The organism is Flavobacterium aquicola (genome assembly GCF_003385115.1).
GTDB lineage: Bacteria > Bacteroidota > Bacteroidia > Flavobacteriales > Flavobacteriaceae > Flavobacterium > Flavobacterium aquicola.
On the sequence record NZ_QUNI01000002.1, the window covers coordinates 461,372 to 576,714 of the forward strand.

Sequence of the window (115,343 nt, forward strand, 5' to 3'; positions counted from 1 at the left end):
CTCATTGTTTCAATAAGAACAGATAAGTGAAGTACACCACGGCCAAAAACCATGAATTTATCTGCAGAATCAGTTTCACCTAACTTCATAGCTAAGTTTTTCTCTAATTCTTTTGTCAATCTTTCTCTAATGTGGCGAGAAGTTACAAATTTACCTTCTTTACCAAAGAAAGGTGAGTCATTGATAGTGAATAACATACTCATTGTAGGCTCATCAATAGCAATAGATGCTAATCCCTCAGGGTTTTCATGATCAGAAATAGTATCACCAATTTCAAAACCTTCAACACCAACTACAGCACAAATATCACCAGCAATTACTTCTGTAACTTTTTTACGTCCAAGACCTTCAAAAGTATGTAATTCTTTAATTCTTGATTTTGTTACAGTACCATCTCTTTTTACTAAAGATATTGGCATACCTTCTTTCAAAACACCTCTTTCAAGACGACCAATTGCGATACGGCCTGTAAAAGCTGAGAAATCTAAAGATGTAATCAACATTTGTGGAGTTCCTTCAGATACTTTTGGAGCTGGTACATTCTCAATAACCATATCCAATAAAGGCTCAATATTTTGTGTTTGGTTTTCCCAGTGGTCAGACATCCAGTTATTTTTAGCTGAACCGTAAACAGTTGGGAAATCCAATTGCCATTCTTGAGCACCTAATTCGAACATTAAGTCAAAAACTTTTTCGTGAACTTCTTCAGGAGTACAGTTTTCTTTATCTACTTTATTGATAACCACACATGGTTTCAATCCTAAATCGATAGCTTTTTGTAATACAAAACGCGTTTGTGGCATTGGCCCTTCAAAAGCATCCACCAAAAGACAAACACCATCAGCCATGTTCAATACACGTTCTACTTCACCTCCAAAATCGGCGTGGCCTGGAGTGTCAATAATATTGATTTTTGTACCTTTATATTGAACCGAAACATTCTTTGAGGTAATAGTAATACCTCTTTCGCGCTCTAGGTCGTTGTTATCAAGGATTAAGTCACCTGTGTTCTCGTTGTCACGAAATAACTGACAGTGATACATAATTTTATCAACCAAAGTTGTTTTACCGTGATCGACGTGGGCAATAATTGCAATGTTTCTAATAGCTTCCATCTGTGATTTTTAATGGGTGCAAAGGTACACTTTATTTTTATATAAAAAACTTTTATACAATACTTTGATAATTTGTTTACATATAAGTAATTAATACAGCATCAAACAAATAGTGTCAGAATTTATTTAAAAAGTAGTTTTAAATTAAACATTAAATAATTATATTTGATTAATGAAAAACAAAACAAACCAAATAACTTTAACCTATATAATCGCAGCATTATTTATTGCTATTATTAGCTATAAATTGGCAAAACATTATTCTTCTTATTTAAATGCTTATAATTTTGGTTTCATTAAAGACATTCTTTTCATAATAACTACCGGCCTTCTCTTTAGATATGTTTTACACAAAAACTACAAAAGAAATACCGAAACATACAAAAAACTAAAACAGACTAACGAAAAGTTAAAAGAATCTAACGAAAAATATGATATCGTTGCAAAAGCGACCAGCGATACAATCTGGGATTGGAAAATACCCGAAGACAAACTTACCTGGAACAAAGGCATCAAGGGAATATATGGGTACAGCCAAGATCAGATAACCAATAATTCTAAATGGTGGTTTGACAATATACATCCTGAAGACAGTATAAAAATGTCTATCAAACTTTATTCTTTTCTGGAACAGAAAACCGAAAAATGGCAGGATCAATATCGTTTCAAATGTGCTGATAACACCTATAAATATGTACTAGACAGAGGTTTTATTCTAAAAGACGAAAACGGAAAAGCCGTTCGAATGATTGGGGCAATACAAGATATTACAAAACAAAAAGAAGAAGAAAACAGACTAAAATTACTTGAAACAGTCTTTACAGAAGCTCGCGATTCCATTATTATCACTCAAGCCACTTCTGATGAATTTCAAATTCCTAAAATAGTTTTCGCCAATCCAGCTTTTAGCAAAATGTCTGGGTATGATCATTTTGAAATCATAGGAAAGTCACCTATTTTTTTTATGGGAAAAAATTCAAATACTCAGGAAATTGAGAAATTAACCCAAGCTATAAAAAATAGAGAAGAATGCTTTACAGAAATCATTCTCTACAAAAAGGATCATTCTGAATACTGGGTAAGCCTTTCATTTATACCAATTTACAACCTTGAACAGGATCTTTCTCACTGGATTTCCATACAAAGAGACATTACAGAAGAAAAAAAATTAGAGAAAGAAAAAGAAATACTAATTGCCGAATTAACCCGAAACAATAAGGATTTAAAACAATTTTCCTATATCACATCACATAACTTACGGGCTCCATTATCAAATCTAACAGGTTTATTAAACTTAATGGATGATGTTACAATTGAAAATAGTGAATTAAAAGAAATCATAAACGGTTTCACAATATCTACTCATTTATTAAACGAAACCGTAAATGATTTAGCCAAAGCAATCACAATAAAGGACAGCCCAGCTATGCAGAATGAAGAGTTACAGATAAAAGATATTTTTAAAAACATTCTAAGCCAGTTAAATTTAAGCATTGAATCTACAAAACCAAAATTAAACATCGACTACGGAAATGTTTCAAAAATAAATACAAACAAAGTCTACATTGAAAGCATCTTACTTAATTTATTCACCAATTCTCTTAAATTCAGATCAAAAAACAGGGATTTAATTATTGACATTACGATTTCAGAAACAAATCATATAATTACAATTCATTTCAGAGACAATGGCATTGGAATTAACCTAGAAAGACATAAAAACAAAATATTTGGACTCTATCAAAGATTTCATGATTACCCAGACAGCAAAGGCTTAGGTTTATTTTTAGTCAAATCACAAATAGAAACTATGGATGGTACAATAAGTATTAATAGCGAAGTCGAAAAAGGAACCGAATTCATGCTGACATTTAAATCTCTATAATATGTTAGAATTAATCATGTGCATTGACGATGATCCAATCACATTAATGTTATTTAAAAAAGTAGTACAAAAGGCCGCTTTTGCAAAAGAAATAATATACGCTTACAATGGCCAGGAAGCCATTACATTTATTGACAATATACAAACCGAAGACACTAAACCTCAGTTACTCTTTTTAGACTTAAACATGCCGGTAATGGGAGGCTGGGAATTTCTTGACCTATTCAACAACTCTAATTATTACCATTTAAACAATACAAAAGTCATTATCTTAACTTCGACAATAGATCCGGAGGATATCAAAAAATCAAAAACATACCCCAATGTTATCGAATTCCTCTCTAAACCCATCAGTGTTGAAATGCTAGGTTATTTAAAAACAATTATCTAATTCACCAAAAAAAAATAAAGATATAAAAAAAGCCCCTTGATGAAGGAGCTTTTTTTTTATATAAATTATATTACTTACAATTTAGCAACATGCTTAGTTAACTTAGACTTCAAGTTTGAAGCTTTGTTATCATGAATGATGTTTTTCTTAGCTAATTTATCAATCATTGAAATTACACTTGACAATTTAGCAGTAGCATCAGATTTATCAGTTGCAATTCTTAATGCTTTAATAGCATTACGAGTAGTTTTATGTTGGTATCTATTTAATACTCTTCTCTTTTCGTTACTTCTAATTCTTTTTAGAGCTGACTTATGATTTGCCATTTTGTTATCTTTTTATCTTAATTATTTCATTTTTTAGTAGTCCGTAAGGGAATCGAACCCCTGTTACCAGAATGAAATTCTGGCGTCCTAACCCCTAGACGAACGGACCATTATCCTTCTAAGTTCTGGAATATTCTAGATCAAAAAAATTTGTAGTCCGTGGGGGAATCGAACCCCCCTTACCAGGATGAAAACCTGGCGTCCTAACCGATAGACGAACGGACCATTGTTTTTTATTCTCAGAATTTCAATCTAAATACTTCTTGTAGTCCGTGGGGGAATCGAACCCCCCTTACCAGGATGAAAACCTGGCGTCCTAACCGATAGACGAACGGACCCTACTTCTGTAAAACGCCTTACTTCTGTAACGCGGATGCAAAGATACATCTATTTTCGAGAAGCACAATAGCTGATGCAAAAAAAATTATTTTTTTTTAATATGCCTTAGCAAACAGCACCCTTCCAACAGAAGGTTCCCCAGTAAACACACAGCTTCCCGCTTGTTCTACCCTATCCAAAGGCACACATCTAATGGTTGCTTTGGTCAATTCTTTAATCTTCTCTTCTGTAGCAGCGGTTCCATCCCAATGTGCTGAAACAAAGCCTCCTTCACCATCAAGAACCTCTTTAAACTCATCAAAACTATTCACTTCAGTAATATGCGTATTTCTGTAATTTAATGCTTTTTCGAATAAATCTTCTTGAATCTGCTCCAATAAATCGCCAATATAAGTTGTGATTTCACCTTTGGAAACAACTTCTTTTGTCAAAATATCTCTTCTTGCTACTTCAAAAGTTCCGTTTTCTAAATCTTTTGGACCTACAGCAATTCGAACCGGAACGCCTTTTAATTCCCATTCAGCAAATTTAAATCCTGGTTTTTGAGTTGTTCTGTTATCAAATTTGACCGAGATATTTAATTTTCTCAAAGCTTTTACCAAAACATCAACTTCATTTGAAATTGCATCCAATTGTTCATCACTCTTATATATAGGAACAATAACAACCTGTATCGGAGCTAAATTTGGAGGCAATACCAATCCCTGATCATCAGAATGAGTCATTACAAGCGCCCCCATCAATCGGGTTGAGACTCCCCAAGATGTTCCCCAGACATGTTCCTGCTTACCTTCGGCATTAGCAAACTTTACATCAAAAGCTTTTGCAAAATTCTGCCCCAAAAAGTGTGACGTTCCTGCCTGCAGCGCTTTTCCATCCTGCATCAAGGCTTCGATACAATACGTTTCATCAGCACCGGCAAAACGCTCTGTTTCTGTTTTCAATCCTTTTATAACCGGAATAGCCATGAAATTCTCCACAAAATCAGCATAGACATTCATCATTTTCTCAGATTCTTCTATTGCTTCTGCTTTTGTAGCATGTGCGGTATGCCCTTCCTGCCACAAAAACTCAGCTGTTCTCAAGAACAATCGGGTTCTCATTTCCCAGCGAACAACATTTGCCCATTGATTTATCAACAAAGGTAAGTCTCTATAAGACTGCACCCATCCTTTATATGTAGACCAGATAATCGCTTCACTCGTTGGGCGGACAATTAATTCCTCTTCCAGCTTTGCATTTGGATCTACCATTAATTTACCTGGTTTATCAGGATCATTCTTTAATCTATAATGAGTTACAATAGCGCATTCTTTTGCAAAACCTTCTGCATTTTTTTCTTCTGCTTCGAACATACTTTTTGGAACAAACAAAGGAAAATAAGCATTTTGATGTCCAGTTTCTTTAAACATTCTGTCAAGTTCTGCCTGCATTTTTTCCCATATAGCATACCCGTAAGGCTTTATTACCATACACCCTCTAACTCCTGAATTTTCTGCTAAATCGGCCTTAACAACCAACTCATTGTACCATTTTGAATAATCTTCTGCTCTTGTTGTAAGGTTCTTGCTCATTTTGAATAATTTGGCATAATATTTGTTTCTAAATAATTTAACTAAATAATTACGCAAAACTAACTAAATTTGTATTGTCCAACAATAAAATAATCTACCGAAATGAAAACAAATGCATTAATTATTCGCAAAACACCACTTTATTTCCTAATAGGATTTTTGAGTTTGGCAATAACCTCTTGTGGTTCATATCAAAACAGCTCCTATTACGACAGTGATGGGGTTTATAACACAAATGGAGAGAAAGTTGTTGTAAAAGACAACAAAAATACATCATCTTCTGTTCAATATCAGCAGTATTTCCAATCATTGCAAAACACTGGGGATTCTGATGAAATATTCACTGATGTAAATAGCTATGGCAGCAACTACAATTCAGAAAATGATTCTATACAGGCACCATCAACAGGATATGCCTCTTGGGGAAGTTCTCCTCAAGAAACAACTATAACAGTTTATCCAGATACTTCATGGTATTTTGGCTACGGATGGGGATATCCTTATTATGGGTATGGATATGGATGGGGCTATCCTTATTACGGATGGGGCTACCCAGGCTATGGATGGGGCGGTTATCCGGGATATGGTTATCCAGGTTATGGCCACCACCATATAGCAACTCCTTATGCCTATAACTACAGCAGAAGAGGCTCCTCGTACACAGGAAACTATTCAAGAGGAAATTACTCAAATAGAGCTAGTTATTACAACAACAGATACAATAGTGGCAACAGAAACAGTATCTATAGCAACAGAAACGGTATCTATAATAATACCTATAATAGAAACAGCAGTAATATTGTAAACCGACAAGCCCCTACTTTTACAAATAGAAATAATTATTCCACTAATAGAAACAATTACTCTACTAACAGGAATAATAGCTATTCTACAAATTCTACTTCTAGAAACTACACACAAAGTCAGTCTAGAACTAGTAATTACACACAAAACAGAAGCAATACATCTACACAAAGATCCAGCTATACTCCAAGCAGCAATTCGTACAGAAGCAGTGGCAGTAATATGAGCGGAGGCACCAGAATGTCAGGTGGCGGTGGCGGAAGAATGTCTGGCGGAGGCGGCAGAAGGTAAAAATTCAAATCAAGAAAATTAACTAACTCTTAAGTTCAACCAGCATGAAAAAGAACCTCTTGTTACTTTTAGCAGCAGGATTAACATTCTCTACAGTACAATCACAAGAAATGAAAGACGCCATGCTTTATGCACAAAGCGAACTGCAAGGAACCGCTCGATTTACATCTATGAGCGGGGCTTTTGGAGCTTTGGGAGGAGACTTATCATCTCTAAATGTAAATCCGGCAGGATCTGCTATTTTCAACAATAACCAATTCGCCTCAACTATGGGGTTTTATGATACTAAAAATAATTCTAATTATTTTAGGACTTCAACTACCGCAAGTGAAAATACTTTTGACCTCAATCAGGCTGGAGGTGTTTTTGTTTTTAAGACTAGAGATCCCAATAATAGTGTGAAAAAATTCTCAATGTCTATCAATTATGAGAATACTAATAATTATAACAATTCTTTATTTTCAGCAGGAGTAAGTCCTATTAATTCGATAGCTAATTATTTTACAAGTTACGCTACTGGCGTTGAGCTGGAATTGTTAAGAAACAGTAATTATGCAGATTTGAACAATGGCGAACAGCAGGCTTTTCTTGGCTACCAAGGCTACATAATAAATCCAGTTTCCGACACTGATAAAAATACTTTATATACTTCTAATGTTCGGTCAGGGGGAAATTACTATCAGGAAAATAGCGTTTACTCTAATGGTTATAACGGAAAACTGATTTTCAATAGCGCAGTACAAATCAATAATTTATATTTTGGATTGAACCTGAATTCACATTTTACTGATTATGTCCAAGATACTAATTTTTATGAATCCAATAACAATACTTTAGATTTAGGTGACGATGGAGTCAGTAATTTAAATTTCTCAAATAGTCTTCATACTTTTGGCTCTGGTTTTTCGTTCCAATTTGGAACCATTGCTAAACTGAATGATAACATCCGTGTAGGTTTTACTTATGAATCGCCAACATGGTATAATTTACAAAATGAATTTTCGCAAAGACTAACTTCTATAACTACCAACATCAAAGAATCAAGACCTCCAAATGTAGTAGACCCGGTAATAATTAATTACTATGCACCTTACGATCTGCAGACTCCAGGGAGTTTGACTGGGAGCTTTGCCTATATTTTTGGGAAAATGGGACTAATTAGTATAGATTATAAATATAAAGATTACAGTAACACTGAATTTAGCCCAGAAAACAACCCCGTATTTAGAGCTCAAAATAGTATAATGCAAAACTCGTTAGGATCATCAAATGAGATAAGAGTCGGCGGTGAGTACAGAATACAAAATTTAAAACTAAGAGGAGGTTACCGTTTTGAAGGAAGTCCGTACAAAGATTCAGTAACTGTGGGAGATTTAAACAGTTTTTCGGGTGGATTAGGATATAATTTTGGATCTATAAAACTTGATTTTTCTTATGTACATGTTCATTCTACTTCTCAAGAACAGTTTTTCTCACAGGGATTTACCGAAAGAGCAGGAATAAATACATATAAAAATAATTACACAATGACTTTCACATTTGAAATGTAAAAAATATATGCTCCTAAAAAAGAAGCCACTTTTTGAGATATATTCAAAAGTGGCTTCTTTTTTTGTACAAAACTTTGATTCTTGTTATGAAAAACAAAATTTCCTGCTTAGCCCCGATAGAAGTGAAAATCCTTGTGTGCCGGGGTTCGGCTCACAAGATTGCAATGGATAGCGGGACAAATGTTCTTATATACTGCAAATCTTGTGCTACAAATCATTTTTATGCGACAAAGCGAGGCATTTTGGAGGGAAAGAGGCAGGGTTTCCACAAAAAATTGTAATTTTGCGGATTCCTAAATTATAAGGAATATAATATTATGAGAACGAAGTCTTTAAAAAAGAACAAAATAAATGTGATCACCCTTGGGTGTTCTAAAAATGTATATGACAGTGAAGTGCTGATGGGACAGCTTAAAGCTAGCGGAAAAGATGTGACCCATGAAGCCAAAGCCGAAGATGAAGGAAATATTATCGTGATAAATACCTGCGGATTTATTGATAATGCTAAAGCAGAATCAGTAAACATGATATTAGAATATGCTGATAAAAAAGAGAAAGGACTTGTAGATAAAGTTTTTGTAACGGGATGTTTATCTGAAAGATATCGTCCTGATTTAGAAAAAGAAATTCCGAATGTAGATCAATATTTTGGAACCACCGAATTGCCTGCTTTATTAAAAGCATTAGGAGCCGATTATAAGCATGAATTACTGGGAGAACGTTTGACAACAACTCCAAAAAACTATGCTTACTTGAAAATTTCAGAAGGCTGTGACAGACCATGCAGTTTTTGTGCAATTCCTTTAATGAGAGGGAAAAACGTTTCTCAGACTATTGAAAAATTAGTTAAAGAAGCTGAAGGTTTAGCAAGAGACGGTGTAAAAGAATTGATTTTGATTGCTCAGGATTTAACTTATTATGGTCTTGATCTTTATAAAAAAAGAGCTCTTGGCGAATTACTAGAAGCTTTGGTAAAAGTTGAAGGTATTGAATGGATTCGTCTGCACTACGCCTTCCCTACCGGTTTCCCAATGGATGTGCTTGAAATCATGAAGCGTGAGCCTAAGATTTGTAACTATATTGATATTCCGCTGCAGCACATTGCCGATTCTGTTTTGAAATCGATGCGCCGAGGAACTACTCAGGAAAAAACAACACAATTATTAAAAGATTTTAGAGCTGCGGTTCCTGGAATGGCAATCAGAACTACTTTAATTGTGGGTTATCCTGGAGAAACTGAAGAAGATTTTAATATTCTGAAAGACTTTGTTCAGGAAATGAAATTTGACAGAATGGGCTGTTTTGCTTATTCACATGAAGAAAATACTCATGCTTTTTTACTTGAAGACGATGTTCCTGCCGATGTAAAACAAGACCGTGCCAATGAAATCATGGAATTGCAATCGCAGATTTCCTGGGATTTGAATCAAGAGAAAGTGGGGAAAACTTTCAGATGTATTATTGATAGAAAAGAAGGCGGTCATTTTGTAGGCAGAACCGAATTTGACAGCCCGGATGTAGATAACGAAGTATTAATTGACGCTGCAAAACATTATGTAAAAACAGGTGATTTTGCAATGATTAAAATTATTGAAGCAACAGAATTTGATTTATACGGAGAACCAGTTTAAGTTTTTTAATTTTCAAGATTGTATTTTATGAGAACATTTAAAACAGCATTATTTATAGCATTTTTGATTTTGTCCGCCAACACCGTTTCGGCACAGTACAATAATGGTTATGGTGGTGGGTACGGCAACGGATACGGAGGAAGCGGATATGGCAGATCCAATCAAATGAATCAGATACCATCTACTCCAAGTGCTCCAAAACCTGTTCCTGTTGAAGAAACTGCCGGTAAAATAGTAGCTTATTATAAGAAAGAGCTAAATCTGGATGCACTTCAAGAAGTTGTTGTAAAAAACATCTACATCAAATCCTTAAAAAAAGAAGAGATTTTAATGAAAAAGGAGATTAGTGACGAAGAGAAAAAAGAAGAATTTAAAGTTCTAAGCGAAATGACAGAAATGGAAATAAAGCAAGTTTTGAACAAAGAACAAAAAGAGAAATTCAAAAACCTTATCGACGAAAGAAACAGCAAAATGGAAGCTCGAAAGCGCTAAGTTCATTATAAAAAACACTTGAATATCAAACATGAAAAAGTCCTTTTACTATCTCGTTATTATCTTTTTTGCCATCTCTTGCGGAACAAACCCTCATAAATCAAGCGAAAAAGTCTATAATGAACAAATAAATACTTTAAAAGAAACTATTGCAGCAAAAAGTGCCACCCCTTTACAAAGTGCTCCCTTTGTCGTAATTGACAGTGTTGCATACCGATACAACAATCAGCTGCTTAACTATAAAGATACACTTTCAAAAACTGACAGTAAGGTTTTACAAAACGGTATCGTCTCAGAATGGGTAGGTACAGTCAATTTTAATTTAAGAAAGCCTAATTTTATTATTATACATCATACGGCACAAGATTCTGTTCAGCAGACTTTAAAAACTTTTACATTAAAGCAAACCAGCGTAAGTGCACATTATGTGATAGCAAGAGACGGCAAAGTAATTCATATGCTGAACGACTATTTAAGAGCCTGGCATGCAGGAAATGGATCATGGGGCAGAAATACCGATATTAATTCTAGCTCACTTGGTATTGAATTGGACAATAATGGAATTGAACCTTTTTCAGATGTACAAATTAATTCGCTGTTAGCGCTTTTGACTAAATTAAAAAAAGATTATAATATTCCGACTCAAAATATTATTGGACATGCTGATATTGCTCCAACCAGAAAGAAAGACCCTAGTGCTCTATTTCCCTGGAAACTTTTGTCAGTAAATGGTTTTGGAGTCTGGCCAGATGATGAGCTTCCTTGTCCTCCACCAGAATTCAATGTTGAGCAGGGTTTACAAGTCATAGGCTATAGCACTAAAAATCTCCCAGCAGCCATTACAGCTTTTAAACTTCATTACATTCAGACAGAAGTTAATGATATTTTAGATGAAAAAACAATAAGCACTATCTATTCTGTCTACAAAAAATAGAAATACATATCTCATGAAAAGCGCTTTTTGAAGTAATCGAAAAGCGCTTTTTGCATTTTTAATTTTTCAAAAACAAAATTTCTGCCAAGCCTGTTTACTATTTTTTTAGTTATATTTAAATTTAAAAATCAACAAGTAATTGTCAAAAACACGATGACCGAACCAAAAATATGGCTGTCTTCACCACATATGGGAGGCTCCGAACTCAACTATATAAATGAAGCTTTTGACTCTAATTGGATTGGACCTTTTGGGCAAAATATCAAAGAATTCGAACATGATTTAGAAGAGTATTTATCTGCTGCTATTTTTGTAACTGCACTGAGTTCAGCAACAGCAGCTATTCACTTAGGCTTAATTCTTTTGAATGTAAGACCTAGCGATGTTGTTATTTGTCAATCCCTAACATTCGCAGCTTCAGTCAATCCGATTTTATACCAAGGAGCAACTCCCGTTTTCATTGACAGCGAACCAGAAACTTGGAATCTTTGTCCTATCGCTTTAGAAAATGCTATTGTAGATACAATTCATAAAGGTCAGATTCCAAAAGCAATAATCACAGTCCATTTATATGGAGCTCCATATAAAATAGACGAAATTAGAACCATAGCCGATAAATATAATATTCCGATTCTAGAAGATAGTGCCGAAGCTTTAGGAAGCAGTTACAAAGGTAGGAAATGCGGTACTTTTGGAGATGTTAGTGTCTTTTCATTCAATGGAAATAAAATCATAACCACCTCGGGAGGAGGAGCTATTATAACTTCCAGCCATCAGCTAAAGAAAAAAGTACAATTTCTTGCTTCGCAGGCCAAAGATGAAGCACCTCATTACCAGCACAGCGAACTGGGTTATAATTATCAAATGAGTAATATTTGTGCGGGTATTGGACGCGGACAAATGAAAGTTCTTGATAAACATATTGCGCTGCGAAGAGCAATGCATGATTTTTATGTATCTCTTTTTAAAAATATATCTGGAATTACAGTTTTCTCAACACCAAATCAAGACTATTTTTCCAATTATTGGCTGACATCTATACTTGTAGATCCTACTGAAACCAAAAATGGAATAGACAAAGAAACGATACGATTAACATTATTAGATGCTAATATTGAATGCAGACCTTTATGGAAACCAATGCATCTGCAGCCTTTATATGAGAACTATCCATATTATGGAGAAAAAATTTCAGAATCATTATTTGAAAACGGACTAAGTTTACCTTCTGGATCTAATTTGACAGATTCTGAGAAAGAGCGTATCCAGACTTGTTTCTTAAAACTATTAAGTTAACTTTACTATCTCCTAATAATATCAATAAACGTTTTTAAATCGTTTTTCCATTACTGGAATTAGGCGAAAACTTATCCTAAATAAAAAAGCTGCCAAAACCACTAAGGATTTTGACAGCCAAAAAAAAAATATCTTTTTATTTTTTTACAAGTTAAACCAAAACAATTTCTTTGATTAGAATCCGTAAACCACTGCTAAAAGCACTTGAGAAGCCGATTTAGTAGGAGCTAAATCTGAATCAGCAAAATACTCATCAGAATTAGAATCCATTCTAAACTCTGGAATAATAGTTAATCCGCTTACTTTATAGTTACCTGATAAAGTAAAAGAAGTTACTGATTGATCAGGATTGATTCCGTAATATAATGCATCTGCATTTTCTTTAGTTTGAAAATATTCAGCACGTAATCCTAAAGAAAAAGCATCTGTTAGAGCGTAAGATGGATAAATAGCTGCTCCTGTATAACCTACTTTATCTTCGTTTGAAAAATCTGCTACATTTAACCCTAATTTGAATTTCTCAGTAAGCTGGAATGTTGCAGTCAAATCTACAATAGTACCGCTCACAGAACCGTCCATAGCATTCAAGTAGACACTAACCCCTTCAGTCGCAAAAGACAATTGTCCTCCTACAGCATTCAATCCTTTTACTGGATCCGCTTTATAGGAATTCCAAGAATCATTGAATACACCTAACATTGCTCCAAATTTATCAGATATTTTATAATTTGCTTTTACACCTGCATTTTGGAATGGTCCATTACTAAACAAATAAGAAGTTGAATAAGCAAAATTACCCACTGGTGAAATCACCTCATACCCAATAAAAGTCCCCATATAACCAGCGGTGAAACTTAATTTGTCAGAAACCGCATAACTGGCATATAAATTCTGAATATGGAATGAATTCCCTTCATTTGCATCTGTGCCATCACCATTTAATATTGACTGATATTGTCCTCTTGGCCCAAAAGATACCTCACCAACAAAAGATACTTTCTTAATTGTTTTCTTCAAAGCAATATCCAGCATCCCTAAAGAAACAGAATTCTGATCTGTTCCAAAACTTGTACCAATATTAGGAACTTTTGCAAAATCATATTTGTAATATAAATCTCCAGAACCTGTAATTTCTAATGGAGTAGTTTCTGGTGCATCTTGTGCAAATGAAATACTAGTTGTTAACGCTAAAACTAAAATTGCTAATACTTTTTTCATGTTTTAAATGTGTTTTTGTTAGTAATTTAATCAATGGCTTTTCGGCCAGATTTTGGTTATTTTTTTCTTTCTTTAGAGCGAAATTATTAACTTTTCGTTAACATGAAAATTTTTTTAAAAGTTTCTGAGAAGAATTATTAATATCCGAAAATCAGCATGAAAATATGATCAAATTATGTTTTTTTTGCCCTTATTTTAAAAATTTAATAATGGCATTTTTTAAAAACACCCCAAAAATTTACGAGTGACAAATTTAATAGATTATCAAAAAACACATTTTTAACTAAAAAAAATTAAAATAAAAAATACACCCCCTATAAAAAATAGGGGTAGATGCAAAAATAATATATAAATAAAATATTCACTGAATTATTTTATAAGAGACATTCAAAACGAGTTTGATAATTTAAAAATGGACAAAAAAAATCCTCTAACACATGATTAAATACGTTGAAGGATTCTGATAAAAATCAATCCTTCCTATTAAGAAACAAACTCATTAAAAGCTTTAATCACATTGATTTCATATTCATAAAATTCGTTGATACTTAGTAATAGTGTGCAGATTTATAATTCTTAATATCATTTTAAATTTAGTCAGCACATCAATGTCTAACTCTCGTGTCAATCGATAATAATTTATAACTACTATATAAGAATGAAAATATAAAGCAAAAAAACAATTGAATAAATTAAATGTAATACTGTAAATCTCTTTAATGTTTTAGAGTAAGGCATAACCGCAAAGCAATGAAAACTAGAATAATATTAAAATAAATTATTTATTTTTTTGTACATTTAGTTTTCAAACTAACACAACTAACTCATTATGACACGAAAAGCAAACATTCAAGACTTAGACCAATTAACTAATCTATTTGATCAATATGTTGTTTTTTATAAAAATCCGTCCAATTATGAAAAACATAATGCCTATCTAAAAGAAAGAATAGAGAATAATGAAGCTATTATTTTTGTAGCTTCTGAAGATGAGAATCCTGATAAAATTATTGGTTTTGCACTCATCTACGTTACTTTTTCATCATTGGCACTCAATAAAATATTAATTCTAAATGACCTTTTTGTTGATCCTTCTGTGCGAAAAAAAGGAATTGGTGAAAAACTAATTGCACAAACAGAAGCTTTTGCAAAAGAACTGGGATCTAAAACCATTCGTTTAAGAACCGCCAAAAGTAATAACGCAGCCCAAAAATTATACCATAAAATGGGTTTTGTAAGAGAGGACTACCTTTATAGTTATGACCTTACGGTTTCATAATTAAAAAGCCTGCCAAAAGAAATATGGAGTGGATTAAAAAGCTCTAAACTGAAAAATGAGGACTTTGATCCTCATTTTTTAGTTATTATAAAAATCTAATTAGCAAAATTATTTTGGGATACTTCATTAATTATCTCATAAATTTTTTCTTTATCCAAAGGCTTTGTAATATAACCTGAAAATCCAGCTTTCATAATTCTTTCTTTGACCTCAGATGAAGAATGAGCCGTCTGGGCAATTACAGGTATATTTGGATTATCTTTTTTTATTATTTCAAAAGCTTCATAACCGTCCAGAACTGGCATTTTAATATCCATTAAAATCAAATCTATTTCAGAATTAGATTTACTCATATCCACTACTTCCTGACCATTTCGTGCTCTCAAAACGGTGTGCTTTTTTAATTCTAAAATTGTTTTTAATAATAGAAAGTTGATATTATCGTCCTCGGCAACTAAAATAATTTTGGAATCAGAGTTTTTATTAGGACATTCTTCATCGACTATCTTATTTTCCTCAATATATTCTTCGTAGATCAATGGAATTGTAAATATAAAAACAGAACCGCCTCCATGAACCGATTCAACATCGATTTCACCTCCAAGCATTTCCACATACGCTTTAGAAATAGACAAGCCTAATCCTAGACCGCTAAGTGATATTGAATAATCGTCTTCAACTCTTCGAAAACGGTCAAAAACAACTTTTAAATCATTTTTACTGATTCCAATACCCGTATCTTCAACTCTAAATTGCAGTAATTGTTCTTCCTTATTAATTGAATAACCAAATGCAACATGGCCATAATCTGTAAACTTTATAGCGTTTGTAAGCAGATTAACAATTATTTGCTTCAGTTTTACTTCGTCTGTCAAAATATTATTTTCTAATCGATCAGCACTTTTTTGAATATAAAAATCAATGTTTTTATCTTCTGGTATTGTAACTTTTAACGTATTATACAATTCATAAATGCATTTATCGATATCCAGACCTTTATAGTTGGGCATTATCAGTTTGGCGTCAATTTTTGACATTTCAATTAAATCTTCAATAATAGAAACAAGGCTTTTTCCGCTGCTATTAATGATTTTTAAATATTTCATTTTTAAATCTTCGCTTAAATTTTCGTTCAGCAGTAAATCCGAAAAACCAATAATAGCATTCATCGGCGTCCTAATTTCATGTGATAAATTTGCCAAAAAAGTAGACTTCAGCTTATCACTTTCCTCTGCTCTCTCTTTGGATTTTTCTAATTGAAATCGGTTTTTTCTATGATCCTCAAACAGGTTTCCAATGTGGCCAAATTCACCTGGTTCCCTTTTTAATAAGCTAATTGAAATTTCACGATCAGTTTCTAAAATATTAGTTACCAACCGCAGTGGCTTATAAATCCATTTTCTAGAATAATAGATAGCCGCTATAAGCCCTACCAAAGTAGTTATAACAATAATCAGCAATAATTCTTTGGTTTTTTCAAAATTAAGATACGAAGGTCTTTCAAACAATAATTCCGCAACTTCTTGATTACTAAAGTCTTTAAGCCCAATTAATGACCTTACTTTTTTATTACCGCTTGTATCTGCACTTTGATGATAAAAGAGCCTCACGTCTGAGGTAGAAATATCTTTTAAATTTTTAAAATAAGCTTTATCCAAAAGCCTAGCCATAAACATATATCCAGCTGGTTTTGTTTTTATTTTTCGGGGATCATTTGAAGAGTGAATAGTACCGCCAAACACTTCGATTACTCCTTCTGGAACTCTAGTGTAAAACCTTGAAAACTTAGTTTTATATAAGTTTTTCATTGCCTGCTCTGGGATAAAATCTTTGGTTTTAAAATGTGGTTTTGCAACGCTTGTAATGTACTTTTTATCCAGACCATAAACCGAAATAAAGTCTACTTCATAAGTCGGAAATTCATTTGCAATGTATTTTTTAAACCAAAGCGTGTCTTTTGATTTTGTAAAACTGACTAAAGCATCCCAATAAGTAAGATCATTTATGGTAACAATCTGAGTTTTTGAATTAAAATCAAATAGTCTGTTAACCTCAACTCTATACTGATTTGAATTGGCTTTAAAGACATCATTTTCCTGCTGGACTGTGTATAAATAAAGAGAACTGAAAAGCAACAAGAAGAGTGAACAAATACCAATGATTAACACCACTAATTTAAAATAAGTAGTCAATTTTAATGTTAATTTCATGCCGTTGCTATCATATAAAGTCAATCTTATTAGGTATCGAAAGAGTGGCGCAATATAGTTCTTTTTTTAGAATACAAAAAAACCAACTCATTGAAAAGTTGGTTCTTATATTTTTATAAACTAATTCCTGTTATTGTATTTCCTAAGTAATTCTCTAGTTTTCAAAGCCGATTCTTTAAGATCTTCATCTTTCCAGCTGCCTTCTGAAGAAGCTGATGTTTTTAGCATAGAACAGGTTTCATCCTTATCTGAAATTGACCAGGTTATCCAGCTTAATTTTCTTTCTTCCATCCAATCGATATATTCCTGCCATGCAGTATAATTCATAGGACCATCACCTGAAGCTTCCATCCCTGCCGATTCAGAAATAAATATAGGCAAACCGCTTTTTATTGCTTCATCTGTTCTGTCTCTAAGTTCTTTTTGATGCGTTGCAGCATAAAAATGCATCGTATACATCAAATTATCATAACCTTTTATAGGATCTGCAGCGGGCAGATTAACATCCTGATCCCATCTTGGGCTTCCAACCAGAATAATATTATCGGGGTCATTTGCCCTGATGACTTTGATTACTTCTTCGGCATAGGCTTTTACTTCGGGCCAGGTTTCATAATCTGGCTCGTTGAAAACCTCATAAATTACATTTGGATATTTCCCGTATTTCTTAGAGATTTCATCAAAATATTCTTTGGCTTCTTTCAAATTAACGTTATGGCTGTGCCAATCAATGATTACATAAATATCTGATTTGATTGCTCCTTTTATAACAGCTTCCAATTTTTCTTTAGAAAATTCAGGTTCCTTTATATAAGCATGCTGCCCAATTTCGATACCCAAGGCTGCTCGGACGATGTTACAATTAAAATCTTTTTTCAGCCAGTCTACCGCTTTCTCATTATAAAACCTAGGCCACATACTATGCCATCCAAAGCTTACCCCTCGCAAAACAATTGGCTTTTGGTTTTTATCAACCAATTGAGTTCCTTTTACACTAAGCTGTCCGTGCTTTTTGACGAATTGTGCGTTTACCAAGCTACAGCTAAATGCCAGCAAAAGCAGAATTATTTTTGATTTGAAGTTCATATTTATTATTTATTTTGAAATTAATACCTAATAGGTTTTCAAAACCTGTTAGGATAAATATTCATTGCTCTTAAATTAAGGAATTAATCGAAGCGTAATTACATCATGAGAAGCAATATCGGCAGTAAAATTCTTTTTGGTAGTTCCCGCTTCTTTGTTTTTCCAAAGATCTTTGATTTTGAAAACTGTTTTATTAAAATCGGCTACAAAGCCAAAATCGGCATCTTTGATTGGATTGTTTTTCCAGTCGAAATTGATTTTTTTAGCTGCGTCTGTTCTGTTCAAAAAAGTAATTGCCCAATTTCCATCAGATAATGGTTTTACCCAAACTTCCAATCCATCTTCAGCAGAAAGTTTAAATCCCTGAATTCCTAATTTATCTTGATTTACGGCAATAAGTTCTTTATTTGTTAGAATAGCCAAGGTTTTCTTAGACATTTTTCGATAATCATTTCCAGTAAATAATGGAGAAGACAGCATACACCATAAACTAAAATGTGCTTTATCTTCGGTATCATTCATTTCGTTACCCACTTCCATCATGTCAAAATCGTTCCAATGATCTGGACCGGAATATTTACGAATGTCTTTTCGCATATCGGCAATTTTCATGAATCCCCATGATGACCAATTTTCTGGATGCTTATATTCACAATCAAAACAAGGATAAATATCACCCGAAATTCTCCAAAGATTCCCCATAGGTGTTGCCCACTCCCACGGCTGATTGTCCCCCCATTCGCAAAGGCTGAAAACAATTGGACGACCAGCTGTTTTCAAAGCATTGCTCATTGTGTTATAGGCTTCCTTGGCCGTAATTCCCTGTGTGTTACACCAATCATATTTTAGAAAATCAATTCCAAGTTTAGCATAAAATCGGGCATCCTGATATTCATAACCGCGTGTTCCTGGATACCCAGCACACGTTTTTGTACCTGCACAATTATAAAGTCCAAATTTTAGACCTTTACTATGAACATACTCTATAAGATGCTCCATTCCACTTGGGAACTTTACTGGGTCAGGAACAAGATTTCCGTTTTCATCGCGCTCTTTTGCCATCCACCCGTCATCTAAAACTATATAATTGTATCCAGCATTTACCAATCCTGAGGACACCATTATATCTGCTGTTTCCTTAACTAATTTTTCATCAATATTTGTTGCAAAGGTATTCCAGGAATTCCACCCCATAGGCGGAGTCATGGCGAGACCTTCATATTTTCCAGCTGCTTGCTTGTAAACGTTTCCTTGTGAGAAACCTTGAAATGCTATACTGGCTAAAAGCACAGTCAAAAGTATTTTTTTCATTTTTAATATTGTTTTTGTATTACATTTTTTTAATGTTAGCCCGCAGATCTTACAAATTTTAGCAGATTTTTTCAAAACCTGAATGATCTTGTTTATCACTTTTTGCGTGAGGGATGGCAGTGGAGCTCTCCCGATTTTTCATCGGGAAGCGGGAACGAACAGCCCGACCCGGAGTTTTTACGAAGGGGCACGCCCAACTAACTTTTATTATTTTACTGCATTTATTTTTATTTCGGCTTTTTTGAGTCCGTTGCTGGTTGCTGTTAGCGTAATTTCACCTGTATCTCCAGTGGTTTGAACAATCACCTGAGCCAAACCGTTAAACAATTTGCGTTTGTAATTTTCAGCTTTAGTGATAATCTGAATTGTTCCCGGGTTTTGATTCACCACATCCCACTTGTATTTTTTCAATAAAGGCTGGGCAATAATTGCAATAGTGTTTTTACCTGAATGCAGTATTTGTTTGTCTAATACAAAGGTGTCCCCTTTTTTATTTTCTGGAATTTCACTACTGATTTTATGCCCGTTGATAAAAACAGACTGTTTTTTTCCAAGGCTGTTATAAAACAAATTAATTTCCGTTTCGTTATAGTTTGCAGGCAATTCAAATTCAGTTCTGTAAACAACTGCTTTTACTTTTTTGCCAAAAATAGTGTCTCTGTCATCAGTGAAAGCTTTTTGCCAAGATTCGGTTGCTACATTTTCCTGCGTTTCTTCTGAAACATTGAAATCAGCTGCTATTTTTTCCTTTAGATTTTCAATATTCAAAACTGTATTGGTTTCCAAATATTTATCAGCTTCTAGCGACGTTGGATTTCCATTGCCAACACCAATAATTTTTCCAGGACCAGTAATTGTAAAAGTCACTTCATTATCAGCAATTGGTACAGCAAGTCCCGATTTATCTTTGGCACTAACTGTAATCATTGCGATATCATTTTTGGAAGCCTCTATAGTATTTTTATTAGATGCCAAATTTAGAACAGCTTGTGCACCGGTAGTTTTCACCACTTCGGTTATAGTTTTCTTTCCGTTTTTGTATCCAATAGCTTCAAGCGTTCCGGGAGTATAATTAACATTCCATTCAAGATGTCCGTCTTTTTCCATTGTTTTTTTTCCTAAGCTTTTTTTGTTTAAAAAAAGCTCCACTTCGTCACAATTGCTATACGCCCAAACTTCAATACTTTGATTTTCCTTACCGGCCCAGTTCCAATGAGGCAAAAGATGCAGTGTCGGTTCATTCTGCCACCACGCTTTCAGGTACCAAGCAGTGTCTTTGTAAAATCCGCATTGATCCACCATTCCAAAATAAGAACCTGTAGAAGGATACTCGAAAGGAGTTGGCTCACCACGATAATCAAATCCTGTCCAAATGAACATTCCTGCCAGATACGGTCGGGAATTATAATGTTTCCAGCCGTTTTCTATACTTATAAAACTAGAACTTGGAGCTTTATCATAAGCAGGCATGATGTGTTTTTGGTTGTCTCGATAATATTCGCCACGAGTAGCATTTGTACTGCCCTCTTCGGTTCCCCAAATGGATTGATTTGGAAATAATTCATGCTGTTTATCAGTACTTTTATTAACGATATAATTAATTCCCAACAGGTCCATAACAGTAGTTATTCCGTTACTGCCAATGCCTCCGCTAAATGCGGCAGTTGCAGGTCTAGTATCGTCTATTGACTTTACAAAGGACTGCATAGAACTGGCAATTCTGGCACCTACTATGTCATTTTCAATTCCCCACTCTTCATTGCCGACGCTCCAGCTAATGATTGAAGGATGATTTCTGTCTCGTTCTATCATTTTTTTCACATCGTCAAGCTGTATATGTGTACTTCCCATCATACGATGTTCATCAATAACCAGCATTCCCAAACGATCACATGCCTCCAGTAATTCGGGAGTTGGAACGTTATGCGAGCAACGATAGGCGTTGCTCCCAAAAGATTTTAGGGTTTTGATTCTGAAATCCTGTAATGCATCTGGCATGGCTGCTCCTACTCCAGCGTGATCCTGATGATTGTTTGTTCCTTTTATTTTTACATGTTTTCCGTTAAGAAAAAAACCTTCATTGGCATCAAAACGGATTGTTCGGATTCCGAAAGTAGTCTGGAAAGTATCTGCCAGTTTATCCTCTTCGTAAACCGAAGTAACCATTTTATATAAATAAGGATTTTCGAGCGACCAAAGGGTTGCATTCTGCACTGCTAAATCTGTTGAAAAATCTTTAGTTTCTCTTGGATTTAAAGTACAGGAGTTAATTGTTTTTTCAGAAACAGTTTTACCGGCAGCATCTAGAACAGTTTGATTAATTCTGAATGATTTTGCAGTTTTACCTTCGTTTGTAAGTGTAACTAATGCACTAATTTCGTTGGTATTATCTTTTGTTTTTGTTTTCACAAAAGTACCGTTGTCAGGTACATGAAGTTCGTTGGTTTTATTAAGCCAGACATGACGATAAATTCCAGCCCCTTCGTAGAACCAGCCTTCTTCCATCGTGGCATCTACACGGACGGAGATTGTATTTTCACCTCCATAATTAATATAATCGGTTATGTCATATTCAACTCCCAGATAACCGCTGTCATGGTTTCCTAAATAATGACCGTTTATCCAAACAATTGAATTACGAAAAACGCCATCAAATGCAATATGGATTCTTCTTCCCAAATCACTTTCGGGAATGGTTATTTTTTTTCGGTACCAGCCGATGCTTTTGTCAGGAAAATTTCGGCCAATGGCTTTGAATCCGTGACTAAAACTGGCTTCAGGACTAAAACCCTGTTCTACAGCCCAGTCATGCGGAAGATCTAATTTGCGCCAGGAGCGGTCATCAAAAGAAGCATTTGCTGCTCCGTCACCAAAACCTGCTTTTGCTAAATAAGAAAAATAAGCTGTTCCGGTATTAAAATCTTTCTTCGTATCTGATGGGTGGCCAAAAGCAAATTTCCAATCTTTATCTAACGAAATACGTTCTCTTGGAGAATTTTTCGAAGCTGATTGCGAAAAAACAGAACAACTAAAACTTAAGTATATAAGTAGTAAAAAAGAGATGGGATTGAAACTTTTCATTTAATATTTTTTAATGGATAACCAAGTGTTTAACATACAAGTATAATCAATAGATTTTAAATATAATGATACTTTTTTCTCAAAATATGTTTATAAATCAACAGATTAACAAATTGCAGTCTTTAAAATTAAACATAGTGCATTCAATGAATTTTAATGATAAAAAAGTATAAAAAATATCCCCTAACTTTTCAATTAGGGGATATCTTACACTAACTCAATAAAATTAATTATTATTTTAAGACAAACCCTATATTATCAAATAATACAGTGTTTCCTCCGTCATTATTAGATTCTTGGAATGTTATCATAGTAACACTTGAAGGATTTCCTAACTTACTTAATGGGATTTCCATATATACCCAAGAAGTTGTTACAGGAATTACATAGTTTGCACCTCCATTTAAATTAAAATTAACTTGACCATTTTTCAAACCTTTAACGGCTATTCTAAGTGCTTTATATGGTGCCATATCAATATTAAAGCCCCAGTTACCACCGTCCCATCCGCCAAAAACCCATTGCCAAGATTTTAATCCTTGATAAGAGTCTCCAGTGTAATCAAAGTTAACACCCTGACCAGCCCAAGGACCTCCCCATTGAACACCATGCAGCTGATCATCATATAACGCTGTTCCGATAGCCTCAGCAGACGTTCCCGTACCAACACTATTAGTTACAGATATTTTTCTATGATTTGCATTAGCAGGTATTTTTACAACAATTTTATCTAATGTAAAAGAAACTATTGGAAGCGAAATTTCAGGCTGCGTTGCAGTTGCTGAAAGAGTAACTATTGGTCGTACAAAACCATCACCTGTTATTGTAACTTCATCACCAGCTACCGCATTTATAGGGTTAAAACTTACAATGGTAGGGGGTGCAGGTTCGACACCAACCTTAACTTGATTTGATTTACCATAATTTGTTTTTACAGTCAAAAGACCATAATCAAAATTCAACGGTATTTTTACATCAAATTTTGTAGTTGTTAATGAATTAGGGATTATATCAAGATTTGCAGAACCCAACGTTACAAATGTGATGCTATAAAAATTTAACCCCGTAACTGTTAAAATATCACCAGGAGCAGGATATTTATTAGACAGACTGACAATAAGAGGAGCCTTAGGCAAACTTCCTAAATTACCAACAATATGAATTATAGCATTTTCTGTTACAATATCTTTTGCAGATGCGGCTACATTTTCACCCCAAATTGTTAATGTCTGAACGCTCTTGTCCCAATTATCTTGAACTCCAATATCTAAAGAATTATCCATTGATTCAAATTCTTTGAACAAAGAAGCTATTGAAGTATATGTTTTGGTCTCTAAATACTCAGCTCCAATTGTTTCATCAAGATCTGAGGAAGGATTAGTAGGATCGACAACAATTCTTTCAGTTCTTTTTACACCAGATATAATATAGTTTAGTATTATTTTTTTTAACTCCAGCTTCGGAACTTCATCAACATTAGCATATCCATTTTTTTCAAAATACACTTCCATTGCATTGTTATTCGGTGCAAAAATGGTTAATGGCGTTATTTTAGAAAGAGAATCTAAAGATTTATTTAATCCGGTACGCTCCAATGATTTATAAAATACATCTAAATCAGGGTTATTGGATAATGTTCCTAGAAGCGAAGGTTTATTTTGGTTTTCCTCCTGTTCATATTTATCACACGATACACTAACAGTAATCAGCAATACCAAAACTGCCAAATACCTAAAAATTATTTTTTTCATAATTTTATTATTTTTAAAATTTGTTTTTTAATTAGTTTGAGATTTATTTACATACTAAATAAAACCGATATCGTCTAAGAAAATATTTGCAGCAGAACCATTTAAATCTCTTATATACAGCCTTTTTACAGTTGTATTTGGTTTATCCAAATCGATAAGATCTTTAACTGGAATACTAATATGATTCCATTTGCCTGGTTCTAACTGAACCTCAATACCATGTTTATCTCCACTTGCTGTATTCTCATCTAGTCCTTCTTCAGAATTGATAGAAAATCTTAAATTTCTAACAACATCAGGACGCACCGAAATTTTTAAATAAATATAGCCTTTTACGTCTACTGGAGTATAATCAATCCAAGCCAAACTCCATCCGCCAGTTTCTCTTTTAATCGAATGAGTACCTCTGCTAACTATTTCTGTGCTGGCAAAATCTTCTGAACCTCCCCAATGCCCAGATCCAACTGGAGTAGCACTGCCAGAAAAATCATCTGCGTAAATTAAATAATCGATACCTAATGATAATGGATTAGATAGTCCATAGTCACTTAAAACTATCAAATCACCAGAGCCCTGAAAACTTTGCGGTACTTTTACCTGTATTTGAGTAGAAGTAGGTATACCTACTATTTCTGCTTGAACACCGCTAATTTTTACTGAAATAGGTTTGTATGCTTTAATTGTTAATATATCGCCTGCATCAGGTACTGCCTTTTCAGCATTCAATATCTGAGGGTCAGGATTTGCAATTGGAAATTTATATACCAAAGTTCCCAAACCAGTGTATAATTTAAAGCTGTTGTTTATTACTTTATTATTATACAAAACGGTCGAAGGGATAGTTAGAAAAACGCCTCCATCAGTTACCATTGTAGCATTAAAAGAAATTTCTACGTCATTATAAGTGACCTTTGTTAATGTAGATAAGCCGCTTCCCTTAATATAATACATGTTTTCAAGATAAGCAATTTCTACTGGCTCAAGAGTACCTACATAATTCTCTACATTTGTTTTGTTAATACTTTCAACAGCCAATCCTTTTTTTCCATCAGAATCATCATTATTGTCACAGGATGAAAAAACAAACAGGACTGCTAATAAAACAGTGAATAAACGAATAATTGGTTCTATTTTTTTCATAATTATTATTTATTTGTATATGTAACTGGGGTGTCATTAAGATGCGGATTTTTTTGCACCTCGAAAGCAGGAATTGGAAAAATGAATGAAGATGAACTTACTGAAGCTACATAATAAGGATTAACTATTGTACCTCTGTTTTGGCTTAAAATTATATCCACTGCAGTACTGCGGTCAATACGACATAAATCAAACCAAAATTCTCCTTCAAAAGCAAGTTCTGCTCTTCTCTCTTTAAGCAGCTGCAAATCTGTAAACTTAGTTGTATATCCTAATAGTCCTGCTCTTCTTCTAACTACATTTATTGCATCTATCGCATCGGGATCACTTGTTGAAGTATTACCAGCCAAAATAGCTTCTGCCAAAATCAAATACACTTCAGAATAACGCATTAGATAAGTGTTGTTTGCATATCCGTGGTTATCTGGGTCTTCATCCCCTGCATATTTGCTGCTTCTTCCAACAACGTATTTTTTTATACCAGCACCTGAATTTTGTGCTCCAAAATTTTCATCTATTGAAGTATCGTAAGAGGCTCCTTGTTTTGATTGAAGATATTCATATTTATCTCCTTTAATCATATAAGTTTCTTTTCTTCTTAAATCTTCATAAGTAACACCATTTAATTCATAAATCTCATAAGCTGTCTTCATTAAATCCTGTGAAGGAGCATACACACCATTATAAGTTGCTGCCGTTAATGATGAACTTCCCGCATAAACCGTATTGCTATAATTTGCTGCAGAATATCCTCCACCTGTTACCCATTGAATCGCTGCAATGGTTTCTTCATTATTGTTGTTAGCGGTTGAATATAAATCTCCAAAAGATTTATTTCTCAACTCGGAACCTCCTAGAAGTTTAAATTCACCCGAATTGATAACTTCCATTGCCAAAGTTTTTGATAGTGTAAATTTATTTTGGTACAAATAAACTTTTGCCAGCATCGCCTTTGCAGAACCGCTTGACACTCTAGCATTATCAGCATAATTAGAAGTTCTAACTTTTGTTTTTAATAATTTAGATGCTTGAATCAAATCATTCTCTATAAATGTATAAATACTTGCAGTAGTATTAGGAGGTACATTATAATTATCAAAAAAATCATAACTGTTTTCTACAATCGGAACCGGGCCGTAAAGTCTTACCAAATAGAAGTACGCTAATGCTCTCATAAAATGTGCCTCACCCAAAGCATTATTGGTAACACTCTCTGTAACATTTGGCCCCACATATTTAGGTAAATTTATTAATACCGCATTAGATTGAGCTACAACTGAATAAAGACTCTTCCATGCATTTAATAAATTAGAATCTGTTGACCTATGTACGAGTGATCCAAAACTGCCTGGATCAAACCCTGTCATATTTCCAGAACTAACTTCCAGCATAACATGATAAGGACCATTATAGAAATCAAACCAAGAGCCACAATACAAACTGTTTGTGGAATTTTCGACTAACTTATCATTTTGATACGCAGTCTCCAAAGTGTACGAATCTTCTTGTTTTACATCTAGATAGTCATCACTACAAGATGCAAAAAGGAATAATACTGCAAATAATTGGAGTATATTTTTATATGTGATTTTATTTTTCATGGTTTCTTTTTAAAATTCAATATTTAAACCTAATGTAATAGTTCTTGAAGATGGATAACGCCCATTATCAACACCATTCAATAAAGCATCCTGATTGTATTTACCTACCTCAGGATCATATCCAGAGTATTTAGTAAAAGTGTATAAATTCTGTACTCCTGAATACACTCGTACATTCGATAGTTTAACTTTGTTCAAAAGATCTTTAGGAAGTGAGTATGATAAAGTAACATTTTGTATTCTAACATAAGAACCATCTTCAATATATCTATCAGATATTTCGCCGTTTGCTAAAGTTGTATCGCTTCCTGCTGCTCTTGGAATATTTGAAGTTGTATTTTCCGGATTCCAGAAATTATTTGCCTCAACTAACTGATTAACATAATAAGGATTCTGCACACCTGCACGTCTTGTCAAGTTCATAACTTCATTACCTTGGCTGCCTTGAAGAAATATTGATAATTCAATTAAATCGTACTTAAATGAATTGGTAAAACCAAAAGTAAAATCAGGATGTGGCGAACCAATTTTAGTTCTGTCATTATCGTCTATATAACCATTATTATCCACATCTAGATAAAGTGCATCTCCCAAACGTGATTGCTCATAACTTGTACCTAATTTAACTAACGGAGCTTGAGCTAACTGCTCATTATTTTTAATAACACCTAAGTATTTAAATCCATAAAAATTACCTACCGCATCTCCAACAGTTGTATTAGTTACATTTCGTAAAGTATAGTCGTTTATGTTAACAGAACGCAAAAGGTTTGTAAGGCCATCTAAAGATAAAACTTTATTAGAATACTTCGACACAACTAAATTAGAACTCCATGAAAATTTATCGGAGAAATTTTTAGTCATATTAAGTGTCAAATCAAAACCTTTATTCTCCATATCTCCTAAATTTTTCCAAGGAGCATCAATTCCTCCTGAATAAGAAGCAGATCCTGTTAAATATGTAGGATAATCCGGCTGATACAAGAAATTTTCTGAAAGTTTTCGATATACATCGAAGTTAACATTTAAAAGCGAATTAAACAATGCAAAATCAACTCCTATATTGGTTTGCTTAGAAACCTCCCATTTTAAATCTGGATTAGCATAATTGGATATTGCAGTACCTGATCCTAAACCAGTAGTCACCGTTTTTACAGTTTCGGTAAATCTATTTCCAGGAATCTGCTGATTACCTGTATGTCCGTAACCAACTCTAAATTTAATATTATCAATAATGGATTTGGTTCCACTCATAAACTCTTCTTCAGAGAGTTTCCAATATCCAGAAATAGCCGGGAAATATGCCCATTGTTGTCCTTGAGCAAATTTAGACGAACCATCGGCTCTGAATGAACCAGAAATTCCGTATTTATTAACAAGATCAAAATTTCCCCTAGCAAAAAAGGAATTTAATGCTGCTGACCCCATATATCTGCCGTCTAGCAATACCTTTTTTGGATCGGCAAAAGCGATATCTCTATTATCATTAGATAAAAATCCGCTTCCTTTTAATCCGAATCCATTCCAATTAGATGTATTTGTTTCCTGACCTAAAAGTAAAGTAAAATGATTTTGTGAGAAATTTTTATTATATGTAAGTAAGTTTTTAACATTTATACTATAATAACTCTGATGATTTGTATTAATTGTTGCCACTTCGTTCTCTACTCTTCCCCATTTATAACTTGGATTGAAAGCAAGACCATCAGAAAAATTTATAAATGTTCCAATTTCAAATTTATATTCTAAGCCCTTAGCTATATTCATATTAGTATATAAATTTGCAGCGAACTCTTTCCTTTTTAACTCATTTGTCTTACTTAATGCAGAAGCAACAGGGTTGATAAAATTAGTATAAGTAAAATCGTCTGCCGGTGGCCCTGCAAATGTGCCGTCAGCATTTTTTACTGCTAAATCTGGAGTTGCCAATAAAGTAGTACTGATTATACCATTAAATGAACTGTTTAGTGTTATCGTTTCATTTGTAATTCCTCCTGAAACATTTAACCCTACTTTTAGCCATTCTTTTACTTTAGCATCTAAATTAGATCTGAAGGTATAGCGCTTAAATCCTGAACCAATTACTGTACCATCTTGATTAGTATAACCACCTGAAATATAATAATTAATATCATTTTTACCACCTGAAAAAGACAATTGGTGATTAATCATTGCTGCAGATTTAAAAATTTCTTTTTGCCAGTTCGTACCCTCTCCTAATAATTCAGGAAAAGCAAACTCAGTTCTTGGATTAGAAGTTACTTCCCAAGGATTTGCTGGATATTTTTGAAGTAAATTTTGAGCTGTCGCATATTCACGCAGATTCATAACTTTCAAGAATTTTGTTTGCTGCTGTATAGATGTACTAGTTTCATAACTCAATTTACCCGTACCTTTTTTACCAGATTTAGTTGTAACCAGCACCACTCCATTCGCTCCTCTTGATCCATAAATCGCAGTAGCAGAAGCATCTTTCAAAACATCAATCGATTCAATGTCATTAGGATTAATAAGTGCCAATGGACTTACCGTAACTTCACCCGAATTGGATAAATTTGCACCAGCAACAGGAGATCTTCCTGAAGTCGAGGAGTTTCTTGCATCTCCAGATATCGGTATACCATCAATAACATACAAAGGTTCATTCGTTCCTGATATAGAAGTAAGCCCACGAATATTTACCGACACAGAACTCCCTGGAGCTCCTGAACTATTAGTAATTGTTACCCCTGACAATTTACCTTGCATCATTTGATCTAAACTGACCTTTGGAATATCATCAAAATCCTTAGCTTTCATACTAGAAATAGCTCCAGTTACATTACCCTTCTTTTGAGTACCATATCCAATAACGACAACCTCTTTCAATTGGTCGGTAACCGGTTTTAATACAATTTTAAGTTTACTTTCACCACTAAGAGCTACTTTTTTAGATTCAAATCCCAAAAAAGTAAATGAAAGTGTTCCGTTTGTATTAATGTCAATTGCAAAAACACCATCAAAACCAGTCGATACAGCCTTTTTAGTATCGATGTCCGTAACAATAACTCCAACCATAGGTGCTCCTTGGGCATCCGTAACTACTCCTGTTACTTTGCTGACCTGCGCAAAAGCTAAACTACTGGTCAATAAAAAAAATATCAATGAAATCGATATAGTATCGACTTTCCAATGATTTAAATAAGACAATAATTTCTTCATAATAAAAATTTGTTAGTTAAGTTTGATAATTCGCCAATAGGGTAACAAGCGCGATTATCGTGGTATTAATTAGTATGGTTTATAATTAACAAATTTATAACAGTACTTAACAGCAAATTAATATTATTATATCATTTAATGATAATATATTTTCAAAATGAAAAACAAAATTACACATAACAAAATTTAAATAATATTTTTTTACATTATTACTATTTTAAACTTAAAATACAAACACTATAAACAATTGTTAAAATAAAAAAGCTCTTTGAAATAATCCTTCAAAGAGCTTTTTTTTATAAAATAAGAACAGCGACTATAAAATTCGCTTTAATCCAGAGAAATCTTCACGATATTGACTAGGCGTACATTTTTTAAAAGACTTAAAACTCCTATTGAAATTAGCTATATTATTAAAGCCTGATTTAAACGCAACCTCAGATATGCTAAGATCTTTCTCTACTAACCATCTGGCTGCATAGCCAATACGAATATCGTTGATATAATTGACAAATGTTTTTCCTGTGCGTTTTTTTATAAATCTGTTAAAAGAAATCGTTGTCATATTAGCCACACCAGCTACTTCCTCTAATGATAATTTTTCAGCAAAATTCTTCTGAATATAATCATAGATTAATTTCATTTTATCATACTCTTCAAAAGTATCATTTTCCACAGTAAAAGTCGACAAAAGCCTTTGATTACGGGAGTTTGACAAATCATATAGTATCGATATAATTTCAAGAAAATAGTCCATTCCATCCAGCTTTGATATCTTTATTATACGCGGAGTGAGCATTTCGGCCACTTGTTTTGAAAATAAAATACCATGTACAGACCGATTGAACATCTCTTTTATAGGCGTCATAATTCGTCTGGACAGCAAAAATTCATGAAAAAGATCATGATGAAACTGAATTGTTATCTCATGAATATCTTTACTTTTACACTTATGCTGCTCCCAGCCGTGATATAAATTAGGCCCAACTAACACTAACTCTACATCATCAATCTCTTCTATATTGTCACCTACCACGCGCTTTACCCCTTTTCCATTCAATATAAAATTGATTTCAAACTCCGGATGGTAATGAATAGGATAATCAAACTCATCTTTGACCCTGTCGAAAACCAAAAAACTATCCTGCGCCGCAAGAGGAACTATTTCTCTATGAAAATTTTTAAAAGCATTCATAATTCATTTTTTTATTTGCAATAATAAGATATAAAATTGACAAAATAATATTAATCCACAAGATGTTATTACTTTATCTTTGAAAAATGAATTTATGTATTTATAGATAAATAGATTCTTAAAAAATGCAAATCATTTTAAATATGCATTTTTTTTAACTATTTGTCAAAAAATTAATATAATACATAAAATTAAAATTTTTAAAATTCAGTACTTTATATTAATCCATATAAGTTTTGATTTTTAAAAAAGACCATCCACTCATTCAATATTAATTATGGCAAAAACAAACCGTATATTATCTTATTTGTTCGCTTTCGGCGTAATCTATACTTCACAATCACAAAATAATGATAGTAAATTATCATTGTCTGATAAAAAATCAACAAAAAATACATTTATATTATATCAAAACTTACACAAAACAGCCGATAAAGGGATTCTTTTCGGTCATCAGGACGATTTAGCGTACGGTGTTAACTGGAAATATGAGGAAGGACGAAGCGATGTCAAAGATGTAACTGGAGATTATCCTGCCGTTTATGGATGGGATTTAGCGGGGCTTGAAAGCAAATCAGACAAAAACATTGATGGAGTGCCTTTTGACAAAATGAGGCAATATATCATCGATGGCCATGCCAGAGGTGGCGTAATAACACTCAGCTGGCATATAAACAATCCTTTGACTGATAAAGATGCTTGGGACAATACTCCAAAATCATTAGCATCAGCATTACCAGGAGGTGCAAGTCATGAAAAATATAAAGCATGGCTTGACGAAGGAGTAAAATTTATCCTAACATTAAAAGACAAAAAAGGAAAAGCAATCCCAATTTTATACCGTCCGTATCATGAACTTGATGGCTCATGGTTTTGGTGGGGCAAAAAAAACACAACTCCGGAAGAATTTAAAGCCCTTTGGAAATTTACTGTTAACTATTTTCAGAAAAAAGGAATTCATAATCTAATCTACGTGTATAATAGTGGAGGTTTCAGTACTAAGGAAGAATTTCTTGAAAGTTATCCAGGGTCAAAATATGCCGATGTATTAAGTTTTGACAATTATCAGTATAATGATCCCACAAAAAGTGATTCATTTATACAACAATGTCAGACCCAATTTAAAATAATAGACCAGATTGCCAAAGAGCAAAACAAAATTATCGCTTTTGCAGAGACAGGCTATGAAGGGATACCCTACGACAAATGGTGGACAAACACCTTAATGAAAGCAATGGAAGGCTACAAAATATCGTACGTGCTGCTCTGGAGAAATCATGGCTGGCAGGAAAAAGAACAAAAAATGCATTATTATGCACCTTTTAAAGGACAAATAAGCGAAAAAGATTTTATCCAATTTTACAATCTGGACAATATCTTTTTTGAAAAAGATGCCGCAAAAATTAACCTATATAAAAAATAACCCCAAGTCAACAGCCCAATAAAATGGAAGAAAAAATTAAATTAAAAGAAAAAATCGGTTACGGATTAGGAGACGCTGCTTCTTCAATGTTCTGGAAAATTTTCAGTATGTATCTCATGTTTTTTTATACAGATGTCTTTGGAATAGCTCCTGCTGTAGTAGGAACTATGTTTTTAATTACTCGTATCTGGGATTCCTGCTTTGATCCTTTGGTTGGTATAATTGCAGACCGCACAAAAAGCCGCTGGGGAAAATTCAGACCTTATTTATTATGGACAGCAATTCCTTTTGCAATAATAGGCGTCCTCACTTTTTACACTCCCGATTTTGACGAAAAAGGAAAAATAATTTACGCTTATGTTACTTATTCCTTAATGATGATGATTTATTCAATAATTAATGTCCCATATGCTTCGCTGTTGGGGGTAATGTCTGGTGACCGTAAAGAACGCACAACACTTTCCTCCTATCGTATGGTTTTTGCCTTTGGAGGAAGTTTATTGGCTCTATGGTTAATTGAGCCTTTAGTCAATCATTTTGGCGGAAGCTTAAATTCTAAAACGGGCTGGTTATATACGATTGTTGTTTTTGGAATAATTACTACGATTTTCTTTTGGGGATGTTTTTTCCTTACAAAAGAAAGGGTTCAGCCAATAAACGATGAAAAACCAAACTTAAAAGAAGATTTAAACGACCTTCTTAAAAACAGGCCTTGGTGGATTTTATTAGGTGCCGGAATTGGAGCACTGATATTCAACTCTATACGTGACGGAGCCGCCGTTTACTACTTTAAATATTATGTAAGCAGCACTGCAGGCTACAGTTTCAGCATCTTCGGAGAAAATTTTGCAATGACTCCCACTACACTTTATTTAGTTTTAGGACAGGCCGCTAACATCATTGGCGTAATAGCTGCGACACCTATTGCAAATAAAATTGGAAAAAAGAAAACTTTTTTTGGTGCAATGGCTCTTGCCTCAATATTGAGTATTCTTTTCTATTATTTAGGAAAAGAAGATGTAATGCTTATCATGGTTTTCCAAGTGTTAATTAGTATTTGCGCCGGCTGTATTTTCCCATTAATCTGGTCAATGTATGCCGATAGTGCCGATTACTCCGAATGGAAACAAGGAAGAAGAGCTACTGGTCTTATTTTCTCAGCTTCATCTATGTCACAAAAATTTGGATGGACAATTGGAGGAGCTGCAACAGGATGGCTTTTAGGATACTTTGGTTTCCAAGCCAATGTAGCACAGACACTGACTGCACAGACAGGAATACAATTAATGCTGAGCATTCTTCCTGCAATTGCAGCAGCTATCTCAGTATTTTTTATCATTTTCTATCCCCTTTCAGAAGAAAAACTGCAAGCAATTGAAGACGATCTTAATAATAAACGAAATATCAATAAATAATACCGATCTAGAAAATTCAACTTATGAATACAACAGCACTACAGCCAGATTTAAAAGAAATAAAAGCTGGACTTGAAAAACAATTTAACACGCTTATACAAACAAAAAATCAGCCACAAGACGGCATTGGCAACGGCATATATACTCGTTATAAAAATCCTGTTTTAACAGCTGCTCATGCACCGCTGGAATGGAGATTTGATTTTAATCAGGGTACCAATCCATTGTTTTTGGAAAGAATTCAGATAAACGCAACATTCAATGCAGGAGCAATAAAATGGAATGACAGTTACGTTCTTGCAGCACGTGTTGAAGGTGCCGACAGAAAATCATTTTTTGCAATTGCCGAAAGCCCTAACGGAATAGATAATTTCAAATTTTGGGATAAACCATGTGTTATTCCTCAAACGGAAGAACCTGACACTAATGTGTATGACATGCGTTTAATAAAGCATGAAGACGGATGGGTTTACGGTATTTTTTGTACTGAAAGAAAAGATCCTTCTGCTCCACAAGGCGACACTAGTACCGCTGTTGCAAATGCAGGAATTGTCCGTACCAAAGATTTAATCAACTGGGAAAGACTGCCAGATTTAGTTTCAAATACCGGACAGCAGCGTAACGTGGTCCTACACCCTGAATTTGTAGACGGAAAATATGCTTTATATACCCGTCCTCAAGACGGATTTATTGATGTAGGAAACGGTGGCGGAATTGGACTTGGTTTTGTAGAAGATATGACCAATCCGATTGTAAAAGAAGAAAAAATCATCTACGGAAAAAAATATCATACTATATATGAATTAAAAAACGGTCTTGGACCAGCACCAATCAAAACTGATAAAGGATGGTTACACTTGGCACACGGCGTTCGTAATACAGCTGCAGGTCTGCGTTATACATTATATATGTTCATGACGGATTTAAATGACATTGCAAAAGTTACTCATGCTCCTGCTGGTCATTTTATGGCACCAGAGGGTACAGAAAGAGTTGGAGATGTCTCTAATGTTTTATTTTCTAATGGATGGATTGAAGACAAAAACGGCACAGTTTATATCTATTATGCTTCTTCAGATACTAGAATGCACGTTGCCGTATCTTCAGTAGAAAGATTGGTTGATTATGTTATCAATACTCCCGAAGATACTTTGACATCAGCAGGTTCTGTCAATACTATTATCAATCAAGTGAATAGAAACAAAGAAATTTCATAATTGTGAATTCTAATTTAAAAAATCTAAAAACAGAACTAAACCTTGAACTCCAAAACATACTTTCCTATTGGATGGAAAATACTTTGGATGAAAAAAACGGAGGTTTCACTGGGCAGATAGATTACAATAACAATATAAATAATGAAGCCGAAAAAGGGTCTGTACTTAATGCCAGACTTTTATGGACCTTTTCTGCAGCTTATAAAATTTCGAAAAACGCAGAACATTTAAACACTGCAAAACGTGCATTCGAATATATTTCAGAGCATTTTTATGACGCTGAATTTGGCGGTATCTTTTGGAGCATCAACTATAATGGGACTCCAAAAGATACTAAAAACCAAATTTATGCTCTCGCTTTCGTTATTTATGGTCTAAGTGAATACTATTCTGTTTCAAAAGATGAAAAATCTTTGGAGCTTGCAATTGCCTTGTATTCTAAAATTCAGGAACACAGTTACGATTCAGAAAAAGGCGGTTACTTAGAAGCTTTTACACGGGATTGGAAGCCTATCGATGATTTACGCTTAAGCGAAAAGGATGCCAACGAAAAAAAGACAATGAATACCCATCTGCATATCGTAGAAGGATTTGCAAATTTATACACCGTTTGGAAAGACGAATCGTTACGAAAAGTCATTATAGAATTATTAGAAACTATCGAAAAATATTTCATCAATACTGAAACAGGCCATTTACGTTTGTTTTTTGATGAAAATTGGATAGAAAAAAAAGACGTAATCTCCTATGGTCATGACATTGAAGCAGCGTGGCTTTTACTTCAGTGTGCCGAAATTGTGGAAGATGAAGTACTGATTGCTAATTATAAAACATATGCTCTTCAGATTGCAGAAGCAACCAAAGAAGGAATAGATGAAGATGGCGGATTGTGGTATGAATTTGACCCGGAAACTAACGAGTTAATGGCCGAAAAACACTGGTGGCCACAAGCCGAATTGATGATAGGCTATTTTACATCTTGGCAGCTTTCAGGAAAACAGGAGTATTTGGATATTGTTTTAAAAAACTGGGATTTTATAAAAAAATATATCCTTGACAAAGAAAATGGAGAGTGGTTTTGGGGTATTGACAGTAATTATTCTACTATGAAAAATGACAAAGCTGGTTTTTGGAAATGTCCATATCACAACAGCAGAGCCTGCATTGAATTAATCCACCGAATCTAAAATTAGATTAAAACCTTTTTAATTTTAAGTAACCTCAAAATTTAATTTATTATGAAAGCATTACTTGTATTGGGTCTTTTTTTTATTACTGTGACAAATAATGCACAAGCCAATCTTATTAAAAATGCTGGTTTTGAAACTGAACTATTAAATTGGAGAGGAGAGGAAAATGCCACTATCTCGCCTTATGATAAAAAATCAGGTAAAAACAGCTGTACTATTACTCAATACGTAGGAGCCCAATGGAAAGCAGTAGACCAAATAATTAGTATTCCTAAAAATACAGCAGCTATTGAATTGAGCGGATGGATAAAAACAGAAGGTGTAGAAAAAGGCGAAAATATATGGAACACTGGAAAATTTGATATTGAATTTTTAAATTCTGGAGAAAAAGGAATCAAAAACGAAAGTATTGCTTCGGTTTTAGGAACAACGCCATGGTCTTTTTACAAAAAAATAATTACAGTTCCTGCTGGAGCTTCAAAGCTTAGAGTAATGCTGGCTTTAGGACAAACTAACGGGAGTATATTTTTTGATGACCTAAAAGCTGTTCCTATTTCGCAAGAGCAGATGGATAAAGTGCAGCAAGAAGAAAATGCAAAAAACACAGTGGCCGCTTCGGGATCTCAAACAGCTGTATTATCAAATACCGATTTTGAAAATGGAACAGATTCGTGGCGAGGCAACGCAACAGTTTCGACAACTGTATTCAAAGAAGGTAAAGCAGCACTAGTTCTTAATTCCTCCACATTTGACTGGGTTGGTATCGACCAGATTGCAGTTGTTCCTGATAATGCCACTTCCATAACAATTTCTGGATGGTTAAAATCAGATAATATCAAACAAGGAAAAGAAGTTTGGAATAACGGATTATTCAACATAGAATTTACCGGAACCGGCGATCAAAAAACTGGCGATCAAAACATTGCTTTTGTAACCGCAACAACAGACTGGACCTATTACAGTAAAACTTTTACGCTTCCGGCTGGAACAAAAAAATACCGAATCATGCTAGCTTTAGGATTTGCATCGGGAACACTTTATGCGGACACCCTTTCAGTTGACTTCAAATAGCATCATTATTATGAAAAAACTTCATTCTTTGATAATTCTTATTGGATTATTATTCCTTTCTGCCTGTTCTGAAGACAGTGCAGATCCAACAGCACCAGCCGTCGATCCTCCTGCACCTACCAATATTTTAACAGCGCAAAATGCGAGAACCTATATGGTCGACCCAAATGCTACAGCAGAAACGGTCGCTTTGTTTTACAATCTAAAAAAACTTGCTAAAACCAAATTTGCAATTGGACAACAGGACGCTTTTAATGGATTTTACAATAATGGTTCTACGGCTCAATCAGATATAAAAAAGACTACTGGATATGATCCTGCTGTTTTAGGAAAAGATTTTTTATTTATCACCGATAAACAGAATAACGATCAAGCTGACAACTGGTTTTACCAGCAAGAGCAAAAAACTATAAATGATGTAAAAGCCGCTTATGCTAAAGGGATAATCAACACATTTTCCTGGCATATAAGGGAGCCTTATAACGAAGACAGTTTTTATGCCTCAGATATGACCGCTGAACAAAAAGCAACGGCTTTTAAAAGCATTTTGCCTGGCGGAGCCAATCATGAATGGTACAAGAAAAAACTTGATAAAGTGGCCAGTGTATTTTTAAAATTAAAAGGGTCAAAAGGAGAATTAATTCCAGTTATATTCAGGCCTTTTCATGAGTTTGATGGAAGCTGGTTCTGGTGGGGAGCTAATTTTTGTTCACCAGAAGAATACAAAGCAGCTCATCAGTTTACTGTTACTTATCTGAGAGATACCAAAGGAGTTCGTAACGTTTTATACGCCTTCTCTCCCGACAATTCCTACTCCAAATCAGCTGATTATCTGAGCCGTTATCCCGGAGACAAGTATGTAGATATACTGGGTATGGACAATTATGGGGACTTAAACAATCAAGGACAAAAGGGGGCTGATAAAGCTAACGCAAAACTAAAAATGATATCAGACTTAGCCATAGATAAGGTAAAAATTGCTGCTATGACCGAAACCGGCTATAGAGTTACATCGACTACAGCGCCAGTAACAAATTGGTTTTCTACTTATTTATACAATGCGTTAACAGCCAATAATATTCAGATTAGTTATGTTGTGTTCTGGACAAATGATACAGATGGTTATTATGTCCCAACACCGACAGCAGCAAATGCAACTGATTTTAAAACTTTTACAGCAAAAACAAAGTCGGCATTAGTGAATTCTTTGCCAAAAATGTATGAGCTGCCAAAATAATTTTTAAGTTTAATAAAATAACGTTGAGTCCTTCCCCAGCAATGTAAACCTGAAACTGGAAAAGCAAAATTTCTTATTGCAAAAAGCGGTCAAAAGAGCTCTTTTTGTAATTTTAGAAACCTTACTTTTACTGTGAGAACTTGTAACGGATGGCAGGATTAGTCTCTAAAAAATAAACAATGAAAAAGACATTCTTAAATTTTGTATTAATCGTATTAGTACTTGCAAACCTTGACGGTTTTGCCCAAAAACAGCAAGCCAGAATCACAATAAAAGGAACGCAGTTTTACAAAGGCGACAAGCCTTATGCATACATCGGAACAAACTATTGGTACGGAAGTTTATTGGCTTCCAAGAAAGTGGGCGACCGAAAAAGACTGCTTCGTGAACTAGATTTAATGAAAAAAAACGGTATTGACAACCTTAGAATTCTAGTTGGCGGTGACGGCGGAAAATATGATTTTACAGTTCGTCCAGCTTTGCAGTATGAACAGGGTAAATATGATGAAGACTTATTAGATGGTTTGGATTTCCTTATTGCCGAAATGGGTAAACGCAATATGTATGCAGTTTTATTTCTGACTAATAACTGGGAGTGGTCAGGCGGAATGTCCCAATATTTAGAATGGAATGGCAAAGGTCCTATTCCAGTCCCTGCTATTGCACCAAATACCTGGCCTCAATTTATGGAGTATACACAACAATTTTACAGTTGTGAGCCTTGTATGGAAAGCTTGAATAATCATGTAAAGTTCATTGTTGGCAGAACAAATGTTTATACTAAAAGAAAATATATCGAAGACAACACGATTATGGCTTGGCAGGTTGGAAATGAGCCAAGGCTTTTCACTGTAGAAAACGAAGAGAAATTTACTGTTTGGCTGAATAATATTGTTGACTTAATTGACAGTTTAGATAAATACCATTTGATTTCTACAGGTTCTGAAGGATTAAATAGTTCGAATGACAACATAGAAATTTTTGAGAGAACTCATAAAAATCCAAACATTGATTATTTGACAATGCATATCTGGCCGAAAAACTGGAATTGGTTCAAAGCTGACAATGCAGAGAAAACTTTACCAGCAACACTTGAAAACGCAGGTGTTTATATTGACAAGCATATCAAAGTTGCCCAGAATTTAAAAAGACCTATTATCATCGAAGAATTTGGTCTGCCAAGAGAAAATGAGAGCCTGTTAAATGGCACATCTGTTGCTAACAGAGATATTTTCTACAATTATATCTTTAACCGTGTAGCAGAAAGCGTAGCTAATAACGGCGTATTGCAGGCAGCTAATTTCTGGGGATTTGGCGGTGAAGGAAAACCTGTTACTGCCGATGGAAAATGGAATCCAGGCGATCCGTTAACTACTGATCCTCCACAGGAGCCACAAGGATTGAATTCGGTTTTTTCTTCTGATAAATCGACTTTGCAAATCGTTAAAAAATACAATTCTAAATTCAAAAATTAATGAAGCAGACAATATCATTATTCCTTATTTTATCCTTTTTCAATCTTTCTTTTGCCCAAAAGAAACAAGACTTTACGCTGAAATCTCCAAACGGAAAAATTCAGATTACAATTGCTGTTAGTGACAAAATAACCTGGACCATTTCGCATGAAAAAGATATTGTTCTGGCTCCATCGGCAATGTCAATGTCTTTGGCTGAAAACGATATTTTAGGAAAAAATGCTGTTGTTTTAAATTCGGAAAAAGAAACTATCAACACTTCATTTGAATCTCCTTTTTACAAAAAAAAATCAGTCAAAAACAATTACAATCAGCTGACTTTGAATTTCAAAAATGATTTCAGCATTGAATATCGTGTTTTTGATGATGGTGCAGCCTATCGTTTTATTACCAAAAGAAAAAAAGATATTACTGTAAAAAATGAAGAAGTAGTCTTGAATTTCGATCAGGATTATAACACACTGATTCCTTATGTCCGTGATTTAAGAAATCCGAAAGATCCTTATATTTCTTCTTTTGAAGCACATTATGAAAACAAAAAAATCAGCGAATTTGCCAAGGATACTTTGGCATTTCTGCCGTTTTTAATTGATTTTAAAAATCATAAAAAAGCCGTTTTCCTAGAAGCAAATCTGGAAGATTATCCGGGATTATTTGTAACCAATAACATTTCTAAATCTGGTTTTGAAAGCCGTTTTTCCAAATATCCTTTACAGGAAAAAAACGGCGGATTCAATAACATTAACCGATTAATTACAGAAAGAGCTGATTATTTGGTTAAAACCAAAGGAACCCGAAATTTCCCTTGGAGAATTGTTGTTATCTCAGAAAATGACAGAGATTTGGCTAATAATGATATGGTTCTGAAATTATCTGAACCAACGAAAATTAAAGACATCAGCTGGATAAAACCAGGGAAAGTCGCATGGGACTGGTGGAATGACTGGAACATTTACAATATCGATTTTAAAGCTGGAATTAATACTGAAACTTATAAATATTACATTGATTTTGCATCCAAGAACAAAGTAGAATATGTAGTTTTAGACGAAGGATGGAGTCTGGAAGATGACATCATGAAACACAATCCAAATGTTGATCTGGAAGCTTTAATCGCTTATGGAAAAGAACGCAATGTCGGGATTATTTTATGGAGTTCATGGGTGGCTTTGACCAAAAACACAGACGGAATTTTAAAGAATTATGCTGGCTTGGGAATCAAAGGTTTCAAAGTAGATTTCTTAGATCGTGACGATGCCAAAATGGTAAGTTCTGTTTATGATATTGCGCAAAAAGCAGCCGATAACAAACTGCTTCTAGACTTTCACGGCATGTATAAACCAACAGGAATCCAACGTACTTTTCCGAATATTTTAAACTTTGAAGGTGTAAAAGGTCTGGAAAATAATAAATGGACGCCAAATGATAATGTTCCAACGTATGACTGTTCAATTCCGTTTATCAGAATGATGGCGGGACCGATGGATTATACTCCTGGAGCAATGCGTAATGCGACCAAAAGTGAGTTCAAACCAAGTCACTCCAATCCTGTAAGTCAGGGAACAAGATGCCATCAGCTGGCGTTATACACTATTTTTGAAGCGCCTCTGCAGATGATGGCTGACAGCCCAACGGCTTATATGAAAGAACAGGAAAGCACCGATTTCATTGCCAAAACGCCGACTACTTTTGACGAAACAGTGGCTTTGGATGGCGAAGTTGGAAAATTTGTGGCAATAGCCCGCAGAAAAGATTCAGCTTGGTATTTAGGAGCAATCACAAACTGGGATTCCAGAGAAATAACTATTGATTTTTCTTTCCTTGAAAAAAACAAAAAATACGAAGCCGAAATTTTCTCTGACGGATTAAACGCTGACAAAGCTGCGAATGACTACAAGAGAGAAATTATTACAATAGATTCAGCAGCAAAATTAAAATACCGATTGGTTAGTGGTGGCGGATTAGCAATGATTGTTCAGGTGAAATAACTGAAAAATCATTAGTAAACACGAATTTCACGAATTCATTCGTAAAATTAATTACACGAACTACAGACGCAATAGTTTGTGAAAATTCGTGAAATTAGTGTCAATTTTACCTTTATATTTCTTTCTAGATTGTAGCTGCTTTAATCCATTAGAGAAAAAGTATCATATACTTAATTACATATTTTGATTTACAATTAGAAAGTGACTACTTTTATACGCTCTAATACCACAAATTTTGAAACTATTATTAAACTATTTTGCCTTATTTATTTTAGGCACGGTAACTTGTTTTTCCCAATCCCAAACTGTCTTTAAAAAGATAAATAAATCATCTGGGCTGTCTAATGGCAGAATTACCAGCATGGCGAAAGAAAAGGACGGATTTGTTTGGATCGGCACTAATAATGGATTAAACCGTTATGACGGTCTGGGTATAAAAGTATACAACAAGAGAAATAGCACCATTGGATCCAATGATATTTCGGATATTTTAATTGACAGTAAAAACAGAATCTGGATTACGACCCTAGGGGGCGGATTGAATTATTACAATCCATTAAATGATACTTTTCAAATTTTTAAAAACAATCCCAGCAATCCAAAATCGCTGATATCTGACAACGTCAGCACGTTAATTGAAGACTCAAAAGGATTTATCTGGCTCGGTACCGAAAAAGGACTGTCAAGCTTTAATCCAATTACCAGACAGTTTGTTTCTTACACCAATAAATTCAACAACAATCAAACCAAAAAAAGCAACAGTATTACCAGTATTTATGAAGATAAAAATAAAAATTTGTGGATCGGGACTTTTGGTAACGGCTTATTTTTATTTGATAAAACTGAAAAAAAATTCACCCAGATTAAATCTGAAAAAATATATGTTTCTGATTTCATAAATGTTATTTCGGCTTTAAATCCTGACAAAATTCTTATAGGCACCAGCGGAAGCGGTCTGCTGTTATATGATTTGGCAACACAAAAATTCTCTGATTTTTTAAAGGATAATTTAGCTTTAAAACAAGAAATAAATATTGTCCGTTCTGTAAAAATAGACAGCAAAAACAATTTATGGATTGGTACCGATGGTAATGGCGTTTTCGAAGTAGAGTATCCCAATTCCAATCATTCGGTAATTCACAACTATTTATACAATCCGCAATTAGAGACCTCGCTTTCCGGAAATTCAATTTATACCATAATTGATGATTCCGATTCTAATATATGGATTGGAACGGCATGGAATGGAATTAGTGTTTTGGACAAAAAAAACAGAAGCGAATTGCTGTTTAGTGATATTGTAGGTTTAAATCCGTCGCCAGTACTTTCGATTTATAAAAAAAATAAAGAATTATATATGGGACTTGACGGCGAAGGATTAACTGTCTTTAATGCCGCATCCAACAAAACGAGATACTATAATGAAAAATATCATAATACCGCTATAAAGGGCCGTTACATTCAAAAAATTATTGAAACGACTGACGGAATGCTATGGCTGGGCACTTTCAAAAACGGACTTGTAAAATTCAATAGACAAAATGATCAGTTTGAGCAGTTCAATCATAAGTTTGGAAATAAAAGCTCTATTAGTTATGATGATGTAAGAGATATTATTGAGGATAAAGACCATAATTTATGGGTTGCTACTTGGGGGGGCGGTCTGAATTATTTTGATACCAAAACCGAAAAATTCATCAGCTACAGAGAAAGTGCAAATAATAACAGAACCATAAACAATGACAACCTTATTGACATGGTTCAGGATGGAGATAAAATATGGATTGCCACTTTTGGAGGCGGATTAAATGTTTTTGATACTAAGAAAAAACTGTTTCGATATTTTAAACACAAAGATTCAGATTCAACAACAATCAGTAATAATAATATCTTTTCATTATGTAAAGATTCCAAAGGCTATTTGTGGATTGGTACTGCCGGCGGAGGTATCAATCGGATGAATTTAAAAACCAATAAAATTGAACGTTTTGAAAAAAATGACAACATTAAATATCAAACGGTAACAGGTATTATTGAGGATGACAGCCATACCATTTGGTTTAGTACCAAACAAGGCATTATCAATTACAATTATTCGACCAAAACCTTTAACAGTCTTCCTAAAATAACATCCGAATTTCACATCAATTCTATTTTTAAAGACGAGAAAGGATGGATTTATTTTGGCGGAATTGACGGTGTTGTAAAGCTGAATCCAAAAACAATCGAAATGAACAGTAAGCCTCCAAAAGTGAAGCTTACTAATTTTAAATTATTCAATAAAGAAGTTCCTGCTGAAAAAAATGGAATCTTAACCAGTGACATTGCATTTACAAAAGAGATTACGCTCGATCATAATCAGGATGTATTGACTTTTGAGTTTTCGGCATTGCAGTTTCCTTTTTCTAACAGCTGCGAATATGCCATTAAAATGGAAAATTTTGATGCCGACTGGCGTTTTATCGGAAAAGACAGAACAGCAACTTTCACCAATTTATCCCCCGGAAACTACATCTTTAAAGTAAAAAGTAAAGAAATAGGCGGGCAATGGGGAAAAGAATATGCTTCTGTAAAAATTCATATTTTAAGACCTTATTGGCTCCAATGGTGGGCTTATTTAATTTATGGAGCTGTATTGGTTTTTCTATTTTATTTATTTAGAAAATACACTATCGAATGGGAGCGTTTAAAAACTAATCTGGAGTTTGAGAGGCTGACTCACGAGAAAGACAAAGAATTATACAACCTGAAACAGCAGTTTTTTACCAATATTTCGCATGAAATCAGAACTCCTGTGACCTTAATTTTGAGTTCGATAAACCGATTGTTTGATAAAGGCGAAATGCTGGAAAGCAGACAGCTGAAATCGGCACATACCATTCGGAAAAACAGTAATTTACTGCTGCAGCTGGTCAATGAACTTTTAGATATTAAAAAATTTGAAACAAATGATGTCCATTTAAAAATTACCGAAGGCGACTTTGTTTCCTATTGCAAAGAGATTTATCTGTCGTTTTCTGAAATTGCTTCAGACAGAGGCATCGAGTATACTTTTAATTCGGAAAATCCAAAGATAGATTTGTGGTTTGACAAAAATCAATTCGAAAAAGTACTTTATAATCTATTGACAAATGCTTTTAAATTCACTAAAAACGGCGGAACGATCAATATTGAAATAGAAACTGATGATGAAGCCGTGTATCTGATAGTGAAAGATACCGGCATTGGAATGTACGAAGGAAATCTAAGAGAAATATTTAATCGTTTTTACCAAATTAAAAATGCAGAAACAGATGAGAAATCAGGATTTGGTTTAGGCTTGTCTATTGCAAAAGAAATTATAGACCTTCATAAAGGTTCTATTGAAGTGAAAAGTGAAAAAGGCAAAGGAAGTATTTTTGAGGTAAGGCTGCCAAAATCGAATATTCATTTTTATGAAAATGAAATTGAAAAAACAACTCTTGTGCCAAAACAGGAATTGGATACTATTAAACATTTAAAACAAAAAACGGTAAAAAACGAAATTAAAAAAGAAACCATTTTAATTGTTGAAGATAACACAGCCATTCAGGAATCATTAAAAGAAATATTGAGTAATGAATATGTAATTCTTCAAGCTTTTAATGGTGAAGAAGGATTGAAAACTGCTTCCGAAAAATTTCCAGACTTAATTATAAGCGACGTAATGATGCCTGTAATGGACGGAATTGAATTTGTAAAAAAATTGAAATTAAACACTTTTACAAGTCATATTCCAATTATTATTTTAACGGCAAGAACTACTATACAAAACACGATGGAAGGCTTCGAAACAGGAGCCGATGATTATATAGCCAAACCTTATGATGAAGAATTATTAAAAGCAAGGGTCAGCAATCTGCTTAACAATCGAAAATTAATCCGTGAAAAATTTATAAGCGATAATCTTTTAAATCCAAAAGAACTTGCTATCAGTTCACCTGATCAATTATTTCTGCAGCGCCTGTATACAAGTTTAGAACCCAAGCTGGAATCAAATGATCTAAAAGCTGAAGTAATTGCAAAAGAAATTGGGATGAGCCATTCGGTAATGTACAAAAAAATAAAAGCTTTAACCGGATTATCTTATGTAGAATTTATTCGTGATTACAGACTTTCAATCGCAAAACAGCTTATAGAAGATTTGGGCTATTCTGTTTCGGATGCCTGCTATAAAGTGGGCTATTCTGACCGCAAATATTTCAGTAAACTGTTCAAAGAGAAGTTCAAAAAGAACCCTTCCGAATTCTCAAAATCTTAAGCGTTTTTTTAGCTAATATGTATTTTTTTTACTTATTTTTTTTCTAATTGATTGCTATTTAATTTCCCCCTCCCAAAACAACGAATTCCTCACCCCTAATCGATGAAAATGACCCCTCTGAAAAGTCACTGAACGGAGGTATTTTCGCCTGTAAATTAATGGATTCTCTATTTGTAATTATTAAAACAAATAGAGATACCCGTTAAACCAAAACTAACTTAAATATACAGTTTATGATGAACCGCTATCGAAAAGGAAGGCGCTATTTTAATGTAGAACAACATTTTTTAATTGGGTTGTTTTTATTTTTATCCGTAGCAGCTTTCGGTCAAAAATTAAAAGTTTCAGGAGTTATTACAGATGCTGGAACAGGAAGTTCTCTTCCTGGAGTAAGTGTAACTCTTAAGAATTCTAACCAGGGAACTACAACGGGATTTGATGGTAAATATCAAATCCAGGCAAATGAAAATGACATTTTGGTATTTTCTTATATGGGATATCGAAAAGTTGAAATTACAGTAAAATCAGAAACTCTTAACGTCCGTTTATTAGAAGAGAATCAAAAACTAAATGAAGTTGTTGTTATTGGTTACGGAAGTACCAAATTGAAGTCTGCAACAGCCTCAGTAACTGCTGTGATGTCAAAAGATTTTAATAAAGGAAACATTGTTACTGCAGAAAATCTTTTAACAGGACGAGTTGCTGGTTTGACCATTACAACTGGTGGTGATCCAGGTTCTGGGTCAACGATTAGAATTCGTGGAGGAGCTTCATTAGGAGCTTCAAACGATCCTTTAATCGTAATTAACGGTTTACCCGTAGATAATAATACAATAGGAGGCTCACGTTCTGTATTGAGTTCTATTAATCCTAGTGACATCGAATCTTTTTCTGTTTTAAAAGATGCTGCAGCTACAGCTATATATGGTTCTAGAGCATCAAACGGTGTTATTATTATCACGTTAAAAAAAGGAACTAAAACCCTTTCAGCAAGCTTAGATATGAATATGGGTGTTAATACAATTACTAATACAGTAGATGTTTTTAATGCTAACGAAATAAGAAGTTTGATAGCGGAACAAGATCCAACCTTATTACCTTTATTAGGAACAGCAAATACTGACTGGCAGAAAGAAATTTACAGAAACAGTATTTCTTCTAATTTGAATTTTTCTGTGAATGGAATGCTGTTTGACAAAGTTCCGTCAAGACTTTCTGTCGGCAGAACATTACAGGAAGGTTTGATATTAACTTCAGGATTTGAACGCAGCAACGCTTCGATATCTTTGAATCCAAGTGTACTGGATAATCATTTAAAAATTACTGTTAATGCAAATGCTTCTTTGGAAAAAAACAGATTTAACAAAGGAGTTCAGGGAACAGCAATAACTTTTGATCCTACACAGCCTGTGTACGATGCTAACTCTCCGTTTGGAGGATACTTTCAATATTATAAAGATAATAATGACGGCGTTATCAACAAAAGTGATTTAACAGAACGTGCACCGTTGAACCCGGTAGCAGATTTGCTTCAGACCAACAGCCGAAGTGAGGTAAAAAGAATATACGGAAATGTAAAATTAGATTATACGTTCCATTTTTTACCTGAATTATCAGCAGTTTTAAATGTTGGTTTAGACAAAAGTTCAGCTGATGGTTTTTCAAGAACTTCAGACCAGAATCCGCTTTCTCAGGCTGATGGACGTATTATAGGTTCTTCAACTGAATATTCTAATGAACAGAGCAATAATTTATTAGATGGATATTTGGCTTATAAAAAAGCAATAGGAATTTTAAATTTTGATGTTACAGGCGGTTATTCGTATCAAAAGTTCACGAATAAAAGATATGCCTCTAATGAATTATTGGACGACGGTGTAGATAGTTCTCCTGTTACAAACGTAGATCCGGATTTAGTTTTAATTGGATTCTTTGGAAGAACAAACTTTTCTTTTTACGATAAATACCTTTTTACATTTTCTTATCGTAGAGACGGTACTTCCCGTTTTAGTGAAGACAACCGCTGGGGTAATTTCCCTGCAGCAGCTTTTGCCTGGAAAATCAAGGACGATTTTTTCCCAGAATCTAAAACATTATCTAATTTAAAATTAAGAATGAGCTGGGGTGTAACTGGACAGCAGGATATTGGGCAGGCAAATTTAGATTTGTATATGTCAAGATATATCCGAGGCTTACCTACTTCTCAGTATATTTTTGGAAATACAATTACAAATATTGGAATACCGCAGTTTAGAAATGAAAATCTAAAATGGGAGGAAACTACAACTTATAATGCCGCTATCGATTTTGGACTGTTTGACGATAGATTATCAGCTACTGTTGAAGGTTTTTACAAAGAGTCTAAAGATTTACTTGCTAATGCCGCTATTTCAGATGGTTCTAACTTTAGTAATTCGGGATTCCAGAACATTGGTGATTTCACATCAAAGGGAATTGAATTTTCTATAAATGGAGATATAATTAAAAACCCAAAAGGATTTAATTGGAATGCTAATTTCAACAGTACTTTTATAAAAACACAAATTAATAGTCTGGCATTAGGTCAGGATCAGTTCATGGGTTCAACAGGCTCAGGTACGGGATCTACTGCACAGATACATAGAGTAGGTTATACTCCTTATTCTTTTTATGTGTACAAACAAATTTATAATGAAGCCGGTAAGCCAATTGAGGGAGCATATGCCGATCTGAATGGCGATAATACAATCAACAGTGATGATTTATACATTCATCATAATGGTATGCCTACAGTAAGTATGGGATTTGCATCAAATATGTCATATAAAAACCTGGACTTATCTTTTAATATGAGAGCAAATTTAGGTAATTACGTATATAATGCTGCTAATGCTTCAAGAGCACAATATAATTTACTAAGAAACAGTTCAGTAGTATCCAACATACCAACTTCAGTTTTAGATACCAATTTCCAGTCTAACGAAGCCGTATTATTATCTGATTACTACATCGAAAATGCTTCGTTTTTAAAAATGGACAATGTAACCTTTGGATATACATTTAAGGAAACTTTTAGTGCCCAATCCTCTATACGTTTGACTGCTGGTGTACAAAATGTATTTACTATCACCAATTACTCAGGTTTAGATCCGGAGGTATTTGAAAACGGAATCGATAATTCAATAACTCCTCGTCCTAGAACCTATCTAATAGGTGCTAATATGAAATTTTAAAAAGAAACAGTATGAAGAATATATTAAAACATAAAGTAATTTACATCTTAGGGACTGTATTAGTATTGACTGGCTGTACAAATGATCTTAATATTGACATTGAGGATCCTAATGTATTACTGGTAGAAAACTTTTATTCTACGCCTGAATCTTATAAACAAGGTTTAGCGGGTGTTTATGGTAATTTAACTTTAACAGGGGCTACGGGGCCGGGAAGTTCTAACATTTCTGGTCTTGACGCAGGAACAAGCCAATATGGAAGAGGTTTTTGGAACATGCAGGAATTAACTACAGACGAAGTTAAATGGTCATGGGAAAATGATCCGGGATTAAAAGGATTAAATAATAATACATGGACATCTGACAATGTAATCATCCGTGGTTTTTTTGGAAGATGTATGACACAGGTAGCTTTTGCTAACGAATATCTTAGACAAACAACAGATGCTAAATTAGACAGCCGTGGTGTAAGTACTGAATTACGCAGTGAAATTAAAACCTACAGAGCCGAAGCCCGTTTTTTAAGAGCATTAGCTTATTATCATTTAATGGATTTATTTGGTAAAGCAGGATTTGTTACAGAAAATGACCCTGTTGGAGCTTATCAATCGCCACAATACGATCGCAAACAATTATTTGCTTTTGTAGAATCTGAATTAAACGCAATTTTGCCGGACTTAAAAGATGCCCGTCAGAATGAATATGCCAGAGCAGATAAAGCTGCTGCATGGATGGTACTAGCCAAAATTTATTTGAATGCAGAAGTTTTTATCGGTGAGAAAAAATACGATGAGTGTCTTACTAATTGTAAAAATATAATTGATGCAGGATATACTTTATCTCCGGTATATGCCAATAACTTTAATGCTGATAATAATAGTAACTCAGCCAAAAACGAAATCATATTCCCTATTGTTTCTGATGGTGTAGTAACGCAAAATTATGGTCCAACTACGGTATTAATTAATGCGCAGGTAGGAAGTTTAGAAAAAAATGCTGCCGATTTTAGTGTTCCAGGATGGGCTGGAGGATTGAGAGTTACCAAACAATTCTCAGAAACTATGCTAAACGGAAACTATGACAATGATGACAGAAATACTATCATCAGCAAAGACAGAACCATAGAAATGTTGGATATGAACAATTATGGAACTGGGTATATTACTGCAAAATGGTCTAATAAAACATCTACAGGATTAAATGAATTTGTAAGAGAAATGGTTGATACAGACTTCCCAATGTTTAGATTAGCCGATGTTTATTTAATGTATGGTGAAGCTGTCCTTAGAGGAGCTTCCGGAGGTTCATTAACTACTGCAAGAGACTATTTTAATCTATTGCGCGCCAGAGCAAACAATACGAATATGATTGTAACAGCCGACCTTAATCTTGATTTGATTCTTAACGAGAGAATGGTAGAATTATATGGTGAAGCTCACAGAAGACAGGATTTAATCCGTTTTGGAAAATTCACCGGAGGTGTTTACAACTGGTCTTGGAAAGGAAACGTGGTAAGTGGTATTGGTATTAACGATAAATATAAATTATTCCCAATTCCTAAAGCAAGTATAGCTGCCAATCCAAATCTTATACAAAACACAGGTTACTAAAAAAATATAGATAAAAATAAAATATAGATACAATGAAAAAAATAATCTTACTATTTATAGCATTTATAACACTACTAAGTTTTAATGCTTGTTCTGACGATAATTCTCCTGTTTTTGTTGCGACACCCGATGCTGATGGTATTGCGTTTACCAATTCTTTTGCAGCTAACTATTTAATCGCACCAGCTACAAAAGCAAACATAGCTGATAGATTTATGTGGGAAGCAGCAGATTTTGGAGTGGCGACAAATATTACTTATGAGCTTCAGGGAGCTATTACCTCCGATTTTGCAAACTTTAAAGTGGTAGGAACTACCACCGAAACTAACATTGCAGTTACTGTTGATAATTTATTAAGCTTTGCTAAAGATTTAGGTCTTGATGGTGATCCTGCAACAACTAATACAGATGGTTCTGCAAATAACAAAGGGCAGGTATATTTCAGATTGAAAGCAACTGCCGGAACACAAGGTGCAAATGAAACATTATCTGAAATACAGGTTATTTCTATCGAATGGATTGAAACAGCAGCGACTGGAACAGCTTGTCCTTCTCTTTATGCCGTTGGAAATGCTTTGACAGATATCGCTTGGAATTTTAAACCAGAAGGTGAAATGAAATGTGATAATAATGTTTTACAATTTAAAGCAAAATTTACTACTGGAAACTTTAGATTTTTCCAAGAATCAGGAAACTGGTCATCAGCTTTAGGTTTTTCACATTATAAAGAAGAAGGTTATACTATCGATGCAAACTTAGAAGATGCTTCAGACAATGACAGCAACTTTAAATTCGTGGGAACTCCTGGAATTTACACTCTTACAATTGATAATACTAATAAAACAATTGTAATGACAGCTTCTACCAACCTTTGGGCTGTAGGAGGAGCAGTACCAGGCGGATGGGGATTTAATACTGCTAGTACAGTTGAGTTCATAGAAACTACACCAAACATTTGGTCAGCACCTATTATTTTGTCAAATGATGTTTTCAGATTTTTCCATATCTTTAATACATGGGATAAGGAAAATAACTTTGCTTCTTACGAAGAGGCAGGTTATACAATCGACCCTAATTTTGTTAATGACGGAAGCGATGATGCTAATTTTAAATTTACTGGTACTCCAGGAGCATATAAATTAACTATAAATGCAATTGACAAAACAATAACATTAGAATAAATTTAAAAATGTTATAAAATGAGCATAGTCTAAAATTGGCAAGTTGAAAATCATCAAATACCAATAGCGGCTATGCTCATTGCATATTCAAATAAAAACAAAATAGTATCAATAGATGAAAAACATAAAGAAATTATACATCAGCACATTTGCGATTCTAGCCTTTTTAAATTTAGGCTCCTGCCAAAGTGATAGTGAATCAACTGAAAAAGATCCTGTTGTAACTCCTCCAGTTACCGAAAATATTTCTTTTTATTATGGTGCGGATCTTTCATATTTAAACGAAATGGAAGATTGTGGTGCTGTTTATAAAAATGATAAAGGTGTAGCGCAGGATGCTTATAAAATTTTTAAGGAAGCGGGTGCAAATTTGGTCCGCGTTCGTTTATGGCATAATCCTACTTGGACAAATTATTCCAATTTTAATGATGTAAAAAAAACAATTTCAAGAGCAAAAGCCTTAGGTATGAACGTTCTGCTGGATTTTCATTACTCTGATACATGGACAGATCCGGAAAAGCAGAAAATTCCAGCTGCTTGGGCAAGCCAAATGAATAACAAAGAAGCTTTAGGAAAACTGCTTTATGATTATACGTATAAAACCTTAAATGATTTATCAAAAGAAAACCTGCTGCCAGAAATAGTACAGGTTGGAAACGAAATAAATCCAATGATTCTGCAGGGCGACGAGCTTGTCTGGCCAATTAACTGGACACGAAATTCTTATCTTCTTAACAACGGTATCAAAGCTGTACGTGATATTTCAAAAGATAAAAACAAAAAAATAGGAGTTATGCTCCATATTGCACAGCCCGAAAATGCATTGTGGTGGTTTAAGGAAGCAACTGCAAATGGAATTACCGACTACGATTGGATTGGATTGTCCTACTACCCTAGTTATTCTGAATATACGCTGAACGATGTTTCGACACCTATCAAAACGCTGATAAGCACTTATAAAAAAAGACTGATGATTGTTGAAACAGCTTATCCATTTACTTTAAATAATAATGATAACGCTAGTAACAACCTTGGTACCGAAGCTTTAATCAATGGATATCAAGCTACTCAGGCAGGGCAATTAGGGTATCTAAAGAAACTAAAAGAGGTAGTAGCTGCAGCCGGAGGAGAAGGTATTATTTATTGGGAACCAGCATGGGTTTCTACATCATGCAAAACTCTTTGGGGTACAGGTTCTCATTGGGATAATGCTACTTTATTTGACAATACAAATAAAGCAACTTTAGGAATGCAGTTCTATAATGGCTCTAAATAATTTATAGTCATGGACATCCAAAAATTAAATATAAAACATTTGTAATGAAACAGTTTAAAACTCTTCTATTCGCTTTTTTTATAGTAACGCAGATTTCCTTTTCTCAAGTGCGTATAGTAAGAGAATTGGACAACAACTGGAAATTTCAAAAAGGAGATTTCGAGAATGCTTTTCAAACCAATTTTGCTGATTCAAAATGGCAGACAGTAACTGTACCGCATGATTGGGCAATTTACGGTCCATTTGATAAAGAAATAGACAAACAGAGCGTTGCAATTGTTCAGAATGGTGAAACAGCAGCTTCTGAAAAAACTGGAAGAACAGGCTCTTTACCTCATGTAGGCACAGCTTGGTACCGAAATAAATTTACAGTTTCGGCTGCAGAAAAAAGCAAAAAAGTGATTTTGCTTTTCGAAGGTGCCATGAGCGAACCGCAGATTTACCTAAACGGTAAAAAAGTGGGTGAATGGGCTTATGGCTACAGCTATTTTTATTTTGACATAACTGATTTTATCACGGCTGGAGAAAATACTTTGGCTGTAAAGCTAACTAATAAAGAGTTTGCTTCGCGCTGGTATCCAGGCGCTGGTCTTTATAGAAAAGTAAGCCTTATTATCAAAAATAAGGAAAGCATCGACCAATGGGGAACTTCTGTAACAACACCTTTTATCAGTAAAGATGAGGCTAAAGTAAATATAAAAACTAAGGCTTCTGGAGAAAATGGCTATCTGGTTACTACAATTTTTGATGCTAATGGTCAAAAAGTGAGTTCAGATAAAGTAACGACAAAATTCGGAAATGAATTTGATCAAAACATTAAAGTTCAAAATCCGAAGCTATGGAGTCCTGAAACTCCTTATTTGTACAAAGCCGTTTCGCAATGGTTTGTAGGCAGCGAATTGAAAGATGAAGTTACGACCCGTTTTGGAATTCGTGACATAAAATACGAAGCCAATAAAGGATTTAGTTTAAACGGTGAAATCAGAAAGTTTAAAGGCGTTTGTCTGCACCATGATTTAGGCCCTTTGGGAACAGCTGTAAACGTGGCTGCTTTGCGCCGTCAGTTAACAATACTGAAAGATATGGGCTGTAATGCAATCCGCAGTTCGCATAATATGCCTTCATTGGAACAATTAGAATTATGTGATGAAATGGGTTTCATGTTTCTGGCAGAAAGTTTTGACGAATGGGCAAAACCTAAAGTTGAGAATGGATACAACCGTTTTTTCGAACAATATGCTGAAAAAGATATTGTGAATCTAGTTCACGCTACCCGAAATCATCCATCTATTGTAATGTGGAGCTCTGGAAATGAAGTTCCTGATCAATGGGGAGATGAAGGAGTAAAACGTGCCAAATGGCTGCAGGAAATTTTCCACCGTGAAGATCCTACAAGACCCGTTACTGTTGGTATGGATCAGGTAAAAGCAACTATGGAATCTGGTTTTGGAGCTTTGCTTGACATACCTGGACTAAATTACCGCGTTCATTTGTATGAAGAAGCATTTAAAAAATTTCCGCAAGGATTTATTTTAGGTTCTGAAACAGCATCTACCGTTAGTTCTAGAGGAATTTATAAATTTCCTGTAGTACAGGCCAAAGACAAACAATATCCAGATTTTCAATGTTCTTCTTATGATTTAGAAGCCTGCAGCTGGTCTAATGTACCAGATGAAGATTTTGTTTTACAGGATGACAAACCTTGGGTTATAGGCGAATTTGTCTGGACAGGTTTTGATTATTTAGGAGAACCAACTCCTTATGATGAAAAATGGCCTTCCCGCAGTTCCTATTTTGGAATAAATGATTTAGCAGGATTGCCAAAGGATAGATTTTATTTGTACAAAAGCCGTTGGAACAAAAGCGAGAAAACCTTACACATTTTGCCACATTGGAATTGGGAAGGACGCGAAGGTCAGGTAACACCAGTATTTGTATACACTAATTATGACAGTGCCGAGCTTTTTGTAAACGGAAAAAGTATGGGTATTCAAAAAAAGAACAATACAACACCACAAAACAGATACCGTTTAATGTGGATGGATGTTAAGTACGAACCTGGAACTGTAAAAGTTGTTGCATTAGATAAAGATGGCAAAGCAGTCGCAGAAGAGGAAATTCATACTGCCGGAAAAGCCTATAAAATAGTACTTGATCCGGACAGAAAAACAATCAAAGCCGATGGTAAAGATCTGTCTTATGTTACGGTTTCAATAGTAGATGAAAAAGGAATTCCATGCCCAAATGCTGTCAATCAGCTGCAGTTTAAAGTTACTGGAAAAGGAACTTACAGAGCAGCATGCAATGGAGATGCAACTTCATTAGAATTATTTCATCTGCCAACAATGAAAGCCTTTAGCGGAAAAGCAGTAGTACTTGTTCAATCGCTGAAAGAAGCTGGAAACATAGAACTAACAGTTAGCGCAAAAGGTCTAAAAACCGCAGCAGTAACTCTTAATTCTTCGAACTAGAAATAGTTAAAATATCTTTCAATTTCTAAAAAAAATGGGGCAAATTGCCCCATTTTTTATGCCAATATTTTTTCGATTACATTTATTTCATCCTGTGTAAAATTCAGATTCTGCAGACATTCGATATTATTATTTAACTGTCTGACGGAACTTGCACCAATTAATACCGAAGTAATTCTTTTGTCTTTCTGCAGCCAAGCCAAAGCCATTTGTGCCAAAGACTGATTTCGGTTTTTAGCAATTTCGTTCAGCTGAATTAATTTCTGAATACGTTCCTCCGTAACCTCATCCTCTCTTAAATGCCCGTTCGGATTATGAGCTCTGGAATTTTCTGGAATTCCATTTAAATATTTATCAGTTAAAAGCCCTTGTGCCAAAGGTGAAAACGCAATACAGCCTACTCCTTTTTCTTCTAAAACATCTAACAGTCCTTCTTCTACCCAGCGCACTAACATGGAATATTTTGCCTGATGAATGAGACAAGGCGTTCCCAGCTGTTTTAAAACATCAACAGCAACTCTTGTCTGCTCAGCAGAATAATTGCTGATTCCCACATATAAGGCTTTTCCGCTTCTTACAGCATGATCAAGAGCCATCATGGTTTCTTCAATCGGCGTTTCAGGGTCAGGACGGTGCGAATAAAAAATATCTACATAATCAATATTCATACGCTTTAAACTCTGATCCAAACTCGATAATAAATATTTACGGGATCCCCAGTCTCCATAAGGTCCATCCCACATAGTGTAACCGGCTTTGGTCGAAATTACTATTTCATCACGAAGATTTCCCTGAAAATTATGCCACAATATTTTACCAAAATTCTCTTCGGCAGAGCCTGGAACGGGGCCGTAATTATTTGCTAAATCAAAATGAGTAATTCCTTTATCAAAAGCTTCTTTAGCAATACTTTCGGCATTTTCAAAATTATCCACTGAGCCAAAGTTATGCCATAATCCTAAAGAAATCTCAGGCAGTAACAGCCCGCTTTTTCCGCATCTGTTATATTTCATTTTTTATTTAATGATTGAAGGTTTTAAAAATTTAAAAATACATAAAAAAATCACGCAGTTCTAACAGATTACAATGATCTGCTAAAACTGCGTGAAAATATTTTCAGTTTAGTTTGAAATCTACTTCAATTCAAAACTGCTTTCCAATCCTTTATCAGAGTTCCCTCCTACCATAATTTTGAAAGTTCCCGGTTCTACTAAATAATTCCCATCATTATCATAAAAACCAAGTTCTTTATCGGTTAAAGTAAATGAAACTGTTTTAGTCTCCCCTTTTTTCAAGTTAACCAATTCAAAACCTTTCAGCTCTTTTATCGGGCGGATAATACTTGCATAATCATCATGAATATACAATTGCACCACTTCTTTTCCGTCATAATTTCCTGAATTAGTAACCTCAACTGAAACCTGAACAGACTCCCCTTTTGCGAACGCAGTTTTATTTAACTTCAGATTTTTATATTCGAATGCTGTATAACTCAAACCAAAACCAAACGGAAATAAAGGTGTTTTTTCAACATCTGTATAATGCGACCAAAACACGTTTTTATCACTATCTGTAGGTCTTCCTGTGCTGTATCTGTTGTAGTAAATCGGCACCTGACCTACGTTTCTTGGGAAAGACATTGGCAGTTTGCCGCTTGGATTATAATCTCCGTATAGAACCTGCGCAACAGCGTTTCCTGTCTGAGTTCCTAAATGCCAAGCCTCAACAATAGCAGGAATATGTTCTGCCGCCCACGGAATACTCAACGGACGTCCATTATTTAAAACCAAAACGATATTTGGATTTACTTTATAAATTTCTTCCAGCAGTTCCTGCTGTACACCTGGCAAATTAAGATCCGTTCTGCTTCGTCCTTCACCGCTTTGGAAACCATGTTCTCCCAAAACCATTACAACAACATCTGCATCCTTAGCCGCTTTTTTAGCTGCCTCAAAACCGCTTTTATCCGTAGTGTTGAAAACAACCTCATCTAAAAAGGAAGTTTTCCCAACTGTTAAATCTGCTCCTTTTTCAAAAGTCAGTTTATTGTCTTTATACTGCTGCATTCCTTCTAAAACGGAAACTGCCGTATTATCATCAGATGCTATTCTCCAGCTTCCCAAAGGACTATTTTTATCATTTGCCAAAGCACCGATCAAAGCGATTTTCTGCCCTGATTTCTTTAAAGGCAATAAACTTTTATCATTCTTTAAAAGTACAATAGATTTTTTGGCCATGTCCAAAACGCCTTCATTATTGGCTTTGCTTCCTATAACTTCTTTTTCGCGTTTTTCGTCACAATATCTATAAGGATCATCAAATAATCCCAATTCAAATTTCACACGCAAAATTCTGCGGACTGCATCATCTACCAGTGCTTCTTTAACTTTTCCTTCTTTAACCAAACCAACTAGTTTCGCTACATACAGATATGATTCCATATCCATGTCCGATCCTGCAACAACCCCTTTCAAAGCCGCATCTTCCTCATCTTTGGCATAACCATGCGCAATCATTTCGCGGATCGAAGCATAATCAGAAATCACAAAACCATCAAACTTCCATTTTCCTTTCAGAATATCTCTCTGCAAAAACACGTTTCCAGTAGCAGGAACTCCATTTAGTGTATTAAATGAATTCATAAATGTGCGGACACCAGCATCAACAGTCGCTTTAAACGGCGGTAAAACCGAATTGTACAATTTAGAATTACTAATATCCACGATGTTATATTCCAGTCCTGCCTCTACATAACCATAAGCAGCAAAATGCTTCGCGCAGGCTGCAATAGTATTTACTTTTGCCAAATCGGCGATAGTTTCTCCCTGAAAACCTTTCACTCTGGCAGTTGCAATTTTACTTCCCAAATACGGATCTTCTCCTGCTCCTTCCATCACGCGTCCCCAGCGGGCATCATTGGCAACATCTACATTTGGTCCAAAAGTCCAGTTAATTCCAGATGCCGAAGCTTCATCAGCCGCAATAGCCGCCGATTTTTTTATCGCTTCCAAGTCCCAGCTCGCAGACTCTGCAAGCGGAATAGGACTCAATGTTTTATAACCATGAATCACATCAAAACCAATAATCAGCGGAATTCCCAATCGGGTTTCTTCGACTGCAATTTTCTGTACAGCGCGTACATTTTTCACACCGCGAACCGTCAGCATAGACCCAACTAATCCTTTGCGCAGATGCTCATATTTCAATTCGGCAGTCCCGCCTTTTGGCGCAGGTCCAGTCACTTCCCAAAAACCATTGTACTGGTTCATCTGCCCCACTTTCTCTTCCAGTGTCATTTGCTTCAACAGCAGATCAACACGTTCTTCAACAGGTTTAGTTTTATCTAAATGAGGTAATTTTTGTGCATTCATAGTTCCAATTGTAATCAGGGTAAAAATCCCTGCAGTAATTTTTTTTTTCATTTTAAAAGTTAAAGATTATTTTTTGCGTCATCATATTTCAAAAAAACCAGCTGTTGTGCCCTAATTATTTGGGCGTGACCACGATGAGAAAAGGGGGCTGAATCATAGGAATCGTTATTCGCCCCCTTTCCTCATCGCGGTCGGGCTATCACGAGCGCTATGGCGCCTTGTTCTATCCCTCACGCAGCTTCACGGATTTTAAGACACTTTATTTTCTTACCCAATTTAAAACTGATAAAAATTTGTCATAAAAATCAGGAAGCAATTTACTTTTCTAATTCTCTTTCGACTAAAACAGATGTTGCAAAAACTAAAACAAATAGGTCTTTTATGCTTAAATAATTTGAATTTATTCCGTTATAAAAGACGAAGCTGGCAAATTAGCCTTATTAAAAAGTGCCGCCTGATCTGTATTTTTCCAAGCATAACGAACTTTCACCGGTTTTTTAACCTGATCAGAATTCAATACTACAGCATTATTTTTTATAACTGCATTTGCTTTATAAAACACATTATCAGCACCTGCAGCTTCAAACATATCGGCTTTTTTATCTTTAAAATATAATCCATCGGCATAATCAAAAGTGACTGTCACTTTATTCTTGTCGATTGCAATTCCTTTATAAAGCGGTCCGTTTACCAAAGCTGTATTTGTTTTGTAAGTATTGGCCAAAGCCAGATTCGCTAAACGAATCCCCACCGATTTTTTATCTTTTGGATGAATATCATCTGTAGGCGAAATATCACTTGTCACAACCATTCCCGTGTTTGGAACTTCCTGCAAAACTTTTCGCTGTGAATTGCGGACAATCGTTCCGCTAAAATGATCTTCTCCATATTTATAAGGCGCAATCTGAACATAGTAAAACGGAAAATCATATCCCCATAATTTTCTCCAAGACGTGATTAAAGCCGAAAGCGTTTTGTCATAAACCTCAGATCCCACATTACTTTCTCCCTGATACCACAATGCTCCAGCTATTTTAAACTTTGTCAACGGATAAATCATTGCATTAAAAGCTCGTCCAGGCTGATTGGGACCGTAACTCTCTTCTTTACGTGTCTTTGCTGTCTCCAATAAAACCGCATCATTCTGAATCACTTCTTCCGGTGTCCAAATCTCTGCCGGTGTTCCGCCCCAGTTTGATGAAATTAAACCAATCGGTACGTTTTTCAATTCTTCCTGCAGTCGTTTTCCAAAAAAATAACCCACAGCACTAAAATATTTCATAGTCTCTGGCGAACATTCCGTCCAGTTTCCTGAGATATTATTCTGCGGAGTTGTAGCTGTCAATTTTGGCACTAAAAAAAGTCTCATATTAGGGTTTGCAGCATTTTTTACTGCTTCATCACCATTCTCTATTCCCCAACCGGCATTCATTTCCATATTGGACTGTCCTGAACAAATCCAGACTTCGCCAATCAGAATGTTTTTCAGTACGACTTCATTGTATCCTTTTATCGTAATAGAATATGGCCCTCCTTCTTTTGGCGTCGGAATTAATATCTCCCATTTCGCCTGATTACTTGCTTTTATTTTATAGCTTTCATTATTCCAGCTTGGCGTAATCACAACTTCTTCCTGCGGATTGGCAAATCCCCAAAACAGCACTTCGCTATTACGCTGTAAAACCATATTATCCGAAAAAATATTCGGAAGCGTAACATTTGCGGAAGCGGTATTTGAAAATATCAGGAAAAGAATAAATGCAGTTATCTTATTTTTCATTTAGCAGCTTTTTAAAATAAGGAATTAATTGATCTGCCATCACTTTATCATCTGCAATATCTGGGTGGTAACCACAGCCTTTTGGTGACATTGGCTGAAATTCGAATAATGCAATTGGTTTGTGTGTTTTATCATTTTCAAAAGCCTGAATTACTTTTTTCAGACATTTTACCAAAGTCACATTTTTTTCACCTGAAACCATTGGGCTTGTCAACAGTACAATTCGGGTATTAGGAGCATGTTTGTAAACCGTTTTGATAAATCCGATATAATTGGAAACGTATTTTTCTTCATTAAACGGCAGTCTTGCTTTTTTTCCGTCACCGTCAGAAAGGTCATTAGTTCCTAAACAGATACTTACCAAATCAGGCTGAAAAGCAAAGTCATACGGTTTTGAACTGTCTTTGTTTAGATATAAATTTTCATAAACATCTGGGATATTTGGTTCATTCTCATGCTCATCATTCCAGTTGCGGTACATGCCGTAACCCGAAACAGAACTCAATACAAAATCAGTATTCAAAGCTCTGGAAAGAACCGGCCCGTAAGCCCAATACGCATTATGCTGGTCGTACCAATCACCAGCACCACACGGAATCGAAGACAAATCATTACCATAACCGCAAGTTATAGAATCACCAATCAGTTCAATTTTTTTCTTCTTCTTGGATGCTGTGTTTTTTGTTAATTTAGCTGTTGTCCCTGCAAATAAAACACCTCCGTTAGCTGCTTCGGTAGCTTTGTAAATCGAAAGGTGATGCGTTTTTTTGCTATTAGAAGCTTTAACAGGGTAGTTTTGTATTCCCCCCTTCTCGATTCGAACTCTCCCAATATAGTTTCCGTCAAGTTCTATCGAAACATAATTTTGATGATCCTCCACACTTTGCAGAGAAACTGAACAAGAATCCCCAACAAAGTCAAAAGAAACCGAAGCAGCAGCACCTATCAGTACAGCTTTATTGTCTGCTAATTTTTCGATTCTTCCGTCATAATCAAAAAATGATTGATTTTCAGCCGTTTTTTGGGCAAATGAAAAAGACGAAATGAGAATCAATAAAAATAAATAGTATTTTTTTTTGTAATTCATAATCTTTTAAAGCTTTTATAATAGTATAGACAACAAATATAAATTGATTACAATTTAATAATATATACTATTTTTTCAAACTATAATCAAAAATCTGCAAGAACACATTCATGTACAAAAAAACCACCTTCTTGGGTGGTTCATGTATACTGTGATGATTTAATAATTAACTTTTCACGCCAGATGCTGCAGCAACAACAGTTCCTTTAATCGTTAAAGTTTTAACAGCCGTCTCAACATTTGTTGTTACTGAAACCGTTTTAGTAAATGTCCCTGGATTAACAGCATTATAAGTAGCCGTAACTGTTCCTGATTTCCCAGGAGCAATTGGTGTTTTAGTATAATCTGTTGCCGTGCATCCGCAAGAACCTTGAACATTTGTAATTATAATAGCTGTTTTTCCAGTGTTTTTAAATTCAAAAACAATTGGTTTTGGTGTATTCTGCGGAATTGTACCTACATCAATAGTCTCACTTTTCCATACAATTGAAGAAGCTGCGGTTGTTTTTGAAACTACTGCTTTTACAGGAGCGATAGCCGAAAAAGACATTAAGCCTAAAGTTAATGCCAGCGTTGAAATTTTAATCATTTTCATATTTTTATAATTTTATTGGTTACTATTTTTAATAATTCAAAAATAAATTAGAAAAACAGACAGCCTTGTTAAGCGGTTTCAAATGTTTGTTAACGACTTGTTAATGCAAAAAAGACAGCCGAATTTTGATTAATATTACATCATGAAACTGACTAAACTCAATGGCAGCATCCTAATTGGTTTAATTGCAATTATAGGAATCCTGATAGCGCAATTGCTATGGACAAGGGAAGCCTTTAATAGTGAGGATAAAAAATTCAGTCAAAGAGCACATATTGCCTTGCTGGAAGTTGCTAAAAAATTATATCGTGGCACTAATCTGGAACTTCCTGGTAAAAATCCTGTGCAAAAAATTTCCAACGATTATTATATTGTAAATGTCGATAACGATTTTGAACCCGAAATTTTAGAATTTTATCTTATATCCGAGTTCAGAAAAATGAATATCACCACGGATTTTGAATATGCCATGTACAACTGTCAAAGTGACGAAATGGTTTATGGAAACTACATTTCGCTATCCGAAAAAAAACAGACCAAACATTCCGTACATTTCCCAAAACACAGAAATTTTGTTTATTATTTTGCCATTCGATTTCCTAATGAAACAGGATATTTATTTAGTTCACTGCGTTTCTGGTTTGTTCTTTCAATTGCATTAATCATTATTTTATTGGTCTACGTGTATTCAATTTTTACGCTTTTACAGCAAAAAAAATACTCCGATCTGCAGCGTGATTTTATCAATAATATGACGCACGAATTCAAAACTCCATTGTCTTCCATACTGATTGCATCAAATTATCTCTACAAACAGGATTCAATCAGGAAGGATGAAAAACTGGAAAAATACACTCACATTATTATCGATCAAAGCAATAAACTGAACCAGCATATTGAGAAGATTCTAAACATTGCAAAATCTGATAATACTCCTTTAGTTTTAAACAAAAAAAATCTGTATGGGCTGCCTATTTTAGAATCAGTAATTGAAAACATACAACTGAAACATCCCGAATCTGAAATAAAAATTGTAACCGATTTAGAATCTGCCAGCATCGAAGCTGATGAATTTCATTTTACAAATTTAGTTTACAATCTGCTGGATAACGCCATAAAATACAGCGATAACAAACCCGAAATCAATATTGCTATTGCAAAAGCTGGAAAGTATTTACAATTTGATTTTATTGATAACGGCATTGGAATTTCGTCCAAAAACACTGCCTTTGTCTTTGATAAATTCTACAGAATTCCAAGCCAAAAAAGTAATGAAGTAACTGGTTTTGGATTAGGTTTGTACTATTCTAAAAAAGTTTGTGATTTACACAATTGGAAAATTTATGTAAAATGCAATCCAGAAAAAGGCTGTACCTTTTCACTATTAATCCCTCAAAAATAATGAATCAAGCCCGAATACTATACACCGAAGACGATGCAACACTAGCATTCCTGACCAAAGATAATCTGGAACAAAACTATTATGAAGTCAGGCATTGCGAAGATGGAAAATCTGGTTTGGAAACTTTTAAAAATGGTGCTTTTGACATTTGTATCTTGGATATAATGATGCCAAAAATGGACGGATTTGAATTGGCTGCTGAAATCAGAAAACTTGATACAGATGTTCCTATTATTTTCCTTTCGGCAAAAACTTTAAAAGAAGACCGCATAAAAGGTCTCCGTTTGGGAGCCGATGATTATCTCGTAAAGCCTTTCAGCATAGAAGAATTACTGCTGAAAATTGAAATATTCCTGAGACGTTCCCGAAAGAATACTGCAATGGAAAAATCCGTTTATGAAATTGGGAAATACCAATTCGATACCAAAAATTTCACCCTTTTCAATGAAACAGAAAAAATCTCCCTAACCCAGCGCGAAGCAGATCTCTTAAAATTATTCCTCGACAATAAAAATGTGGTTTTAAAGCGGGAACAAATTCTAACTTCACTTTGGGGTGACGATGATTATTTCATGGGACGCAGTCTCGATGTTTTTATTTCCCGCCTGCGCAAAATTTTGGCTAATGAAAAAGGAATTGCAATTGAGAACTTACATGGGATTGGGTTTCGGTTTTTTGTTGAGTAACTTGATAAAAAAGTACTAGTCTTCAATACTATCTCTCAATATTGTCCTTCCGACAAAAGAGGAATTTCTATTATACTATTCTAAAAAATATTTCTACTTTTCATTTTTTATAAAAAAACTACAAAGGAATATTCCCATGCTTCCTATCAGGAGTTACGCCAACTTTATTTTCAAGCATAGCAAAAGCTTTTATCAGTTTGCGTCTTGTGTCCTGCGGGAGAATAATTTCATCCACAAAACCGCGCTGTGCGGCAGTGTATGGATTGGCAAAAAGTTCGGCATATTCAGCTTCTTTTTCTAGGAGTTTGGCTTCGTGGTCTTCCGCATCATGGATTTCTTTCTTAAAGATAATTTCCGAAGCTCCTTTGGCTCCCATTACCGCTATCTCTGCTGTAGGCCAGGCAAAATTCATGTCTGCCCCAATGTGCTTGGAGTTCATTACATCATAAGCACCTCCGTAGGCTTTTCGGGTAATCACGGTAACTCTAGGCACAGTTGCCTCGCTTAAGGCATAAAGCAGTTTTGCTCCGTGAACAATAATTCCGTTCCATTCCTGATCGGTTCCCGGCAAAAAGCCTGGCACATCAACCAATACTAATAACGGAATATTAAACGCATCGCAGAAACGGGTAAACCGTGCCGCTTTTTTTGAACTGTTCACATCCAGACAGCCTGCCAAAAACATCGGTTGATTGGCAACAATTCCAATGCTTCGGCCTCCCAATCGGGCAAAGCCTACAATGATGTTCTCGGCATAATTTTTATGAATTTCAAAAAAAGAATCTTCGTCTATAATCCCGCTTATAACAGCATGCATATCATAAGGCTTATTCGGGTTGTCCGGAATAATACCGGCCAATTGTTCACGTATTTCATCTTTAAGTTCATACGGAAGACTACGGGGTTTTTCATTGTTATTTTGAGGCAGATAACTCAGTAGTCTTTTGATGTCTTCCAGACAAACCACCCCGTTCACAGCTGTGCGGTGTGCCACTCCCGACTTGGTCGAATGTGTACTTGCACCGCCCAGTTCTTCTGAAGTCACGGATTCGTTGGTCACGGTTTTCACTACATTCGGACCGGTGACAAACATATAACTGGTTTCTTCGACCATAATCGTAAAATCGGTAATTGCGGGAGAATAAACAGCTCCTCCTGCGCAGGGTCCCATAATTGCAGATATTTGCGGAATCACACCACTGGCTTGTACATTTCTAAAGAAAATATCAGCATATCCGCCCAGCGAACGAACGCCTTCCTGAATACGTGCACCACCCGAATCATTCAGTCCAATCATGGGAGCACCAACTTTTACGGCCATATCCATGATTTTGCAGATTTTCTCCGCATGAGTTTCGGATAATGATCCTCCAAAAACCGTAAAATCCTGTGCAAAAACATACACCAACCGTCCATTAATAGTACCGTATCCTGTTATAACTCCATCGCCGTAATACATTTCATTTTCCATTCCAAAATCGGTGGTGCGGTGGGTTACCAGCATTCCGATTTCTTCAAAAGAACCTTCATCCATCAAATAATTGATACGTTCCCTTGCGGTCAGTTTTTTGCTCGAATGCTGTTTTGCAATACGTTTTATTCCTCCGCCCAAATGAGCTTCGGCAATTTTATCGTTGAGTGTTTTTATTTTGTCCTGCATATTTTTTAACGGCTAAGTTTTTATTAATCCTTTTTGGCTAAAGCCAAATTGTTTTTTTACCATTAAGATATTAAGAAAATTAAGTTTTACTTTTCTTTATGAAACTTCATGTCTTAATGGTTCGAAAATTATTTCATCTTCTTTTTTAAAACTATTAAAGCATTAAAAAACTTAATTTTCTTAATATCTTAATGGTTCAAATTATTTTTTTTCAACTAGGCAGACGCACTATTTTTTGATCTTCAAAATACTGTTTCAAGGCTATTAAAGCAGCAATTTCTGCTTCCTTAGCCATTTGGATTTTCAGTACGTCGGCGTTGTAATATTTCTTGACAAAATGCGTATCGAATTTGCCCGAACGAAAAGCTTCGTGTTCAAAAACAAATTTCCCAAAAGGCAAAGTCGTCTGCACGCCTTCTACTTTATAATTTTCGATAGCTTTAATCATCAGCTGAATTGCTTCTTCCCGCGTTTGTCCAAAAGTGATTAGTTTGGCCAGCATCGGGTCGTAATAAATTGGAATGTCCATGCCCTGTTCAAAACCGTTATCCACCCTAATTCCTTCGCCAACAGGCAATTGATAAACATCCAAACACCCTACACTAGGCAGGAAATCATTCAGCGGATCTTCGGCATATACTCGTAGTTCAAGCGCGTGTCCTTTTAGTTGCAAATCTTCTTGTTTTATGGTCAGTGCTTCTCCTCTTGCTACTCTGATCTGCAGTTCGACCAAATCAGTTCCGGTAATCAATTCCGTAACCGGATGCTCCACCTGCAAACGGGTATTCATTTCGAGGAAATAAAAATTATTGTTTTCATCTAATAAAAATTCTACGGTTCCTGCTCCTAAATAATCACAAGATTTAGCTACCAAAACTGCTGCTTCTCCCATTCTTTTGCGCAGTTCCGGAGTCAAAACTGATGACGGTGCTTCTTCAACTACTTTCTGGTGACGGCGCTGAATACTGCATTCTCTTTCAAATAAATACAAAATGTTTCCGTGACTATCTGCCATCACCTGAATTTCAATATGTCTTGGAGATGCCACATATTTTTCTATAAAAACAGAACCGTCGCCAAACGCAGCTACTGCTTCGCTTATGGCACGATTCATTTGGAACTCAAAATCGGCTTCGGTTTCCACGACACGCATTCCTTTTCCGCCACCGCCAGCCGAAGCTTTAATCAGGATAGGAAAACCAATTGCTTTGGCAGCCTGCTTTGCTTTTTCGATATCTGTTATCGCTTCATCTATGCCAGGAACCATTGGAATATTGTATTCTTTAACAGCATCTTTGGCTGCCAGTTTGCTTCCCATGATTTTTATAGCATGTGATTTTGGACCAATAAAAATTAAGTTGTTTTTTTCTGCTTCTTCAGCAAAATCAGCATTTTCACTTAAAAAACCATATCCGGGATGAATCGCATCAGCATTCAGGGATTTGGCTGCTTCTATAATTTTGTGTCCCAGCAAATAAGATTGGCTTGAAGGCGCTTCACCAATCCAAACGGCTTCATCAGCAAATTTCACATGCGGTGCATTCCGGTCGGCAGTCGAATAAACAGCTACCGTTTTAATACCCATTTTTTTTGCGGTTTTCATCACCCTGATGGCAATTTCTCCTCTATTGGCGACTAATATCTTTTGCATAATTTTACTCAAATTCAATTAATAACTGTCCTTTTTCCACCGCTTCTCCAGTCTTTACAGAAATGGATTTAATCACACCGTCACGGGGCGAAAGAAAACTGTTCTCCATTTTCATCGCACTCAGAATAATTAAATTGTCATTCTCTTTTACGGTTTGACCAATAGTAACACTGATTTCCAAAATCAGTCCCGGCATGGGCGCTTTGATTGCGTTTACCTGTTTTGCTGACCCAACCTCAAATCCCATTTCCTTAATCAAAATATCCAACGGATTTGAAATTGCAACAATATAATTAGTGTTATTTACCTTAACAGTATAGCGTTTATGATTAAAATCCGATGAAATTATTTCAGCTTTATAAGGTAAGTTTTGATGCAGAATATGAAATTCATTTACTCCAGTAGGAACTGCATCCAATGAGGAAAAGCTTTCTTTTTCAAAATCAAAATGGAAAGCATCATTAACGGTTACTTTGTAATTCGAACTCATTCATTTTTATTTTAGTTTAGTAAAAATAACAAAAGAAAACGTTTTCGTGAATAAAAAACAAAGATTTAGGGAAAATCCTTTAAAGTGATGTTTTTAAGGCATGTCTGCATTATAAGTTTAGAAGACAAAATATTGATTAAATACCAAAAAAAAATCCTGCTAAAACAGGATCTGTAATTTTTTAAAAATTGGTTTATTGATAAGATTAGTGTTAATTAATTCGTCTTCAACTAATTGAAGACCTTTTAATTGAGTTTCGCTTATAAAATCATCCGAAAAATGATATTATATTTCGCTATTCAAGATAAAAAATATATCCAAAATTAATTCCAACCTGCCAGTCGCTGTATTTATTTTCAGTAAATATTTCTTTATTGGGATTTAAACCATCTACCCAATCTGAAGCAAAATATTGAAGGCGTCCTTCAACCAGTAAGTCAGACATATTATTGAGTTTATAGCGGGCTCCTACACCAGAAACGATAGACCATGTACTATTGCTTTCTGTTGAAAAACCATACGAATGCCCATCTGAAGGAATTAAATATTTAGGAAAAGTAGCTTCTAGAGTTCCCAATTCCCCCATTGCTGAAGTGGATTTTGTATTGTAAAAATTATACTGAATCCCAAAACTTATATAGGGAGAAAAGGCACCTACACTATGTTCAAAATCGTGAATTCTATTAAATGGAAAATATTCTATTTGTGCTCCTAGATTTAAAATTGAAGATTTACCTTCCATTGCTCTTAGTTGCTGTTTTCCTAAACTATTTCCATTTTCCGCCCATTCACCAAAATGATTCAATTTGGTTTGATTAAAAGATAATTCGGAGCGCACTTTAAAATGTTCATTGAAATAAGCACTGCTCATTGATTTGGATGAAAAATTGATATAATGCACCAAACCAACACCAAAACCAGTGTTGCCATAACTAGAGGAAGCATCATTTCTTTGACCATAGTCAGATTTCATAACACTAGGTCCAAAAAAAACACCAACTTCATGTGCCAATGATGTTTGTGCTGCAGAAAAATTAAGAAAACTAAAAAAAGTAATAAAAAAACAAATGTAATTTTTGGACATTCAGTGACTAATTTTATTATCGATTCAACTTTACTCTATAAGCTGAAAATTCATTTATTATTCGTAAACAAATGAATTTCAATGCGCAAATAGAACAACTTAATAACTTAATAAAAATTAAAGTCGTTTAATGGGTGTTTTTATAGGTTAAATGCAATTTTTTAAAATAGAAAGATGTATAATATTACAATATACTGATTACTAACAACATGGCTAATTTTTCGTTATTGATTTAAAAAAATAAAACTTTCTATTACATTCTGAAAGTAGAATATAGCTAAAATCGCAGCAATATAATTTTCTTATTACAAAATACTACAATTATTTTTCGGTTAATAATTTGATCAAACTTTCGTCTCTTTGATAAACATCATCATAAAAATTCACATTTCCATTTCTATCTACCCAAGCGGTAAAATAACCAATGTAAACAGGAACCTTCTTTTTCAGCGTATACCACTTTTCTTTCCCGGCATGCATTGCCTTATCAATACGCTCAGGTGTCCAAGAAGGATCGTTTTTTAGCAGTTCGACAGCTAATTCTTTTGGTTTTGCTACGCGAACGCAGCCATGACTAAATGCTCTGTTTTCTCTTTCAAACAAACTTTTAGCTGGCGTATCATGAAAATAAATATTATTAGAGTTTGGGAATAAAAACTTCACCAATCCTAATGAATTATTTTTTCCTGGCAGCTGGCGAACTTGCCCATTGTTCCATTCTAACTGTTTTTTAGCTAAATAATCTTTATCCTTTGCCATTCCTGGTTTTATCTCCTGATTGATGATACTTTGAGGAATCACCCAATAAGGACTAAAAACAATATACTGCATCATACCACTAAAAATAACGGTTTTTGTCATGGCTTTTCCCACTACAACCGGCGAAATAAAACTGATTTCTCCATCCCGAATCACATATAATTTAAACTCAGGTATATTAACTTCGATAAATTCTTTGCCTTTTTCCAATTCGGGATCAATCCATCGGCAGCGTTCCATATTTACGATAATCGTTTTAATTCTATCAGAAACGTTAACATTCATTTCTTTAATATGTTCTGGCAAGATTATATTTTTCGGTGTTTTTCCATGATGCAGTTCGTAGTTTTTAACGGCCGAAATTAAAACCGTATCGCAGACAGCACTTTTACTATTTTCTTTAAGATCTCCTGTGATATAAAGCCTTTCCCTAATTTGAGCTATTCCAACAGCCGAATCCCCTAACTTGAAGTTTTTAAAATCATTGCTAACTTCAATTGCTTTCCATCCGCCATTTTTTTCTATTTCTCTATATTGCTTAAGTACTTCGCGCAGTTTGTAATATTGGCTGAACATTTTATTTTTCTTACTATCACTAATCGCAGAATTGTGAAAAATAGAATCTGAAAACACTTGATAATTCAGCTTTTTTCGAGGTAGAAGCCATTCTAATGATTGTGTGGTTTTTTCATCAAATCCGTGAAATACCTTTTCAGCATAATAAAAGTATAAATTGGTAATCATCAAATCGGTGTCAATTTGTGAAAGTTTATTTTCTAAAGTACGTTCGAAAACCTGATTAATTTTTTCATTATACGGAAAACTGGCTTTCAGTCCTTCATCTGGCAAACCTCTATATTTATTAAATAAAGTATTTCCAAACTCGACGACTCCTTTATTATCCAGCCACAATTGTTTTGTCCCCTGTTTCTTATACAGTTTAAAAACTTCTGCTTGATAAAGAGCAAGCTTTGGATAAGTTTGATAAAATTTAGAAATTGTATTACTGTCAATTGCAATTTTGAGTTCTGCAGTTTCTTTTTGTAAAGGCTTTTTTAAAATTATTGTGTCTTTATTTGTCTTATTACATGAAATCGTAATTATAACAAACGATAATATCAAGAATTTGGAAAAAGATTTCATATTCAGATTATTTTCAATAAAAATAGTGAAGTTTTAAGTGAACAAACAACCTTTAAATATTAAATCCTAATCAAATATTTTAAAATACGGGTTATCAGTTAGTTTACCAGTATTTTTCCTGTTTATAATTAAAGTAATTGAGAGAAAAACACAAACTCCTTAACAAGCAGTCAACATTAACAAATGTGATTTTTATTTTTGGAAACAAAAAAAAAACTGAGAAGCACTACAACACCAACAGTCCAAATTCTCTCAAAGTGTTTACTGGTTTCGAATACCAAAAGAGTTCAAAGTTTTCTAATTGAGTTTCAAAATCGGCTTTTACTTCCTGAAACAAATAGGTTTTCGTGTTTGAAACTGAAAGTTTTTGTATCATTCCAGCCAGCCATTCCCCTTCTAATCTGTTTGTTTGAATGACAAAGCTTTCCTTTTTATCGTGGAAAGTCAAAGTCATCATTTCCCATGAATTTCCTTTTTTGGATTTGGTAAAATATTCTATTGAAGGTTTTCCGCCCAGCCAAACTATTTTTGCAGTGGCTTTTATATTGAAATCAGTTTCTTCATGCAAAGCGTCAGAAATAAAATCGGGATGTATTTTAGTCTTCGGAATTTTAAAATCAAACCACTCCTGAAGCTCATACTCAAAACAGATTCCGTGCATAAAATTGAACAAGGATTTCTTGAGTCCGAAGCTAAATTTATCGTGGTCGATGCCAGTTGAATCAATAAAATTAATATCATTATTGGCAAAAATATTCCCTAACCCCTCCAAAGAAGGAGAAGTGGGAATAGCTCCATATTGCTCCGGAAACATTCCTACCGGACTGTGAGCCGTCATCGCAAATTGATGCCAAAATCCAGATTGCAGTACACCAGCATCAAACAACTGACGTACCATTTCGAGACTATCAACTGTTTCCTGAACCGTCTGGGTTGGATAACCATACATCAAATATGCGTGAACCATTACTCCTGCTTCTGTAAAATTGCGGGTGACTTTGGCCACTTGCTCTACGGTTACGCCTTTGTCTATGAGTTTCAGTAATCGGTCTGAAGCTACTTCGAGTCCACCAGAAACGGCTATACAGCCCGAAGCTTTTAACAGTAAACATAGATCTTGGGTAAAACTTTTTTCGAATCGAATGTTTGTCCACCACGTTACTGCCAGTTTTCTGCGAAGAATTTCGAAAGCCAAAGCACGCATCAAAGCTGGCGGAGCAGCTTCATCAACATAATGAAAACCAGTTTCACCAGTTTGGGCAATCATTTCCTCCATTCGGTCGCACAGCAAACTCGCAGCAACAGGTTCGTAAACCTTTATATAATCTAATGAAATATCGCAAAAAGTACATTTTCCCCAATAACAGCCGTGTGCCATCGTGAGTTTATTCCAGCGTCCATCACTCCACAATCGATGCATTGGATTCACAATTTCGATAACCGAAATGTATTTATCTAAAAGCAGATCCGAATAATCGGGCGTTCCCACTTGCGATTGTTTATAATCATGCTGCGTGGAATTATTTTTATAAACTACTTTTCCTTCTTCTAAAAGAAAAGTTCTTTTATATGAATTATGATTTGGACTTTCAATATTGGCAATTAATTCTTCAATAGGCGTTTCACCGTCATCCAAAGTAATGTAGTCGAAAAATTCAAAAACTCTTGCGTCCGATAATGAACGTAATTCAGTATTTGGGAAACCGCCACCCATCGAAACCTTTATGTCCGGATGATGCTTTTTCACCCATTGTGCCGAGCGAAAAGCGGCGTATAAATTCCCCGGAAACGGAACCGAAATCAAGAATAATGTCGGCTGAATAGTTTCTATCCTCTCTTTTAAAATCGAAAGAAGAATACTATCTATGTAAGTTGGCTCCTTTTGCAAAGCTTCATACAATTCATCAAAAGAATTTGCGCTTCGTCCCAGTCTTTCCGCATATCGGCTGAAGCCAAAGTTTTCATCGACACATTCCACTATAAAATCGGAGATATCTTCGAGATATAAAGTAGCCAAGTGTTTGGCTTTGTCCTGAGTTCCCATTGTTCCAAAAGCCCAATCCAATTCTTCCAGCTGTGCAAATCTAGACGCTTCGGGCAGGAAATCTTCCTGACAGATTTGGAGTGCCAATGTTGGATTTTTTCCCTGCAAAAAAGCTATAACCGAATCGATGGTTTTAATGTATTCGTCCTGCAACGCAAAAATACGTTTACAGTTGTCGGTTATTGGCTGCTGACTGTTGGATTGAAACAAGTTTGTCAATCCTTCTTTTGAGAATAATTTCAAAATCACTTCTATTCCTAAATCTGCCTGAACCGACTCAATATTTTTCGTATTCAGAAACCCTTTAATATAAGCTGTTGCAGGATACGGAGTATTCAGCTGGGTAAACGGCGGCGTGATGAGGAAAAGTTTTGGTTTCAAAAGTGAGATTGTTTTTTTGCAAAAATACGGGATATTTAGTGACTTTTCAGTAAAAGATTTTTTAGAGCTACAATAGAATTTGGAACTGTAATTTACAGCATTGTTTGTAGATATTTAATTACATTTGTAGCAATCCAAATCATGCTGATGAAACATACATTACTTTTAATTTTCTTTATAATTGCTACTCCAATATTTTCCCAAAATAAAAACCAATCCATAGGTTTTAAAGAAAATAAGGGCCAGATTATTGACCAAAAAGGGAAACCAAACACTGCTGTAAAATATTTATTAAATACAAATGGATTAAACGTGCAGTTAAAGAAAAATGGTTTTTCGTATGATATTTACGAGGTAAAAAAGAATCCCATTGCTGCTTCAAAAACGGCCAAAACACTTCCCAATCATATTCCGGAAAAAGATAAAAACGATAAACCAGAATACAGTTTAGAATATTTGTATCATCGAATAGATATTGATTTTGTCAACTCAAATCCAAATGTGGAATTGGTTACTGAACAAAAGTCAAATGATTTTGACAACTACTATAATATTCCAAACAAGCCTGAAGGAATTACGGGGGTTCATCAGTACAAACAAATTACATACAAAAACATTTACCCAAATATTGATGTAGTTTTCTCGATTCCAAATGATCCCAAAAAAGCCGTTGAATACAATTTTGTTATTCGTCCAAAAGGGAAAATATCGGATATCCAATTAAAATTTACTGGAGCCCCAACTGAATTGGCTGACAACAAAATCAAATTGAATGTTCGCTTTGGCGAAATGGAAGAAACATTACCAATGAGCTGGACTGAAGATGGTGAAAGCAAAAAGGAGATTACTGTTGGATACACTAAAATCAAGAAAAATGTTTATGGGTTTGAAAGTGCTGAAAATGTTTCTGGCAGAACCTTGATTATTGATCCGGTTCCGACAAGGCTTTGGGGGACTTTTTATGGGGATGAAACTAATTCACATCAAGCTCTTAGACCATCTAGTATCAGCACTGATTCCTTTGGAAATGTATATGTATCAGGAAGTACCAATGCTGCTAATTCATCATATGCTTCAACAGGTTCACATCAACCTTCACAATCTTCTGCATATTTACATGGAATTATCGAGAAATTTGATCCTGACGGAAATCGTTTATGGGGCACTTATTATGGAGGGCAAGATTATACTGATATAGCGGATATAAAAATCGATTTTCAGAACAATATTATTGTAACAGGAACTACTCAATCATTATCAGACATAAGTACAATAGGATCATACAGACCCAATATATCAGGATATCAGGATGCTTTTTTGGCTAAATTTAACAGCTCAGGCATTAGAATCTGGGGAACTTATTTTGGAGGTCTATACGGTGATTTAGGCAATGCTCTTGATATAGATAGCAACAACAATATTTATCTCATTGGAACAACTACAAGTTATGATAACATTGCTATTAATAGCAATTTCCAAACAAAATTAAATGTTTTTCCTGATGGGTCTTCCGATGTTGATGGATTTTTAGCCAAATTTAGTCCTGAAGGTAATTTAATTTGGAGTACTTATGTTGGAGGTGAAAATCGTGATGATCTAAGGTCTATTGTTATAAAGAATAATCATCTAATAATAGGTGGCTCTACTAATAGTTTCAAAAATATGACAACTGTTGGAGTCTTTCAGCAATCACACGATCCGATTGCACATACTGATGGTATTATCTATAATTTTTCTCTTAATGGAGAACGAATATGGTCTACTTATTATGGAGGAGAGCAAATTGATGAAATATATTCTGCTGAAATTGATGATGATGATAATATTTACCTTGGAGGACAAACTGCTAGTAATAGTAATATAACAACTACTGGAAGTTTTGACAGTTCAAATACATTCTCTTACAAAGGCTTTTTTGCAAAATTAGATAAGAATGGACAAAGATTATGGGGCACTTATTTAGGTGAAGCATATGTATATTCAATTATTTTTAAGAATAATTCAATATACTTAGGAGCAACAAACTTTGGCTTTTTATATCCTAAATTAACAAATTCTTGTTCTTATAAATCTAATGAAGGTTTTGAAGGATATGTTGCTAAATTTTCTAAAGAAGCAGACTTTATATGGGGAACATTTGTAGGTGGAGATAGTACATTTGAAACAACAAAAATAGCCTTAGACAATAATAATATGATATTTGTTAGTGGAATGTCATCTGAAAATGATGGCATTGCTGATGCTGATTCATACCAAGCCAATATACGTGGGGATTTTGAAAATTATTTTTTAATGAAATTTTCAGAAGATATTATTAACTCACCAAAAATCTCAAGTAATTCTCCAATCTGTACCGAAAATTCTTTAGAACTCAAAGCTTCAAACGGCACAAACTATTCATGGACTGGTCCAAACGGATTTACCTCAACAGATCAAAATCCAACGATACCAAACGCTAAAACAAACAATAGTGGAGAATATAGATGCTTGATTACAGGAACCGATATTTGTGATACTACTTTAAAAACAAGTGTTATTGTTGGTAATACTCCTTCTCCTATCGGAGATCCAAATCAGCCTTTTTGTACAGCACAGAATCCAACAATTGCCAACATTCAAGTTACTGGAACAGCTAAAAAATGGTATGACGATGCAGTTCTTGGCAATCTTTTGACAGATTCTACTCCATTATCTAATGGAAAGACGTATTTTGCTTCACAAACCGTAAACAGCTGTGAAGGTCCAAGGCTTGGAGTTACAGTTTCTATAGTTAATACACCTTCTGCCCCAACAGGAAATGCAAACCAGCCTTTTTGCAAAAGCCAGAATGCAACAATCAGCAACATTGATATTACTGGACAGAATATCAAATGGTATGAATCAAATAGTACAGCTACAGGTTTACCAAATACAGCTTTATTAGAAAACAATAAAACTTATTTTGCTTCACAAACCATTGGATGCGAAAGTGACAGAACTCCAATTTTAATACAGGTGAACGACTCGCCAAAACCTGCAGGAAACAGCAATCAGCAATTTTGCATTGATGAAAATGCAGCAATTGCCAATATCAATATTATAGGAACAGCAATTAAGTGGTATAATTCTGCAACTAATGGAACTATTTTACCAGAGACAGCACTTTTGCAAAATGACATTTATTATGCCACGCAAACACTAAATAATTGTGAAAGTGATCCATTTGCTGTTACTGTAAAAATTCAAGATACCCAAAATCCAATTGCTAATTCGCCACAAGTATTCTGCATTCAGAAAAATGCAAAAATCAGTGACATTGATATTGCGGGGCAAAATATTAAATGGTTTGAGAATACTTCATCTACAATAAATTTATCGGAATATACAGTACTCGAAAACGGAGTAACTTATTATGCTTCACAAACCATTTCTAATTGCGAAAGTGGAAGAACTCCGATAATAATTCAAGTTAATGAAGCCACAACGGCCGACTGCATTAATTTTGTTGATGAACTTCCTTATCCTAATTTCTTTACACCGAATAATGATGGTTTTAATGATACGTGGACAATTGATTTTGCTTATTTGGCTCCAAATTCAACAATCAGGATATTTGACCGCTATGGAAAACTGATAAAAGAATTGACAGCAAATACTTCATGGGATGGAAACTATGCTAATCAGCCTTTGCCTTCAACTGATTATTGGTTTGTGGTCACCCGATTAAGTGGTACCGAATTTAAAAGTCATTTTAGTTTGAAGAGATAAAAAAAAGTCCTCAAATCGAGGACTTTTTTTGCAAATTATAAATTCATTTATTTTACTTGAACCAAAACCCATTTAGAAATTTCTTCTAATGCAATTGGTGAAAATGTCTGTTCAATTGCTGCATATTCATCTGGAGAACCAGTTTGGCATTCCTGAAACAGATGATTTAGATTGGGTAACTTTCTAGTGGTTACATTTTTATTTCCGCCTTTAACCAGAGCAGCTTTGACAGCTTCTAAATTAACATCAGCTGGAACCTGCAGATCTTTTTCACCATTGAGTGCAAGAACTGGGCATTTCACTTTTTCCAAAGCAATTGAGGGATCCAGTTTTAGGAAACCAGTAGTCCAGGGACTTGTAATCTGCTCAGCGAATGTTTTAATCTGATTGTCTACCATTTTATCACCTAATTTTGATGTCATGTAACCGCTTACTCTGCTCTTCAGGATAGGATCACCTGCTGGTGCGGCAGTAATAATTTCATAAACACCCTTAAAAATTTCTTGACCTTTTTGAATTTCACTTTCCGAAATTCCCATCTGACGTTCTATTTTTTCTTTTTGCAAAAGCATCAATTTATCTCCGCGGAGTCCCGGTCCTGCCAATAATACAATGAATTTTATATCCTTAGAATTCTCCGCAACAATAGGAGCAATTATCCCGCCCTCGCTATGACCAATTAATCCAATTTTATTTTTATCAATTTCTTTTCGGGTTTTCAGATAATCTATTCCCGCCTGAACATCTTTGGCAAAATCCAAAGTGGTTGCTGTTTTATATTCTCCAGTCGATTTTGCAGTTCCCCGATCATCAAATCGTAATACACCAATACCCTTTTTAGTCAGATAATCTGCCAAAACCAGAAATGGTTTATGTCCCAGCATCTCTTCATCCCTGTTTTGTGCTCCGCTTCCGGTAATTAAAATCGCTACAGGAAATTTACCTTCTTTTTGAGGTAAAGTTAAAGTCCCTGCTAAAACATTCTTATCTATTTTATTTTCAAAAGTAACATCTTCAGTATAATATGAAAACGGTTTTTGTGGTTCCTGCGGTCTTTTTACAATTTCTTTTTCTAGTTTTTCTCTAGACAAATTCAACGGAAGAGACTGCCCGCTTTGTGTAAAAGTACCAACAATTACATTGAATTGATTTAACTCTCCTTCAAAAACAATTCGGGCATTTGGAATCTCGAATTTTAAAATATTGTTTTCAAAAGTGGTGGTGGTTACCGGAATTCCTTTTGCTCCTTGGTCTGGGCTATCCATTGTCGAAGTATATCCCTTTTCACTTTTACTTATATTAATAACAAGTGCTAACTGTCCTCCTGGAACTTTTAAAAAACCATTCCATTGGCCTGTGATTTCCTGCCCAGACATTATAAAAGAGGACAAAACTGTCATTATAAAAAATACTGTTTTCTTCATTTTATTTGATTCTATTTTATTAAAAACTGAGTTTGATTATTTTTTGATGATAACAAAAAGACAAAATCTTTCCCTTTAGCCCCGATTACTTCGTCAGTTCGCTTCGCTCGTGTGCAGTGGAATCTTGTGGGCTGGGGTTCAGCCCACAAGATTGAAACGGAAAGCGGGACGATGCTTGCTAAAAATGCTTCATCTTTTTGCTCCCCATTACTAATTGAAGCGTTATCTACTTTTTCTCTATTTCCTTAAATTTAATATAGGAATACACCATTGGGACAAATGCCAAAACAGTAACAGAAACGATAAATACTGTCGAAAAAAAAGCTGCTTCAAATAGAAGTGCGCCTAATACAATTAAAAATCCGCCAATAAACCAAAGCTTTCCTGCAAAAACATGAGTTAGTTTCCATACCTCACTATTTTCTAAAGTCCAAGGTGTACGAATACCTAAAAAATAATTAGGCTGAATCACTTTATAATAATTCCCCATGGCAATAAATAAAATTCCGCACAGCACAAAAATAAAACTAGGACTCGAAAACGATAGGCTCTTAGAACTAAAAATAACAAACAATGCCAATACTGAAGCAAACAAAACAAAGACAAACTTAATTTGGTAAAACTTGCCTCCCATCAATGAAATTTTCTTTTTAGGATCAATTTTTGGAATAATTAAAAACAGAATGTATATAAAAACTGGCAGCATAAAAGGAACGCTGATCAGTGAAAATTTATCTCCCCAATGATCGATTTCTCCTTTGGCATTCCAATGTGTAGGAACTTTTTCGGGCAATGAGTTCCAAATAAAAGCTAAATAAACAAAAGGCAATAACACTATTCCAATAATTGGAAGTTCTTTTTTAAAAGCTGCATTCATTATATTATTTTTTAAAGGTTAAAATCCATTGCAATACATCTTCTATAATTGTTGTATTAATGGAATAGAAAATAAATTGCCCAGATTTTTCGGCGGTAATTAAATCGGCGCGTTTCAAAATATCCAAATGATGAGAAATACTTGGCTTCGACATATTAAACTGATCGGCAATTTCTCCCGCAGATAAATCCTTTGTTTTCAAAAGCTCCAATATTTCTCTTCGTGTGGCATCATTCAATGCTTTAAATATGTCATTCATTATTTAAAGTATTTATATATTTAGACAAATGTCTAAATACATTTTTAAACAGCCAAATTTATTTATAAAATAATCTATAAAACAAAAAGAGCTGCAAAATTGTTTTACAGCTCTTTGATATACTTTATATATGATTAAACTAAAATTTATGCTCCTTTTTACTAATTGCCAATAAAGCAAATAAAGAAATACAGGCTGCAAAGGTCAGATAGAACCCGACATAAGTTAAACTATATGTTGATGCCAGCCAGATTGCAATCATAGGTGCAAAAGCCGCCCCAATAATTCCGGCCATATTGAAAGTTAATGATGCTCCTGAATAACGAACAGTAGTAGGAAATAATTCAGATAAAAAAGTTCCCAAAGGTCCGTAAGTGAATCCCATCAAGGCCATTCCTGCACATAAAAAGAAAGTTACCATTACTGTATTTCCTGAATTTAAAAAATAGGAAAAGAAAAATCCAAAAACGGCAATGGCAGTCGTAGCAATAATAAGCATTTTGCGCCTTCCAATTTTGTCTGCAACTACAGCAGAAACTGGAATAAACAAAGCAAAAAACAATACCGAAAACAGCTGAATCAGCAAGAAATCTCTTTTCTCATAACCCAAATCGGATGTTGCCCAGCTCAAAGTAAATACTGTCATTAAATAAAACACCAAGAAAGTGGTAATTGATGCTAATGTTCCAAAAAGCAGTTGGTTTTTATAGGATTTAACCAAGGCAAGAAAAGGAATTTTAACTTCTTCATGTTCTTTTTTGGAGTTTTCAAAAGATGGAGTCTCAGTAATTTTGGTACGGATATAAAAGCCTACTACAACCAAAAGTGAGCTGGCGATAAAAGGAATTCTCCAGCCATAATCCATAAAATCCTGACTGCTCATCAAGTCTGTCAACAGTAAAAAAGTTCCGCCTGAAAGCAGCAGACCAATTGGCGCACCCAATTGCGGAAACATTCCGTACCAAGCGCGTTTATTTGGCGGCGCATTTTCTATAGCTAATAAAACAGCTCCTCCCCACTCACCTCCAAGTCCTACGCCCTGCCCAAATCGGCACAGCATCAATAACAAAGGAGCAGCAACGCCAATACTGGCATAACCTGGTAAAAATCCAATAGTCACTGTCGAAATTCCCATGGTTAATAAAGCAGCCACTAAGGTAAATTTACGGCCGATTTTGTCTCCATAATGTCCAAAAAACGCGGATCCCAACGGACGAGAAATAAAAGCTATCGAAAAAGTTGCCAGCGACTGCAAGGTTGCCATCGTAGCATCTGCACTTGGAAAGAACAATTGAGGAAAAACCAAAACCGCAGCATTGGCATAAATATAAAAGTCAAAAAATTCGATTGTGGTGCCAATTAAACTGCCGAAAAGAACATGTTTTAACGAGTTCTTTTTATTCTGGTCATCTTTCATGCGGTTTTGATATAGTTTTTTTTTAGAAAATAGAATGTAAAAATGAATCTATTTTTTCAAAACAACAAACATTTATTTATTTAAACTGGACTTTATTGTGAAAAAACCACTCCTTTTGTCTGTAAATCACAACCACAAGATATAACAATGCCTTTTATCTAATGGCTATTGTCTAATGTCTAATTTTCATTAAATTTACAGCTATCAAAAAAAAACAGTAATTATGCCTACCGACTGTATCAGCTATCAAACCTCAGGATATTTCTCCAAATTGATACAAGATTATTTAAATCAAAAACCAGAATTAAAAACACTATACAATCATTTTCCAACTCTCGAAAACTTTAAAAAACAAATCGAGGAGAAAAAGGAAAATTTTAATGACAATGGCAATGATAAAAGACAAACTTTAGTCAGTGTGTTAAAAAAACAATATGCCGAATTGAATGTTTCCAAAGAAACTTTATCCCATATTGAACTCTTAAACAATTCCAACACTTTCACTGTTACCACCGGACATCAATTAAACTTGTTCAGCGGTCCGCTTTATTTTTTATACAAAATCATTTCAACTATTAATCTTACCAAAGAATTAAAAGCAGAATATCCAGAATATGATTTTGTACCAATTTATTGGATGGCGACCGAAGACCACGATTTTGAAGAAATCAATTATTTTAGTTTCAAAGGAAAAAAATTCCATTGGAACAGAGAAAGTACAGGTCCTGTCGGAAGATTATCTACCGAAGGGTTAAAAGATTTCCTCGAAATTTATGGTCAGGAAATAGGTTCCAGCACCAATGCAAATGCTATAAAAAAACTTTTTGAAGATTCTTATATCAAGCATGACAATCTAGCCGATGCAACAAGATATCTGGCCAATGAACTTTTTGGAGCTTCAGGTCTAGTTATTTTAGATGCAGATCATCAGGATTTGAAACGCAGTTTTATACCCTACGTAAAAGAGGAATTACTACAGCAGACTTCTTTTAAAGCAGTAAGCGAAACCATCGAGAAAATAAAAGATTATACGATTCAAGTCAATCCTCGCGAAATTAATTTATTCTACATTGAAGATAATTTACGAGAACGAATTATTTTCGAAAACGGAATTTACAAAGTCAACCATACCAAAATCGAATTCACTGAAGCTGAAATTCTGGCATTATTAGAAAGCAATCCCGAAAAATTCAGCCCGAATGTAATTATGCGTCCATTGTACCAAGAAGTAATTCTGCCTAATTTATGCTACATCGGCGGAGGCGGAGAAATAGCATATTGGCTAGAATTAAAATCTTTTTTCGATACCGTAAAAGTGACTTTCCCAGCATTACTGATAAGAAACTCGGTGCTTTTGACAACCGAAAAACAAAATGCGAAAATCGATAAATTGAATTTAAATTGGTCAGATTTATTTTCGAAGCAATCCATTTTAGTCAATCAGATTACTCAAAAACTATCCGATTTTCCAATTGATTTCAAAGAGCAGAAAGACACTTTAAGAAAACAATTTGAAGTGCTTTTAGAATTAGCCAATCATACTGACAAATCTTTCTTAGGAGCAGTAAAAGCTCAGGAAGCCAAACAGACCAAAGGATTGGAAAATCTAGAAAAAAGATTACTTATCGCTCAAAAAAGAAAATTCCATGATGAACTGCAGCGTATTATTGACCTGCAGAACGAATTGTTCCCAAACCAAAGCCTTCAGGAACGCCAAGCCAATTTTTCAGAATTTTATCTGGAAAATGGTGATCGTTTGATCCCTCTATTAATGAACCAACTCAATCCTTTAGAACACAATTTTAACATTATTACATTGTACTAAATGATTATTCACCATAAAACCAAAAAATTCAATGACCAAAGACCGCCTTATTTCGCTCGACGTTTTCAGAGGATTAACTATTTTTTTAATGACCATTGTCAATAACCCTGGCAGCTGGTCCGCAATTTACCCGCCATTAGAACACGCCGAATGGCACGGCTGTACCCCTACCGACTTAGTTTTCCCCTTCTTTGTTTTTATTATGGGTGTTGCGATTTCATTTGCAATGCCAACCAAGACATACGACAGCACCACTTTTAATAAAATTTTCACCCGCTCGCTCCGTATGATCTGCCTTGGGATATTTTTCAACTTTTTCAGCAGCATACAGCTGTTTGGATTAGAAGGCATTCCATTAATTATTGGCAGATTAGTTATAACAACGTTAGTTGGTTATGCTCTAATGGGAAATTTTGATGCTAAACTAAAAACATATTTAGCCATTTCAATTTTTATAATTTATATGATTCTTGCTTATAGCGGTATAGAATCCTACCAATCTGTTCGTTTACCTGGTGTTTTACAGCGTATCGGAATTGTCTATTTTATCGCCTCGCTTCTTTATCTCAAAACAACACAGCAAACTCAGATTTTAGTTACTATCGGAATACTGCTTAGCTATTGGGCAATTATGACACTGATTCCTGCTCCAGGTTTCGAAATCACAAACCTCGAAAAAGGCACTAATCTAGCTGCTTGGGTGGATAGCATTCTATTAAAAGGACATATGTGGGAATCTACCAAAACCTGGGATCCCGAAGGAGTATTAAGTACTATCCCTTCCATTGCGACTGGAATGATAGGCTTATTAATTGGTCAATTATTAAACAGTGCATTATTAAAAACTGAAAAATTCAAAAAAATACTGCTTATAGGAGTGATTTTAATTATTCTGGGACAAATCTGGAATATTGTTTTCCCTATAAACAAAGCACTTTGGACAAGTTCATACGTTTTATATACCGCTGGACTCGCTACATTTACCATATCACTTTTATACTATGTAATTGATATTGCCGATTATAAAAAAGGAACCAAATTATTCCTTATTTGGGGAGTAAATCCAATGATTGTTTTTTTCCTTTCTCAGATTGTTCCGCAGGCCATGGGAATGATTTCTTTACCAAATCCAAAAATACCCACGGAACAGACTAATCTTTGGGATTATCTTTATTTCCTAGGTGTTCAACCATACTTCAGTAATCCAATGACGGCTTCATTAGTATTTGCATTACTTTATGCAGGTGTATGGTCTATATTGCTGGCTTATTTTTATAAAAAGAAAATGTTTTTTAAAGTATAAATAAAAAGTAAAACAACAGTATTTCATCATTAAATTGATTATTTGCTAAAATATTTCAACAAAAAAAGTATATTTTTGCACAAAATTTTAAAACACAGAAAAAATGGCGACTAATAGAACTTTTACAATGATTAAACCAGATGCGGTTCAAAACGGACACATCGGAAACATATTAGCAATGATTACAAACGGTGGTTTCAAAATCGTTTCTTTGAAATTAACTCAATTAACAGTTGCAGATGCTCAGGCATTTTATGCTGTGCACGCTGCAAGACCATTCTACGGAGAATTGGTAGAATTCATGTCAAGAGGTCCTATCGTTGCTGCAATTTTAGAAAAAGAAAACGCAGTTGAAGATTTCAGAACTTTAATTGGTGCTACAAACCCAGCTGAAGCTGCTGAAGGAACTATCCGTAAAGCATACGCAACTTCTATCGGAGAAAATGCAGTTCACGGATCTGACAGCGATGAAAATGCTGCTATCGAAGGAGCATTCCACTTTGCAGGAAGAGAGCAATTCTAGTATTCAGATTGCAGATTGCAGATTGCAGATTGCAGATTGCAGATTGCAGATTGCAGATTGCAGATTGCAGATTGCAGATTGCAGATTGCAGATTGCAGATATATAAAAAAATCCCATTCGTATGCGAATGGGATTTTTTTATATATACTAAATGATTATATCTTCTTCTTTCTGCCTTCTGCCTTCTTCTTTCTGCAATCTGCAATCTGCAATCTGCTACCTGAATACTATTATCTAAGAACCACATCCTTCACCACATCTCTCCTTAATTCCTCATTTATCATTTTGATAATCTTGGATTTACCGTGGCTTAATTCCTCACGCAAAACCGCCGACGTTAACTGAACATACAACGTCGAACCTTTCAAAACCACATTATTGGTATAACTGTTCACACCGTTCCCCATCAAGTTACGCCAAGCATCTTTCACATCAATCTCATCCATTCCTGACTGCAGTTTATTCACCTCAATAATCTGCTTCAGAATATCTCCTACAGTACTTTGATTATTTAGTCTTTTTGCCATAGTCATCTAGATTTATTGGTCCTGCTTTTTTATAATGATATTCTTTTTTCTCCTTGTTCAAAACAACTAACTCTTTATCTGTCAAAGCCAGTATTTCTTCGCTCCATTTCATGTACGGCGTACTGTAATCCAAAAAAGTCTGATCCTCTGCAAACCTGATTTTCACATTTTCAAACGTATCATTTGCCAAAAAAGTTCCGTCTAATTGAGGCATCACTTTCTTGCGGATTCCAGCATTATTTTTATCAATCTGTAAATAATCAAATGATTCGTTCACGCCATATTGCTTCTCACTTCCATCCTCCAAAATCACTTTTTCAATTTCCCAATACCCGTTGATTTTTGCAATATCGGCTGGATTTATTTTTTGTTTACAGCCAACAAATAAAAGGGCAATCAGTAAAACACCAAATACTTTTTTCATAGATAATTTATTTTTTAAGGAGCTGTTACCTGCTATCCGCTTGTATCTTTTTTGTCTCGAAAAAACGAGACAAAAAAGGATACCACTTCTATCACGGCTAGGGAATCCAGCTAACAACAACTTTAGCGAACCTACAAAGTTAAACTTTATAATTCCACAGAAAATAAAAAAACACATTCCCTTTTAAACTATTTTACATATTTTTGGTCTTACCCAAAACTAACCTCCATAACCATGTCAAAATCAATACTATTACTCGTATTTGCATTTTTTTGTATCAATTGTTCTTCCGACACTTCAGAACCAGATCCTACACCAACGCCAGCCGAAACACTCTATTTCCCGCCAATTACCGGTAATAATTGGGAAACCAAATCCATAGAAAGCCTTGGCTGGAAACAAACGGCTGTACAGCCATTATTGGATTATTTAGAACTCAAACATTCCAAAGGCTTTATCATTTTGGTCAACGGACGCATTGTATTGGAAAATTATTTCAACGGTCACGATGCTTCTACAAACTGGTATTGGGCTAGTGCGGGAAAAACATTGACATCTACATTGACGGGAATTGCACAGCAGGAAAACCTCATCAGCATTAATAACAAAGTATCGCAATATTTAGGAACAGGCTGGACCAGTGTGCCATTAGCCAAAGAAAACCTTATAACCTGTAAACATCTATTAACCATGACCTCAGGTCTAGACGACAGTACAGATGATGTTTCCCCTTCCGCCCTTACTTACAAGGCCGATGCAGGGACACGCTGGGCATATCACAATGTGTATGTAAAACTGCAGGATGTCATTGCACAAGCAAGCGGACAATCATGGAGCAGTTATTTCAATACCAAATTAAGAGACAAAATCGGAATGAACGGTGCTTGGTTTAAACTTGACAATAATATTATATATAGTAGCACTACCAGAAGCATGGCGCGCTTTGGATTACTCATCTACAACAAAGGAAAATGGGAAAATAATATAATCCTGAACGAAAGTTATTTCAATGAAGCCACAAATACTTCACAAGACATCAACTTAGGTTACGGCTATCTATGGTGGCTGAATGGCAAAGCAAGCTATCACTTACCGCAATCGCAATTGCAATTCAAAGGTAGTTTAATTCCAACAGCTCCAAATGATATGTTCATGGCTTTAGGCAAAAATGACCAAAAAATCTATGTAATTCCAAGCAAAAAAATGGTCGTTATCCGTATGGGAGATGTAGCAAATCCAGACAATCCTACTTTTGCTTTATCTGGTTTTGATGAAGAATTATGGTCAAAAATAAGTGCTTTGTATCAGTAGGATCATAAATAATTATCCAAAATGCTCTTTAATAATTAGCGGTGTTTCGCAATTAAAAATCGTAAAACACCGCTAATTATTTTCATTATTCTACTGCAGGCTTTTTGAGTGATGTTTATTTTATTAATGAAGGCAAAATAAAATTCTTAACAATTGTATCAGCCTGAGGATGTCCGTAAGGTTTATTGTAAGCTTTAGAAGTTATAATAATCACTATTGGAAGATCTTTGAAGATTATAAATTCGTTACCGCCATTTCCGGCACAATAAAATGTTTCATAGTTTTTACCTTTATAAGCGACTGATTTATTCCAAAAAAGATAACTGTAAAATTTATTGTTTCTTTCAGGAAGTTGAATTTGATGTGTGAAAGTTTTTTGTACCCATTCAAAAGGTATTATCTGCTTGCCGTTCCAGATGCCATTATTTTTATACAATTGCGCATACTTTGCATAATCTAAAGAAGCCATTTGTAAACTTCCAGCTGTATTAACTACTTTTTGAGGTGTATATTGCCATTGATATTTTGTAATATTTAATGGTTTAAAAAGTTTTTCATCCGCATATTTTTCTAGTCCATCAGGGACTTTTTTATCTAAAACATCGCCTAAAAGAACCACTCCGCCTGTATTATAATCCCATCGGCCTCCATTTGATTTTGATTTATCCATTTGAAGATCCAAAACAAATTTCACCCAATTGTCCGTAGGGTACATGTTTTCTTCATTTCCAGGCGAATCACTATCAGCATCGGATGCATCAAAAGCGGAACTCATAGTAAGTAAGTCTTTTATTTTTACGCTGTCTTTTTTAACTTCATAGTTATCAAACGTTTTTAAGTTGTAAAATTTATTAAGTGTCTGATTTTCATCCTTAATAAAACCATCATTGATAGCGATTCCCATAAGCGTTGATGTAAAAGATTTCCCTGCAGAACGGGTATCGTGCAATGTATTTCTATCAGCACCATTAAAATACTCTTCAAGCAAAAGTTTTCCTTGATGAATCACAACAACACTCGTGATTTCCTTTAAACTATAAGTGGCAATTTCAGTATTAAGGGCTTCTATTTTCTTTTTGTCAAATGCAAAATCTGAAATCTCCCAATCACTTCCGGATTGTATGGGTTGAACTGCAATTTGTTTTGCAGTTATTTTTGGAGGCTGGATTATAAGCTGAATTTGTCCTTTCGCAATTATTTCGCCAATCTTTGCATCATTATTTTCATCAATTTTCACATAAGGTCTAATCTCGATTTTGAGCTGATGCTTACCATTTTTTAATTCATTTTCACCACCATTCAGCTTGAACCTTTCCCACATATGCAATGCCCACAAATCTTCCCCTTTTGTGCTTGTCAAGGGAATTCTGAATGTAGTAATAGTATTTTTTCTATCATTTGAACCACCAAAATGGCATCCTGTACCAATATTTTCTTTGTATATAAACTTATTATCAATATAGAATGCGAATTGAAGATTACCTTTTTTAAGCAATTCTTCAACTGATAAATCCGGAGCTAGTTTATGGAGATAATTGGTTATTGAATTACCCATAAAAACCCTGATATTTAAGTCCGACAAATAAGTCAAATGGAAGGATTTAAGAAAATCAGATGCGGTATATTTATCCAATGGTATATTCCCATTCATAAAAGTTACACTGCCAATATTAGTTTTGTGCAGACTGTTAGTTATTCCTTCCGTTGTCACAAGGTCTTTTGTTTGCCCAAACGCTGTCTGAAAAAAAAGAATAACTAAAAATACAATTGAAATCCGTTTCATAATTACTTATATAGTTTAACCTCAAAAGTATAACCAAATACTCTTGAAAAATAGAACAGAATTAACATTTTAAAATATTAACGGAAAAGGATTTTTCTGTATTCGGATGGATTAATTCCATTTATCTCTTTGAAACAGCGTGTAAAATGGCTTTGATCAGAAAAGCCACACTCAAAAGCTATTGATGTAAGATCGAGACTTTTTTCCGAGATTAACTGTAAAGACTTTTGGACTTTTAATTTTCTAATGTATTCTCCCAAACTGGAATTGAAGTATTTAGAAAAATCTCTTGACAGATGCACAGGATGAATATCTAACGTTTTGGATAAATATTCTAGTGAAAGATTATCTAAAAACTGATCATTCAATATCATATTAACTTCAGAGACCCAAGTTGGTTTTTTATTAGATTTAGTTTGATTAGCCCGAAGCATTTTTGCTAAAGTTTCTAATAATAATGTTTGAATTGAAAGCTGCGCTGCAGTGTCATCAACTTTTGTCTCTTTGAAAATTTTATACATTAAAAATTTCAAATCGGGATTTGAAATATTGATGCTTCCTTGTAAATCTACTGTATTAAACTCCAGATTATCAAACCATCCTTTTTCTATTTCAATATGAAAGCCTCTAGTGAATCCTTCGGGTTTGATGTTGTAATGTGGTTCTTGCCAATTATGGAATAGTAAACTGCCTGAGGAACAATTGTAAATTTCTTTTTTGTTTCCTTCAATTACATTTCCTTGAAGTATAAATGTAAAATAAGCGTTTTCGTGATAATGCCAATCTACTTTATCGTGAGTATAAACAGTATCGGTCAAAGTAACTCCTTCTAAATTAATAGTTTTATTAGTTTGTCCATAAAATTCACCTTTTTGTGATAATTTCATTTTTGCTATGGCTGAATTTTGTTCTTTAAAATATCACGAAAATAACCATTAACCTCTATTTAATTTTCAAAATAATTTAAAAATTATTTTTTAATTCTCCTCATCAATCCCAAAAAGAAAAAAACTAATCCAACAATAAGTAAAACATAATACACACCTATACTGGTTGTTCTAATAAGATTTGCCAACACAAAAGCCACAATACTTACAAAATAAAAATACATAGGGCTGGCATTTTTTAGGGAAGAAAAATTCATGAACTTACTATTTAAAAAAACTATCTACAAACTCGTATTTATTGAAAACCTGTAAGTCTTCAATTCCTTCGCCAACACCAATATATTTTACTGGAATTTGAAATTGGTCTGAAATACCAATAACAACACCGCCTTTAGCAGTACCGTCCAATTTGGTAACGGCAAGCGAAGTAACTTCAGTTGCAGCGGTAAATTGCTTGGCTTGTTCAAATGCATTTTGTCCTGTAGAACCGTCTAAAACCAGCATTACATCGTGAGGTGCATCGCCAACCACTTTCTGCATTACACGTTTTACTTTAGATAGCTCATTCATCAGGTTAATTTTATTATGAAGACGACCAGCTGTATCAATAATGACAACGTCAGCGTTTTGAGCAACAGCAGACTGTAACGTATCAAAAGCTACCGAAGCAGGATCACTCCCCATTTCCTGACGGACAATAGGAATTCCCACTCTATCCGCCCATATCTGCAATTGGTCAATCGCAGCAGCGCGAAAAGTATCTGCCGCTCCTAGAACTACTTTATAACCAGCTTTCTTAAATTGGTAAGAAAGCTTCCCAATTGTAGTTGTTTTACCGACACCATTTACACCAACAACCATCAAAACATAAGGTTTTGTGTTTACCGGAATAACAAATTCTGTAGCTTCACCTGTATTGGTTTCTGATAATAGTCCTGCAATCTCATCTCTTAAAATCTGATTAAGTTCATCAGTCCCTAAGTATTTATCTTCTTCTACCCTTTTTTCAATTCGAGTAATTATTTTAAGAGTTGTATTAACTCCCACATCCGAGGAAACAAGAATTTCTTCTAAATTATCCAAAACATCATCATCCACTTTTGATTTTCCAGCAACCGCTTTGGTTAACTTGGAAAAAAAACTGGTTTTGGTTTTCTCAAGACCTTTATCTAATGATTGTTTTGCCTCTTGGCTTAGATTCGAGTCTTTTTTCTCTGAAGAGAATATTTTTTTAAAAAAGCTCATTTTAAAATGGAGTTTTACGATTGGAATTTACATTTGTCAACTTAAGCAGGAAAAATCATTTAAAAAATTGATTTTATCTTTTGCTGTCACCTAAAAAAAGGTTTTCTTTTGAAGATGTAAATATAGAAAATAAAAAAGCTACTTCCGAGTGAAAGTAGCTTATCTATAAAATGTAATATGATTATTTCTTTTTCAAGAATTCATCAACTTCTTCAGGAGCCATAATAGATTCAACGAATGTATATGCGCCAGTTACTGGAGATTTCACCATTTTGATGGCTTTTGATAATCTCTTAGAAGATGTTTGTAACGATGCTACGGTTTTCTTTGCCATGATTCAAATGTTTTTTATATTTTAATCAAACTCAAATGTGACCATTTGAGATTTATTAAAATCTCTAATTATTTAATTTCTTTATGAACAGTAACTCTTTTCAAGATTGGATTAAATTTTTTAATCTCTAATCTGTCTGGAGTATTTTTTTTGTTCTTAGTAGTTATATATCTTGAAGTTCCTGCAACACCAGTAGTTTTGTGCTCAGTACATTCTAAAATTACCTGGATTCTATTTCCTTTCTTTGCCATCTTGCTATTTTTTTATTTTGGAAAAGATTATTTAATAAATCCTTCTGACTGCGCTTTTTTCAAAACTGCAGCGATTCCATTTTTATTAATTGTTTTTATCGTAGATGCTGCTACTCTAAGAGTAATCCATCTATCTTCTTCTGGAAGATAAAAACGCTTTTTAACTAAGTTTACAGAAAATTTTCTCTTAGTTTTGTTCATAGCGTGAGAAACGTTATTTCCTACCATCGCTCTTTTACCTGTAAGGTCACAAACTCTTGACATTATACTTATCTTTTATCGTTATTCAAAATCAGGGTGCAAAGGAAAGAAAAATAAACCTATAAACCAAAAAAATTATTGTTCTTTTTTCGAAATTTCTTTCAATAACATTTCAAGCCCTTTTACCGATGCTCTATCTATCACTTTTTCACGTGGTTGACCAAAATCAAACTCTTCTGCAAAAACTCCATTTGGCGTAGCCACAGCAATATAAACCGTTCCGACACTTGCATCTGCCTCGCCTTTTGACGGACCAGCATTACCTGTTGTCGCAATTGCATAATCCGTTCTTAATAATGTTTTTACACTCAAAGCCATTTCCTTAACGATTTCAGCACTCACGACACTATGTTTTTCGATCAAATCCTTCGAAATACCCAGCACATTTTGTTTCACTTCCGTTGCATAAGCTACGACACTTCCCTTAAAATAACTGGAAGATCCAGGGACAGAACTCAACAGCCGCGCAACACCTCCACCGGTACAGCTTTCGGCGGTGGCAACAGTTTTATTTTGCTGTATCAAAATTTTTGCAACAACTGTTTCAAGAGTTTCATCATCTTCAAAACCTACAATAATATCTCCTATTATTTCAGTGAGAGAAATCACATTCCCTTCTATTGCTTTTTCCAATAATTCTTTATCAGTTCCTCTGGCAGAAAGTCGCAGATTTACCCTTCCGTACGCAGGCAGATAAGCCAGTTTTATAAATTCAGGCAAATTATTTTCCCAGTCTTCAATTTGTTCTGCAACAGCACTTTCTCCACGCCCATAAGTCAGTATCGTTTTATGAAGAATATATGGGCGTTTATAATCTTGCACTATTTTAGGAATGATTTCGTTTTCAACTAAATATTTCATCTCAAAAGGAACTCCAGGCAATGACACAAAAACAGTATTTTCCTTTTTTATCCACATCCCAGGCGCAGTACCTACCTTATTATGAAGAACAGTACACTTAGAAGGAACCAAAGCCTGATCTTTATTAATCTGGGTAATCGGTCGTTTATAAAAACCTTCTATTAATTGTGTTACATGCTCAAGAACTGCCGTATCAACAACCAATTCATCTTCAAAATAATCACAGAATGTTTTCTTGGTAATATCATCCTTTGTCGGCCCCAATCCTCCAGTAATAATAACAATATCAACTGTATTCTGAAGTTTTGAAAATGTATCTAGAATATGCTCGCGAGAATCACTTACAGAGAGCATTTCATAAACCTCAACCCCAATTCTATCTAATGATTTAGCTATAAAACCCGAATTCGTATCTACAATCTGACCTATTAGAATTTCATCTCCAATTGTAACTATGGCTGCTTTCATATTTTTAAAACTTTTGTTTTATATTTAATAAAAAAAATCTAACTATTGTAACTTCTTGTACAACTGTTAGATTTTCTATGTTTTATACTTTTATAAAAAAAATAAAATGACTGACTAAAGGTCGAAATCTTTTTTCAGCTCTTTAATAGCGTCTTTAACCTGTGACTTAACACTTTTATACGTTTCAATTATTTCTTTCTTTTTGCCTTCCGTTTTGGTCCAGGCTTCGATTTGTAAAATCTCTTCAAATGCCACATTTAGACCAAGCAAATCTAATGTTGGTTTCAATTTGTGCGCAAAAGCATAAGTCTGCTTATAATCTTTACTTTTAATTCCAGCACCTATTTGTGCCAAATCCTCGGGAACCTCCGTAACAAATAAATTCAAAATTTCATTTACAAAATCTGGATCATTATCCGAAAGTGCATACACTTTTGCTAAGTTGTATTTTATAGCCATTATTTTACTTGTATTCTAAATAGTTTTTGTCCTTCTAAAAATCCTTCTAAAATATCATCTGATTTTACTGCAGCAACACCTTCTGGGGTTCCCGTAAAAATAATATCACCTATTTTTAATGTAAAAAATTGAGAAACATAAGAAACTAACTCGTCAATATCCCATAACATTTTGTTAGAATTCCCCTTTTGCACAGTAATATTATTGTTCCTTAATTCAAAAGTAACATTTTCCAGTGAAACAAATTGACTTTTTGGCAAAAATTCTCCAATTACCGCCGAGCCGTCAAATGCTTTGGCTTTTTCCCATGGAAGCCCTTTTTCTTTCAGCTTAGTCTGCAGATCTCTTGCTGTAAAATCAATTCCAACACTAATCTCTTCATAATATTTATGAGCAAACTTTGGTTCTATATATTTTCCAACTTTACTTATTTTAACAATAAGTTCAATTTCATGGTGAACATCTTCCGAAAATTCAGGTATTACAAAAGGGTGCTGTTTTAATAAAATTGCAGAATCCGGTTTCAAAAAAAGCACAGGCTCTGATGGCCTTTCATTTTGTAATTCTTCAATATGACTGGCATAATTCCTGCCGACGCAAATGATTTTCATTTTTTTTCAAGTTACAAAGCCTCTAAGTTACAAAGTCCCTAAGTTTCTTGACGACTTAGCATCTTAGAAACTTATTTCGTATTTAGTTTTCTTAATTTAATTGCTGTCAATACTTTCTTGGTATACAAAGGAAAGTCTGCATTTTGAATCCAGCTATAATAACCAGGCTCTTTTTCTAAGACAGTACCTACTTTAGCTCCTTTGTGTTTTCCGAAGGTAAAAATCTCTTCATTATCAGCATCAAAAGCTATCATTCCTGCGAAATCAGCAATTTTTTTTCTAGTAGTAAACTCAGACAGCGATTTCATATCATTTTCCAATTCAGGATAACGGTCTAGCTGCGCCATTAAAATTTCATAGGTCGCCATGGTATCAGCTTCGGCAGAATGTGCATTCTCTAAACCTTTACCGCAGTAAAATTTCAAAGCAGCACTTAAAGTACGCTCCTCCATTTTATGAAAAATAGTCTGCACATCAACAGAAACCCTATTTTTCATATCGAAATCAACGCCTGCGCGCAACAGCTCTTCAGCAAGTAAAGGAATATCAAAACGATCCGAATTAAACCCTGCCAAATCACTGTCCTTAATCATATTGTAAACCTGAGCAGCAAGCTCTTTAAAAGTAGGTTCATTAGCAACTTTTTCATTACTGATGCCGTGAATAGCTGAAGATTGAGGCGGGATCGGAATAGTTGGATTTACCAGCCACGTTTTGCTTTCTTTATTTCCGTTTGGAAAAACTTTAAAAACTGATATTTCTACAATTCTGTCTTTTCCGATATCGATTCCTGTTGTTTCAAGATCAAAAAAACAAATTGGTTTGTTGAGTTTGAGTTCCATTTTTTGTATTTAATAGCACAAATATAAAAATTTGGGCTTGATTTCATTTTAAAGTCAATATTAAAAACACTAAAAATAAAGAAACCCGACATCCTAAAAGACATGTCGGGCTTATTCTGATTTTATATTTATTTAATAATCTCTATTTATATCAAAAGCTTCCAGATATTCGGCCACACGTTTTACAAAACTGCCGCCCAAAGCACCATCTACAACACGGTGATCGTAACTGTGAGACAAGAACATTTTTTGACGGATTCCTATAAAGTCACCTTCTGGTGTTTCAATTACCGCTGGTACTTTACGAATGGCTCCCAATGCTAATATCCCCACTTGTGGCTGATTGATAATTGGCGTTCCGAAAACACTTCCAAAGGTTCCAACATTTGTAACAGTATACGTTCCTCCTTGTGTATCGTCTGGTTTTAGTTTTCCAATTTTAGCACGGTTTCCTAAATCATTTACCGCTTTGGCCATTCCTACCAAATTTAATTGATCTGCATTTTTAATAACAGGAACAATTAAGTTTCCATTTGGCAAAGCAGCAGCCATTCCCAGATTGATATCTTTCTTTTTTATGATAAAATCACCTTGTACAGATATATTCATACCCGGATAATCTTTTAGAGCTTTTGCAACCGCTTCCATAAAAATTGGAGTATAAGTCAATTTTTCGCCTTCTCTTTTTTCGAAAGCATTTTTAACTTTATCTCTCCATTTTACAATATTAGTCACATCAACTTCAATGAACGATTGTACGTGCGCCGAAGTCTGCACCGAAGCAACCATGTAACCTGAAATCAGCTTGCGCATTCTGTCCATTTCTATGATTTCGTCACCTCCATTTACAGAAACCGGTGAAGCCGTTTGTGGTGGAGATACTAACGCTACTTTTGGAACTTCAACAGCTTCAGCTGCTTTAACAGGAACTTCAACTTCAACTGCAGGTGCTGTTATAGGCTGAGGCTGAGATCCTCTATTTTTTATATAATTTAAAATATCGTCTTTTGTGATTCGCCCATCTTTTCCAGAACCGGCAATACTGTCTAATTCAGCCAAACTAACACCTTCTTCTTTTGCAATATTTTTCACTAATGGAGAAAAGAATTTATCACTTTCAAAAAAGCTAATCGGAGCAGAAACTGTTTCTTTAGCTGTTTCAACAGTTTTTTCAATTTCCTCAACAATTGCTGCTGGAACTTGCTGAACTGGAACTTCAACAGCTCCTCCTTCAGTTTCAATAATAGCAATTGTTTCACCTACTTGAACCAAATCATCTTTGCCAAATAATTTTTCGACAAGAACACCCGAAACCTCGGACGGAACCTCTGAATCAACTTTGTCAGTTGCAATTTCTAGAACGGCCTCATCCGCTTCTATTTTATCGCCAACTTCTTTTAACCAGTTTGTAATGGTTGCTTCCGCAACGCTTTCTCCCATTTTCGGAAGCTTTAATTCAAATCTTGCCATATTATTAATCTAAAAGATGATTTTGATTTTAATTTTGCGAAATTAATAAATATTTTAAATATAAATTATTTTAAATATAATTTTATTTCATTTTTACAATTTCTCCTCTGTCATTAGGAGAATCACTTCCAATACTAAAATCTGCGCCCTCTGGAATTATTCTAAATACAACGCTTTTATTTTTAAGTCTTTCGTGAATATCTATACATTCTTTAAAGGAAACAAATTCATTATCCAAAATAATCTGTAACCCGTTTCTTATTGAATTTGACTGCAAATTTACCTCTTTTTCTTCTTTCCAATTGAGAAAATCGACCTTTTTTTGGAAAACAGAGGTTATTATTTTTGCTAATGTTTCGGAGGCAGATATAAGCAAATAATTAGCGGGAGGGATTTTTGTTTTAGGACGTCCCTGAATTCTTTTTACGAAAGAAAAAAACACGATTCCAATTTTCATAAATACAGAAAAAAGAAAAGAAACTTGAAAATGTTTTTTATAAAAAAACTCCATGGCTTCCTGAAACCGCTTCATATAAACGGCATCTTTACTTGTACTTTCTCCTTTATAATGTATTACTGCTGTTTCATGAAAATAATAATTATTTTTTCCTTTTTGCAGTGCCATATATGACAAATCAATATCATCTGAGTACATGAAACAATTTTCATCAAAACCTCCTATGGCATCATACAATTCTTTTTTCAAAAACATAAATGCCCCAACCAATATTTCTACTTCGCCGGTTTGGTTTTCAGAAATATGCTGCGCATAATATCTATTAAAAAAAGCTGCTTTAGGAAACAATTTATACAAACCAATAATCTTGGTAAAAGCAACCCAAGGCGTAGGAATTCCCCGTTTGCTTTCTGGCAAAAAATTTCCAGCTCCATCGATGAGTTTTACACCTGCGATCCCAAGATCTTTTTTCTTTCCAGCAAAGGCCAATACTTTTTCAAACGTATCTTCGGCTACTACTGTATCTGGGTTTAAAATACAAATATACTCTCCTTTGGCTTGAGCCACTCCAATATTATTTCCTTTTGGGAAGCCTAAATTTTCACTATTCTGAATGAGTTTAACATGCGGAAAGCGTGATTTTATCATTTCACAGCTGTCGTCCGAAGAATTATTGTCCACAACTATAATTTCAGAATCTATGTTTTTTAAAGCGCTTTCAACACTAAGAACACATAGTTCCAAAAAATACCGCACATTGTAATTGAGAATAATGATGGATAGCTGCATTTTCCAAAGATATATTTTTAAGTGGTAAAGTCACAAAATTGAACATAAGAAAGTCAGCTGCAAACTACTCACCAGAGAAAATTAAAAATTCTCAGAAAGACCGACCCTAAAAGTCCAGTCATCTTTGCTCACACCATAATCCAGTGCCAGATTACAGTTATTCATTTTATTCCATTTTATCCTTAGTCCCGTTCCTATTGCAGGTGTCCAATTTGTAAATCTGTACGTATCCAAATTGGATACCGAAGATATATTCCCAAAAAAAACAGCTCCAATAAAACCATTTTTGGTAATATCGGTACGATATTCCGTTTCCAGATACAATAATGAATTGCTTCGGTAGCGATTTCTCGTAAATCCCCGACCTGTTTTGCCATAACGATCCCAGCCTATACTTGGTAAATCCAGATAATGTGGTTTTCCATCAAAAACCGCCCAGTAAAAAGCTCTCGATGCTAAAACCTTATGGCGTTTTTCACTGAAAGAATGATACTTTCGAGCATCAATATAAATAGACTGCCAATGAGTATCACTGCCAAAAATACTGGAATTGATTCGGTAATCGGCTTCAAAATAATAGCCTTGTACTGGATTTAAAATGTTTTTTCTAGAATCATACAATGCCTGAAATGCAATGCCAGAGGAAAGCTCATCCGAGTAATCGCCTTCCTGATATTTTTCAAAATCGGTTGGGACATCTATATCAGAATCTTCGGAAATGCTTTCATATTTGTCTAATTGAAAACCCAGACCCAAACGAAAATCTCCTTTTATTTTTCGGCTGATGAATTGATAAAAACGAATCTGCTGATAATCGACCTCGGATTGCGGGTCTTTGGAACTGTTTCCTCCCAGACCATATGTAAACTGAGGGTAAATCATAAATCTGTAATCACCAATAAAATTGTATTTATTGTCCTTGGTGTATATATAGGACTGTATCGGGAATGAGTACTGACCGGTAAAACTTGTGGTCGGAGTAAAATAAACTTCAGACATTTTAGTTGTCTCATGGTTTTCGGCCATAAAGAAAGTTGTTACAAAGGACACTACCAATCCGCCTTCGGCACTCTTCATATCGGGAGCGGGGATTAACGAAAAAGCAATTTTACTTTGATCTTCTACTTTCTTCACGGTGTCATTCTCTATAAAGATCTTCTTTAAAATTTGTTTCATATCGAGATCGTTACTTCTAAAATCAATTTTCTGCGAAAACGATGAAAATGATGAAAGAAATATAAAAAAAAGAAACCAATTTTGCTTAATGAAACGCATGTATTGTATTTGGAATTGTAAAAAAATAACCCTTTAAAGAATCCAAATATAACAAAAAATAAAAACTCTTGGAAGCTTGCAAAATTCGACAATAGACTAAAAAAATTAAGCCATTATCGCTCTTACAATAAATCCAAATACAAAATCATGATTCCTCAGCAGCCCTGATCGAAACGGCATCCTTTTTCTTTTTCCTTAAAAAGAAAAAGATATAGTGCAGAGCAGGAAACCATATATCCTAGAATACCCAATCATTCGCTTCAAACTCTTTTTAAAATAGTATTATTTTGATAACTTGCTTTGTGAATTCACCTGAATGTTATGATGCAAAAAACTATTCTGTTTTTCCTTTTGTTTACGACTGGCTCTTATGCCCAAATTAAAGGCTGTACAGATCGTTTTGCCAGTAATTTTGATCCAAAAGCTACCGAGAACGATGGCCATTGCTGGTATGCTTCTGCAAAATTATCGCCTGTATTTTCAGCAAAACTTAGTGATTCTATTCAACGAACATCAGGTTTGATTTATTTTGACAATTTATTATGGACTCACAATGATCACTTTGACGATAGATTGTATGGATTGGACTTAAAAGGAAAAATAAAGAAAAAGATCAAATTCGCCGAATTAAAAACTAAAGACTGGGAAGAGATTTCTCAGGATAGTTTATATATCTATATAGGCGATTTTGGCAACAACAATAAGGGAAACAGAAAGGATTTACGAATAATAAGAATTCAAAAAGAAACTATTTTGACGACCAATCCAGTTATGGATACGATTGCTTTTTCCTATTCAGACCAGAGTAATTTTAAACTTCAAAAAGCAAATACCACTAATTTTGACTGCGAAGCATTTATTGTTCAGAAAGATGTTATTTATCTGTTTACCAAAGAATGGTCAAACCAAAGAACTAGTGTATATGCTTTACCAAACAAAGCTGGAGTTTATACTGCCGAATTCAAAGGATCAATTGATGCGCAAGGATTAATTACCGGCGCAGTGGCATTACCATCAAAAAAAGGGGTGGTTTTGTGTGGTTATTCTAAAACCCTGCAGCCTTTTGTTTTACTGCTGTACGGTTATGAAAAAGATTCTTTTTGGTCCGGAAACAGCCGAAAAATAAAAATCAGACTGCCGTTCCATCAAATCGAAGGCATTACAACCGCAGATGGTAAATTATTCTATCTTACCAACGAAACCACAATACGAAAACCTTTTATAAATACACCTCAGCAAATACACACTATTGATTTAAGCTCCTATTTGAATCCTTAAACTTTTACGCCAAAGTTTTAAGATTTTATCTAAGTTTAAAATTATCGCCTTAATATCTGCCAAGAATAACTTAGCCACAATAATTATTCTTTTTTATTAAACCCTTTTCTTGTCATTTCGCCCCAGCCTTTCGTACCCATTATCTTTTCTTTATAACCAACTAAGGCCGAGTATATCGTGAGAGGATGAAAATAAAATGGCTCAATGAATGCGGCTAAAAGAAGTTTAAAAAAATCGGCTTGTTTTGGATATTTATGATACGTAAGCTCTTCACTGCAAAGAGCTATAACTGAAAACATAACAGCAAAAAAATACACAAACATTAAAAGTAAAAAAAAGAAATGCCAGTTAAGAAAGCCAAAAACTATAAATATAAGTGTTAGTACAAGACCTATAAATTCAATTGCAGGAGCCAGAAATTCGAAAAATGTCCAATAAGGTATGCTGATTATTCCAAGCAATTTATATTTAGGATTAAGGAACATTTTCTTATGAAGGTCAAGTGTTTCAATTGTTCCCCTCATCCAGCGGCTGCGCTGTTTTTTGAATATATTAAAATCTTCTGGTGCTTCTGTCCAGCAAAGCGGGTCAGGAATATAACTGACAGTATATGGTATTTTGTTTTCAAGCATATAGCGTCTCATTCTTACTACAAGTTCCATATCTTCACCTACCGTTTTTGTATTATAGCCGCCTGCCAGCAGCGCTATTTCCTTATCAAATGCACCAAATGCACCGCTGATAAGAAGTAACCCGTCGAGTCTGCTCCAAGCCATTCTTCCCAAAAGAAAAGCCCTCAAATATTCTAGCACCTGTATTCTTGGCAGCATAATATCTGGAATATTAACCTCAACCAGCCTTCCATTCTTAATGATACACTGATTCGCTATTCTTACTACGCCCCCGGTTGCAATAACCCGCTTGCCAAAAGATTCCAAGAAAGGTTTTGCAAGCTTGAGAAGTGCGTCTTTGTCGAGAATGCAGTCAACGTCAATACATACTACATAAGGATTCTGTGCAATATTCAACCCAACATTAAGAGCATCAGCTTTACCGCCGTTTTCCTTATCAACTACTACAAGTTTTTTGTATGCAGCATTTTTGGATACATATATACCTCTAATTTTTTTTGTTTCAATTTTTGAATGGATATCAAATTCTTTAATCACTAAATCATAGGTCTTGATAAGAATTTCCAGAGAATTATCTTTACTGCCGTCATTAACGACAATTACCTGATAGTTGTTATAATTTAAAGAAAGTAAAGATTTTACATTTTCTTCGATGGTAAATCCTTCATTGTATGCAGGAGCAATTAGCGAAAGACTTGGTGCAAAATCACTTGTAAGAAGAACATCATAATCTGTAAAACTATTCTTTTTAAGATAATTCCGAAGTTCTTTTGTAGAAAGATAAGCCAATATAAGATAAGAAGACATTATCAATACTGCATACGCAAGTATAAATATCAGATATAGATCCGTAAACACTTTTAATTCATCATTTAAAAAAGTCATCTTCGTATATTGTTAAACGGTTAATGTCTGCAATACGTCCTGTGCAATATATTTTACCTGAATATTAGGAGCTACCGCCGCCAATTGCGTTACATAAGGAAGTTTTTGACTAAGTTTTAATTCTTTAATAAGTTTCAACCCCAATATAACAACAGTTGTATTTTTAGATTCAAGTAAGAGTTCTACACCTTTTATATCCCCTATATCATGTTTTTTAAAAGCATGTATAATATTTAATTGTGTCCAATCATCAATTGGATGCTGATGCTCTGTGAGATGTTCTATCCCCTTTATACCCGCAAGTTTGATGCAGGCGTTTAAAGCCGTAATTTTTAAAGTCTTATTTCTGGCTTTAGAAACTTTCATTATACTGCCAAAAGACTCAGCAACATTTAATTCTGCAAGTTCTGTAATTCCTTTGCACTTTATCTCCCATTTTAAACTCCTGAGCTTTTTAAATGAATCGTTTATTAACCCAGAGTCTTTATAAAATTGTTCCAGTTTTTTTGCATAAATCCCTTCGTAGTTTTTGTGGAGATTTATAATGGAATCCATCAGAACCTCACGAAAGAAAGAGGTTTTAGAAAACTCCTCATAATCTTTATCTTCTTTAATGGATGAAAAAGGAGTATCTTGAAAAACTAGCGCAAACATAAATTTTTCAATAAATGTACTGTATTCGATTCGGAGCCTGTCTTTTCTTATATTCTTGCTTCGGCTTCTGATAATCAAAAGATACAAAATAAAAGATGCTGCAATAAAAAGGCTTATTGACAAAATAAGAAATGGTTTTACCCAATCACCGTTCTCATATAGTTCCCAGAATTTTATCATATTAGAAACGTTTAGCAATAACTACATAAAGAATAAATGCGGGGGTAGTGAAAGAAAGAAAATAAGTACATCAAAAATTTCATTTAATCTGTGAATTTAATAATTTATTAATTCGGACTAAAAGGACAGCAGGACTAACTGGTTTTGCAATAAATTCGTTTGCGCCTATATCAAAAGAATCAAGTTCAGTCTGCTCTATACCGGAAGATGTAAATATAATTATTGGAATATTAGAACCAATGGTCTCCCTTACATATTGCGTAATTTCCATTCCGCTTCCTCCAGGCATATTTATATCTGTCAGTATTAAGTCATAACTATTTTCTTTAATCGCATCGAGTGCTTCTTGACCATCAGAAAATTGATCAACCGTAAATCCCTTAGATTCTAAGAAAAAAGATAATGATTTACGAAGTATATCGTTGTCTTCTGCTAAAACTATTCTCATTGGTTTAAATTTCTTGAAACACACTCCATTAAAAACAGTGTGCAATTACGTAAAACAATATTATTTTTTATCCCTGTTCTTTAAAATATTCAACAACCTCAATAACCGCATTATGTAAAACATTAATTTTATCTGCAGTTTCAGCTGTAAACTGCCCGAGTATGGCTTCGTCCTCGATAATCGCTAAATAATGAGTAAGATCATCCAGCATGAACATACTCATACTAGTTTTCATATTATGCGACAGTTTCTTGGCAGTTTCATAATCATTATTATTAAATGCTTTTTCTAATTGAGTAATTTCTAATGGTACTTTTTCAATAAAAAGATCTATCATCTCTTGTTTAAATCTTGCATCCCCACATGACATTTCATCTAAAAAAGAATAATCTGGTTTCCACTTGAATATTTCTTTATTCTCTTTGCTCATCACTATTTTTATGGCCTGCAAAAGTACCGCCTGTTTAAAAGGTTTCGGCACATATGCATTCATCCCCACACTATAACAGCGTTCCTGTTCCCCTACAAGAGAATGTGCAGTCATCGCAATAATAGGAATATGTGAATTCATTTCATTCCTAATAAATTCTGTCGTTTGGTAGCCGTCCTTAACAGGCATCTGAAGATCCATTAATATCAGATCATATTCATTTTTTGATAAAAGTTCTATTCCTGCCTGTCCATTATCAGCGATGTCTAATTCGAATCCAAAATTATAGATAACGTTCTTTACCAATTTTTGGTTTAGAGCATTGTCTTCGCAGAGAAGTATTTTTAGTTTTCCTAGATTCTCTTCCAATGATGATGCAGCAGCTATTTCTGCATAGTCCGCTTTTTTATAATCAAGCACAAAGAAAAACTCGGAACCACGGCCCTCCCTGCTTTTCACATGAATTTCGGCATTCTGTAATTCAACTAACTGCTTTACAATATTAAGTCCAAGCCCCGTACCGCCAAATCTTCGTGTGGTACTTTGTTCAGCTTGCGTAAATCGTTTAAAAATCGTTTTAAGTTTATTCTCTGGTATGCCAATGCCCGTATCTTTAACAGAAAATTTAAGCGAATAATGATCATCTGTCTCATTCACCAATTTTACAGAAACGGTTACTTCGCCTTCTTGAGTAAATTTAAGTGCATTACCAGTAAGGTTAACCAGTATTTGATTTAATCTACCCTGATCACCAATTACCATTTCCGGCATATCGGCATCGAGAAACAGATTAAATTCAACATCGCTGGGAACTTTTACCTTTAGCAGATTATAAACATGTTTAAGTGTCTTTTTTAAATTGAATGGTTCTGATTCAATAACCAGATTACCTGATTCAATTTTAGAAAGATCGAGGATATCATTAATTATTAAAAGCAGATTTTCACCAGCAATTTGAACGCTCTCTATATAATCTCGCTGCACAGTATCGAGTTTTGTCTGAGCTAAAAGATCTGTAAATCCAATTATTGCATTCAAAGGTGTTCTAATTTCATGACTCATATTTGCCAAGAAACTGTCTTTAGCCAAAACCGCACGTTCTGCAATTTTTTTCTGACCGTTCAATTCAATGTGCTTTGTTCCCAACTCTAGGTGGTTCATGACATGTTTGGCAATAATTGCAAGCGCATTTCGCTGGTTGTCATTAAGCTCCTTGGTAACCTGATCTATAGCACAAAGTGTTCCTATATTATGACCATCGGGAGTGGTAATGGGAATACCTGCGTAGAATCTTATCTTAAATCCATCAACAACATTAGGATCGTCTTTAAACTGTTCGTTTAAATAAGTATCTGGTATTTCTACCATTTTAGTGTCCATGATAGTGTATTGGCAAAAAGAAATTTCACGTGGCACTTCAGATACCCCAATTCCAATTTCAGATTTAAACCATTGTCTACTTTCATCTATGAATGAAATATGGGCAATAGGTACGCCGCATATATAAGAAACAAGTTTCGTTGCATCATCAAAAGCGTGTTCAGGCAGTGTATCAAGAATATTATAGCGTTTTAATGCTGCCAAGCGCTCTGCTTCATTGTATGGTACAGGCAGTTCTTTTTTATTCATTAGATTCAGGGATAAACTGCAAAAATATAAAATAATTGCCGATAAATTTCACAAAAAAATTGACAACTAGCAAATTGTATTTATTTATAGAATAGGTATTAATATTAGAAAAGGCACAAACAAAATGCAGCGAAAAGATAGTCTTAAGCTATCTTTTTTTTCTTGGATTCAAAAAGGTATCTTTGCCCAAATTTCAATAGACTTCTATTTAAAAAGAGTTTCAATTGTCATTAAAACATACAAAAGCTTTTACTTTAAGCACTTTAACATCATGAATTATTTATCTGTAGAAAATATATCAAAATCTTTTGGGGAGCGCACGCTGTTCAAAGACATCTCCTTTGGAATCAACAAAGACCAAAAAATAGCTTTTATTGCCAAAAACGGTTCGGGAAAAACCACCATTATGAGTATTATCAATGGTTTGGATGAGCCTGATACCGGACAGGTTGTTCTTAGAAAAAGCATCAGAATGGCCTTTTTATCGCAGGACAATAAATTACAGGATGAATTGACGATTGAGGAAAGCATTTTTGCATCTGATAATGAAAGTTTAAAAGTGATTGAAGCCTACGAAAAAGCATTAGAAAATCCTGAAGACGAGGAAGCCTATCAAAAAGCTTTTGACGCTATGGATCAGCACAATGCCTGGGATTTTGAAACCCAATACAAACAAATTCTGTTCAAATTAAAGCTCGAAGACTTTAAGCTGAAAGTAAAAAGTCTTTCGGGTGGGCAGAAAAAACGTTTGTCACTTGCCATTATTTTGATTAACCGTCCCGATTTATTAATTCTGGATGAGCCAACGAATCACTTGGATTTAGAAATGATTGAATGGCTGGAAAGTTATTTTGCCAAAGAAAATATCACGTTGTTTATGGTAACTCACGACCGTTTCTTTTTGGAACGTGTCTGCAATGAAATCATAGAACTAGACAACGGAAAAATATATCAATACAAAGGAAATTACTCTTATTATTTAGAAAAAAAGGAAGAACGTATTGCCTCTGAAAATGCAAGCGTTGACAAAGCACAAAACTTATTTGTAAAAGAATTAGAATGGATGCGCCGCCAGCCAAAAGCGAGAACTACCAAGTCTAAATCACGTCAGGATGATTTTTATGTAATAAAGGAAAAAGCCCAAAGCCGCCGAAAAGAAAATGTAGTCGAGCTCGAAATTAATATGGAACGTATGGGAAGCAAGATTGTTGAGCTTCACAAGATTTCCAAAAAATTTAAAGATCACGTGATTCTGGACAATTTCAGTTATGACTTTCAGCGTGGGGAGCGTATCGGGATTATTGGTAAAAACGGAACAGGAAAATCTACTTTCCTAAACTTACTTACTGGAACTTTACCTCTCGATCAAGGAAAAGTCGTTGTAGGCGATACCATAAAAATTGGATATTACACTCAAAGCGGAATCAACCCGAAACCAGGTCAGCGTGTCATCGATATTATTAAGGAATACGGAGAATTTATTCCGTTAGCCAAAGGGCGCATGATTTCGGCCTCGCAATTATTGGAGCGTTTCCTTTTTGATGCAAAAAAACAATACGATTATGTAGAAAAGCTTAGCGGTGGTGAATTAAAACGTCTGTATTTATGTACGGTTTTAATTCAGAACCCAAACTTTTTAATTCTAGATGAACCTACAAATGACTTGGATATTGTGACGCTGAACGTTCTTGAAAGTTTCCTTTTGGATTACCCAGGCTGTTTGGTTGTCGTATCGCATGACCGTTATTTTATGGACAAAATCGTAGATCAGCTATTTGTATTTAGAGGTCAAGGCGAAATTGAAACGTTCCCAGGAAATTACTCTGATTTCAGAGCCTATGAAGACAGTAACGACGTAGCTCAAAAAGAAGATAATAAAACTGAAAAAAAAGAATGGAAGCAAAACAATCCGACCGGAAACCTAACTTTTAACGAGCAAAAAGAATTTCAGAAAATCGAAAGAGAAATCAAGGATTTGGAAATCGACAAAACAAAAATTGAGCAGTTGTTTTCAGATGGAAAAGTAGCCGATGCCGATATCGAAAAGAAAGCCAAAGAGCTAGAAAATATTATCAAGAAAATTGAGAATAAAGAGGAAAGATGGTTTGAGCTTTCTGCGAAAATGGAAGGATAGTTTTTTTAGTATTATAGTTTACAGCCACAATAGAATTTAATTTTATTGTGGTTTTTATTTTTTAGAAAAAACATTTTTGTAATCTTTTATCAGTATTTTAGTACCGTTAAAAAGCTATTAATCTAAAAAAAATTAAGGTCTAAAAACTTCACATATATGAGATTGAATTTCAAAATTCTATTTTTACTTATTTTATTTATCTGCTCAAGCATCTCTTTTTCTCAAGAAATTCGCAAACAAAGTTCTTGGATTATAAAAACAAACCCAACTGCTTTAATTGATATTTTCACATTTCCGACAGTTCAGCTTGCGATTGAAAAAAAAATTAATGATTCGTTTAGTATTCAAACAGAAGTAGGCTATCAATTTTATGATATGGGATCTGGAATTGATACTGTTTCTGTTAAGGTTGGTGGTTTTAAAATAAATACTGAAGGACGATTTTACTTTTGCAACTATTTTAAAAATGATAAAACTAAAAAAAGAAATTCTGATGGGCTTTATACTGGAATACAAGTCTTTTACAGAGAAAACAAGTACAACGAATCTACCTCATATTATAAAAGTGAAATCGATGACTACGAAACCTATGAAGATGACTTTGTAGATAATTTTGGTGTCATCAAAAAAAATTACGGAGCAAACTTGATTTTTGGATTTCAAAAACAATTTTATCGATTTATTATAGAGCCTTATTTCCAATTGGGATGCATGAATCGGAAAGTCAAAAACATAGATAGAGAATTTAATGAGGATTTAGGACATATTGAAAATAACGGAAATCATGATTTTTTTGGATATTATTCGAAGGAAGAATCATCTGGCATTGATGTGAATTTGGGTATTGGTTTTCGAATAGGCTATCGATTTTAATTCCTAAAATTGTATTTATAACTTTCGTTAAAATAAAAATCACTCTAACTAAATTTAATTTCAAATGACAAAAAAATATTATTTCATCACCTTGCTCGTAATGTGTTTTTACAACTATTCATTTGCCCAAACGCAACTAGAAATGAACCAAACCGCTAGTGCCAAATATAAAAAAGCTGATGCAGAACTCAATAAAGTCTATAAACAGCTTATGTCTATGCTGGATCAAAATGAAAAAACATTGCTCATCCAAGCGGAAAAAGATTGGGTAAAATTTCGTGATTCCCACTGTAAATTTGAAGCTTCTCAATACGAAGGCGGCAGTATTAAGCCTTTAATATATTCGACTTGCTTGGAAGAATTAACAAAGAAAAGAATTGCAGAAATTAAGGCAAGCATAAAAGAAAGGGATTTATAATTCAAAGATTTTTTTACTAAGATTGGTATACTTAACATTTTCACTTAGCATGTTTTTTTTATGAATTACATTACTAAAAACAAAGTATTGATTATTGCATACGCTTTAACAATAGCCCTATTATTCTCTGTATTTATAGAAAGGCAGAAAGAATTATGGGGAAAAACAGGCTTAATAGTACTAGCTATAATAACTGTGTTATTGTACATTATAAACACAAACAAAAGCAAATATTTCACACTAAATGATGATATACTAACTGTCCGCCAAACATTCTCTAAGCAGAAACAATACAGTTTAAAAAATGTTTCTGGCTGGACTGAAAATCATTATCATTTGTTAGAAATTAAAACGAGTCGTGAAATAGTTTTAAAAATGACAGATGGAACTAAAATCAATCTTTTTAAAAGAAATTCGAAAGATTTTGAAAAACTTTCAGACTATTTAAATGAAAATTTAAGCGAAGCCTATAAAACAATTTAATTTGATTGTACATATTTTTTATATCTTTAAAAAACTAGTTTTTAAGGAACTTGCTTTGTAATTTGATGTAAATCTCACATAACTCTGGTAAAAACCACAACAGAATCCAATTCCGTTGTGGCTTTTTTCTTTATGACAAAAGTCATTACCTGTTTAAAGACAAAAAAGTACTTTTGAACTGTAACGATTACGAAACAAAATCAACATCTCACAAACCTCATCCATGAAAAAAGCACTACTCCTTGTTTTTATTGCCTTTTCAATGCAATTGCATGCACAGTCCGAAAACGGCACAGACACAAATAATAAATGGAATATCGGAATTGAACTCGATGTTTTACCTTATGCCACGGGAGGCTATTTTGGTGCAGGCTGGGTTGGTAAAGACAAATGGCGCGGAAGAGCTCTTTTTGCCGATGTCAACAAACCTGATTTTGTGACCAAAGATGGTTTTTCAGACCATCACATAAAAGCCTACGCCGTTATACTGGACCGTTTTTTGAAAGACAATTGGAAAGGCTGGTGGATTGGAGCCGGACCCGTTTATTGGAAAAGTGATATTAAAAGCGACAGCAGTAATGCTACAAAAAATTTCGAAAACTTCCTCCTAAATGGAAGTCTGGGCTATAATTTCAACATCTATAAAAATTTCTATGTTTCTCCATGGGCAGGCTTGAGCCTTAAAGTTGGAGGAAGCGACAATTTCGTTCTAGATAATAAGGAATACAATTTACCTTTGCTTAATCCGGAAGCTTCGATCAAATTTGGATTTTATTTTTAATATCTCTCTTCAAATTCAGAGTCATAACCGTAAAAAAAAAGTAATAAAACATTTTTATTACTCTAAATTAAAACCACAGAAAGAAAATTTGTTTAGTTTTATGTTTTGTTTTCAAAAAAATTGATTTAGATATACTCACTAATTGTTTTGGTTACAGCGCAAAGCCTTATTATGACTTTTACAAATATTCTGAAATTTAGAATTTTATTTCTTCTTTTCTTTTTTTACTCTCATGCCGTTTTTCCGCAGGAAGCGAATAAAGAAGGAGAGAAACTTTACCCTTTACGCACTATTATCGATTTATTCACAAAAGAAGATACTTTAAAAATAAGCAAACCCGATTCCAAAAATCACTTAATTGCATTTCCTACTTTGGGTTACCAGCCTGCAAACGGATTTACACTGGGGTTTATAAGCCAATTCAGTTTTAAGCTAAAACCCGAAAACAAGATTTCATTACTCTCCGGCGGCGCTTCCTATAGCACCAAAAAACAGATTCTGACGTATTTAAAAAACAATATGTACGTCAATAATGACCGGCTATTCTTTAGTGGTGACTTTCGTTATTATGTTTTTTCCCAAGCCAATTATGGTTTAGGAACTGATATTATTCCTTGGGGAGCCGAATTTCAGGACTTTGATTATGATGCTATAAAACAGCCTATGAATTACAACTATTTTAAGTTTCATGAAACGGCATCCTACACTATCTTCCAGTCATTTTTCATCGGAGCAGGAATCCATTTTGACAGCTATAGCAATATTGTGGACAAAAATTTAGATGCTGCCAATGAAAAATACACTTATCATTATACCTATTCCAAAAAACACGGCTTCAGCGACAAGAATTATGCCGTCAATGGCGTAAGCATCAATTTCATATACGACACCAGAGACAACCTAATAAACACAAACAATGGCTTGTACCTGAATATGAATTACCGTTACAATCCCCAAACAGACCTCAACAAACATGAAAGCGGCACTGTGTTGCTCGAAAGCCGTTATTTTATTCCCATCAGCAAAACCAACAAACAGCATGTCTTAGGTTTTTGGGCATACGGCCAATTCTTGGCGCACGGTCAATTGCCCTATCTGAATCTCCCTGCCATAGGCTGGGATCAAAACAGCCGAAGCGGGAAAGGCTACATTCAAGGTCTTTTTAGGGGTACAAACCTGATGTATTTTGAAAGTGAATACCGCTTCCCTATTACCAAAAACCAAATGATAAGCGGTACTGTATTTGCTAACGCTACCACCACCAGCGATGCCGACAGAAACCTAAAGTTGGGCGAGTACATTCAGCCCGCTGTGGGAGTTGGATTAAGAATTCTGCTAGACAAAAATACGCTGACCAATTTCATCGTCAATTACGGGCTAGGCCGCGATTCACAGACTTTCTATTTTAATGACGGCGAAGGATTTTAAATTATAAATCACCACAACAGTCTTTTTATTATGGCGTGCCCCTCCGTAAAAACTTCGGGTCGGGCTGTACGTTCCCGCTTCCCGATGAAAAATCGGGAGAGCTCCACTGCCATCCCTCACGCAAAAGTGCAAACATTCGGCTTTAGTTCAGAAACGGAAATTTTCAATAAAAAAATCTGCTTGCTATTTATTTCACGCAGATTTTCGCAGATAAAATCGATTTGTTTTTCAACAAGAAGTTCCTTACCAAGCAATCGGACGGTAATCCTTCAAAAATTTTCCGCACCAATGTTTGCCTGTATTAATCCCGTCAAACAACGGATCCATAACTCTCGCCGCTCCGTCAACAATATCCAAAGGCGGCTGAAAATCCTGCTCTTCCTGTTTTCTCTTGGCTAGTTCTGCCGGGTCTTCATCAGTTACCCAGCCGGTATCTACAGCATTCATAAAAATTCCGTCTTTTGCCAAAGTTCCTGCAGCTGTGTGCGTCAACATATTCAGCGCTGCTTTTGCCATATTGGTATGCGGGTGTCGGTCTTCCTTGAAATCACGATAAAACTTCCCTTCCATCGCCGATACATTGATGATATGTTTTTTACCTGTATTATCTTTCTTCATCACTTCCGAAAGACGATTGCATAATACGAAAGGTGCAACCGAATTCACCAATTGTACTTCTATCATTTCAGTAGTTTCTATCTGACCTAATTTTAAACGCCAGCTGTTCACTTTTCGCAGATCGACCTGCTGTAAATCGGCATCAAGTTCACCTTCCGGAAAAACTTCCTGAGCAACCAAAGCATTATCGAACGAATACGGAATCTGAGATAATTTGGCGGAAGCCCGCAGACCAATTCCAGGTTCAGGACCATGCCAGGTTACCGGCATATTTTGATTAGAAGAAGCTCCCGAAGTCAGTACTTTCAATTCATCGAGACAATTGGTGTGATCCAATAATAATTCTTGTGCTTGTTCTGGCAAAGAACCAATTGGCAGTTCTTCATTTTCCATTAAATGCGTATAAAAACCAGCAGGACGTCTGACCGTCTGTGCCGCATTATTAATCAGAATATCTAATCGTCCGTATTTTTGTTCTATAAAATTGCAAAAAATCTCCACACTAGGTATATGGCGCAGATCCAATCCGTGAATTTTCAAGCGATGTCCCCATTCCATAAAGTCTTCTTCTTTAGAAAACCTCAAAGCCGAATCCACCGGAAAACGGGTCGTTGCAACAACCGTTGCTCCGCCACGCAATAACATTAAAGTAATATGATATCCAATTTTTAAACGGGAACCTGTAATCACGGCAATTTGCCCTTTTACATCTGCAGTTTGGAAACGCTTGGCATAATTAAAATCGCCGCAATCCGTACACATTGTATCATAAAAATGATGCATTTTGGTAAACTCCGTTTTGCAGACATAACATTTTCTTGGCGTTTCAAGTTCCAACTGTTCTTTAGAATCCAAATCATGCGAAGCCAGTAATTTTGGAGCAACAAAAACACTCGCTTCACGAGCCGAACGAATTCCGGTTTCCTTGCGGGCCGTTCTGTCTTTCTTTTCCTGTTTGCGTTTAGCAACTGCTTTAGCGTCTTTTTTCCTTTTAGCAAACTCATCACGATCTGGACGCGAAAATTGCCCCGCTACTTTGATTAAAGCTGTTCGCTGCTCTTTTGGGATTTCAAATATCTGGTCGGTATCGCTGTTTAATTGCGCTAAAACAGCTATGCATCGGTCTATTTCTTCCGAACTTATTACAATCTTTTCTACTATTTCTTCCATCATCATTATAAAAAACAGCTATTTGCATTTGCAAAAATACTGGGTTGCAAATATAGTGTTTAAAGTCTAACGGCTCGCTTGTCACAAATTACTATTCACTTTATCTTTGTATCTTCGTCACAAACACCCAAAAATGGAAAACAAAATTATTTTTTATCAAAATCAGAACAGCAGCGTGGTTATCAACGTTACTTATTTTGATGATAATTTTTGGCTTACTCAAAAGTTGATAGCGCAATTGTTTAATTGCTCTACCGACAACGTTTCCTTGCATTTAAAAAACATATTCAACAGTGAAGAACTAGAGTCAAATTCAGTTGTCGAGGAATTCTCGGTAACTGCAAATGACGGTAAAAAATATAAAACAAAATTTTACAACCTTGATGCAATTATAGCTGTTGGATATCGCGTTAATTCAAAACAAGCCACACAATTTCGAATTTGGGCAACACAGACGCTGAAAGAATATATCATAAAAGGGTTTGTTCTAAATGACGAAATGCTCAAAAACGGAAAACCTTTTGGAAAAGATTATTTTGACGAATTACTGGAACGCATACGTGAAATACGAGCCAGCGAACGTCGTGTTTTTCAAAAATTAGGAGATATTTTTGAACAATGCAGTGCCGATTATAGTAAAGATGCCGAGGAAACGAAACTGTTTTACAAAATGGTTCAAAACAAACTGCATTTTGCAATTACAGGAAATACAGCTGCTGAAATTGTCTACAATCGTGTAGACAGAACCAAAGACTTTATGGGATTATCAACTTGGAAAAATGCTCCAAATGGT

Annotated in this window: 86 protein-coding genes and 3 tRNA genes (2 of these 89 running past the window's edge); 38 read left to right on the forward strand and 51 right to left on the reverse strand. The window is 34.6% G+C overall.

Features of this window, described 5'->3' with window-relative positions; all coding sequences use genetic code 11:
* Positions 1 to 1,115, reverse strand: the 5' portion of a protein-coding gene (typA, locus tag C8P67_RS04560; RefSeq protein WP_115810833.1) for a translational GTPase TypA. 682 nt of this gene lie to the left of the window's left edge; only the first 1,115 of its 1,797 coding nucleotides appear in the window; the start codon lies at positions 1,113 to 1,115; its stop codon lies off the left edge, out of view.
* Positions 1,116 to 1,287: 172 nt separating this feature from the next.
* Between typA and C8P67_RS04565 the strand changes: the two genes are divergently transcribed.
* Complete coding sequence (locus C8P67_RS04565; RefSeq protein WP_115810835.1) at positions 1,288 to 3,000, forward strand: PAS domain-containing sensor histidine kinase; 1,713 nt, start codon at positions 1,288 to 1,290, stop codon at positions 2,998 to 3,000.
* A 1-nt stretch (position 3,001) separates the two neighbouring features.
* A complete protein-coding gene (locus C8P67_RS04570; RefSeq protein WP_115810836.1) occupies positions 3,002 to 3,391 on the forward strand; it encodes a response regulator in 390 nt (129 codons plus the stop codon).
* 74 nt (positions 3,392 to 3,465) lie between these two features.
* On the opposite strand, the gene rpsT is transcribed toward C8P67_RS04570, so the two are convergent.
* The 5 genes from rpsT to proS all read right to left on the reverse strand — a co-directional run bounded on the left by rpsT (position 3,466) and on the right by proS (position 5,630).
* Positions 3,466 to 3,717, reverse strand: a complete 252-nt coding sequence (gene rpsT / locus C8P67_RS04575; protein ID WP_115810838.1) for a 30S ribosomal protein S20 — start codon at positions 3,715 to 3,717, stop codon at positions 3,466 to 3,468.
* Positions 3,718 to 3,754: 37 nt separating this feature from the next.
* Positions 3,755 to 3,826, reverse strand: a tRNA-Glu gene (locus C8P67_RS04580).
* Between the two features lie 44 nt (positions 3,827 to 3,870).
* A tRNA-Glu gene (locus tag C8P67_RS04585) sits at positions 3,871 to 3,942 on the reverse strand.
* Between the two features lie 41 nt (positions 3,943 to 3,983).
* Positions 3,984 to 4,055: transfer RNA gene (locus tag C8P67_RS04590), tRNA-Glu, on the reverse strand.
* A gap of 96 nt (positions 4,056 to 4,151) precedes the next feature.
* Positions 4,152 to 5,630, reverse strand: a complete 1,479-nt coding sequence (gene proS / locus C8P67_RS04595; protein WP_115810840.1) for a proline--tRNA ligase — start codon at positions 5,628 to 5,630, stop codon at positions 4,152 to 4,154.
* A gap of 102 nt (positions 5,631 to 5,732) precedes the next feature.
* Between proS and C8P67_RS04600 the strand changes: the two genes are divergently transcribed.
* The 6 genes from C8P67_RS04600 to C8P67_RS04625 all read left to right on the forward strand — a co-directional run bounded on the left by C8P67_RS04600 (position 5,733) and on the right by C8P67_RS04625 (position 12,628).
* On the forward strand, positions 5,733 to 6,725 hold the full coding sequence (locus tag C8P67_RS04600) for a hypothetical protein (RefSeq protein ID WP_115810842.1): 993 nt from the start codon (positions 5,733 to 5,735) through the stop codon (positions 6,723 to 6,725).
* Positions 6,726 to 6,769: 44 nt separating this feature from the next.
* Complete coding sequence (locus C8P67_RS04605; RefSeq protein ID WP_115810844.1) at positions 6,770 to 8,275, forward strand: OmpP1/FadL family transporter; 1,506 nt, start codon at positions 6,770 to 6,772, stop codon at positions 8,273 to 8,275.
* A gap of 317 nt (positions 8,276 to 8,592) precedes the next feature.
* Positions 8,593 to 9,906: a 30S ribosomal protein S12 methylthiotransferase RimO gene (gene rimO, locus C8P67_RS04610; RefSeq protein WP_115810846.1), complete on the forward strand. Its 1,314-nt coding sequence runs from the start codon at positions 8,593 to 8,595 to the stop codon at positions 9,904 to 9,906.
* Positions 9,907 to 9,933: 27 nt separating this feature from the next.
* A complete protein-coding gene (locus C8P67_RS04615) occupies positions 9,934 to 10,398 on the forward strand; it encodes a hypothetical protein (protein ID WP_115810848.1) in 465 nt (154 codons plus the stop codon).
* A gap of 31 nt (positions 10,399 to 10,429) precedes the next feature.
* Positions 10,430 to 11,332, forward strand: a complete 903-nt coding sequence (locus C8P67_RS04620; RefSeq protein WP_115810850.1) for an N-acetylmuramoyl-L-alanine amidase — start codon at positions 10,430 to 10,432, stop codon at positions 11,330 to 11,332.
* A gap of 153 nt (positions 11,333 to 11,485) precedes the next feature.
* Positions 11,486 to 12,628, forward strand: coding sequence for a DegT/DnrJ/EryC1/StrS family aminotransferase (locus C8P67_RS04625; RefSeq protein WP_115810852.1), 1,143 nt, complete (start codon positions 11,486 to 11,488; stop codon positions 12,626 to 12,628).
* A 174-nt stretch (positions 12,629 to 12,802) separates the two neighbouring features.
* On the opposite strand, the gene C8P67_RS04630 is transcribed toward C8P67_RS04625, so the two are convergent.
* Positions 12,803 to 13,846: a porin gene (locus tag C8P67_RS04630; protein WP_115810854.1), complete on the reverse strand. Its 1,044-nt coding sequence runs from the start codon at positions 13,844 to 13,846 to the stop codon at positions 12,803 to 12,805.
* Positions 13,847 to 14,675: 829 nt separating this feature from the next.
* Between C8P67_RS04630 and C8P67_RS04635 the strand changes: the two genes are divergently transcribed.
* On the forward strand, positions 14,676 to 15,125 hold the full coding sequence (locus C8P67_RS04635) for a GNAT family N-acetyltransferase (RefSeq protein ID WP_115810856.1): 450 nt from the start codon (positions 14,676 to 14,678) through the stop codon (positions 15,123 to 15,125).
* A 95-nt stretch (positions 15,126 to 15,220) separates the two neighbouring features.
* Here C8P67_RS04635 and C8P67_RS04640 read toward each other — a convergent pair whose 3' ends face one another.
* The 9 genes from C8P67_RS04640 to C8P67_RS04680 all read right to left on the reverse strand — a co-directional run bounded on the left by C8P67_RS04640 (position 15,221) and on the right by C8P67_RS04680 (position 31,701).
* Positions 15,221 to 17,335, reverse strand: a complete 2,115-nt coding sequence (locus C8P67_RS04640) for an ATP-binding protein (protein WP_115810858.1) — start codon at positions 17,333 to 17,335, stop codon at positions 15,221 to 15,223.
* 120 nt (positions 17,336 to 17,455) lie between these two features.
* On the reverse strand, positions 17,456 to 18,421 hold the full coding sequence (locus C8P67_RS04645) for a glycoside hydrolase family 5 protein (protein WP_115810860.1): 966 nt from the start codon (positions 18,419 to 18,421) through the stop codon (positions 17,456 to 17,458).
* A gap of 75 nt (positions 18,422 to 18,496) precedes the next feature.
* Positions 18,497 to 19,732: a glycoside hydrolase family 27 protein gene (locus C8P67_RS04650; protein ID WP_115810862.1), complete on the reverse strand. Its 1,236-nt coding sequence runs from the start codon at positions 19,730 to 19,732 to the stop codon at positions 18,497 to 18,499.
* A gap of 207 nt (positions 19,733 to 19,939) precedes the next feature.
* Positions 19,940 to 22,813 (reverse strand): beta-galactosidase GalA, encoded by a 2,874-nt coding sequence (gene galA, locus C8P67_RS04655; RefSeq protein WP_115810864.1) that lies wholly within the window; start codon positions 22,811 to 22,813, stop codon positions 19,940 to 19,942.
* Between the two features lie 233 nt (positions 22,814 to 23,046).
* Entirely contained in the window at positions 23,047 to 24,564 is a 1,518-nt protein-coding gene (locus C8P67_RS04660) for a fasciclin domain-containing protein (protein ID WP_115810866.1), read from the reverse strand.
* Between the two features lie 54 nt (positions 24,565 to 24,618).
* Positions 24,619 to 25,704, reverse strand: coding sequence for a hypothetical protein (locus tag C8P67_RS04665; protein WP_115810868.1), 1,086 nt, complete (start codon positions 25,702 to 25,704; stop codon positions 24,619 to 24,621).
* Between the two features lie 5 nt (positions 25,705 to 25,709).
* On the reverse strand, positions 25,710 to 27,305 hold the full coding sequence (locus tag C8P67_RS04670) for a RagB/SusD family nutrient uptake outer membrane protein (protein ID WP_115810870.1): 1,596 nt from the start codon (positions 27,303 to 27,305) through the stop codon (positions 25,710 to 25,712).
* Positions 27,306 to 27,314: 9 nt separating this feature from the next.
* Entirely contained in the window at positions 27,315 to 30,506 is a 3,192-nt protein-coding gene (locus C8P67_RS04675) for a SusC/RagA family TonB-linked outer membrane protein (protein WP_115810872.1), read from the reverse strand.
* Positions 30,507 to 30,822: 316 nt separating this feature from the next.
* Positions 30,823 to 31,701: a helix-turn-helix domain-containing protein gene (locus tag C8P67_RS04680; RefSeq protein ID WP_115810874.1), complete on the reverse strand. Its 879-nt coding sequence runs from the start codon at positions 31,699 to 31,701 to the stop codon at positions 30,823 to 30,825.
* A 277-nt stretch (positions 31,702 to 31,978) separates the two neighbouring features.
* Here C8P67_RS04680 and C8P67_RS04685 point away from each other — a divergent pair, with 277 nt between their 5' ends.
* The 14 genes from C8P67_RS04685 (at position 31,979) to C8P67_RS04750 (ending at position 56,746) form a co-directional block, all read left to right on the forward strand.
* Positions 31,979 to 33,124, forward strand: a complete 1,146-nt coding sequence (locus tag C8P67_RS04685; RefSeq protein WP_115810876.1) for a glycoside hydrolase family 26 protein — start codon at positions 31,979 to 31,981, stop codon at positions 33,122 to 33,124.
* A gap of 23 nt (positions 33,125 to 33,147) precedes the next feature.
* Complete coding sequence (locus tag C8P67_RS04690; RefSeq protein ID WP_115810878.1) at positions 33,148 to 34,539, forward strand: MFS transporter; 1,392 nt, start codon at positions 33,148 to 33,150, stop codon at positions 34,537 to 34,539.
* A 23-nt stretch (positions 34,540 to 34,562) separates the two neighbouring features.
* Positions 34,563 to 35,756 (forward strand): glycoside hydrolase family 130 protein, encoded by a 1,194-nt coding sequence (locus C8P67_RS04695; RefSeq protein ID WP_115810880.1) that lies wholly within the window; start codon positions 34,563 to 34,565, stop codon positions 35,754 to 35,756.
* Between the two features lie 2 nt (positions 35,757 to 35,758).
* A complete protein-coding gene (locus tag C8P67_RS04700) occupies positions 35,759 to 36,943 on the forward strand; it encodes an AGE family epimerase/isomerase (RefSeq protein WP_115810882.1) in 1,185 nt (394 codons plus the stop codon).
* Between the two features lie 51 nt (positions 36,944 to 36,994).
* Entirely contained in the window at positions 36,995 to 38,017 is a 1,023-nt protein-coding gene (locus C8P67_RS04705; RefSeq protein WP_115810884.1) for a carbohydrate binding domain-containing protein, read from the forward strand.
* A 10-nt stretch (positions 38,018 to 38,027) separates the two neighbouring features.
* Complete coding sequence (locus tag C8P67_RS04710) at positions 38,028 to 39,254, forward strand: glycoside hydrolase family 26 protein (protein ID WP_115811055.1); 1,227 nt, start codon at positions 38,028 to 38,030, stop codon at positions 39,252 to 39,254.
* Positions 39,255 to 39,433: 179 nt separating this feature from the next.
* Positions 39,434 to 40,729 carry a glycoside hydrolase 5 family protein gene (locus tag C8P67_RS04715; protein ID WP_115810886.1) on the forward strand — a complete coding sequence of 432 codons (1,296 nt, stop codon included), beginning with the start codon at positions 39,434 to 39,436 and terminating at the stop codon, positions 40,727 to 40,729.
* A complete protein-coding gene (locus C8P67_RS04720) occupies positions 40,729 to 42,717 on the forward strand; it encodes a glycoside hydrolase family 97 protein (protein ID WP_115810888.1) in 1,989 nt (662 codons plus the stop codon). Before C8P67_RS04715 ends, C8P67_RS04720 begins: the two co-directional genes overlap by 1 nt.
* Before the next feature lie 235 nt (positions 42,718 to 42,952).
* Positions 42,953 to 46,996: a hybrid sensor histidine kinase/response regulator gene (locus C8P67_RS04725; RefSeq protein WP_115810890.1), complete on the forward strand. Its 4,044-nt coding sequence runs from the start codon at positions 42,953 to 42,955 to the stop codon at positions 46,994 to 46,996.
* 233 nt (positions 46,997 to 47,229) lie between these two features.
* Complete coding sequence (locus tag C8P67_RS04730) at positions 47,230 to 50,208, forward strand: SusC/RagA family TonB-linked outer membrane protein (RefSeq protein ID WP_245980371.1); 2,979 nt, start codon at positions 47,230 to 47,232, stop codon at positions 50,206 to 50,208.
* Positions 50,209 to 50,219: 11 nt separating this feature from the next.
* A complete protein-coding gene (locus tag C8P67_RS04735) occupies positions 50,220 to 51,818 on the forward strand; it encodes a RagB/SusD family nutrient uptake outer membrane protein (protein ID WP_115810894.1) in 1,599 nt (532 codons plus the stop codon).
* Positions 51,819 to 51,850: 32 nt separating this feature from the next.
* Positions 51,851 to 52,999 carry a SusE domain-containing protein gene (locus tag C8P67_RS04740; protein WP_115810896.1) on the forward strand — a complete coding sequence of 383 codons (1,149 nt, stop codon included), beginning with the start codon at positions 51,851 to 51,853 and terminating at the stop codon, positions 52,997 to 52,999.
* A gap of 115 nt (positions 53,000 to 53,114) precedes the next feature.
* Complete coding sequence (locus tag C8P67_RS04745) at positions 53,115 to 54,275, forward strand: glycoside hydrolase family 53 protein (RefSeq protein ID WP_115810898.1); 1,161 nt, start codon at positions 53,115 to 53,117, stop codon at positions 54,273 to 54,275.
* 44 nt (positions 54,276 to 54,319) lie between these two features.
* Complete coding sequence (locus C8P67_RS04750; protein ID WP_115810900.1) at positions 54,320 to 56,746, forward strand: DUF4982 domain-containing protein; 2,427 nt, start codon at positions 54,320 to 54,322, stop codon at positions 56,744 to 56,746.
* 56 nt (positions 56,747 to 56,802) lie between these two features.
* On the opposite strand, the gene mgrA is transcribed toward C8P67_RS04750, so the two are convergent.
* From mgrA to C8P67_RS04775, 5 genes are all read right to left on the reverse strand, one after another.
* A complete protein-coding gene (mgrA, locus tag C8P67_RS04755; protein ID WP_115810902.1) occupies positions 56,803 to 57,759 on the reverse strand; it encodes an L-glyceraldehyde 3-phosphate reductase in 957 nt (318 codons plus the stop codon).
* A gap of 120 nt (positions 57,760 to 57,879) precedes the next feature.
* A complete protein-coding gene (gene bglX, locus C8P67_RS04760; protein WP_115810904.1) occupies positions 57,880 to 60,168 on the reverse strand; it encodes a beta-glucosidase BglX in 2,289 nt (762 codons plus the stop codon).
* Positions 60,169 to 60,517: 349 nt separating this feature from the next.
* Positions 60,518 to 61,897, reverse strand: a complete 1,380-nt coding sequence (locus tag C8P67_RS04765) for a sialate O-acetylesterase (protein ID WP_115810906.1) — start codon at positions 61,895 to 61,897, stop codon at positions 60,518 to 60,520.
* Positions 61,887 to 62,984, reverse strand: coding sequence for an SGNH/GDSL hydrolase family protein (locus C8P67_RS04770; RefSeq protein WP_115810908.1), 1,098 nt, complete (start codon positions 62,982 to 62,984; stop codon positions 61,887 to 61,889). The genes C8P67_RS04765 and C8P67_RS04770 overlap by 11 nt, the downstream gene beginning before the upstream one ends.
* A 166-nt stretch (positions 62,985 to 63,150) precedes the next feature.
* Positions 63,151 to 63,573 carry a DUF1573 domain-containing protein gene (locus C8P67_RS04775; RefSeq protein WP_449403984.1) on the reverse strand — a complete coding sequence of 141 codons (423 nt, stop codon included), beginning with the start codon at positions 63,571 to 63,573 and terminating at the stop codon, positions 63,151 to 63,153.
* Between the two features lie 148 nt (positions 63,574 to 63,721).
* On the opposite strand from C8P67_RS04775, the gene C8P67_RS04780 reads away from it, so the two are divergent.
* Together C8P67_RS04780 and C8P67_RS04785 are read left to right on the forward strand one after the other, a co-directional pair.
* Positions 63,722 to 64,981 (forward strand): sensor histidine kinase, encoded by a 1,260-nt coding sequence (locus C8P67_RS04780; RefSeq protein ID WP_115810913.1) that lies wholly within the window; start codon positions 63,722 to 63,724, stop codon positions 64,979 to 64,981.
* On the forward strand, positions 64,981 to 65,667 hold the full coding sequence (locus tag C8P67_RS04785; RefSeq protein ID WP_115810915.1) for a response regulator transcription factor: 687 nt from the start codon (positions 64,981 to 64,983) through the stop codon (positions 65,665 to 65,667). The genes C8P67_RS04780 and C8P67_RS04785 overlap by 1 nt, the downstream gene beginning before the upstream one ends.
* Before the next feature lie 118 nt (positions 65,668 to 65,785).
* On the opposite strand, the gene C8P67_RS04790 is transcribed toward C8P67_RS04785, so the two are convergent.
* The 6 genes from C8P67_RS04790 to C8P67_RS04815 form a co-directional block, all read right to left on the reverse strand.
* Entirely contained in the window at positions 65,786 to 67,327 is a 1,542-nt protein-coding gene (locus C8P67_RS04790) for an acyl-CoA carboxylase subunit beta (RefSeq protein WP_115810916.1), read from the reverse strand.
* Between the two features lie 211 nt (positions 67,328 to 67,538).
* Positions 67,539 to 68,978 carry an acetyl-CoA carboxylase biotin carboxylase subunit gene (accC, locus tag C8P67_RS04795; protein ID WP_115810918.1) on the reverse strand — a complete coding sequence of 480 codons (1,440 nt, stop codon included), beginning with the start codon at positions 68,976 to 68,978 and terminating at the stop codon, positions 67,539 to 67,541.
* A 4-nt stretch (positions 68,979 to 68,982) separates the two neighbouring features.
* Entirely contained in the window at positions 68,983 to 69,468 is a 486-nt protein-coding gene (locus C8P67_RS04800) for an acetyl-CoA carboxylase biotin carboxyl carrier protein subunit (RefSeq protein WP_115810919.1), read from the reverse strand.
* Positions 69,469 to 69,763: 295 nt separating this feature from the next.
* Positions 69,764 to 70,552: a THC0290_0291 family protein gene (locus C8P67_RS04805; protein ID WP_115810920.1), complete on the reverse strand. Its 789-nt coding sequence runs from the start codon at positions 70,550 to 70,552 to the stop codon at positions 69,764 to 69,766.
* Positions 70,553 to 70,873: 321 nt separating this feature from the next.
* Positions 70,874 to 72,454: a L,D-transpeptidase family protein gene (locus tag C8P67_RS04810; RefSeq protein WP_115810922.1), complete on the reverse strand. Its 1,581-nt coding sequence runs from the start codon at positions 72,452 to 72,454 to the stop codon at positions 70,874 to 70,876.
* A 226-nt stretch (positions 72,455 to 72,680) separates the two neighbouring features.
* On the reverse strand, positions 72,681 to 74,879 hold the full coding sequence (locus C8P67_RS04815; RefSeq protein WP_115810924.1) for a B12-binding domain-containing radical SAM protein: 2,199 nt from the start codon (positions 74,877 to 74,879) through the stop codon (positions 72,681 to 72,683).
* Between the two features lie 147 nt (positions 74,880 to 75,026).
* On the opposite strand from C8P67_RS04815, the gene C8P67_RS04820 reads away from it, so the two are divergent.
* Positions 75,027 to 78,626: a DUF7948 domain-containing protein gene (locus C8P67_RS04820; protein WP_170141410.1), complete on the forward strand. Its 3,600-nt coding sequence runs from the start codon at positions 75,027 to 75,029 to the stop codon at positions 78,624 to 78,626.
* Positions 78,627 to 78,673: 47 nt separating this feature from the next.
* Here the strand turns inward: C8P67_RS04820 and C8P67_RS04825 are convergent, their stop codons facing one another.
* The 4 genes from C8P67_RS04825 to C8P67_RS04840 form a co-directional block, all read right to left on the reverse strand.
* Positions 78,674 to 80,050 carry an alpha/beta hydrolase family protein gene (locus tag C8P67_RS04825; protein WP_115810928.1) on the reverse strand — a complete coding sequence of 459 codons (1,377 nt, stop codon included), beginning with the start codon at positions 80,048 to 80,050 and terminating at the stop codon, positions 78,674 to 78,676.
* Positions 80,051 to 80,276: 226 nt separating this feature from the next.
* Positions 80,277 to 80,927 (reverse strand): SdpI family protein, encoded by a 651-nt coding sequence (locus C8P67_RS04830; RefSeq protein ID WP_115810930.1) that lies wholly within the window; start codon positions 80,925 to 80,927, stop codon positions 80,277 to 80,279.
* 4 nt (positions 80,928 to 80,931) lie between these two features.
* Positions 80,932 to 81,186, reverse strand: coding sequence for an autorepressor SdpR family transcription factor (locus C8P67_RS04835; RefSeq protein WP_115810932.1), 255 nt, complete (start codon positions 81,184 to 81,186; stop codon positions 80,932 to 80,934).
* A 139-nt stretch (positions 81,187 to 81,325) separates the two neighbouring features.
* Positions 81,326 to 82,603 (reverse strand): MFS transporter, encoded by a 1,278-nt coding sequence (locus C8P67_RS04840; protein WP_115810934.1) that lies wholly within the window; start codon positions 82,601 to 82,603, stop codon positions 81,326 to 81,328.
* A 223-nt stretch (positions 82,604 to 82,826) separates the two neighbouring features.
* Here C8P67_RS04840 and bshC point away from each other — a divergent pair, with 223 nt between their 5' ends.
* The 3 genes from bshC to C8P67_RS04855 all read left to right on the forward strand — a co-directional run bounded on the left by bshC (position 82,827) and on the right by C8P67_RS04855 (position 86,254).
* A complete protein-coding gene (bshC, locus tag C8P67_RS04845) occupies positions 82,827 to 84,428 on the forward strand; it encodes a bacillithiol biosynthesis cysteine-adding enzyme BshC (RefSeq protein ID WP_115810936.1) in 1,602 nt (533 codons plus the stop codon).
* A gap of 31 nt (positions 84,429 to 84,459) precedes the next feature.
* Complete coding sequence (locus tag C8P67_RS04850; protein ID WP_115810938.1) at positions 84,460 to 85,731, forward strand: acyltransferase family protein; 1,272 nt, start codon at positions 84,460 to 84,462, stop codon at positions 85,729 to 85,731.
* A 103-nt stretch (positions 85,732 to 85,834) separates the two neighbouring features.
* Entirely contained in the window at positions 85,835 to 86,254 is a 420-nt protein-coding gene (locus tag C8P67_RS04855) for a nucleoside-diphosphate kinase (protein WP_100429911.1), read from the forward strand.
* A gap of 230 nt (positions 86,255 to 86,484) precedes the next feature.
* Here C8P67_RS04855 and C8P67_RS04865 read toward each other — a convergent pair whose 3' ends face one another.
* Both C8P67_RS04865 and C8P67_RS04870 read right to left on the reverse strand, forming a co-directional pair.
* Positions 86,485 to 86,781 (reverse strand): DUF721 domain-containing protein, encoded by a 297-nt coding sequence (locus C8P67_RS04865; protein WP_115810942.1) that lies wholly within the window; start codon positions 86,779 to 86,781, stop codon positions 86,485 to 86,487.
* Positions 86,762 to 87,205 carry a hypothetical protein gene (locus C8P67_RS04870; RefSeq protein WP_115810944.1) on the reverse strand — a complete coding sequence of 148 codons (444 nt, stop codon included), beginning with the start codon at positions 87,203 to 87,205 and terminating at the stop codon, positions 86,762 to 86,764. The genes C8P67_RS04865 and C8P67_RS04870 overlap by 20 nt, the downstream gene beginning before the upstream one ends.
* A 234-nt stretch (positions 87,206 to 87,439) precedes the next feature.
* Between C8P67_RS04870 and C8P67_RS04875 the strand changes: the two genes are divergently transcribed.
* Positions 87,440 to 88,516, forward strand: a complete 1,077-nt coding sequence (locus C8P67_RS04875; protein WP_115810946.1) for a serine hydrolase domain-containing protein — start codon at positions 87,440 to 87,442, stop codon at positions 88,514 to 88,516.
* A 115-nt stretch (positions 88,517 to 88,631) separates the two neighbouring features.
* Here C8P67_RS04875 and C8P67_RS04880 read toward each other — a convergent pair whose 3' ends face one another.
* The 13 genes from C8P67_RS04880 to C8P67_RS04940 form a co-directional block, all read right to left on the reverse strand.
* Complete coding sequence (locus C8P67_RS04880; RefSeq protein WP_115810948.1) at positions 88,632 to 90,299, reverse strand: serine hydrolase domain-containing protein; 1,668 nt, start codon at positions 90,297 to 90,299, stop codon at positions 88,632 to 88,634.
* 77 nt (positions 90,300 to 90,376) lie between these two features.
* Complete coding sequence (locus C8P67_RS04885; protein ID WP_115810950.1) at positions 90,377 to 91,186, reverse strand: helix-turn-helix domain-containing protein; 810 nt, start codon at positions 91,184 to 91,186, stop codon at positions 90,377 to 90,379.
* A 264-nt stretch (positions 91,187 to 91,450) separates the two neighbouring features.
* Positions 91,451 to 92,431 (reverse strand): signal recognition particle-docking protein FtsY, encoded by a 981-nt coding sequence (gene ftsY, locus C8P67_RS04890; protein WP_115810952.1) that lies wholly within the window; start codon positions 92,429 to 92,431, stop codon positions 91,451 to 91,453.
* Between the two features lie 181 nt (positions 92,432 to 92,612).
* Positions 92,613 to 92,765: a DUF4295 domain-containing protein gene (locus C8P67_RS04895; RefSeq protein ID WP_100429907.1), complete on the reverse strand. Its 153-nt coding sequence runs from the start codon at positions 92,763 to 92,765 to the stop codon at positions 92,613 to 92,615.
* A 68-nt stretch (positions 92,766 to 92,833) separates the two neighbouring features.
* Positions 92,834 to 93,016 (reverse strand): 50S ribosomal protein L33, encoded by a 183-nt coding sequence (rpmG, locus tag C8P67_RS04900; protein ID WP_007805817.1) that lies wholly within the window; start codon positions 93,014 to 93,016, stop codon positions 92,834 to 92,836.
* Positions 93,017 to 93,043: 27 nt separating this feature from the next.
* Positions 93,044 to 93,280, reverse strand: a complete 237-nt coding sequence (gene rpmB, locus C8P67_RS04905) for a 50S ribosomal protein L28 (protein WP_024980263.1) — start codon at positions 93,278 to 93,280, stop codon at positions 93,044 to 93,046.
* A gap of 72 nt (positions 93,281 to 93,352) precedes the next feature.
* Complete coding sequence (locus C8P67_RS04910) at positions 93,353 to 94,606, reverse strand: competence/damage-inducible protein A (RefSeq protein ID WP_115810954.1); 1,254 nt, start codon at positions 94,604 to 94,606, stop codon at positions 93,353 to 93,355.
* Positions 94,607 to 94,720: 114 nt separating this feature from the next.
* Complete coding sequence (locus tag C8P67_RS04915) at positions 94,721 to 95,065, reverse strand: Hpt domain-containing protein (RefSeq protein ID WP_115810956.1); 345 nt, start codon at positions 95,063 to 95,065, stop codon at positions 94,721 to 94,723.
* Positions 95,065 to 95,676 carry a fumarylacetoacetate hydrolase family protein gene (locus C8P67_RS04920; protein ID WP_115810958.1) on the reverse strand — a complete coding sequence of 204 codons (612 nt, stop codon included), beginning with the start codon at positions 95,674 to 95,676 and terminating at the stop codon, positions 95,065 to 95,067. The genes C8P67_RS04915 and C8P67_RS04920 overlap by 1 nt, the downstream gene beginning before the upstream one ends.
* Positions 95,677 to 95,747: 71 nt before the next feature.
* Positions 95,748 to 96,518 carry a 3'-5' exonuclease gene (locus tag C8P67_RS04925; protein ID WP_115810960.1) on the reverse strand — a complete coding sequence of 257 codons (771 nt, stop codon included), beginning with the start codon at positions 96,516 to 96,518 and terminating at the stop codon, positions 95,748 to 95,750.
* 132 nt (positions 96,519 to 96,650) lie between these two features.
* Positions 96,651 to 97,988, reverse strand: coding sequence for a dihydrolipoamide acetyltransferase family protein (locus C8P67_RS04930; RefSeq protein WP_115810962.1), 1,338 nt, complete (start codon positions 97,986 to 97,988; stop codon positions 96,651 to 96,653).
* 82 nt (positions 97,989 to 98,070) lie between these two features.
* Complete coding sequence (locus tag C8P67_RS04935; RefSeq protein ID WP_115810964.1) at positions 98,071 to 99,234, reverse strand: glycosyltransferase family 2 protein; 1,164 nt, start codon at positions 99,232 to 99,234, stop codon at positions 98,071 to 98,073.
* Positions 99,235 to 99,315: 81 nt separating this feature from the next.
* Positions 99,316 to 100,410 carry a BamA/TamA family outer membrane protein gene (locus C8P67_RS04940; RefSeq protein WP_245980372.1) on the reverse strand — a complete coding sequence of 365 codons (1,095 nt, stop codon included), beginning with the start codon at positions 100,408 to 100,410 and terminating at the stop codon, positions 99,316 to 99,318.
* Positions 100,411 to 100,830: 420 nt separating this feature from the next.
* Here C8P67_RS04940 and C8P67_RS04945 point away from each other — a divergent pair, with 420 nt between their 5' ends.
* Entirely contained in the window at positions 100,831 to 101,787 is a 957-nt protein-coding gene (locus C8P67_RS04945) for a T9SS C-terminal target domain-containing protein (protein ID WP_317125440.1), read from the forward strand.
* Positions 101,788 to 101,870: 83 nt separating this feature from the next.
* Here C8P67_RS04945 and C8P67_RS04950 read toward each other — a convergent pair whose 3' ends face one another.
* The 4 genes from C8P67_RS04950 to C8P67_RS04965 all read right to left on the reverse strand — a co-directional run bounded on the left by C8P67_RS04950 (position 101,871) and on the right by C8P67_RS04965 (position 106,600).
* Positions 101,871 to 103,304 carry a glycosyltransferase family 2 protein gene (locus tag C8P67_RS04950; protein ID WP_115810970.1) on the reverse strand — a complete coding sequence of 478 codons (1,434 nt, stop codon included), beginning with the start codon at positions 103,302 to 103,304 and terminating at the stop codon, positions 101,871 to 101,873.
* Positions 103,305 to 103,316: 12 nt separating this feature from the next.
* Positions 103,317 to 104,138, reverse strand: a complete 822-nt coding sequence (locus C8P67_RS04955; protein ID WP_115810972.1) for a hypothetical protein — start codon at positions 104,136 to 104,138, stop codon at positions 103,317 to 103,319.
* A gap of 79 nt (positions 104,139 to 104,217) precedes the next feature.
* Positions 104,218 to 104,586 carry a response regulator transcription factor gene (locus C8P67_RS04960; RefSeq protein ID WP_115810974.1) on the reverse strand — a complete coding sequence of 123 codons (369 nt, stop codon included), beginning with the start codon at positions 104,584 to 104,586 and terminating at the stop codon, positions 104,218 to 104,220.
* A 67-nt stretch (positions 104,587 to 104,653) separates the two neighbouring features.
* On the reverse strand, positions 104,654 to 106,600 hold the full coding sequence (locus C8P67_RS04965; RefSeq protein WP_245980373.1) for a GAF domain-containing hybrid sensor histidine kinase/response regulator: 1,947 nt from the start codon (positions 106,598 to 106,600) through the stop codon (positions 104,654 to 104,656).
* A gap of 316 nt (positions 106,601 to 106,916) precedes the next feature.
* On the opposite strand from C8P67_RS04965, the gene C8P67_RS04970 reads away from it, so the two are divergent.
* From C8P67_RS04970 to C8P67_RS04995, 6 genes are all read left to right on the forward strand, one after another.
* Positions 106,917 to 108,779, forward strand: a complete 1,863-nt coding sequence (locus C8P67_RS04970; RefSeq protein WP_115811057.1) for an ABC-F family ATP-binding cassette domain-containing protein — start codon at positions 106,917 to 106,919, stop codon at positions 108,777 to 108,779.
* A gap of 156 nt (positions 108,780 to 108,935) precedes the next feature.
* Positions 108,936 to 109,652, forward strand: a complete 717-nt coding sequence (locus C8P67_RS04975; protein WP_115810978.1) for a hypothetical protein — start codon at positions 108,936 to 108,938, stop codon at positions 109,650 to 109,652.
* Between the two features lie 64 nt (positions 109,653 to 109,716).
* Positions 109,717 to 110,070 (forward strand): lysozyme inhibitor LprI family protein, encoded by a 354-nt coding sequence (locus tag C8P67_RS04980; RefSeq protein WP_115810980.1) that lies wholly within the window; start codon positions 109,717 to 109,719, stop codon positions 110,068 to 110,070.
* 60 nt (positions 110,071 to 110,130) lie between these two features.
* Positions 110,131 to 110,553: a hypothetical protein gene (locus C8P67_RS04985; RefSeq protein WP_115810982.1), complete on the forward strand. Its 423-nt coding sequence runs from the start codon at positions 110,131 to 110,133 to the stop codon at positions 110,551 to 110,553.
* 223 nt (positions 110,554 to 110,776) lie between these two features.
* Positions 110,777 to 111,334: a hypothetical protein gene (locus C8P67_RS04990; RefSeq protein ID WP_115810984.1), complete on the forward strand. Its 558-nt coding sequence runs from the start codon at positions 110,777 to 110,779 to the stop codon at positions 111,332 to 111,334.
* Between the two features lie 171 nt (positions 111,335 to 111,505).
* On the forward strand, positions 111,506 to 112,762 hold the full coding sequence (locus C8P67_RS04995) for a BamA/TamA family outer membrane protein (protein WP_115810986.1): 1,257 nt from the start codon (positions 111,506 to 111,508) through the stop codon (positions 112,760 to 112,762).
* A gap of 243 nt (positions 112,763 to 113,005) precedes the next feature.
* On the opposite strand, the gene C8P67_RS05000 is transcribed toward C8P67_RS04995, so the two are convergent.
* Positions 113,006 to 114,556, reverse strand: coding sequence for an SDR family NAD(P)-dependent oxidoreductase (locus tag C8P67_RS05000; protein ID WP_170141411.1), 1,551 nt, complete (start codon positions 114,554 to 114,556; stop codon positions 113,006 to 113,008).
* A gap of 127 nt (positions 114,557 to 114,683) precedes the next feature.
* On the opposite strand from C8P67_RS05000, the gene C8P67_RS05005 reads away from it, so the two are divergent.
* On the forward strand, positions 114,684 to 115,343 hold the 5' portion of the coding sequence (locus tag C8P67_RS05005; protein WP_115810990.1) for a virulence RhuM family protein. The gene runs 327 nt beyond the window's last position; only the first 660 of its 987 coding nucleotides appear in the window; it begins with the start codon at positions 114,684 to 114,686; the stop codon falls past the right edge of the window.

Excerpts from the sequence above, each read along its gene's own strand:
- C8P67_RS04565 (WP_115810835.1), top strand. The coding sequence starts at position 1,288 with ATGAAAAACAAAACAAACCAAATAACTTTAACCTATATAATCGCAGCA.
- C8P67_RS04570 (WP_115810836.1), top strand. The coding sequence starts at position 3,002 with ATGTTAGAATTAATCATGTGCATTGACGATGATCCAATCACATTAATG.
- rpsT (WP_115810838.1), bottom strand. The coding sequence starts at position 3,717 with ATGGCAAATCATAAGTCAGCTCTAAAAAGAATTAGAAGTAACGAAAAG.
- proS (WP_115810840.1), bottom strand. The coding sequence starts at position 5,630 with ATGAGCAAGAACCTTACAACAAGAGCAGAAGATTATTCAAAATGGTAC.
- C8P67_RS04600 (WP_115810842.1), top strand. The coding sequence starts at position 5,733 with ATGAAAACAAATGCATTAATTATTCGCAAAACACCACTTTATTTCCTA.
- C8P67_RS04605 (WP_115810844.1), top strand. The coding sequence starts at position 6,770 with ATGAAAAAGAACCTCTTGTTACTTTTAGCAGCAGGATTAACATTCTCT.
- rimO (WP_115810846.1), top strand. The coding sequence starts at position 8,593 with ATGAGAACGAAGTCTTTAAAAAAGAACAAAATAAATGTGATCACCCTT.
- C8P67_RS04615 (WP_115810848.1), top strand. The coding sequence starts at position 9,934 with ATGAGAACATTTAAAACAGCATTATTTATAGCATTTTTGATTTTGTCC.
- C8P67_RS04620 (WP_115810850.1), top strand. The coding sequence starts at position 10,430 with ATGAAAAAGTCCTTTTACTATCTCGTTATTATCTTTTTTGCCATCTCT.
- C8P67_RS04625 (WP_115810852.1), top strand. The coding sequence starts at position 11,486 with ATGACCGAACCAAAAATATGGCTGTCTTCACCACATATGGGAGGCTCC.
- C8P67_RS04630 (WP_115810854.1), bottom strand. The coding sequence starts at position 13,846 with ATGAAAAAAGTATTAGCAATTTTAGTTTTAGCGTTAACAACTAGTATT.
- C8P67_RS04635 (WP_115810856.1), top strand. The coding sequence starts at position 14,676 with ATGACACGAAAAGCAAACATTCAAGACTTAGACCAATTAACTAATCTA.
- C8P67_RS04640 (WP_115810858.1), bottom strand. The coding sequence starts at position 17,335 with ATGAAATTAACATTAAAATTGACTACTTATTTTAAATTAGTGGTGTTA.
- C8P67_RS04645 (WP_115810860.1), bottom strand. The coding sequence starts at position 18,421 with ATGAACTTCAAATCAAAAATAATTCTGCTTTTGCTGGCATTTAGCTGT.
- C8P67_RS04650 (WP_115810862.1), bottom strand. The coding sequence starts at position 19,732 with ATGAAAAAAATACTTTTGACTGTGCTTTTAGCCAGTATAGCATTTCAA.
- galA (WP_115810864.1), bottom strand. The coding sequence starts at position 22,813 with ATGAAAAGTTTCAATCCCATCTCTTTTTTACTACTTATATACTTAAGT.
- C8P67_RS04660 (WP_115810866.1), bottom strand. The coding sequence starts at position 24,564 with ATGAAAAAAATAATTTTTAGGTATTTGGCAGTTTTGGTATTGCTGATT.
- C8P67_RS04665 (WP_115810868.1), bottom strand. The coding sequence starts at position 25,704 with ATGAAAAAAATAGAACCAATTATTCGTTTATTCACTGTTTTATTAGCA.
- C8P67_RS04670 (WP_115810870.1), bottom strand. The coding sequence starts at position 27,305 with ATGAAAAATAAAATCACATATAAAAATATACTCCAATTATTTGCAGTA.
- C8P67_RS04675 (WP_115810872.1), bottom strand. The coding sequence starts at position 30,506 with ATGAAGAAATTATTGTCTTATTTAAATCATTGGAAAGTCGATACTATA.
- C8P67_RS04680 (WP_115810874.1), bottom strand. The coding sequence starts at position 31,701 with ATGAATGCTTTTAAAAATTTTCATAGAGAAATAGTTCCTCTTGCGGCG.
- C8P67_RS04685 (WP_115810876.1), top strand. The coding sequence starts at position 31,979 with ATGGCAAAAACAAACCGTATATTATCTTATTTGTTCGCTTTCGGCGTA.
- C8P67_RS04690 (WP_115810878.1), top strand. The coding sequence starts at position 33,148 with ATGGAAGAAAAAATTAAATTAAAAGAAAAAATCGGTTACGGATTAGGA.
- C8P67_RS04695 (WP_115810880.1), top strand. The coding sequence starts at position 34,563 with ATGAATACAACAGCACTACAGCCAGATTTAAAAGAAATAAAAGCTGGA.
- C8P67_RS04705 (WP_115810884.1), top strand. The coding sequence starts at position 36,995 with ATGAAAGCATTACTTGTATTGGGTCTTTTTTTTATTACTGTGACAAAT.
- C8P67_RS04710 (WP_115811055.1), top strand. The coding sequence starts at position 38,028 with ATGAAAAAACTTCATTCTTTGATAATTCTTATTGGATTATTATTCCTT.
- C8P67_RS04715 (WP_115810886.1), top strand. The coding sequence starts at position 39,434 with ATGAAAAAGACATTCTTAAATTTTGTATTAATCGTATTAGTACTTGCA.
- C8P67_RS04720 (WP_115810888.1), top strand. The coding sequence starts at position 40,729 with ATGAAGCAGACAATATCATTATTCCTTATTTTATCCTTTTTCAATCTT.
- C8P67_RS04730 (WP_245980371.1), top strand. The coding sequence starts at position 47,230 with ATGATGAACCGCTATCGAAAAGGAAGGCGCTATTTTAATGTAGAACAA.
- C8P67_RS04735 (WP_115810894.1), top strand. The coding sequence starts at position 50,220 with ATGAAGAATATATTAAAACATAAAGTAATTTACATCTTAGGGACTGTA.
- C8P67_RS04740 (WP_115810896.1), top strand. The coding sequence starts at position 51,851 with ATGAAAAAAATAATCTTACTATTTATAGCATTTATAACACTACTAAGT.
- C8P67_RS04745 (WP_115810898.1), top strand. The coding sequence starts at position 53,115 with ATGAAAAACATAAAGAAATTATACATCAGCACATTTGCGATTCTAGCC.
- C8P67_RS04750 (WP_115810900.1), top strand. The coding sequence starts at position 54,320 with ATGAAACAGTTTAAAACTCTTCTATTCGCTTTTTTTATAGTAACGCAG.
- mgrA (WP_115810902.1), bottom strand. The coding sequence starts at position 57,759 with ATGAAATATAACAGATGCGGAAAAAGCGGGCTGTTACTGCCTGAGATT.
- bglX (WP_115810904.1), bottom strand. The coding sequence starts at position 60,168 with ATGAAAAAAAAAATTACTGCAGGGATTTTTACCCTGATTACAATTGGA.
- C8P67_RS04765 (WP_115810906.1), bottom strand. The coding sequence starts at position 61,897 with ATGAAAAATAAGATAACTGCATTTATTCTTTTCCTGATATTTTCAAAT.
- C8P67_RS04770 (WP_115810908.1), bottom strand. The coding sequence starts at position 62,984 with ATGAATTACAAAAAAAAATACTATTTATTTTTATTGATTCTCATTTCG.
- C8P67_RS04775 (WP_449403984.1), bottom strand. The coding sequence starts at position 63,573 with ATGATTAAAATTTCAACGCTGGCATTAACTTTAGGCTTAATGTCTTTT.
- C8P67_RS04780 (WP_115810913.1), top strand. The coding sequence starts at position 63,722 with ATGAAACTGACTAAACTCAATGGCAGCATCCTAATTGGTTTAATTGCA.
- C8P67_RS04785 (WP_115810915.1), top strand. The coding sequence starts at position 64,981 with ATGAATCAAGCCCGAATACTATACACCGAAGACGATGCAACACTAGCA.
- C8P67_RS04790 (WP_115810916.1), bottom strand. The coding sequence starts at position 67,327 with ATGCAGGACAAAATAAAAACACTCAACGATAAAATTGCCGAAGCTCAT.
- accC (WP_115810918.1), bottom strand. The coding sequence starts at position 68,978 with ATGCAAAAGATATTAGTCGCCAATAGAGGAGAAATTGCCATCAGGGTG.
- C8P67_RS04800 (WP_115810919.1), bottom strand. The coding sequence starts at position 69,468 with ATGAGTTCGAATTACAAAGTAACCGTTAATGATGCTTTCCATTTTGAT.
- C8P67_RS04805 (WP_115810920.1), bottom strand. The coding sequence starts at position 70,552 with ATGTCCAAAAATTACATTTGTTTTTTTATTACTTTTTTTAGTTTTCTT.
- C8P67_RS04810 (WP_115810922.1), bottom strand. The coding sequence starts at position 72,454 with ATGAAATCTTTTTCCAAATTCTTGATATTATCGTTTGTTATAATTACG.
- C8P67_RS04820 (WP_170141410.1), top strand. The coding sequence starts at position 75,027 with ATGAAACATACATTACTTTTAATTTTCTTTATAATTGCTACTCCAATA.
- C8P67_RS04825 (WP_115810928.1), bottom strand. The coding sequence starts at position 80,050 with ATGAAGAAAACAGTATTTTTTATAATGACAGTTTTGTCCTCTTTTATA.
- C8P67_RS04830 (WP_115810930.1), bottom strand. The coding sequence starts at position 80,927 with ATGAATGCAGCTTTTAAAAAAGAACTTCCAATTATTGGAATAGTGTTA.
- C8P67_RS04835 (WP_115810932.1), bottom strand. The coding sequence starts at position 81,186 with ATGAATGACATATTTAAAGCATTGAATGATGCCACACGAAGAGAAATA.
- C8P67_RS04840 (WP_115810934.1), bottom strand. The coding sequence starts at position 82,603 with ATGAAAGATGACCAGAATAAAAAGAACTCGTTAAAACATGTTCTTTTC.
- bshC (WP_115810936.1), top strand. The coding sequence starts at position 82,827 with ATGCCTACCGACTGTATCAGCTATCAAACCTCAGGATATTTCTCCAAA.
- C8P67_RS04850 (WP_115810938.1), top strand. The coding sequence starts at position 84,460 with ATGACCAAAGACCGCCTTATTTCGCTCGACGTTTTCAGAGGATTAACT.
- C8P67_RS04855 (WP_100429911.1), top strand. The coding sequence starts at position 85,835 with ATGGCGACTAATAGAACTTTTACAATGATTAAACCAGATGCGGTTCAA.
- C8P67_RS04865 (WP_115810942.1), bottom strand. The coding sequence starts at position 86,781 with ATGGCAAAAAGACTAAATAATCAAAGTACTGTAGGAGATATTCTGAAG.
- C8P67_RS04870 (WP_115810944.1), bottom strand. The coding sequence starts at position 87,205 with ATGAAAAAAGTATTTGGTGTTTTACTGATTGCCCTTTTATTTGTTGGC.
- C8P67_RS04875 (WP_115810946.1), top strand. The coding sequence starts at position 87,440 with ATGTCAAAATCAATACTATTACTCGTATTTGCATTTTTTTGTATCAAT.
- C8P67_RS04880 (WP_115810948.1), bottom strand. The coding sequence starts at position 90,299 with ATGAAACGGATTTCAATTGTATTTTTAGTTATTCTTTTTTTTCAGACA.
- C8P67_RS04885 (WP_115810950.1), bottom strand. The coding sequence starts at position 91,186 with ATGAAATTATCACAAAAAGGTGAATTTTATGGACAAACTAATAAAACT.
- ftsY (WP_115810952.1), bottom strand. The coding sequence starts at position 92,431 with ATGAGCTTTTTTAAAAAAATATTCTCTTCAGAGAAAAAAGACTCGAAT.
- C8P67_RS04895 (WP_100429907.1), bottom strand. The coding sequence starts at position 92,765 with ATGGCAAAGAAAACCGTAGCATCGTTACAAACATCTTCTAAGAGATTA.
- rpmG (WP_007805817.1), bottom strand. The coding sequence starts at position 93,016 with ATGGCAAAGAAAGGAAATAGAATCCAGGTAATTTTAGAATGTACTGAG.
- rpmB (WP_024980263.1), bottom strand. The coding sequence starts at position 93,280 with ATGTCAAGAGTTTGTGACCTTACAGGTAAAAGAGCGATGGTAGGAAAT.
- C8P67_RS04910 (WP_115810954.1), bottom strand. The coding sequence starts at position 94,606 with ATGAAAGCAGCCATAGTTACAATTGGAGATGAAATTCTAATAGGTCAG.
- C8P67_RS04915 (WP_115810956.1), bottom strand. The coding sequence starts at position 95,065 with ATGGCTATAAAATACAACTTAGCAAAAGTGTATGCACTTTCGGATAAT.
- C8P67_RS04920 (WP_115810958.1), bottom strand. The coding sequence starts at position 95,676 with ATGAAAATCATTTGCGTCGGCAGGAATTATGCCAGTCATATTGAAGAA.
- C8P67_RS04925 (WP_115810960.1), bottom strand. The coding sequence starts at position 96,518 with ATGGAACTCAAACTCAACAAACCAATTTGTTTTTTTGATCTTGAAACA.
- C8P67_RS04930 (WP_115810962.1), bottom strand. The coding sequence starts at position 97,988 with ATGGCAAGATTTGAATTAAAGCTTCCGAAAATGGGAGAAAGCGTTGCG.
- C8P67_RS04935 (WP_115810964.1), bottom strand. The coding sequence starts at position 99,234 with ATGCAGCTATCCATCATTATTCTCAATTACAATGTGCGGTATTTTTTG.
- C8P67_RS04940 (WP_245980372.1), bottom strand. The coding sequence starts at position 100,410 with ATGAAACAAATTTTAAAGAAGATCTTTATAGAGAATGACACCGTGAAG.
- C8P67_RS04945 (WP_317125440.1), top strand. The coding sequence starts at position 100,831 with ATGATGCAAAAAACTATTCTGTTTTTCCTTTTGTTTACGACTGGCTCT.
- C8P67_RS04950 (WP_115810970.1), bottom strand. The coding sequence starts at position 103,304 with ATGACTTTTTTAAATGATGAATTAAAAGTGTTTACGGATCTATATCTG.
- C8P67_RS04955 (WP_115810972.1), bottom strand. The coding sequence starts at position 104,138 with ATGATAAAATTCTGGGAACTATATGAGAACGGTGATTGGGTAAAACCA.
- C8P67_RS04960 (WP_115810974.1), bottom strand. The coding sequence starts at position 104,586 with ATGAGAATAGTTTTAGCAGAAGACAACGATATACTTCGTAAATCATTA.
- C8P67_RS04970 (WP_115811057.1), top strand. The coding sequence starts at position 106,917 with ATGAATTATTTATCTGTAGAAAATATATCAAAATCTTTTGGGGAGCGC.
- C8P67_RS04975 (WP_115810978.1), top strand. The coding sequence starts at position 108,936 with ATGAGATTGAATTTCAAAATTCTATTTTTACTTATTTTATTTATCTGC.
- C8P67_RS04980 (WP_115810980.1), top strand. The coding sequence starts at position 109,717 with ATGACAAAAAAATATTATTTCATCACCTTGCTCGTAATGTGTTTTTAC.
- C8P67_RS04985 (WP_115810982.1), top strand. The coding sequence starts at position 110,131 with ATGAATTACATTACTAAAAACAAAGTATTGATTATTGCATACGCTTTA.
- C8P67_RS04990 (WP_115810984.1), top strand. The coding sequence starts at position 110,777 with ATGAAAAAAGCACTACTCCTTGTTTTTATTGCCTTTTCAATGCAATTG.
- C8P67_RS04995 (WP_115810986.1), top strand. The coding sequence starts at position 111,506 with ATGACTTTTACAAATATTCTGAAATTTAGAATTTTATTTCTTCTTTTC.
- C8P67_RS05000 (WP_170141411.1), bottom strand. The coding sequence starts at position 114,556 with ATGATGATGGAAGAAATAGTAGAAAAGATTGTAATAAGTTCGGAAGAA.